The organism is Fundidesulfovibrio putealis DSM 16056, from assembly GCF_000429325.1.
Classification (GTDB): Bacteria; Desulfobacterota; Desulfovibrionia; order Desulfovibrionales; family Desulfovibrionaceae; genus Fundidesulfovibrio; species Fundidesulfovibrio putealis.
The window spans coordinates 114208-226925 of record NZ_AUBQ01000005.1; the positions used below are offsets into that span (position 1 = coordinate 114208).

The following is a 112718-nucleotide window of genomic DNA, read 5'->3' on the forward strand; positions in this document are numbered from 1 at the left end:
AGTCTATCACGAGAAAAGCATTGAATATATGCGTGAAAAACAGTTCATGTTTTTCACGTATGCGCCCTCCTATTCAACAACATATCTCACGCTGTCACTCCTGCCCTGGCTGTCCACCACCATGAGCTTGTGCGTTCCCGGTGCCAGCTCCACGAAGAGCGGCTCTCCGGGCGCGCCGTGGGCCAGCAGCAGCCCGTCCTGGAACCAGTGCAGCCGCCCGGCGTCCGGCCCGGCCTGGGCAGTGAGCCCCACGCGCTGGAACTGCGCGGGGGCGTCGGGGCGCACCTGATAGACCACCTGCGGCTTGGGCGAGGTGATGCGCGGCGGCTGGCCGCCTTGTGCTTCGGGGCAGTCGGGGCTGGGGGCGGGGATCTCGGCCACGGGCATGCCCCCGGCACGCCACCAGGAGGTCAGCTCGGCGGGGTGCTCGGTTATGACTTCCTGTCGCACGTCGCGTCCGTCCAGACAGGCCCCGGCCACGCGAAGGCCGGTGGCGGCGTCCACCAGGACGCGCTTGTGAATGGAGCAGGGGGCAAGCACCGTGACGCCGGGGATGGCGGTGAGCTTTATGCGGTGTACGCAGTCCGGGCCGGGGAGCTGGCGAGACACTGCGCAGACTTCCACCTCGGCGAGGTTCAGGCCGTCGGGCCTTGGCAGGCCGGAACCGTCGGGCTCCAGGGTGCGGAATATGTCGAACAGGAGCGGCGCGGCCTGTCGCGCGCCGGAGATGCCCTTGACGGCGCGGCCTTGCACGTTGCCGGTCCACACGCCCACGGCGTAGCGCGAGGAGTAGCCCAGGGCGAAGGCGTCGCGGTGGCCAAACGAGGTGCCGGTCTTCCAGGCCACGGCGGGAACCCCCTTGGCTCGTTCAATGCCGCCGGGCAGGTCCGGGCGCTCCAGACGGGAGAGGATGTCCGTGACCAAGGCGCAGGCTTCCGGGGAGAAAAGTCGGGAGACGGAGTTCGGCGGACGGTCGGCCAGAATTCGGGGCTGCCCGTGCAGGCCGCCGCTGCCCAGCGTGGCGTAGAGGTTGGTGAGGTCCAGAAGGCTCACCTCGCCGCCGCCCAGGATCAGCGACAATCCGTAATGGGAGGCGGGCCGGTCCAGGCTGCGCAGGCCCCCCTGGCGCAGAAGCGCCAGGAAGCGGTCCTGCCCCACCTCGGAGAAGAGTCGTACCGCCGGGGCGTTCAGCGAGTGGATGAGCGCGTCGCGGGCCTCCACGCGGCCACGGTAGGTGCCGTCGTAGTTGTGCGGGTCGTAGCTGCCCAGGGTGATGGGGATGTCCAGGATGAGGCTTTCGGGCGCGATGAGCCCTTCTTGAAATGCCTGGGCGTAGAGGAAGGGTTTGAGCGCCGAGCCGGGCGAGCGCCTGGCCGTGGCCGCGTTGACGCGCCCGAAGCGGGAGATGTCCTGATAGTCGGCGGAGCCTGCCAGGGCCAGCACCTCTCGGGTCCTGACGTCCAGCACCACCACGGCGGCGTTCTCCACGCCCTGGGCGCGAAGCTCGATGAGGCGCGAGCGCATCACCTGGCGGGCCAGCTCCTGCACGCGGCTGTCCAGGGTGGTGCGGATGCGCGGCTGGCCAGGGTCGCGGTCTTTCAACATCTGGGCCAGATGCGGCGCGATGAGCGGCGGGCGCGTCAGGCGTTCGGGCAGGGGCTGGTCGGCGGCCTCCAGGGCTGCGGCATACGGGGCTGCGCCGGTGGCGGCCATGGCCGAGAGCACCGAGGCGCGGGCCAGCCCGGCGGTGTGGGGGCGGCGCACGGGATGATAGCGGTTGGGCGCGCGCGGGATGGCGGTCAACAGTGCGGACTCGGCCAGGGACAGGGCGGCGGGGGACTTGCCGAAGTAGAACCAACTGGCCGCGCCAATGCCCACCATGTTGCCGCCGAACGGGGCAAGATTGACGTAGAACTCAAGAATTTCGGGTTTGGTGAAGTGGCGCTCCAGTTGGAAGGCCCGGAAACACTCGATGAGCTTGGACCCCATGGTGCGGGGCTTGGGCTCGGCCAGACGCGCCACCTGCATGGTGATGGTGGAGCCGCCGCGCACCACGCGCCCGGCCCGCAGGTTGGACACGGCCGCCTTCAGGATGGACGCGGGGTTCACGCCGGGATGGATGAAGAAGCGGCGGTCTTCGCTGGCGAGAACCGCGTCCAGGAACACCGGGGCCACCTCGGACAGGGCCACGGGGAAGCGCCAGGACTGGTCCGGGGCCAGGAAGAAACGGATGGGCGCGTCGCGGTTGTCCAGCACCACGGTGGCGGCGGGCGGGGTCAGGCGCTCCACCGGGAAGGGAAACAGCGCGTCAAGCGCCAGGAAGGCGGCTGGCGGCGCAAGGAGCAGCACAAGGGCGACGGCCAGAAGCCGCCGCCCCCGTTTTCCAATCGTCATTGACCGCCTTCCACGCTCATGGCTCCAAGGTCGGTCCCGGCCTTGATCTCGGGATAGTACATGGCCTCGGCCTGGGCCGGGGGCAGGGTGTAGGTGCCGGGGATCACGGCCCGGCACACGGTGTAGACCACCTTCCAGTCGTTTGCGGGCAGGTCCAGGAACACGTTGACCCGGTCGGCCCGGTAGTCGGCGTAGGAGGTGACCGCCGGTTCGGCTTTCTCACCCATCCAGGGCAGGCGGTCCGTGGTGTCGAGCCTCGGGTTCTCCACCTCAAGGCCGGAAGGCAGAAGCTGCGAGAGCGCCACGTGGCCCACCGGCCCGGATGTGGAGCGCAGCGAGGTCTTGACCACCACCATGGCCCCCTGGGGGAGCTTGGCCATGTTCAGGGGTTTGCCCTCGCGGTCCAGGAACTCGCGGGTGATCTCCAGGCCGTTGGAGAAGGGCTTGTAGGAGTCGCGCTGCGGAATGCCGCGCGCGTCCAGGGTGTAGAACACGCTGCCGGGGGCGCAGCCGGGGTCCAGGGCCAGACTTAAGGGGCCGTCTCCCTGGATGTTCTTCATGACGGTGACTTTCGCGGTGTCGAAGCGGGCCAGCGCGTTCTGGCCTGCCAGCACCTGCCCGGCGCAGGTTCCCGTGGCCTGCTGGCGCGCGAACAGCTTGCCCATGGCCATGAAGGCCATTCCGGCCTCCTGGGTGGAATAGATCGGGGTGGTCTCCATGAGGCGGGCAAGTTCCCGCGCTGTAGCTGCGGTCTCGGGCGCGGCGGGGTTTGCATCGGCCAGGGCCGCCAGGGTCAGGGCCACGGCGCGAAGCGGCGAATCGAACACGTCGTCCGCACGCGGCGCAGGCGCGGCCTGGGTCAGGTCAGCCAGCAGCGGCTCGCCGCCCTTGGCGTTTCCTGCCGCAACATAGGCCGCAGCCAGGAGCGCCCGGGCGTCCGAGGGCAGCTTCGCGCCGATCTTGGTGCGCAGATGATCCATCATGCCCCGGTCCGGCTTTCCGGCGCGGGCCAGCACGTACAGCCCGTAGGCCTGGGTCTTCTGCCCGCCGAGGGTGGTCTGCTGGCGCTTCACGGACTCGGCCAGATAGGTCATGGCCTGATTAAGCGCCTGCGGGGCCACCTGATACCCGGCCTTGGAGGCTTCCAGCAGGAAGTGGGTGGCGTACACGCTGGCCCAGGGCTGCTCGCGCTCCGCGCCCGGCCACATGCCGAAGCCCCCGGAGTAGTGCTGCATGGACAGCGCCCGGCTGATGCCCTGCTGCACCGCCGCCTCGGGCGAGGACTTGGCCAGCGCTTCCGGCTCCAGTTCACGGGCAAGGTTCGAGAAGTACAGGAGCGGGAAGGCCTTGGACACGGTCTGCTCGATGCAGCCGTAGGGATAGCCCAGGAGCGTCTCCAGCTTCCCGGCGTAGCGCACCAGGGGATAGCGCCCCAGGCGCAGGTCGCGCCGCAGGGTTCCGGGCAGGAAGCCCGCCGCATCGGCGGCCTTCAGGTCAACCACCGGGCCTTCGTTGGAACCGGACAGGATGCGGCTCACGGCGGGCAGCGGCGAGCGCACCAGCAGTTCTGCCCGCGCGTCCGTGGATTCATTGTTGCCCACGGCTTTGAGCGTCAGCGCAGCCACGCCTTCAGCTGAGCCTGTTCGCACGGTGAAGAACACGGTGCGGTCCTTGCCGCTGGGGATATCCAGCGATTTAACCGGCTCGTCCGCGTTCATGGGGCCGGACGCGTCCAGGGACAGCTTGAAACTGCCGTCCGCACCGGTGTCATTTCGAAGCGTCACGGGCAGGCGCATGGTCTCGTCCATCTGGGCGAAGCGCGGGAAGGTGGGCAGGAGCACCAGCGGGCTTTTGACGCGCGTCATGTGCTGGGCCGAGCCGAAGCGCAGCCCGTTCACGGCCACGGCCATGATGCGCAGCGCCCCCTGGAACTGGGGCAGCTCGATGGTCCACTGCACGCGGCCCTGGGCGTCGGCCTTCAGCGGGCCGGACCAGTAGGCCACGGATTTTTCGCCCTGGGGCGATTCGGTGCGCAGGAAGCGGCTCAGGTCTTCGTCGCCGCCAGCAGGCGACTTCTTCACCTGGGGCTTGGCCTCGGGCAGGAGCATGGCCCAGGTGTCGTAGGAGGTCACCTCCAGGCCGCGCTTGGCGTAGAAGGCGGCCCAGGGGTCAGGGGTCTTCTGGGCGATCAGCTGCAGGATGCCCTCGTCCACGGCGGCCAGGGTCACGATGGACCCCGGATCGGCCTTGGCGGTGATGGTCAGCTTGGTCTTGGGTTTGACCAGCTCAGGGGCCATGATGGCCACGTTCTGGCGTCCGGCCTCGCGGGCCACGTTAAGGGACAAGGTGCCGAAGGCCCGCCCGGCCTGGTTGGAGTGCACGTCCGTGCCTTTTCGGGCCAGCATGCCCGTGACGTACACGTTGGGCGCGTAGCCGGGCTTAATCGGCACGCTGACCTCGCCGGTGTTGGCGGGCAGGTCCACCACGTACACGTCCTTCACGCCGGTGGATTCCACGGTGAGCAGCAGCTTGCCGGGGAAGGGCGCGCGCACCTGGAGCTTGGCGGTCTCGCCGGGCAGGTAGTCGGTCTTGCCTGCGACGAATTCCAGGCGAGCCGGGTTTTCCATGGCCCAGGGGTTGTAGCCCTGGCCGTCGGCCCAGAAGCTGAGCTGCACGGCGGACCCGGTGGCCGGGTCGGTCAGCATCAGCCGGTAGCTGCCGTATTTGGGCGGAGTGAAGGCCACCTGCCCCTTGGCTCCGGGGGAGGCCAGCACGCGCTTCTCCACCAGCTTGGCGTCGCGCTTGGTCTCATACTTGAAGCCGCGCCCGTCCTCGGTGCGGCGAAGCACGGTCTGCCAGCGGTCCTCGAAGAGTTCCGCTGTCAGGGCCTGCACCTGGGCCTCCTGGCCCTGGCCGTCCAGCACCACGTACTCGAACGTATGGGCTTGGCCGGGGGCAAGGCCCGAGTCGCCGAGCTTCTTGAGGCCCGGATAGGCCGGGTAGGCGTCCACGGGGATCTTCACCCGCGCGGCCACGCCGCGCCCGCCAGCCTCGCTGACCCTGGCCGTGACCACGGCATACAGGGCCGCTGGGGGCTTAAGGCCTGCCGGGACGGCTGCGGCGAACGCGGCGCGCCCCTCATCATCCAACTGGGCCTGCTCCTGGGAGATGGTCTGGGGCTCGAACACGCGCTCCGGGTCGCCAAAGACGTAGCCATCGAAACCCTTGGGGGCAAACGGCGCGGGGGTGAGCACCACCTGGGCCTCGCTTGCCATGCCCGACGCCGGAGCGCCGAAGAGGTAGCGGCCCTCCACGGTGAATTTGAGGTCCTTGCCGGGGGCGGCGCGCTCCACGTCCGGCTTCACGGCGGTGGAGATGCGGTCGGGCTTGAAGTCCTCCACCTGGAAGTGGTACTGGCCGATGGGCTCGTCGCCCACCATGGCCTCCAGCAGGTACGGCCCGGTGGGGAAGTGCACGGGCATGGTGCGCGAAAATGCCACGAGGCCCTGGGCGTCGGTCTTGACCGTCTCCAGGCCGATCTCGCGCCCCTGCGGGTCGGACCAGCGCAGCTTCACGGGCATGGGGGCCGGGGTCTTGAGGCTCGGGTCGCGCACGGCGATCATGCCCGCGGCGGTCTCGCCGGGGCGGTAGATGTCGCGCTCGCCCCACAGGAAGGCCTGATAGCCCGCCTTGGCGACTTCCACGCCGGATACGTCAAGGCCCGTCATGTCGGTCTGGAAGCGCTCGAACTGCAGGAAGGAGTAGTCCGTGTCCTTTTCCACGGTGATCATGTAGGGCTGGCGATCCTCGCCGAGCTCCGAAAGGCCGATCCCGAGCCACAGGCCGCGCGCGTCGGTGGTGCCCTGCCAGATGACCTGGTTCTTGGAGGAGAGCACCTTCACCCGCGCCCCGGCCACCGGGGACAGGTCTTTGAGCGAACTGACCCAGACCATGATGTCGTCATGCCCGCGCTTGGCCGCGACGCCCAGGTCCGTGATGAGCATCCAGCGCTGGTCCTGCCAGCTCTGGTAGGAGTTGCCGCCTTCCTTAGCGCCCAGGCGCACCCGGTACAGGCCGGGCTCGAAGTCCTTGAGGTGCGGCCACAGGTCCGTGGTGGTGCGCTGCTGCTGGTTCTTCACCTTGGGCGTCTTCACCGTGTAGTCGGCCAGGGAGTCCCCCAGGTAGGGCAGAAGCTCCATGTCCGCGCCGTACTCTGCGTCGCCGAAGGTGGTCTCGTCGTAGTAGTTCAGGCTGAAGAAGATGTTGTTGCGGTACACGCGCTCCACGTTCACGCGAACGGAAGCCGTGTTCACGGACCTGACCGCCACGGACTTGGAGCCGCTCTTGGTCAGGAACATGCCCTTGTCCGCGAAGGAGGCCGAGGGGCCAAGGTCCGGCAGGTTCACGGTGAGGCTCTGGCGTCCGGCGAGGCTCCTGCCGTCCATGGCCTTGAAGCCCTGGTCCAGGGCCAGGGTGTAGGCATTCCCGGCCTGGAAGGGGCCGCGCAGGCGGATGGAGCGGTCGGGTTCGGTCTCTTCGATGGTGAAGGCCACCTGGGGCGTGACGCTTAAAGCACGCTTCACCTCGCCGGGATCGACCTTGGCGCTGAAGCGCAGCGTGATCACGGCGGGTTCGTTGTCCTGGGGCGGGTAGGGCTCGGCGCGCTCCAGGGAGAAGTCGCCGCCGGTCTCGGGGATGGCCGCGATCTGGGCCTGCCAGGCCTCGCCGGGTCCGCCGCCCAGGCACACGCCGTCGATGTCGCGGTCCACGCGCACGGTCAGGGTGCGCTTGGGATCGAGCGGCACGGGTTCGCTGACCAAGAGGATCTGGCCGCCAGGGCCGCCCTGCATGTCCGGATCGTCTTGGCCTTCCTGGCCTTCCTGGCCTTCCTCGCCGGGCTTTTTGTCGGGATACTGGGCGGCGATGGGGCGCGCTTCGCCGCGCAGGGGGTCGATGAACGTCACCTTTCGCAAGAGGGCTTGCCGGTCCACCGTGCCGTTGAAGGACATCCACACATAGGCCCGGCCCTTGGTCTTGTCCTCGGGCGTTATGTCGAAATAGGTGCGGAACTCGCGCAGCCACAGGCAGCTCTGGGCCACGGTGATGGTCTTGTCCCCGCTAAGCGCCGTGCCCTGGGGCAGGAAGGCTTCGGGGTTGGCGGTCAGCTTGTAGTTCTGGCTGGTGCTGAAGCGGTTGCCGGACTTGGCCGTGAAGGTGAGCACCTGCGGCGCGGACCAGGACCACTGGCCGGGGAGCTCCGGGTCCAGGGCGAAGGGCGAGCCTTCCAGGGGCTTCTCCAGCATGGCCTCGCCGATGGGCTTGTCGAACACGATGTGTAGGGTGTTTCTGTGTTTCCAGTCCACGGAGAACTTGGCGATGGACACGGTGTTGCGGGCCTTGTCGGGCGTCGCGGGAGCGGGGCCGGCCGGAGCAGGGGAGACCGCCTGGGTCTGGGCGCCCTGTTGTCCGGCAGCCTGCCCGGCGCTTTGGTCCGACGTTTGGCCGGGCGCCAAGCGATCCTGGCCACGCCACAGGAAATATCCCTGGATGCCCACCACCAGCAGCAACACGATGATCACAAGCGTTTTGACCGATGACGGGGCGCCGTTCTGGCTCATGGGCGAACTCCTGGGATTTGATACTGTTCCTGCCACGATAGCACGACGGCGCGCTTTTGCAACGCCTGACGAAAGCCTTGTCAAGCTTGACGCGCCGGGGGCTTTCGCACATAAGGCGGAAGTTATGAACAACACCCCCAAGACGCTCAGCGTGGTCATTCCCGTGTACAACGAGAAGGCCACCATTCTGGAAATCCTGGACCGCGTGCAGGCTCAACCCGAGGTGAACGAGGTGGTCCTGGTGGACGACTTCTCCACGGACGGCACGCGCGACGTGCTGCGTACGCTGGAAGGCCGGGAGAACGTCCGGGTGCTGTATCATCCGGTGAACCGGGGCAAGGGCGCGGCCCTTCGCACCGGCTTCGCCGCCGCCACCTGCGACATGGTGCTCATCCAGGACGCCGACCTGGAGTACGACCCCGCCGACTACCCGAGCCTCCTGGCCCCCCTGCTGATAGGCCGGGCGGACGCCGTGTTCGGCTCGCGTTTTCTGGGCGGCACGCACCGCGTGCTCTATTTCTGGCACTATCTGGCCAACCGCTTCCTGACGCTTCTCTCCAACGTGTTCACGGGGCTGAACCTCACGGACATGGAGGTCTGCTACAAGGTGTTCAGGCGCGACGTGCTTGAGCGCATGGACCTGGTATGCGACCGCTTCGGCATCGAGCCGGAATTGACCGCCAAGGTGGCCCGCCAGCGCGTGCGCGTCTACGAGGTGCCCGTGTCCTACTACGGACGCACCTACGACGAGGGCAAGAAGATCGGCTGGCGCGACGGCGTGGCCGCCGTCTACTGGATCGTGCGCTTCGGACTGGGGCGCTAGAAGCCCCTCCCGCGCGACCGCGCCCCATCGTTTCCCCATGCCCCACAACGACGACACGTCCCTCGAATCCTACTGCTTCGACCTGCCCGACGAGTTGATCGCCCAGGTCCCTGCCGAGCCGCGCGACTCCTCGCGCCTGCTGGTGGTGGACAAGGGGCGGGGCGTTCGTTGCGAGGCCGCTTTTTCCGATCTGGCCGATTTTCTGCCCGAGGGCGCGCTGCTGGTGGCCAACAACTCCAAGGTGCTGCCCGCGCGGCTTCTGACCAGAAAGCCCACGGGCGGGACGCTTGAGTTCCTGCTGCTGACGCCCCTGCCGCTGCTTCAGGCGCGCGAAAGCGGCGGCTGGCTGGAGGCGCAGGCCCAGGGGCTTTTGCGTGCCTCCAAGAAGCCCAGGTCCGGCGAGACCTTCGCCTTCGCGCCTGATCTTGGCGTCACGGTGGTGGAACGCGGCGAGTTCGGCCTGTCGCGGGTGATTCTCAATTGGCAGGGAAATCTGGCGGAGATCTTCGAACGCATCGGGCACATCCCGTTGCCGCCCTACATCCGCCGCCCGACGGTCAAGGCTGCACCGGCTGGCGCGCAAGGGGGCGATTCTCCAGCTTCAGGGACCGGCCTGATTTCCGACTCTGCCGGGCCTGGCTCTTCAGCACGCTCCGGGCCGCATCCGGTCGATACCTCCGGACTTCCTGGCGACGGGCACTCCCCCGAATGCGCTTCCGAAGATCCGCCCGTGAGTCCTGTCGACGACCGCGTCCGCTACCAGACTCTCCACGCCCGCGACGACCGCCAGGGTTCCGTGGCCGCGCCCACGGCGGGGTTGCATTTCACGCCCCAGGTGCGCGAGGCGCTGGCCGCGCGCGGCTTCGGCTGGGCCGAAGTGAGCCTCTACGTGGGCTACGGCACCTTCAGCCCGGTGCGCGCCGCCGACATCCGCGACCACCGCATGCACGCCGAATTCGTGGAAGTGCCCGAGGCCACCGCCCAGGCCGTGATCACCGCCAAGGCCCAGGGGCGGCCAGTGTTCGCCGTGGGCACCACCTCGGCCCGCGCCCTGGAGGGCAGCGTGCGCGAGGCCGGGAAAATCGCCCCGTTCGCGGGCTGGACGGACATCTTCATCCGCCCCGGCCATCCGTTCGCCGTGGTGGACGGCATGCTCACCAATTTTCATTTGCCCGGCTCGTCCCTAGTGATTATGGTTGCCGCCCTGGCCGGGAAGAGCATCATTCTGGACGCATACACCCATGCGGTACGCGAACGTTTCCGGTTTTTTTCGTACGGCGACGCCATGCTCATCCGCTGACCAGGCCGGATCTGCATCCAAGGAGACCATCCCTATGTCGCGAATTGTCATCGACGAGGGGCGCTGCAAAGGCTGCCTGCTCTGCACCACGGTCTGCCCCGTGACCATCATCCGCCAGTCGCGGAACATGAACGCGCAGGGGTACAAGATCGTCGAAGTCGAGCCCGAGCGCTCGGGCGAGTGCACCGGCTGCACCGCCTGCGCGCAGATGTGCCCGGATCTGGCCATCGTGGTCTACCGCACCCGCAAGGGCAAGGAGGCCGCATAATGGCCGACCAACGCATCTTCGTGAAGGGCAACGAGGCAGTGGCCATGGGCGCGCTGGACGCCGGGCTCAAGGGCTACTTCGGCTACCCCATCACCCCCCAGAACGAAATCCCCGAATTCATGAGCAAGTACCTGCCCGAGGCCGGGGGCGCGTTCGTCCAGGCCGAGAGCGAGCTCGCGGCCATCAACATGGTGCTGGGCGCGGCCTCCACCGGCAAGCGAGCCATGACCTCCTCCTCGGGGCCTGGCATCTCGCTCATGCAGGAGACCATCTCCAACATGGCCGGCGGCGAGACCCCCTGCGTCATCGTGAACATGATGCGCGGCGGGCCGGGCGTGGGCGACATCAACACCGCCCAGGGCGACTACTTCCAGGCCACGCGCGGCGGCGGCCACGGCGACTACCGCACCCCCTGCCTGGCCCCGGCCACCTGCCAGGAAGCCTACGACCTGACCATCGCGGCCTTCGACCTGGCCTTCGCCTACCGCACCCCGGTGCTCCTGGTGGGCGACGCCATCCTGGGCCAGATGAAGGAGCCGCTGCTGCGCCGCCCGCCCATCGCCATCGACCCCGCCGAAGGAGCCGACTGGCGCCTTGGCGGCACCAGCGGGCCGAACCGCCGCTTCGTGCGCTCCCTGCATCTGGCCGAGGGGAAGCTTGCCGAAGTGAACCTGCGCCTTCAGGAAAAATACCGCGCCATCCAGGCCCACGCCCGCTTCGAGAGCTTCCAGACCGAGGATGCGGAGCTTGTGGTGGTGGCCTTCGGGTCCACCGGGCGCATCGTCAAGTCGGGCGTGCGCAAGCTGCGCGCCAGGGGCCTCAAGGTGGGGCTGTTCCGGCCCATCAGCCTGTATCCCTTCCCGGAGCAGGCGCTTCGCGACCTGGCCTATTCGGGCAAACGCTTCCTGACCATCGAGCACAACATGGGCCAGATGGTGGACGACGTGCGCCTGGCCGTGCGCGGCCTGGCCGACTCCGACTTCTACGGGGCGCTGCCCGGCAACATCCCCAATCCCGACGAGTTCGAGGCCGCCATCGAACGCGCCTGCGCGTGAGGACCTCCATGAGCGAAACCATAGCATTCACCCGCACTCCCTCCGTGGCGGACGTGGCCAGCCACTACTGCCCCGGCTGCCAGCACGGCGTGGCCCACAGGCTGGTGGCCGAATACCTGGATGGCATGGGCCTTGCCGAGAAGACCATCATGGTCACCTCCATCGGCTGCTCGGTGCTCCTGTACAACTACCTGCTGTTCGACGCGGTTGAGGCCCCCCACGGGCGCGCCCCGGCTGCGGCCACGGGCATCAAGCGCACCAACCCGGACAAGGTGGTGTTCACCTATCAGGGCGACGGCGACCTGGCCTCCATCGGCATGGGCGAGATCATGCACGCCGCCAATCGGGGCGAGCGCATCACCGTGGTGTTCGTCAACAACACCGTCTACGGCATGACCGGCGGCCAGATGGCCCCCACCACCCTGATCGGCCAGAAGACCACCACCAGCCCCGCCGGGCGCTGCTCCTCGAACGAGGGCATGCCCATGCGCATGGCCGAGATCATGGCCGCGCTTCCCGGCGTGGCCTTTTCGGCCAGGGTGGCGCTCAACTCGGTGAAGCACATCGCCCAGGCCAAGAAGGCCATGCGCCACGCCTTCGAGGCGCAGTTGGAAGACCGGGGCCTGGGGTTCGTGGAGCTTCTGGCCACCTGCCCCACCAATTGGAAGATGGACGCGGTCCAGGCCAACGAGCGCATCGAAAAAGAGCTGATCCCTTATTATCCCCTGGGCGTGTTCAAGGACGCCAAGAAAAGCGGGGTGTGCTGATGTACGCGGACGTCATCATCGCCGGATTCGGCGGCCAGGGCGTGGTCCTGGCCGGAACGCTACTGGCCCAGGCGGCCATGGAGCACGGCCTGCACGTCACCTTCATGCCTGTGTACGGCCCGGAGATGCGCGGCGGCACTGCCAACTGCACCGTGGTCATCTCCGACGAGGAGATCGGCTCGCCCATCATCCAGAGTCCGGTGGGGCTCATCGCCCTGAACCGGCCCTCGCTCGAGAAGTTCCAGCCCAGGCTGGCCGACGGCGGGGTGCTGGTGCTGAACTCCTCGCTCATGGACGCGGAGCTGGCCGACGTTTCGCGCGTGAAAGCCAGCGCCGTGCCCTGCAACGAGATCGCCGAGCAGGTGGGCAACGCCCGCATGGTGAACATGGTGGCCCTGGGGGCGTACGCCAAGGCCTCGGGCGCGCTGCCGCTCTCGCGGCTCCAGCAGGCGCTCAGCCACGTGATCCCCGGCCATTACAGCCACATGATTCCCAAGAACGCCGAAGCCTTGCAGGCAGGCTACGACGCGGCATGATCTGACCAACAGGGGGGCACGGCCCCCCTTTTTCATGCCCGCGTCCGCGCCCGCCCGCCCAAGAGACCCCACATGTCGCAGATACGCATCCCCGAGAAGATTTTCGGCATCATCGGCCATCCGCTGGCCCAGACCATGTCGCCGCTTTTGCACAACTGGGGGTTTGAGCTCATGGGCGTGCGCGCCTGCTACATGGCCTTCCCCACGCCCCCGGAGAGGCTGGCTGCCTTTGTCCAGGCCGTGCGGACCCTGCCGGTTTCGGGCCTCTCGGTCACCATTCCCCATAAGGAGGCCGTGATCCCGCTGCTGGACTGCGTCTCGCCGCTGGCCGAGCGCACGGGTGCGGTGAACACCCTGGTCTGGGAGAATGGTCAGCTGGTAGGCCACAATACCGACGTGGCCGGGTTCGTGTCGCCGCTTCTGGAGCGCGAGGCCTGGCACGGCGCCATGCCCGCCTCGGCCCTGGTGCTGGGAGCCGGAGGCGCGGCCAAGGCCGTTCTGGCCGGGCTTCATGAGATCGGTGTGGAGCAGGTGACGGTCAGCAACCGCGACTTCGCGCGCGCCGCCGCCCTGGCTGCGCAGTTTTCGGCCAACGCCGTGGCCTGGGAGCGCCGCCACAACGTGGAGGCGCATCTGGTGGTGAACACCACCCCCATGGGCATGACCGGCAAGGCCCCGGATGTGTCGCCGCTGCCCAGGGAGTACTGGACGCGCGACCAACTGGCCTACGACCTGGTCTACAATCCGCGCCGCACGCTCTTTCTGCGTGAGGCCCAGGAGGCCGGGGCCGACACCATCGACGGCCTTTCCATGTTCGCGGCCCAGGGCGCGGCCCAGTTCAAGCTCTGGACCGGGCTTGCGCTTCCCATGGCCGAGGCCATGGACCTTCTGGCCGGGGCGCTGGCCGGGGAACAGGCGAAATAGACCGGATTCCATCGCCTCCCGAAAGGCTTTTCCGCCGGAAAAGTCTGTGTTACGCAAAATCAAGGCGTACACATCCGGGATTGCATGGGGTCCGAAGCATGAAGTCCAGATTCGCCAATATTCTGCTCCTGATCGGGTCTACAATGGCGTGCCTCGTCCTCTTGGACGGGGCATTTCGCTTTTATGAGGGCCGGGTCATGACGGCGTCCTACCACCCGGATGGGCCGTCCGTTGACCTGCAAAGCCTCAATTACAACGACTCCAGCGTGCCCAAGGCCAGGCAGGACAGCGAGTTCAGGATACTGAGCTTCGGCGACTCCTTCTGCCACGCCATCGTGCAATTCCCGGCTTCTTACAATGGAGTGGCCCAGGCCCTTCTTTCCCGCCCGGCACGTCCCGTGCGGATCGTCAACTTCGGGGAGCCCAGTTCCTCCTTCCCGCAGTATATCGCAGCCATGGCCAACTGGTGCGGGCAGATCGCGCACGACGCACTCCTGGTGAACATCTTCCTGGGCAACGACCTCTCCGAGGCGGCGCGGGGTGAAGTGCCGGACGACGGGGTCATAAACCGCGTGCTGGGCGACAACTTCGTGGACGTGCAGACCGGGCGCAAGCGCATGAGCCATGTGCCGCGCCTGTTCCCGCTGCGCATGGCAGACTACGCCTATGCCCACTACCTCTGCGCCACCGAAGGGCAGTTCGTGCTGAAGGACGTCCCCCCGCCGTACACCCATGCCCTGGGCCCCCTGGACGACGCCGCGTTCCAGCGCGTGGCGGCGCGCCATCTGGAAGCCTGCGACCCGCAGGCCCTGGGACTTCTCAGGCGCGGGTACGAGGGCGTGGCTGCGCTGGGGCGCTATCTGGCTGGCGAGATGGCCAGGGGAGTGAAAGTGCTGGTGATGCTCTCCCCCGCCGAGGTGCAGGTGAACGACGCCCTGTTCGAGCGGGTGACGGCGCGCATGAACGCCGCCGCGCGCTTCGACCGCGACCTGCCAAACCGGCTGGTGGCTCAGGCGCTGGAAGCCGCCGCGCCGGGCATCCCCGTGCTGGACCTGCTCCCGGTGCTGCGCCGGGCTCTGGATGCGGGCGTCAATCCCTACTACCCCATGGAGACCCACTGGAACGTGGAGGGCAACCGTGTGGCCGCCCAGGCCCTGGCGGAGTGGATCGAGGCCCACTGGCTCGCAGCCTCGCCCGCCCCGCAACTTGCGGGCGGACAGTGAGTTCCGCAGGGCTCGGGACTGCGCGCACGTTATGCCGGGCGGTGAGTCCGGCATAGTTTCTGCTTTACCCGCGCTGACACGCTGTCGTATGCTTCCGCCGATCTTCGGAGTCGCTCCATGCACGTAATTATCCGCGTTTTGGCCCTGTTGCTGCTCGTGGCCGTCCCTTCCTGGGCGCAGCCGACCCCCGTTACCGTAAGCTGGGAGCTGGCCGTGCTGCCCGTGGGCACTGGCGGCGCGCAGCAGATGGCCGTCCTCTGGCTCACGCCAGCGCCTGGGTACAAGGCCTACGCCAACGACCCCGGCCAGTCCGGCATGCCCACCCGCGCCCAGGTGCGCCTGACCCCTACCGGGCAGAACCTGCCGGTGCTCTATCCGCCCGGCAAGTCCGGGCAGGACCTCTACGAGAAGGACAAGACGGTCAACGTCTACGACGTGCCCACGCCGCTCTTCGTGCTGATCCCCGACAACGCGCCGCCGGGCTTCGGCCTGGAGGCCACGGTGAGCCTTTTGGCCTGCACCGACGCCAGCTGCTGGCCCATGCAGCTGGAATCGAGCTTTTCCTCGCGGGAGGTTTCCGCGCCCGCGCCAGCGGACAAAAAGCCCTGGTGGCCCGTTTTCGCCGGGCTTGCCGCCAAGGCGCCGAGCACGCCCGCGCCCGTGCAGGAGACCATAGCCAAGGTGGACAAGGCCGCCAAAGAGTCGGCTTCGTCCTGGAACTTTACGCCGCGTTCCGTGCAGCCCCATCTGGAGGTGGACGGCCTCCTGAAGGCGCTGCCCCTGGCCATCCTGGCCGGGTTCCTCCTGAACCTGATGCCCTGCGTGCTGCCCGTGGCCTGCCTGAAGCTCTCGAGCCTGCTGGCCGCCTGCAACCAGGGCGATATCAGCGACCGCTTCACGCGCATCCGCGAGCACAACGTCTGGTTCGCCCTGGGCATCCTGGGCTATTTCTGCCTGCTGGCCGTGGTGCTTGGGCTGGCCGGACTGGCCTGGGGACAGTTCTTCCAGCAGCCGGGGCTGGTGTTCGGGGCGGCTGCGGTGCTCTTTTCCATGGGCCTGTCGCTGTTCGGGGTGTTTCATCTGCCGGTGATCGACCTCAAAATCGCGGCGCATCCCGGCCACAGCCCCAGGACCCAGGCCCTGGCCACGGGATTTCTGGCCACGCTCCTGGCCACGCCCTGTTCGGGGCCGTTTCTTGGCGGGGTGCTGGCCTGGACGCTCATGCAGCCCGTGCCTGTGGTCATGGCCGTGTTCGTGGGCATCGGCCTGGGCATGGCGCTGCCGTATCTGGTGCTGGCCGCACGGCCCGAGCTGACACGCTTCGTGCCGCGCCCCGGCGCGTGGATGGCCCAGTTGGAAAAACTGGCGGGTTTCCTCATCATGGCCACCTGCCTGTATTTCCTGGCCATACTGCCCCAGCCCCTGCTGGTCCCGGCCCTGGGCGCGCTCCTGGTGGTGGCCCTCGGCTGCCACGCCTGGGGCAGCTGGACCAATCTGTCACAGGGCGCGTTCACCCGATGGTCCATCCGGCTTGCGGCCCTGGCTGTGTCGGTTGCCGCCTGCGCGTGGGCCGTCACGCCGCCCGCGCCCGTGGGCGAGGTGTGGAAGAATTACGACAAGGCCGCGTTCAACCAGTCGCTCGGGCAGGAGAACCTGCTGCTGGATTTCACGGCCGACTGGTGCCCCACCTGCAAGGCCCTGGAGAAAACCGTGTTGGCTCCGGATAAGGTGGCCGCACTCCAAAAGCGCTACGGCTTCACGGCCATCCGCGTGGACCTGACCCGCGAGGACCCTGAGACCATGGCGCTCCTGCGCGCGCTGGGCTCTGCCTCCATCCCGGTGGCGGCCATGTTCCCCAAGGGGGACGGGTCCTCCAGGCCCGTGGTGCTGCGCGACCTGTTCACGGCTTCCCAACTGGAAGACGCCCTGAAAGAGGCTTTCTCCGATGCGAAATAAGTTCCTGGGCACGGGCCAGCCGGGGTTCAACCCCTGGCGCAAGCTGAGGGTCATCGCTTCGGGCCTGCGCTACGCGGTGCTCTACGACCTGTCCGTGGCCTACAAAGTGGTGCTGTCCCTGGCGGTGCTGGTGTTCGCCTTCGCCTACCGGGACTGGGTGGATTTCCTGCTGGTGATGCTGGCCACGGCGGTGATGCTGGCCGCCGAGATCTTCAACAGCGCCGTGGAGGCCATCTGCGACTACCTCCAGACCGCCAAGGACGAGAAGATAAAGGCAATCAAGGACATGGCGGCAGCGGCCACGGGTGTGGCCATCCTGGCCTGGGTGCTGGTGATAGCCTTCGAGATGTTGGAAATATTCGGATGGAGGATCGTGTGACCCAGATGAAGCCTGACCAGAAGGAAGAAGAAACAAAGCCCGAGAAAAAGCGCCCGCTCGATCCCCGGACAGGGGCCATCATCCTGTTCGGATCGCTGGCCGTGGCCGCAGTGGTCACCTGGGCCTTGTCCGTTGCGTTCCCCATCGCCCAGGACACGCTGGGGCGGTTCAACCCTCCGCCGACCAGTGACGGCGCGTGGATGATGATCGGCTCCTGGACCGTGTTCCCGCTGGTGCTGGGCGCGGCCTTCCTGCGCATGGCCAGGGGCGTGGATGTGATGCTCCAGGTGTACGCCTTTGCGGGCGTGACCTATTTCCTGCAAAGCTGGGCCGAGTTCAAGGCCCGCGAGGACATTTCCCTGTGGGCGGAGCTGGCTTTCACCGCCGTGGCGACCCTTGTCTTCCACGCCTTGGCCAAGCGCCACGCTCCGCCCGCAAAGCCGGACGGGGACGAATCAGAGTCCGCGTCCTGAGAGCAGCCAGAAATCGGCCAGGGTCAGGCAGACCATGGCCTCCAGAACAGGGTTGATGCGCGGCACGGCGCAGATGTCGTGCCGTCCGCCCACGGTGATGGTGGTGGCCTCGCCCGAGGTGGTCACCGTGCGCTGCTCCATGGCCACCGAGGGGATGGGCTTCACCGCGCAGCGGACCACCACGTCCTGGCCGGAGCTTATGCCGCCAAGCACTCCGCCCGCCCGGTTTGAGGCAAAGCCCTCCGGGGTGATGGCGTCGTTGTTTTTCGATCCGTAATTCCTCGCGGCCTGCAAGCCTTCCCCGATCTCCACGGCCTTCACCGCCCCAACGCCCATGAGGGCGTAGGCCAGGCGCGCGTCCAGCTTGTCGAACACCGGTTCGCCAAGCCCGGCGGGCAGGCCGCTGGCCGTGACGCAGACCACCGCGCCCAGGGTGTCGCCTTCTTCCTTGGTCTGGCGCACGCGGTCCTCCCAGATCTCCACGACGTGGTCGTCGGGGGCGTAGAAGGGGCGGGTGTGGGCGTTCAGGATGTCGAAGCAGTGGGCGGGAACGTCGCCCAGCTCCTTGGTGTAGGAATAGACCTTGACGCCGTGGCGCTGCAGCAGCAGGCGGGCGATCTCGCCGCCGACAACGCGGGCTGCGGTTTCGCGGCCCGAGGCGCGCCCGCCGCCGCGATAGTCGCGCACGCCGTACTTGGCCTGGTAGGTGAAGTCGGCGTGGCCGGGGCGGAACACGTCCTTGATGTTGGAATAGTCGCGGGAGCGCTGGTCGGTGTTCTCGATGACGAACCCGATGGACGTGCCCGTGGCCACGCCCTCGAACACGCCCGAGAGCAGGCGCACCGCATCGGGTTCCTTGCGGGCGGTGGAGCCGGGGCCGCCCTGTCCTGGCCGTCGCCTGTCCAGGGCTTCCTGGATGAGCTCGGGCGTGATGGGGAGTCCGGCGGGGCAGCCGTCGATGATGCCGCCGAGTGCCGGGCCGTGGGATTCGCCGAATGTGGTGAGCCTGAAAAGGCGTCCGATGGTGTTTCCGCTCATGGGCCGGCACGCTAGCCTGGATGGGGGGGCCGGGGCAAGGGGCTATCTGATGTGATGTGTCTTGAACCGTTCGATTTCATGGCGCATGCGATGTCAGGCACACGGCTGCGGGAGCGTCAAAGCCGGTGGTTCTATCTGACGAGGCGCGCCAGCAGCAGATCGCCAAGGTCGCGGCGCGAATCCAGCACGGCATGGACGTAAACTGCCTCGCCTCGGACTTCGTAGATGATGCGGTAGGGGCCGGAGTGGATTTCCCGGTAGGTCTGCACGCCCGTGAGGAGCATTTCGGGCGTGTAGCGCCCACGATGTGGCATTTCCGCCAGGGAGGCGCATGCTGCGCTGATTTTGTCCAAGACGGCGTCTGCCGCTTCCAGGGAATCATTGTCCGTCAGGAACGCGTCGATTTCATCGAGGTCCTGCTCGGCGTCGATGATGAACCGAAGGTTGAAGGTCGCCACTAGCGGCCCGACCTTTTCCTTCTGATGTCAGCGAACACCTCATCCGCCGCCCGGTGCTTCCCTTCTTCCAGGTTCTTTGAGCTGCGCGCGAGAATCTTCGCCATGGCGAGGCTCTGCTGGATCTTATCGTACTCGCGCACGTCCATGAGCACGGCCTTGGCCTCGCCGTTCTGGGTGATGACGATGGGCTGGCCGTCCTCGGACATCTTACGGATGATCTCGGCGGCGTTGGCCTTGACGTAGCTTATGGGCTTCACGGCCTGGGCGAGTTTCATGGCGGGCCTCCTCGGGGTGAAATCAAATTACGACCGAATTAAGTTCGCGTCAAAAGAAAACGGCCCGGAAGCTATTCGCTTCCGGGCCGTCCGTATTTCTTCTGTCATGCGGGCAATTCCCGCCTCGCGTCAGCCTTACTTCTTGTCGGCCTTCTCTTCGGCCTTCTCTTCGGCCTTCTCGTCCTCGGCCCTCTTCTCGGCAGCCTTTTTGGCCTTCTCGTCCTCGGCCTTCTGGGCCTCGGTTTTCACGCCGCAGGCCAAGGGCCACACTTCGTCGATCTGGTCGATCAGCTGCACCTTGATCTTGCCGCGCAGGTCCGACGGGATGTCCGCCAGGTCCTTTTCGTTGCGCGAGGGGATCAGCACCCGCTTCATGCCGGCGCTCACGGCCGCCAGGATCTTCTCCTTGATGCCGCCCACCGGCAGCACGCGCCCGCGCAGGCTAATCTCGCCGGTCATGGCGATGTCGTTGCAGATGGGCGTGTTGGTCAGCGCCGAAATGAGCGCCGTGACCAGGGTCACGCCCGCCGAAGGCCCGTCCTTGGGGGTCGCGCCTGCGGGGATGTGGATGTGCACGTCGTGCTTTTCCAGGAAGGTCGGGTCGATGCCCAGCTTCTCGGACTTGGAGCGCGCGTAGGACATGGCCGCCTGGGCCGACTCCTTCATCACGTCGCCGAGCTTGCCGGTCATGATGAGGGCGCCCTTGCCAGGCATGGTGGTCACCTCGATGTGCAGGATCACGCCGCCCACGGGGGTCCAGGCCAGGCCCACGGCAACGCCCGGCGGCAGTTCGCGCTCGGTCTCCTCCTCCTGGTAGGTGGGGATTCCCAGGAGCTTGGGCAGCATCTTGGCGGTCACCTTGAAGGGGCCTTTCTCACCCTCGGCCTTCTTGCGGGCAAGCTTGCGGCAGATGGAGCCCACTTCGCGCTCCAGGTTGCGAAGGCCCGCCTCGCGCGTGTATTCGCGGATGGTCTTGCCCAGCACCTGATCGGTCATCTCCAGGTCGGTCTTCTTCAGGCCGTTTTCCTTGATCTGGCGGGGCAGCAGGTACTTGCGCGCGATCTTCACCTTCTCCTGCTCGGTGTAGCCGGGGATGCGGATGACCTCCATGCGGTCCAGCAGCGGGCCGGGGATGGTGTCCAGCATGTTGGCGGTGCACACGAACATCACCTTGGACAGGTCGAAAGGCACGCCAAGGTAATGGTCCTGGAAGGAGAAGTTCTGCTCGGGGTCCAGCACCTCAAGCAGCGCCGAGGTGGGATCGCCCCGGTAGTCCGCGCCGACCTTGTCTATCTCGTCCATCATGATGACCGGGTTCTTGGTCCCGGCGCTCTTGATGGACTGGATGATGCGGCCCGGCATGGCCCCGATGTAGGTGCGCCGGTGGCCGCGAATCTCGGCCTCGTCGCGCATGCCGCCAAGCGACATCCGCACGAACTTGCGGCCGAGCGATCTGGCGATTGACCGGCCCAGGCTGGTCTTGCCGACGCCTGGAGGCCCGACGAAGCACAGAATGGGGCCTTTCATCTTGGGGTTCAGCTTGCGCACCGAGAGGTATTCAAGGATGCGTTCCTTGACCTTCTCGAGGCCGTAGTGGTCTTCCTGCAGGATGGAGTGGGCCTGCTTGATGTCCAGGCGGTCCTTGGACATCTTCTTCCAGGGCAGCTCCGTGAGCCAGTCCAGATAGGTGCGGATCACCGAGGCCTCGGAGGAATCCGGGTGCATGGACGACAGCCGCTTGAGCTGCTTGTCGGCCTCGGGCCTGACGTCCTTGGGGAGCCCGGCCTTTTCGATGGCCTGGCGCAGCTCCTCGAGCTCTTCGGTCTCCTCCTGGCCCTCGCCCAGCTCCTTGCGGATGGCCTTCATCTGCTCGCGCAGGAAGAAGTCCTTCTGGGCCTTGTCCATTCCTTCCTTGGCCATGGACTGGATCTTGGCCTGCATGGAGGCGACCTCCACCTCCTTGTTGAGCTGGGTGTTCACCAGCTCCAGGCGCTCAACCGGACCCAGGGTCTCAAGTATTTTCTGGGCCTCCTCGACCTTCATGCGCAGGTTGGAGGCGATGAGGTCGGCCAGTCGGCCCGGCTCGTTCACGGAGTTCAGCACGCTCATGATGTCGGTGGCGGAGATGCCGCGCAGCGACAGGATCTTCTCGCTCTGTTCGCGGGCGGCGCGCATCATGGCTTCCTCGCCCACGCCCACTTCCTTGAGTTCGGTTTCTTCCAGCACCTCGGCCACGGCCTCCAGGTGCGGTTCGGTCTTGATGAAGCGGCGCACGCGGGCGCGCGTCAGGCCCTGCACCAGCACCTTCAGGCGTCCGTCGGGCATCTTCAGCATGCGCATGATCATGCCCACGGTGCCGGTGACGTACAGGTCGTCCGGTCCGGGCTCGTCCACCTTCTCGTCCTTCTGGGTGAGGATGAGGATGTAGCGGTTGGAGTTGAGCGCGGCGTCCACGGCGGCGACCGATTTCTCCCTGCCCACGAACAGCGGCAGGATCATGTAGTTGAAGACCACGATGTCTCGCACCGGCAGGACGGGCAGGATGGCCGGAATGTCCAGCTTGGCCTGATCCGGTCCCGGAGCGGACGGGTCTTCGGACACGGGGTGCTCCACGGGTTCTTCCGGCAGAACGGTGAGGATGGGGTCGTTTTCTATGGTCATGGATCGCTCCTTGGTGGCGACTAATGCTTTATCTGGAAATCGGGATGGTCCGGCTCGCCCTCGACGAGGGTGGTCACGACTTCGTCCACCCGGCTCAAAAGCGGCCCCTTGCGCAGGCGGCGGGCGAAGTCCTCCATGGCCTGGTCCAGGCCCTGGACCAGGGCCTCCACGCGTCCGTCGGGCAGGTTGCGCGTCCAGCCGCACAGACCAAGCTCCAGGGCCTGTCGGAACACGAAGGCCCGGAAGCCGACTCCCTGCACACGCCCGCTGGCCAGACTAGTGAAGACTCTTCCCCATACGCCTCCCTTGAACGAAGCCGCGCGCTCCCGGACTCACACAGGCGCTCCGGAAGGTGCCGCAGGATGAGGGCCTGCAACTTCCTTACATCAACCGGGCCTTCTTGAAACTGAAAAAATTCTTTCCCGCCACGATTACGTGGTCCAGCACCTTCACGCCAAGCCCGTGGGCGGCCAGGGTCACCTGCCGGGTGATGTCCTGGTCGGCCTTGGAGGGCTTGGGGTCCCCGCCAGGATGGTTGTGCACCATGACCACTCCGGCTGCTTTCCGCGTGAGCGCAAGCGCCAGGATTTCGCGGGGATAGACCGGCGTCTGGTCCACCGTGCCCTGGCTTACGCGCTCCCAGCCGAGCACCTTGTTGGCTCCGTCCAGCAGCAGCACCCAGAACTCCTCGGAGGGCAGATGCCCCAGGCGTTCGCGCGCCAGATCGGCCACAACCTTTGGGTCGTCCACCAGCACCCGGTCGTGCACGTCCTGTTCGCCGAGGCGGGCCAGAAACTCCCGCCAGAGCGTCCAGAACCCCAAAAGCCCCTCGCCCATGCCCTCCAGGCCGATAAGTTCGGTGTCGCGGGCCTGATACACGCCGCGCAAGGTGCCGAAACGGTCCAGCAGGGCCTTAGCCAGGGGTTTGTTGTCCTTGCGGGGGTTGGCGTAGCCCAGGAGCAGTTCAAGGATCTCATAGTCCGCAAGCGAGCGAGAATCCTGGCGCAAACGGTCTTTCAGGCGGCTTCTGTGCCCCAGGTAATGCGGGCGATCCTTTTTTGTAAGCATGCTCATGCCTTTGCGCAAGTCCTGGAGGCGGATTTGAGGCAAAAAGATGGAAAAACCAACCCTGAGGGAAAGGAGTACTGGAATCCGGCCCGCTTTTCAAAGCATAATAGGTCAGGAGCGCGATCTTACCCGGGCGAAAAGCAGGTGCAAATCGGCCACCAGCATCTCCATGGCCTGGTCGGGCGACTTGACGCCGGACTTCACAGAGGATTCGGCGTCCATGGCCAGGTCGAACAGCCGGGCCAGGCCAGCCGGGCCGAGGCGCGAGGCCATGGGCGTCTTCAGCTTCTTCACGTAGGGGTGCACCCTGCACTCCGGGTCCTCGTGCAGGAGTTGCCACATGGTCCGGGCCTCGCGCGTGAGGATGGCCAGGAACTGGAACAGGAAGCCATCGTCGCTGGAGAGCTGGTGGCCGAACACCGTGCGCCACACGCCCGCCGCGTCGCGCCCTTCCTCCAGGGCCTTCAGAAATCCGAAAATGTCGAGTTCCGCCTCTTCGCTCAATAGCTCCAGGGTGTCCTGGGTGATCACCCCGTCCGTGGCGGCCAGCTCCAGCTTTTCCAGCTCGCGGGCGCAGGCGGTCATGTCGCGCGGCAGCAGGCGCACCAGCTCCTGGAGCACGCCCTTGCCGAAGTTCAGGCGGTGGGCGTTGGCCCAGTCGCGCAGGGTGGGCATCATGTTCTCCTCGGTCAGCCCCGGAGAAATCCACACCCAGCCCTTTTTCTGGCCCACTTTCCAGTACGGCCGCTCGGACAGCCCGCGAGGCAGGGACGGCCCCTTCTTGGGGTCGTGCTGGCCCTCCAGGCAGATGACCGGCCAGACGTGCTGGTTGAAACCCGCCAGCGGGCGCGCGAGCTTCTCCCAGAAGTCCGAAAGGAGGCCCTCGGCGCGCCTGAGCACCACGGCCTTGGGCTGGGCGAACAGGCTGACGGTGGCCAGGGCCTGCCAGTAGGCCACGTCGAAGTCGTCGGCGTCGCCCCAGAACACCTGCCGGGCGAAGCCGCCGCCGGAGGAGGCCATGAGCCGCTCCAGGTGGCGCTTGAGCATTTCGGGGTCCGGGCAGACCAGAAAGGAGAATCCGGGGCGGTCGGTCATGGGATTTTGGGAGTCCTGTGTTTTGTGTCGTTGGTCCTGGGTACGCTGGCAAAAGGCCGGGCGTCCAGCCTGAACAGGGTGCGGCGCTTCAGGGCCTGGGTAAGCCAGCCGGTCTGCGCCATCAGCAGATACAGCCAGCGCGGGAGCAGGGGCCTCGCGGCAAGATCGATAGCCTCCTGCGGGATGGGCAGGCCGCTTGCCAGAGCCTCGGCGGCCAGCGTCAGGGCGCGGCGCAGGGGACAGGTGACTCGCCCGCGCGTTTCCAGGGCCTTGCCGTTCACTGCGCCGCCAGCGCTAACGCCCAGGCCCCCGGCCCACTGGAGCCCGGCCCGTTTGGCAAAGAGGCGGCAGACGTCCAGACTCAGGGCCGTGTGTTCGACCTCCGGAAAGCCGCAGTTGAACACGGCGCACAACCGCCGGGCTCCTGGCAGCGGTGTTTGCTCACCGGCCAGGAATTCCAGGGCGCGCATCACGGCGGCGGGGGGCGCGTCCACATACACGGGCGAGGCCAGCACCACCAGATCCGCCCCCAGGTACGCGCCCAGGAGCCGGGCGCGGCCCTCCTGGGTCTCCAGGAGTCCGGTCAGGCGAAGGGTCTCGCACTCGAAGCCCTTGGCTGCAAGCGCGTCCAGCATGGCCTGCCCCAGCACCTGGGAGGTGCTCCTGTCGCGGGGGCTGCCCACCAGGAGCAGGGCCTTGCTCACGACGCAGCCTCCCCAGGCTGGCTTGTGAGGGAATCCAGCACGGCCAGACAGGCCTCGCGCTGGGCGGACCAGGGCCGGTCGTGGCTGAGGGTCAGCTGCGCCCAGGCCGGTGCGCGCAGATTGAAGGCGTTGCGCGCAACCAGTCGGGAGAAGACGTCCTGAGCCTCGCGGTCCGGTGCGGGCAGCCAGCCCACGCCCAGGAACGCCGGATAGCGGGCGTAGCGGGGCTTGTGGCGCGTGAGGCCATTGGGCTCCGGCGTCTCGAAAAAGGGCGACACCAGACAGATCATCCGGTCCAGGAGCTTCTTGGCCGTGGAGTTCCAGGCTCCGAAGGACAACGGCGAGAAGAACACGGCCAGCTCCGAGGCAAGGTAGGCCCTGGCCGCGATCTCCGAGGCGTCGGAAACCGGGCAGCGGCCCGGCGTAGCCGTCCAGCAGGCGAAGCAGCCCCGGCAGGGGGCCATGGGAAGATCCGCCAGCCCAAACACGTCCACGGCGTGGCCCGCGTCGGACAGTGCGCGGCGCAGGGCGTCCGACCCCTGGCGGCAGGCGTCGCTGACAGGCGGGGTCGCATCGAAGAGGACGGCTCGCATGACGGGGTTTTCCCCGGCTTCGCCGCCTGCGTCAATCGTTTCCGTGCGGGTGGGATTGCGGGTACGGCAATGCCGTTCCCGGCGCTTTACCCGCGTGGGCGGGCAATAGCTTGGAACCCTTCCAGACTTCGCCTTGGCGTTTTCTTTTTTCGCGCTTGGCCGTATCGTCACCGGGCATTCGAATCCGCATGGAGTCCGCATGGCCGCGCCCGTATCCCTCTGGTCCATCTTCAAGGCATTTTTCGTTGTCGGTTCAACTGCCTACGGAGGCCCGGCCATGATGCCCGCCCTTCGCCGCGAGGTGGTGGACAAGCGCGCCTTCCTAAGCCGCGAGGAGTTCCGTCTGGGCCTGGGGCTGTGCCAGACCATCCCCGGCGGCACGCTCATGCAGCTGTCGGCCTACATCGGGCTCGGGATGCGCGGCCTGTGGGGCGCGCTGGTGGCCTATGCGGGCTTTTCGCTCCCGGCCTTTCTTCTCATGACGCTCATCTCCGGCTTCTACGTGGAGCTTCGCGCCGCGCCCCTGGCCCACGCGGTGGCCTCGGGCCTCAAGGTTGTCGTACTTGCCATCTGTCTGATGTCCTGCCTGGATTTCGTGAAGCGCTTCGCGCCCACACGCCGCCATCAGGCCTTCACGGCAGGCGCGGCGGCCCTGTTCCTGGCAGGGGTGGGCGTGATCCCCATCGTGTTGGGCGCTGCCGTGGCCGGGATGCTCTTCCTGGACCCCGGCCCGGCACCGGATACGGGGCCGGATGCCGTGATGGACACGCGCGGGGCCTTGCGCCTGGCGATCATCATGGGCGCGGTGCAGCTTGCCTGCCTGGGGGCGCTGTTCGTCTTCGACCGGCTGCTTTTCGATCTGGCCGTGTCCATGATAAAGGTGGATATGCTGGCGTTCGGCGGCTTCGGCATCTTCCCGGTGATGTTCGCCGAAGTGGTTGAGCACCGGGGCTGGCTGGACGAGTCCACCTTCATCGAGGGCATGGCCCTGGCCCAGGTGACTCCCGGCCCGAGCCTTTTGGCCTCGGCCTTCATCGGCTACATGGTGCGCGGCGTGGCCGGGGCTGCGGTGGCCTCGGTGGGCATCTTCGCCGTGTCCTTCGTGGTGGTGCTGGCCGCGGCCCATTACCGCGACCGCATCGTGGGCTCGCGCCGGGCAAGGCAAGTCTTGTCCGGGGTGCTGGCCACGCTCGGCGGCATGATCGTGGCCGTGAGCTTCGCCTTGTCCAAGGCCGTGGACTGGGGTTGGCCCGCCGCCGTGCTCCTCGTTCTGACACTGGCCGCGCTGGCCAAAAAGATACCCGTGTACTGGATCGTGCTGGGGGCGTCCTGCCTGTCCATGCTCATCCTCCGGTAAAAGGACCCGCAATGACCCCATCCCCCAGCGTCTGGCGCATCTTTTTGACGTATCTGCGAATCGGCGCGTCCGCTTTCGGCGGCCCCGGTATGTTGCCTTTTATCCGGAATCGGCTGGTGGACCGCCTGGGCTGGTTCACCAACGACGAATTCAAGACCGGGCTGGCCCTGGTGCAGTCCATCCCCGGCGGACCGCTGGTGCAACTGGCCGCCTACCTGGGCCACGCCAAGGCCGGGCTCCCCGGCGCGCTGGCGGCCTTCGCCGGGTTCGCCCTGCCAGCCTGGGCCATGATTACCGCTTTTGCAATTATCTACCAGAAAACCGCCGACCTGCCCGCCATGCTGGGGGCGCTGGTGGGCCTGAAAGTCGTCGTTGTCGCGGTGTGCTTCATGGCCAGCCTGGACTTCCTGGGCCGTTACGCCAGGACAGCCATGCAGCGCGGCCTGGCTGGCGGCGCGTGCGTGCTGTTCCTCATAGGCCTCAAGCCGTTCATGCTGATTCTGGGCGGCGCGATAATCGGTGTTCTGACCTTCAAGGGTGAGCCCCGCAAGCCCCACATCGCAAACGGCGAGCCCCAGAGCTGGAAGACCCCGCTGGCCCTTCTGGGGCTTTACGTCCTGTTCCTGGTAGGCTGCGCGCTGCTGGAGTCCCCCATGCTGCGCTTCGCCCTGTCCATGGGCAAGGTGGATCTTCTGTCCTTCGGCGGGTTCGGGGCCTTCCCCATGATGTACGCCGAGGTGGTGCGGGCCAGGGGCTGGCTGGACGAGCGCACCTTCATGGACGCCATGGCCATGTCCCAGGTGACGCCCGGTCCGTTTCTGCTGGTGTCGGCCTTTGTGGGCTACCAGCTCAAGGGGATGCTTGGCGCGGTGATCGGCGGCATCGCCGTGTTCGCGCCGTCGTTTCTCATGGTGATGGCGGCCATCCGCATGAAGGACAGCGTTTTGTCCTCGGACTGGGCGCACAAGGCTCTGGCAGGCGTGTTGGCCATACTGTCCGGGCTTATCCTGGCCGTGGCCGTGAGCTTCGCCAAAGCCGTGGACTGGCAATGGCCCCAGGGCGTCCTGCTGGTGCTGGCGCTTGCCGCCCTGGCCAGGAAGGTGGACATCCTCTGGGTGGTGCTGGGAGGAGCCCTGGCCAGCGCGCTGCTGTTCTGATTCTTCCGGGGGGGGCGGCGAAGTTTCCACGACAAAAATGTGGGGAAATCTTCAATTTTGAAAACTTCGCCGCCCTTCCTGTCTTGCCTACGCAATACAATATTGTTAAGAACGCCCTGCCTTGGCGCGGAGCCGACACTTTTGTGTGGGTTCTCGTGCGGAAAAAAGTCAGGCGTGTCCGCTCTTTGGCGAGTTCCTGCGCGGTTGTGATGCACCAAGGGAAATCGTCCTGCGCAAAAACGAGCACCGGGTGCCCGTTTTTTTACGCCTGCGCATCCCCATTCCGACGATCAGCCCTTTCCCAGGAGGCCCACCCATGATCCAGGCCGGTGACACCGCGTTCATCCTTATCTGCGCCGCCCTCGTCCTGCTTATGACGCCCGGTCTGGCCCTGTTCTACGGGGGCATGGTCCGGCGCAAGAACGTGCTCGGCACCCTGATGCAGAGCTTCATCATGATCTCGCTCGTCACCATCGAGTGGGTCTATCTGGGCTACTCCATGAGCTTCGGCCCCGACGTGTCCGGCATCATCGGCGACCTCTCCTGGGCCGGGCTCGCAGGCGTCGGAGCCGCCCCCAACCCCGACTACGCGCCCACCATTCCCCACGCCGTGTTCATGATCTACCAGTGCATGTTCGCGGTGATCACCCCGGCGCTCATCACCGGAGCCTTCGCCGAGCGCGTTCGCTTCAGCTCCTTCGTGGTGTTCAGCGTGGCCTGGGCGGTGCTTGTGTACAACCCGGTGTGCCACTGGGTGTGGGGCAACGGCGGGTTCCTGAAGGCCATGGGCGTGCTGGATTTCGCGGGCGGCATCGTGGTGCACCTGACCTGCGGCGCGGCGGCGCTGGCCTCGGTCATGGTCATCGGGCCCCGCAAGGACCACGGCAGGCGTCAGTTCTTCCCCCACAGCCTGCCCATGACGCTTCTGGGCACCGGGCTCCTGTGGTTCGGCTGGTTCGGCTTCAACGCGGGCAGCGCCCTGGCCGCCGACGGCGTTGCCGGGTCGGCCTTCGTGGCCACGCACCTGGGCGGCATGGCGGGCATGGCCATGTGGACCGTGGTGGAGTGGTTCTACCAGGGCAAGCCCACGACGCTTGGCGCGGCCTCAGGCGCGGTGGCGGGCCTTGCCACCATCACACCGGCTGCCGGGTTCGTCACGGCCAACTCCGCCGTGCTCATCGGCCTGACCGCCGGGTTCTGCTGCTACTGGGCCGTGGTGCTCAAATCCAAGCTGCACTTCGACGACAGCCTGGACGTGGTGGGCATCCACGGCCTTGGCGGCGTGATCGGCACGCTCATGGCCGGTCTTCTGGCCACCAAGGGGGTCAACCCCAACGGCGCGGACGGCCTGTTCTACGGCAACGCGGCCCAGCTTGGCGTCCAGGCCCTTGGCATCGCCATCGTGGGAGTGTATGCTTTTGCGGTGAGTTACGTGGTGCTCAAGCTGGTCAACGCCTTCATGGGCCTGCGCGTCTCGCCGGACAACGAAGGCATCGGCCTGGATGTGGCCGAACACAACGAAGCCGCCTACAGCGAATAAGCGAGGATTCGGGCCATGAAGAAGATCGAGATCATAACGCGCCCCCACATCGTGGAGGACGTGAAGCAGGCTTTGACCGCCATGGGCGTCCTGGGCATGACCGTCACCCAGGTGAAGGGATTCGGACGCCAGCGAGGCCACACCGAGATCTACCGTGGAGCCGAGTATCAGGTTGATTTCGTGCCCAAGGTCAAGATCGAGGTGGTCATCGACGACGAGCGCGTCGCCGCCGTGCTTGACGCCGTGACCAAGGCCGCCCGCACCGGGCAGGTAGGCGACGGCAAGATCTTCGTGATGCCCGTGGACGACATCGTGCGCATCCGCACCGGAGAGACCGGGCACGACGCCATCTAGTGTCGCGTTTTTGAAAAACATGAAATGTTTTTCAAAAATAAATTAAATGGTTCTCTTGGTTTAGGTTTGAAAATCGTGTGAAGTTGCTTTGGTAGCCACGCACTAAGCCTTCCCTTCATTATAAGAAGAAAGCAAACGCCGGGGGCGTCGCACATGCGACGCCCTCTTTCTTTGCGCGCCGTGTGTTTGCTTGCGATGCCGATTGCGCTAGACTGCCCCCATGACGCTTGCATCCGCCATCATCCTGCTGATTCTGGTCATGGACCCCCTGGGGAACATCCCGTTCTTCGTCTCGGTGCTGAAAAAAGTGCCGCGGGAGCGAAAGCGCCGGGTGATCGCGCGCGAGCTGGTCATCGCGCTGTGCGTGCTGGTATTCTTCCTGTTTCTCGGGCCGCAGCTCCTGAAACTGTTGGGCATCTCCGGGCCGTCGCTCAGCATCGCCGGGGGCATCGTGCTGTTGCTCATCGCCATCAAGATGGTCTTCCCCAGCCACGACGACCTAGTGGAGGAGGAGCACGCCGAGCCTCTGGTGGTGCCGCTCGCGATCCCCTACGTGGCCGGGCCGTCGTCCCTGGCCACGGTGATGCTCATGGCCAGCGGCGAGCCCTCGCGCTGGGCGGACTGGCTTCTGGCGCTGGTCTGCGCCTGGCTGGCCACCGGGCTGGTGCTGCTCTTGTCAGTGGAGCTTGAGAAGCTCTTGGGCAAGCGCGGCATGGTCGCCCTGGAGCGGCTCATGGGCATGATATTGACCGCCATCGCCGTGGAGATGGCCCTGACCGGCGTGGCCGACTTTCTGGCCGCCCACGCGGCGGGGAAGTAGGGGGAGGCGGGAATGGCTGAGACCGAAAGCTGCATTGCGGGCAGGGAAAGGGCAGAGAGGCGATAGGGCGAGGGGAAGCGGCAGGAAGAAGGAAGGGTGTCGATAGGGCAAGGGGAGACGGCAGGGAGAGGGAAAGGTGTCGGAAGAAGGCCTCCGGCGGCCAAAGGGGCGAGCCCCTTTGGAAACCCGTATAGGTCTGCGTTTCCAGGCTGTGTTGGTGCTGGAGCGGTCTCTTTTGGGCCTGGAACGCTGGAACGCTGGAATGCTGGGACGATGTTCAGGATGCGGGTGATTGCGGGGGCGGGCTCGTGAACGTGCGCGTCCCGAAGTCGCAGCGCTACAGCCCGGCTTCCGGCTCTTCCAGGATGCGCCGGGCCAGGGCCGCATCCTCGGTGATGCGCGCCTTGAGCTCCTCGATGCCCGAAAACTTCTTCTCGCTGCGCAGTCGCTGCACGAAGTGCAGGTCCACGGATTTGCCGTAAAGGTCCCCGCAGTAGTCGAAGATGTGGGCCTCCAGGCTCAGGTGGTCGCCGCCGAAGGTGGGGTTGGTGCCGATGTTGGCCACCCCCGCCCAGGTCTGCTCGCCCTTGGAGAGCCATACTGCGTATACGCCGGATTTGGGCAGCAGCTGATCGCGCGCGTCCACGTTGGCCGTGGGGAAGCCCAGAAGTTTGCCGCCCCGGTCCGCGCCGTGAATAACCTCGCCGCGCACCTTGTGGAAGCGGCCCAAAAGCGGCTTAACGTCCCATACGTCGCCAGAAAGCAGCATGTCCCGGATGCGCGTGGAGCTCACCACCGCGTCTTCCACCATCACCGGGCCCAGGCGTTCCAGCAGAAATCCCATGCTGCGGCCAAGCTTGCCCAGGGTGGCGTAGTCGCCGCTGCGCCCTTTCCCGAAGGCCCAGTCGTGGCCGATGATAAGCTCCTTCATGCCCAGGTCGCGCACCAGGCAGTCGCGCACGAACTCCTCCGGCTCCAGCGCCGCGAAGGCGCGGGTGAAGGGCAACACCAGACAGGCCTCGATGCCGCACTCGGCGATCAGCTCAAGCTTCACGTCAGGGGTGGTCAGGCGCGGGGGGGCCTCCTTGCCGAGCAGCACCCGGCGCGGATGCGGCTCGAAGGTGACGGCCAGGCTGACCGCGTTCAGGACCTTGGCGCGTTCGCGCACGCGGTGCAGGAGCTTCTGGTGGGCCAGGTGCACGCCGTCGAAGTTGCCGATGGTCAGGCAGGAGCTGGTCAGGACGCCTTCGAGGTCGTCGAATGTACGGGCTACGATCATGGTTTTTCCGGTGGGCCGAAGGGGCGGGGGACACGCTACAGCAAAGAGCCGGAGGGTTCAACTCCGGAAAATTTTCAGGAAACTGAAAAAAGTGCTTGCCAAGCGACGAGGTTGAGTCTAGATACGACTCTCCCGACGACGTGCCGAAGTGGTGGAATTGGTAGACACGCTAGGTTCAGGGTCTAGTGGGGGCAACTCCGTGGAGGTTCGAGTCCTCTCTTCGGCACCATCGACAGCAACAGGCTGGGCAGAAATGCCCGGCCTTTCTGCTTTTATAAAGACTGGATTTCTCACAACTCCTGCCAGTACAGTCCGTTTAGGTCCGGGGAGACGGATCACTGTCCCGCAATTCCACACAGGGCCTCCTTTTCAGGGTAACTGCACCGGCTTTGTTCCTCCGGCGTTCACCCGAGAGCCCTCATGGGCGGGAGGTTCCGTGCCGACAGGAATCTCCCTTCCGTGCCGCAGCCGGCCGCGGCGCGAATCTTCCGGACAAGTCAACTGACCTGCCCGGTCGGCCCGATGCAGTAATGGGCCTCGAAAACAATCTGGACCAAAACGTCTTGCTGTCGTATTCCTTATAGAACGATTCGGCGGATGAATGCGGTCTTTTAGCACCCCCGACAGGCTGTTATGATCAAGAAAGTTGTCAGTCTTTTCGTTGTTTGCTCCGCACTGGCAGTTGCCTGGTTTCTTGTGCGGGATGACAGCCCGCGCGTGCGCGTGGTCGGAATCGTGCTGTTCACCACCAACAACGTGGAAACCGTGGACGGTTTCAAGGAAGGCATGGCCGCTCTGGGTTGGGTGGAAGGGGTTTCCGTGCGCTACGTATACCCCGAAGCCGCCTCTGACGCCCGGACGCTCGCCGAGAACGTGCGCGAGGTGCTGGCAGCCAAGCCGGACCTGCTGTTCGCGTCGCCTACCCCCGCTGCCATGGCCTCCCGGAAGGCAGCCGCCCCGCTTGGGATTCCCGTCATCTTCGCTCCAGTGAACAATCCCGTCGCGGCGGGACTTGTGGAGAATCTTGCACGGCCCGAGGCCAACGTCACCGGAGTCGGCCTGGCCCCGAGCGAGGGGCGCAGGCTCCAGTCGCTCGTCTCGCTGCGCCCCGGCATGCGCGTCGTCTCCGTGCCCTACAATCCCGCCGACGTGAGCGCCCAGGCCTCCCTGGAACAGCTCGGGCGGTGTTCGAAGGAACTGGGGGTGAGCATCAAGCCGGTCCCCATGCGGGAGCACGACACGCCCGAGGACCTGGATACGATCATCCCCGCGGATGCGGACGCCGTGTTCCTTCCCCGCGACGCCATGGTCATGTCGCACTACAAGACCTTCAACGACCTGGCCGTGCGCCGCCGCATCCCCATGTCCACGCCCCGGCTGGACCAGGTGGAGGACGGCGTGCTGACCGGCTACGGCTTCATCGGCAGGGAGATAGGCAGGCAGTCCGCGTCCATGGCGCATCAGGTGCTCATGGGCACGAATGTGTCCAACGTGCCCGTGGAGACCGCGCGGGATTTCCTGTTTTTGAACCTGGGCACGGCGCAGGCAATAGGCCTTGACGTTCCGGACTCGATACTGCGGCAGACGCACTACGTGTTCAGGCCGGAGGAGCCGCAGCAATGAACCGGCTGGGATCGCTCCTGTTCATCATGCTCCTTGGGGTCGCGGTGGCCCCCATGCTGGCCCTGGGCCTGCTTCTGGGCTGGAAGGGGTATGCGAACCAGCTGGAGAACGAGCATCGGTACGCATCCAGTCTGGCGGCGGACGCCGGATCGCGCCTCACCCGCGAGATGGGCCGGGTAGCCCAGGACGCCCTCTCCCTGGGGCGCTTCCGTGACCTCTTCGCCTTGACGCCCGCCGAGATGGCCGACAACCTCATGGAATTCCTGGCCTTCGAGTCGGCAATTCGGGAGGTTGCCCTGCTCGACGCGCAGGGAATGCAGCTCGCCAGGGCCGGGGCTTTCAAGGCCCACTCGCTCCAGGAGCGCCGCGATTATTCCGCAAACAAGAGCTTCCAGGACGCCGTATCCAGCGCCGTCCCCATGTTCTCGCTGGCGCGGGTGGACCCGGACGTCAACGAGCCGCTCATGGACTTGTTCGTGCCGTTCGTTGATCCCCGCTCGGGAAAGGTCCAGGGCGTGGCGGCATGCACGCTCAAGCTCTCCCTGCTGCACGATCTGACCCGGGAGCTCTCCGTGCTCCCGCACCAGCAGGTGCTGATCACGTCGGGCGGCCGCGTGGTGGCGGCGCCCAACATGGGCACCGTGCTGGCCGGGATCACCTACGCCCCGGTCAACGCTCCAGGCATTCAGTTCGGTCCTCAGGGGGGCAAGGTTGTGACGGGCTCCTATTCCACCGAGATCGGCGGGCAAGACTTCACCGCCGTGGCGGTGCTGGATGCAGAGCACGCCATGAAGCCGTATTTTCATTCCGTGGGGATTTATCTCCTGGTGTTTTCAGGCGGCCTGCTGCTGGCGGCGGCGACGGCTTATGCGGCCAGGCAGCGTCTGATGGCACCCCTGGCCATGCTCACCGACACGGCCCGCGCCATCCGCAACGGCGACCTGTCTGCCAGGGCGCGGGGCGAAGGGCTCTACGAGACGCAGCAGCTGGCGGATAGCTTCAACGACATGACCTCGCGGCTGGTGGGGTCGCTCCAGAAGCTGAGCGATGAAGCGGCCAGCCGCGAGGCCGCCCAGGCCGCCCTGAGGGAAAGCCAGGAGCGCCTCGACCTTGCCCTGGCGGCGGTGAGCGACGGTCTCTGGGACTGGCAGGTGGAGTCCGGGCTCACCTACTTCAGCGCCCGCTGGTTCAGCATGCTTGGCTACGAGCCAGGAGAACTCCCCTCCCACTACGAGACCTGGCGCTCCCTGCTGCACCCTCAGGATGTGGTCCGCGCGCAGGACACTGTGCGCAGCCACATGCAAAGCGGCGTCGGGTTCGAAATGGAAGTGCGCATGCACTGCAAGGACGGCAGCTGGAAATGGGTTCTGAGCCGGGGGCGGGTGGTGGCGTGGGGGCCTGACGGCGAACCCTTGCGCGTGGTGGGCACGCACACGGACATCACCGAGCGCAGGCACATGCTGGACATGATGGTCCAGTCCGAGAAGATGCTCTCGGTCGGGGGCCTCGCGGCGGGGATGGCCCACGAGATCAACAACCCGCTGAGCGGCATCATCCAGAGCGCCCAGGTGGTCCTGTCGCGCCTCGCGTCCGACTCCCGGGCCAACCGGGAGGCCGCCCTGGCGTCCGGCTGCACGCTCGAGGCCCTGCGCGAGTTCGCCAAGAGGCGCGACATCAAGGGGATGGTCGAGTCCATGCGCGATTCCGCGGTCCGGGCCGCTCGCATCGTGGGGGACATGCTGGAATTCAGCCGCAAAAGCACCTCGGAAGAGGTCCTGGTGGACGTAAACACCCTGCTGGACAAAAGCGTGGAGCTCTCCTCCGCCGACTATGACCTGAAGAAGAAATACGATTTCCGCCACATCGCCATTGTGCGCGACTACGCCAGGGACCTGCCCCAGGTGCGCTGCTCCGCGCCGCAGATAGAGCAGGTGCTGGTCAATCTTCTTCGCAATGCGGCCCAGGCCCTCTCCGTGGGAACGTGCGACGGCGCGCCTCCCAGGATCATGCTGCGCACGAGCTTTTGCGACGGCCACGTCTGCATCGGCGTCCAGGACAACGGCCCCGGCATTCCGGAGGAACAGCGTGGACGAATCTTCGAGCCGTTCTTCACCACAAAGCCCGTGGGCGAGGGGACGGGGCTCGGGCTGTCGGTGTCCTACTTCATCGTGGCCAACAACCATCAGGGAGCCTTCGAGCTGGAGACGCCCCCGGAAGGCGGCACGCGCTTCGTGGTGAAGCTCCCGGCCTGACGCGCAGAGCATCCGGACCAGCGTTTCTTCCGGTGTCCCGCCCGATGATGTCGGCGGGCTCTTTCATCGTGAATCAGCCGCAGCGCAAACGGCGCTTCTTCCCATCGCGCTCCCGCAGCCAAGTCCATCCCAGGCTGATCAGCCCACATCCGTGGCTCGTCCATGCAAAAGCATGCGCTTGCGCGCGTACTCCAAAGCGCCAGGTGTTTGTGTTGTGTCTAGAATGGCATAAATGACTGAATCATTTCTTTACATTGGGAAGTTCTTACTGTCGATTTACTTGACATAAATCTGTTTGCTGCCCCAAGGCCGGATCTTAAGTATCAGATATTCAGGTTATTTCCCGTTTCTACATTTGGTATGCCTATTGCTTGGGAGGGTGATCGGCTATGGCGGGGCTTGGCGTGTACGCCCCTCTCAAGGGAAGCGACGGGCGAGATGCCCAACTCCGGAGGCAGAGAATGAAAAGAGCGAAATTGATACTGGTGGCGTGCGCGTTGGTCTGTTCCTTGAACATCGCGACTTATGCCCGGGCGGTCGTCCTTCCTAATCCGGAAGTCTACGCGATAAGCAACGACATGCTCTATACGTATTCGGCCCAGATCCTGACCGCCCTCGGCTACCAGGGCTTCGACTACTCAACAGGCAGCGGTACACAGGATATCGCCATCTTCACTTTCAACAACGCCCTCAACAATCACAACCTGAACGCCGGATTCCCCGTTCCGTTCCAGATCCCCAACGGCAACCCCTCCGCGTGGTCCGGAACCTGGGGTGACGGAAGCGGCACAAACGCTCCGATCCTTGTGGACACCCTGCGGGATTATCTGCACAGCACGTTCGGGTCCAATATTAACATTCCGGTCTTCGTGTTCGACTTCAACAACAATACCGACCTGTTCATCACCGGCCAGGCCAGGATCTGGGACGGAGCCCCCGGCGGACAGAGCAGCACGATGATCGCGCAGTTCTCCATGGACAACACCAATCTGGTGGTGCCCGGCGCTTCGCCGCTTCCCGGAAACAACGCCTACGACCCGACTTCCTTCGTGACGGTTTCAACGGAAGTGCAGTTCCCCTATAGCGGCACTCCCATCATTGGGCCTATTCCTTCCAGCAACGGCAGCGGAAAGGCCGACTTCTTCGCCTACTCCCCGGCCATGGACCTGACCCTGTACGATAACCAGGGCTACTACATCGACTTCTTCTTCAACGTGGCTGGCAACACCGGCGGCGGCGAGGAGCTCTTCATCTCCGGCCGGGTCTCGACCGTTTCGGCTGTCCCCGAACCCGCGACCATGCTGCTCATGGGCCTGGGCCTGGCCGGAGTGGCCGTGGCCAGGCGGCGGATGCGCAAGCCGCAATAGCTTTCTGAAAGGACCTCTCCAACAGCCGGGGACACCCACAGGTGCTCCCCGGCTTTGCGTTTGCATGGCCGACGGCTTGTGTCGCGCCTGAACCCGCCCCGCATACAGTCCCTCTGGACGGACGCGCCTCTCTTCAGTACGTTGGACGGCACACCAGCATGCCTTCCCCGGACGGTCGCAGCCCGGCGACGGCAGCCCCTTTCCCCAGGAGCAGCATACCCCATGGCCTGGACAGCGCCGCTTCGCCGTATCCGCAACCGGTACGTACTGGCCGTACTTATCGTGCTGCTCGCGGCGTGCGTGCGGGTGTTGTTTCTCGGCGCGCTCGGCACGCGCGTCCCCTATGTGACGTTCTTTCCCGCCGTGATGATCGCCTCCCTGTACGGAGGCGTCGGCCCCGGCCTGCTGGCCACCCTGCTTTCCGCCCTGTGCGCCCTGCTCATCCAGATGGGGGGGCATTCCTATTCCCTGGACCTGCAGGACTGGCTGGCCATGGCGGTCTTTACTTCCAGCGGCGTGCTGGTCTGCTGGGTATCCAGGACGCTGCACTCCGCGCAGACCAAGGCCGGGCAGGCCGTCGCGCTGGAAGACCTCGTGAAAGAGCGCGAGGACGCCATTGCCGCCTTGCGCCAGAGCCGGGCCATGCTTTCAAGCGTCATCGAGAGCCTCCCCTTCGACTTCTGGGCGCTCAACCGCCAGGGGCGCTACATTCTCCTGAACACCAACGCCAAGAACTTCTGGGGCGACGCCACCGGCAAGCGACCGGCTGATCTTCCCGCGCCGCCGCAAACCATCGCGGAGTGGGAGCAGAACAACACCCGCGCCCTGTCCGGGGAGATCGTGCGCAGGGAGATGACCTTCGTGCGCCAGGGCGAGATGCGCGCCTTCGACACCATTGCCGCGCCCATACGGGACGGCGGGCGCATCCTTGGGTCTCTGGCCATGAACGTGGACATCACCGAGCGCAAGCAGATAGAGGAGACGCTGCGCAAGAGTGAAGAGCGCTGGCGCATGTACGTGGCCACGGCCAACGAAGGCATCTTCGTCATGGACGCCCAGACCCGCATCACCTACGCAAACCAGCGCCTCGCCGACATGCTCGGCGGCAGCGTGGAGCAGATCGTCGGCGCTTTTGTTGAGCAGTTCGGCTTCCCCGAGGACATCGAGGCCATCCGCCAGAAGGTCGAGAACCGCCGCAAGGGAATCCACGAACGCTATGAACGCCGCCTGCGCCGCTTCGACGGCACGGGAATCTGGACACTCCTGTCGGCGCTTCCCCTGCATTCGGAATCGGGAGAGTTCCAGGGCTCGTTCGCCATGTTCATCGACATCACCGAGCAAAAGCGCGCGGAGGAGACGCTCAGGCGGAGCGAAGCCGACCTGGCCAAGGCCCAGGCCATCACGCATCTGGGCAGCTGGAGCTGGGGTCTGGAGCAGGACGAGGTGCGCTGGTCCGACGAGACCTACCGCATCTTCGGGGTCGACAGGGAGAGTTTTCCCCTCAGCCTGGATGCGATCGCTGCCCGCGTGCATCTGGACGACCGCACGGTGCACCAGGAGTGGCTGGCCGGGGTTGTGGCCGGGGAAAGGCCCGGCCCGTTCGAGTGCAGGATCGTGCGCCCCGGCGGCGAGGTGCGCACCCTGCGGGTTTACGGCGCAGATGTGGACCGTGATTCCCAATCCGGGTCGTTGAGGGTGTTCGGGGCGGTGCTGGACATCACCGAACGCAAGCAGATCGAGGAGACGCTGCGCCGAAGCGAGGCCTTCCTTCATGAGATAGGCAGGTTCACCAAGGTCGGCGGCTGGGAGCACGACCTCGTCACCGGAGTGGGCCGCTGGACCAGGGAACTCTTCGCCATCCTGGAGTGCGAGGGTGACACTCCCCCCGGCCCCGGAGAACATCTGGACTATTATCCCCCCGCTGACCGCGCCGTGCTCGAGCGCGCGCTGGAGCGCGCAGTGGTCCACGGCGACCCCTTCGACCTGGAGCTTCAGGGCTTCACCCTCAAACGCCGCCCCATCTGGGTGCGGGTCATCGGGCGCGCCGTCCATGAGAACGGCGTCTGCGTGCGGCTCTACGGCTCTCTCCAGGACATCTCCGACCGCAAGCAGGCCGAAGAGGCGTTGCGCGCCGCCCACGAGGCGGCCCAGGCCGCCAGCCGGGCCAAGAGCGAATTCCTGGCCAACATGAGCCACGAGATCCGCACCCCCCTGAGCGCCATCCTGGGGCTGACCGAGCTCAGCAGGCGCGTGGCCGACCCGAAGGTGACCTCGGCCAACCTGGGAATGATCGCCGAATCGGCCCGGTCGCTGCTGGGCATCGTGGGCGACGTGCTGGACCTTTCCAGGGTGGAGGCGGGCATGCTCGAACTGGAGCGCAGGCCCTTCGACCTGCGTCAGGTGATGCAGGAGGTCCTGACGCCCTACCGGGTGATGTATCGCGAGAAGAACCTCTCGCTGGAACTGGAGTTGCCGCAGGGTGTGCCCGTGCGCCTCCTGGGCGATCCGCTGCGGTTGGGCCAGGTGCTGGGAAACCTGGTGGGCAACGCCGCCAAGTTCACCGAGCAGGGGGGCATAGTCCTGGGGGTGGACGTTGTCTCCGCACAGCCCGGCGAGGCGGTGGAGCTGGATTTCAGGGTGGCGGACACCGGCATCGGCATCGCCCCGGAGATGCGCGAAGTAATCTTCGACAGCTTCCGCCAGGCAGATTCGACATTCTCAAAACAGTACCAGGGAGTTGGGCTGGGTCTGGCCATCTGCCGCGAGCTTGCGTCCCTCATGGGGGGGCGGGTCTGGGTGGACAGCTCGCCGGGGCAGGGCAGCACGTTCCACTTCACCGCCCGGTTCGATCCGGCCGGGGAGGCCGTCGCGCTGGAGGAAGCCCCGACCGCGCCCCTCTGCGAGGCGCACCGCCCGCTTTCCGTGCTGGTGGCCGAGGACAACCCCGTGAACCGGCACGTGTTCGAGTCCTTCCTCGCGTCGCTGGGGCACGCCCCCCAGGTGGCGGCCGACGGCCTGGAGGCGCTGGAGCTCCTGCGCGCCAACGCCTTCGACCTCGTGCTCATGGACGTGCAGATGCCCCGGCTGGACGGCGTGGAGGTTGTGTCCAGGATGCGCTCCGGCGAGTGCGGCGAATCAGCCGCGCGCCTGCCGGTCCTGGCGTTGACCGCCTACGCCATGGCCGGTGACCGGGAGCGGTTTCTCAGGGCGGGCATGGACGGATACCTCTCCAAGCCCGTGACCCTGGACGCCTTGCAGTCGGCGATTGAGCGCTATTCCTGCGTCAGGCCGGGAACAGGGCCGGGAGCCGGAGTCCGGACCCAGGCCGCGACAGCGCCTGTCGGCCCGGCGCCGGTCAACCCGAAGCTTAAGCCCCTGATCCGTGACGCCCTGGCCTTCTTCCGGGAGAGGCTGGCCCAGGCCCAGGACTACATGGCCCGCAGTGAAATGGAGCAGGCGGCCAGGGCCGCGCACGACATCAAGGGGACCTTCATGGCCATGGGCCTGGAGGCGTTGCAGGAGCCGTCCGCCGCTTTCGAGGCCGCGTGCAAATCGGGCGACGCGCAGGCGGCGGCCTGTCTGGCCAGTGACCTGGCGGCGCTGGCATCGCGGATCGAAGCGGAGCTGGACGCAGAGTCGCAGGCGCTTTCCCCGCCCCCTGCCCCGGCGCTTTGACGCGGCGCGGGCGATGCACTAAGAACCCTCTCGCCATGAGCACCATCGTATCCCTGCGCGACGTCGCCAAATCCTACGGAGCCCGGAACCTCTTCAACAATATCTCGCTCACCATCCACCAGGGCGAGCGCATCGGCCTCATCGGGGCCAACGGGTCCGGCAAGTCCACCCTGATGCGCATCCTGGCGGGCGTCGAGACGCCGGACTCCGGCGAGCGCACCCTGCGCCGACAGGCCCGCCTGGCCTATCTGGCCCAGGAGGACACCTTCGCGCCGGGGCTCACCGTGGAGGACGTGGTGGCCGAGCCGCTGCTTGGCGCGGGCATCCCGGACGCCGAGTTGCACGCGCGCGCCGGAACTGCCCTCAGCAAGACCGGCTTCACCGATCCCTCCGTGCTGGCCGGGAGCCTGTCCGGCGGCTGGTGCAAGCGCCTGGCCCTGGCCAGAGCCCTGGTGCAGGAGCCGGACGTTTTGCTGCTGGACGAGCCCACCAACCACCTGGACCTGGATTCGGTGCTGTGGCTTGAGAAGCTCCTGCGCGGCGCGCGCTTCGCCTACGTGGTGATCAGCCACGACAGATATTTCCTGGAGAACGCCACCAACCGCACCGTGGACCTGGACCACGCCTACCCCGAGGGCTTCCTGAGCGTGGACGGCCCCTACAGCGTCTTTCTTGAGAAGCGCGCGGACTTCCTGTCCGCCCAGGCGGGGCTCGAGCAGGCGCTGGCCTCCAAGGTGCGCCGCGAGGTGGAGTGGCTGCGGCGCGGCCCCAAGGCCCGCACCACCAAGGCCAAGGCCCGCATCGACGAGGCCGGGCGGCTCATCAAGGAGCTGGCCGGAACCCGCGAGCGCAACGCCCTGACCGAGCGCGCCGGGATCGACTTCGCCGGGACCGCCCGCCAGACCAAGCGCCTCATGGTGGCCGAGGGCGTGGGCAAGGCCCTGGGCGGACGCACCCTGTTCGACAACCTGGACATCGTCCTGTCTCCGGGCACGCGCCTGGGGCTGGTGGGGGCCAACGGCAGCGGCAAGTCCACGCTGTTGCGCCTGCTGGCGGGCGAGGAAAAGCCGGACTCGGGCAAGGTGAGCCGAGCGCCCGCCCTGCAGGTGGCCTTCTTCGACCAGAACCGCGAACAGCTGGACAAGGAGCAGAGCCTGAGGCGGGCCTTCGCGCCCCACGGCGACGCCGTTGTCTACCGGGACCGCTCCATCCACGTGGCCTCCTGGGCCAAGCGCTTTCTCTTCCGGCCCGACCAGCTGGACCTGCCGGTGGGCCTCCTCTCCGGCGGCGAGCAGGCCAGGGTGCTCATCGCGCGGCTCATGCTGCGCCCGGCGGACGTGTTGCTGCTGGACGAGCCCACCAACGACCTGGACATCCCCACCCTGGAGGTCCTGGAGGACAGCCTGTCGGATTTCCCCGGCGCGGTGGTGCTCATCACTCACGACCGCTACCTGCTGGACACCGTGTCCACGGTGATCCTGGGCCTGGACGGGCAGGGCGGCACCGTGGCCCTGGCCGATTACGCCCAGTGGGAGGAGGTGCGGCGCGAGATGGACAAGGCGGCAGCCCAGGCCCAGGCCAAGTCTCAGGCGGACGGGGAGGCCGCCCCGGCGGCCAAGGCCCGTCCGGCCAAGCCCGCGCAGAAGAAGCTTACCTACAAGGAGCAGCGCGAGTGGGACTCCATGGAGGAGACCATCGCCCAGGCCGAGGCCGCGCTTGCCGCCTGCGACGAAGCCCTGAACGACCCCGCCGTGGCCGCCCGGCACGACGAGTTGCAGGCGCGGCTGATCCGCCAGCAGGAGGCCCAGGCCGAGGTGGACCGCCTCTACGCCCGCTGGGCCGAGTTGGAGGAGAAGCTGGCTCCGTCAGACTCGTGACGTCCATCCGCTGAAGCCCATCGCGTCCTGAACCTTCGGCTGGCCCGACCCTCCTGAGGCGTTCCGCTTTCCGGTACAGCGTGCACCGCGTGCAGACTCGTTCGCGTGGTCCTGTAAAGTGCTGCTTCCAGGGGATCTTTCCTGTATGGTGGCGGCCATGCGCTTTCATCATGCCGCAAGCGGCTCATCCCGGAACTCATCGGGTAGCCCCCTGGACGAGTCTGCCTCAGGGCCTCCTTCCCGGAGTCCGGGTGAGCAGCCGTCCGGCGGACCAACCATCACCCGCCGCCTCACCAGCCTGGACGTCGTCCGGGGGCTGGCCATCGTCCTCATGGCCCTGGACCATGGGCGGGATTTCTTGGCCTCCGGCCCGGACCTGCTGGCCACGCTGCATCCTGAATCCACCAACCTGCTACGCTTTTTCACCCGCTGGGTGACGCACATCTGCGCGCCGCTGTTCGTGCTGCTGACAGGGGTATCCATCAGGCTCTCCCTGGAGCATGGCCGTGGACGCGGCGAAAAGGCCCTCATGCTGCTTGCCCGGGGGGCGGTCCTGGTGCTCCTTGAGCTGACCCTGGTCCGGGAGGGCTGGTATTTCGGCGGTGCCGGAGACGTCTTCCTGCTCCAGGTGATCTGGGCGCTCGGGGTGTGCATGGCCGCGTGCGCCCTGTTCGTATACGTCCCTGACTGGGCACGGATAGTCTTCGGGCTGGCCGTCTGCCTCGGGCACAACCTGCTGAACCCCATCGTCCCGGCCGATCTCGGCGATTGGTACCGGATGTGGATACTCTTGCATGAGGGAGGCGGCTTCTCCCTTGGCAGGGGCATCACCGTCGAAGTTGCCTATCCGGTGCTGCCCTGGTTCGGGCTCATGGTCCTGGGAATGGCGGCTGGGAGTCTGTGGGCCGCCCCTGCGGCGGGCAGGGCGCGGGTGTTGGCCTGGGGCGGCGCGGCGTGCCTGGCCCTGTTCGCAGCGCTGCGGCTTCTGGGCGGCTTCGGCGAGACGAACCCCTGGTTCGTGCACGGGGAGGCGCAACGCACCCTGTTCGATTTCCTTCATGTGACGAAATATCCACCCTCGACGGTGTTTCTCCTGATGACCCTCGGGTTGTCGGGCTTGCTGCTGGCCCTTGCCGAGCTCCCCTGGGGATGGCTGGGGAGGCGGCTTGCGGTGTTCGGGCGCGTCCCGCTGTTTTTCTACGTGACGCATCTGTTCGCGCTCCATGCGCTTGGCATCGGCGTCGCGTATGTGCGGCACGGGCATGCCGACTGGCTGTGGACCTCGCCCTATGTCTCGCGCCCGGCAGAGGGCTTGGGCGTGGGGCTAGGGTGGGTGTATCTGGGCTGGCTGGCCTGTGTGGCGGCGTTGTATCCGGCGTGTCGGGCTTATGGAGCCTGGCGGGCGTCCGGCAGGTCCGGCAGGTGGGCTTCTCTTCTGTAGGACAGGATTTGCTCCGCCATCCAATCGTAACCGCGCCACCGTAATTGAGACCCGACCCCCGTGGGGAAACCGGGCCTGGAGGTGTGGCGTGCGTGAATTCACCGAGACGGAACATGCCGTGCTGCGAATCGTCGAACAGTTCGGCAACATATCGAAATATCAAGGCATAACGCCGGAAGAGTATCTGGTGGGCTTCCGGGAAGACGTCCTGAAGGGCCTCATCCGGGACGATATCCTGGAGAAGGTCAAGCTGAAGTCCTTCAGCCAGCGGATCAAGGGGCTTCGCCTCACTCCCCAGGGCGGGCAGCTTTGGCGTCTGGCCAGCCACGAGGAACTCCTGTGTCCTCCGGTGGCGGAAATGGACCTGCTCCTGCGCGATATTTATCTGCGCACGCGCCTGTCCTACACCGAGGAGGCCGTGCCCAAGGCCCACCTGCTGAAATACCACTCCAAGCAGAGCCTCATGGAGGCCTACGAACTGGGGCTGGCGGCCAAGGTCAAGATCAAGCAGAAGCAGCACGACATGGTGAAGGGCTACGTCGTCACCAGCGCCGGATACGCCTGGCTCAGGGGAAACAAGCTGATCTAGCGCGGCGTTCTTGCAATGCGTTCATAAAGAACCATTGAACAGAACGCAGGAGAAGCAGACAGTTTGTTCATGAAAACATGGTCATGTTTATCATGAACGCCACTCCGGGCGCGGCTAGCGTTTCCGGTATCCCTTGGCCCTCATGCACTTGTCCACCAGCTCCTCGATGCGCTCAATGCGGTCGCCGTCCTTGACGGTCGATCCCACGGAGCGCGAGGCTTCCCAGTCGCACTCGTCATAGTCCCGCTCTTCCTGGGTCAGTTCCGCGTCGGCCTTGGTGTATTTCTCCCTGCCTCCGCAGCCGCACAGCAGAAACGCGGCTGCGGCAAGGACGATGAGAGGCTTTGTTCGCATGGGTCGCTCCGGTTCACAGCCAGGTGAGGGCCAGCACGTAAAAGGCCATGCCCGAAAGGGCAAAGACGGCATCGGCGCGCGAGAGGAGGGTGTCGGTGTTCATGGCCGCCTTCTACGCCTGACGCCCGGCTCGATCAAGTTCGTCCGGCGCATCCGACGCGACACAAGGAATAACTCCCACCCGTTGCCCCTTGCGCGCATCTGGGATAGTCTTCCAGCGAAGACCCGCCGGGAGTCCGCGCGAGGGCGGACTGTCCGCCCCTCCGGCAAGCCTCTCCAGGGAGCCGCATGACCCGCAAGTTCGTCATCATCGCCACCACCGCACTGCTGCTCATGGGCGTGGTGATGTGGCAGCTGGGGCTGCGCGCCCAGAGCGAGCTCCAGGCGGTGGCCACGGACCAGTTCAACCGCCAGCAGCTCATCCTCGCCCAAAAGGTGTCCCAGGACATCGGGCAGCACTTCGCCTTCCTGCGGGCAAGCCTGCTGGAACTCACCAGCATCTGGCGCAAGCATCCCGATTTCATGGGCTCGCCTGAGCGGGCGCTGCCGCCGTTCCAGGAGATTCTGCGCTTCAGCGACGTGCTGGCCATCGGGTATGTGTCCCCTGGCAGCCAGGCGGTGGCGCTTTATAATGAAGAGGGCCTCCTCAGGGGGTCGCCCGTGCTGGACTACGGTCCGTTCCTGAGCTGGGCGCGCGGGGCCGACCTGGCCCGCGAGGTGCTGGTGGGGCCAGTGGAGGCCCCGGAGAGCGGCCCCTTCGCGGGCAGGACCATCCTGCGCATGGCGGCACGGCACTGGCCCGCCGAGGCGGGAACCGACCAGCCCGGCGTGGTCTTCCTGGTGGTGGACGTGCAGGCCGTGGCCTGGCGTTACGCCCACGACGTCCGCTCCGGGCGCACCGGCTACGCCTGGGTGCTGGACCAGCGCGGCTATTTCCTGGACCACCACGTGGAGCAGTTCATCGCGCGCGACGCTTTCAGCGTCCGCAAACAGCGCGACCCCAGCGTGGATTTCGACCGCATCGACTGGATCATGCGCGACCTCATGATGACCGGGACAGAGGGCGTGGACTGGTACATCTCCGGCTGGCACCGGGGAGAGGTGGGCGTGGTCAAGAAACTCATCGCCTTCACCCCGGTGGACATCGCCCCGGACCAGAGCCCGCCTGTGCGCTGGGGCGTGGCGGTGGTGGCTCCCGTGGACGAGGTGGAGGACATTATCGGGAAGGCGGCTCTTCGCGAGATGCTCATGGTTGCCGCCTTCCAGGTTGTGGTGTTCCTGGGGCTCGGCGTGACCATGTTCTTCGCCTTCCGCTGGTCCGCCAGCCTCAAGGCCGAGGTGGAGGCGCGCACCACGGAACTCCGCGAAGCCCGCGACAAGCTCCGCCAGAATCTCCAGGAGCTGCTGCGGACCCAGGAGCGCCTCATCCGCTCCGAGCGCTTCGCCGCCGTGGGCGAGGCAGCCGCGCACATCTCCCACGAGATCAAGAACCCGCTCATGCTCATCGGCGGGTTTGCCCGGCAGGTGCGCCGCACGCTGCCCGAGAAGGGGAAGGAGGCGGAGAAGCTCGGGCTCATCGAAGAGGAGGCCAAGCGCCTGGAGACCATGCTGGAGGAAGTGCGCGACTTCACCCGTCCCGCCCCCCCCAAACTGACGTCCGGGGACGTGAACGCCACGGTGTGGGAGACGGCCATGCTCATGGAGGCGGACCTGGCCTCGCGCGGGGTGACGCTGACCTCCAACCTGGACAAGACCATCCCGCCCACGCCGCATGATCCGTCCCAGATGCGCCAGGTGCTCCTGAACCTCATCAAGAACGCCGCCGAGGCCATGCCCCAGGGCGGGCAGGTCACGCTGTCCACCCGTCTGCGCGAGGGCATGGTGGAGGTGGAAGTGCGCGACGACGGGCCGGGGCTTACGCCCGAGCAGGCCCGGCAGGTTTTCAATCCGTTCTACACCACCAAGGACCGCGGCACCGGCCTGGGGCTGGCCGTGTGCTACCGCATCATGCACGACCACGGCGGAGACATCCGCCTGGACTCGCAGATCGGCGCGGGGTGCGTGTTCACCGTCAGCCTGCCTGTGAAACACGACGAGGCGGCCTGAGACTCCCGCGCGGTCGCTGCTGAGTGCTGCCGTCTGCATCCCCGAGACACTCCTGCGGTTCATGAACCGCTCCGGGCGGTACGGATTGCCTGCCGCCGGACATCAGATCGCCGTCGTCCGGCGCGCTGCATCAGGGGCGTTTGCCGCCATGCCAGCGCTTCATGTGGTTGGCGTGGGTGTCGAGGTACGCGCCCGGCTTGAAGAACCTGTCATAAAACTCCGTGTCTAGGTGGAAGGCCTGCAGGTAGGGCAGGCAGAAGATACTGGGGGCGGTGCCCGGGAACTTGCCGAAGGTGTCGAAGACGTACTGGGCCTGCATGGCCACGCAGGCCCTGAAGCGCTCGTCGTGCGCCGCCGCCGCGCGGCGAACGGCCGGGGAATCCTTCCAAGGGCCGGGGGTGTCTGGGTGGAAGGGGCCACCGGGGCCGAACTTGCGCTCGCACACCGCCTCCACAGCCGCGCGCATGTCGGGGTGGTGGGGCGGGCAGAAACCCTCCATGACCCCGGCAAGCCCCGTGGGATTGGGCAGCGGCCAGCGCTCGTCGGTGTCGAAACGGAACCCCAGTCCGGGCGCGCGGGGATCGCCGCTGGCCCCCAGCACCGCGAAGGGGTCCATGCCGTTGAAGACCCAGCCTCCAAGACCCATGGCCTGCAGGAGCAGCGCCCCGGCGTAGCAGGAGCATGCCAGCTCCGAGGTCAGCTCGCCCAGGCACCACTGCTCCAGGAAGCTCAGGGGCATGGGATGGTCCACGTCAGCCAGGTCCCGGTAAGCTTCCAACCCCGGGATGGGCCGGCGGTTGACGTCGTCCTGGAAGACCACCCCGTTCTGCAGGTAGTAGCACAGCGCCAGGAGCACGTGCTGGGACAGATCGCCCACCGGGATCACCAGCAGGGTGCCGGGCCGGTTCACCACCCATGTGTTGTGGGGCTCTATGAAAGGGGGCTCGCAGGGAACGCCCAGTCGGGCGTCCTGGAGCTTGCGCACGCGGCCCCGGTGTGCTTCGAGCATGGCCTCAAGGTCCAGGCTTCCGTCGCCTCCGCGCTCGGCCCAGGCCGGGGCGTCGCGGGTGTCCAGGACGTAGACCCCGGTGTCGTCGGTGAAGAAGGTCTGGCTGGTCTCGAACCCGGCTGCCGAGGGGAAGGTCCGCCCCCCCGCCGCTGCGCTGTAATTGGACAGCCGGGGAGCGTAGGGTGCGGCGCGGAAGAGCATGTGGTGCCAGCTGGTGTTTCCGCCGCAGGCCGTGGTCACCAGCATGGTCTCCAATTCCGAGAGGGGGCTTGGAGGCTGGCTGCTCTTGTGGGCAAAGATCCCGTCGGGGATTTCCATGCCCAGGCCGAAACGGCGGGAGCGGCGTCCGAGCAGGGCCGAGATCAGGGGATAGTCGAGGAGATCGCGTAATCCCGGGGGATGAGCCTGGTCCATGGGGTGCCTCCGTAAAATGGTTCGGATCAGCCGTGGCTTGGCGCCGATGGAGAGACGGGGCCTACTTTACCGTAAGTTGAGGGAAAGGTCATCCGGGGGGCTAGCTTTTGTCGCGTCTTCCGGGCATAAGCGCATCCGCGTCATGGGGTGGCCGACAAGCCTTGTCGTCTGGCGGGGCAGGCCGCGAAGAAAAGTTGAAATAAGCGCTGGGAAAAGAATGTTGGCGCTTGACAAGTTTTGAGCCCAAGCATAAACAGACCCTTCGTTTTGCCCGTGTAGGACCGTAGCTCAGGGGGAGAGCACTTGCTTGACACGCAAGGGGTCGGGAGTTCAAATCTCCCCGGTCCTACCACACGACCCCACAGGGAGGCGCAGCCTCCCTTTTTTTGACGCGCAGGGAGCGACAGCGTGAATATTCGCGTCGGTGATCAAATCGTCGAGGCCCAGGCCGGTCAGTCGGTCGGGGAGGTGCTTGCCAAAGCCCTTTCCGGAAAGGCCTACAAGAACACGGTAGTGGCTCGCTGCGGCGAGGCGCTTCTGGATTTGTCCGCCCCTCTTCCCGATACCTGCACCGAACTTACTCCCATCGCAGCCAACAGCCCCGAAGGCGTGGACGTCATCCGGCACTCCACCGCCCACGTGCTGGCCGAGGCCGTGAAAAAGCTGTTCCCCACCGCCCAGGTCACCATCGGCCCGGCCATCGAGAACGGCTTCTACTATGATTTCGCTTACGAGCGCCCCTTCACCATCGACGACCTGGAGTCCATCCAGGCCGAGATGGAGAAGATCGTTGCCGCAAACCATCCCTTCACCTGCCGCGCCGCCACCAAGCCCGAGGCTGCGGAAGTGTTCAAGGGCATGGGCGAGGAGTACAAGCTTGAGGTGCTGGAGGCCATCCCCTCCGACGGCGTCTCGCTGTACACTCAGGGAAATTTCGTGGATCTGTGCCGCGGACCCCACGTGCCCTCCACCGGGTTCCTCAAGGCCTTCAAGCTCACCCACGTTGCCGGGGCCTACTGGCGCGGCGACGAGAAGCGCCCGATGCTGTCGCGCATCTACGGCGCGGCTTTCGCCGACCCCAAGGAGCTCAAGGCCTACCTGCACCGCCTGGAAGAGGCCAAGAAGCGCGACCATCGCCGCCTGGGCACCCAGCTGGACCTGTTCAGCTTCTCCGACGAGGCCGGAGCGGGCATGGTGATCTGGCATCCCAAGGGCGCGTTGGTGCGCACCATCCTGGAAGACTTCGAGCGCAAGGAGCACCTGCGCCGGGGCTACGGCATCGTCCAGGGCCCGCAGCTTCTCAAGCGCGACCTCTGGGAGCGCTCCGGGCACTACGAGAACTACCGCGAGAACATGTATTTCACCGAGATCGACGAGCAGGCCTACGGCGTCAAGCCCATGAACTGCCTGTCGCACATGCTGATCTACAAGTCGCGCCTGCGCTCCTACCGCGACCTGCCCCTGCGCTACTTCGAGCTTGGCGTGGTGCACCGCCACGAGAAGTCCGGCGTGCTGCACGGCCTCTTGCGCGTGCGCCAGTTCACCCAGGACGACGCGCACATCATCTGCCGCCCGGACCAGCTGCAGGACGAGATCATCGCCATCATCAATTTCGTCAAGGACGTGCTGGACCTGTTCGGCTTCGAGTTCGAAGCCCAGCTATCCACCCGTCCCGAGAAGTCCATCGGGTCCGACGAGGCGTGGGAACTGGCCACCAGCGCGCTGTCCCAGGCCATGCAGGCCATCGACATGCCCTTCACCATCAATGAGGGCGACGGCGCGTTCTACGGACCCAAGATTGACATCAAACTCAAGGATGCTTTAGATCGCCGGTGGCAGTGCGCGACCATACAGTGCGATTTCACCTTGCCGGAACGCTTCGACCTGACATACACCGGTCAGGATGGCGAAAAGCACCGGCCCGTGATGCTGCACCGCGTCGTGCTGGGTGCCGTGGAACGGTTCATGGGTGTGCTGATCGAGCACACGGCCGGAGCTTTCCCCACGTGGCTCGCACCGGTGCAGGCGCGTATTTTGACTGTCACCGAAGCCCATGACGCCCACGCGGCCCTCGTATACGAGCGGCTGCGCGACGCGGGCATCCGCGTCGAGGCCGACACGCGCAACGAGAAGCTGGGCTACAAGGTGCGCGAGGCTCAACTGGAGAAGGTCCCCTACATGCTCGTCATCGGGGATCAGGAGCTTGAGCAGGGCGGCGTCAACGTGCGCCTGCGTTCGGGCGAGAATTTGGGACTGAAGGGAGTGGACGAGGTCATTCAGGCCATCCTGGACGACTGCCAGGCCCCATTCAAACGAGGAGGAATGCGCTATATCTTCTGCCAGTGACACCGCCCGCTGCAATCATCAGATCCGCGCCCGCGAGGTGCGGGTGATCGCTGACGACGGCTCGCAATTGGGTATCATCCCCACCAGCGAAGCCCTTCGACTGGCCCAGGAAAAGGGTCTGGACCTTGTCGAAGTCGCCGCCGCAGCCGATCCCCCTGTCTGCCGAATCATGGACTACGGCAAGTTCAAGTATCAGCAGCAGAAAAAGCAGCAGGAAGCCAAGAAGAAGTCCACCGTCATCCTTGTGAAGGAAATCAAAGTCCGGCCCAAGACCGACGAACACGACTACCTGACCAAGCTCAAGCACATTCGCCGCTTCCTGGAAGAGGGCGACCGCTGCAAGGTCTCCGTGTTCTTCCGTGGCCGCGAAGTTGTCCACAAGGACCGTGGCGCCGCCATCCTGGCGCGCATTGTGGTGGATCTCGGCGACCTGGCCAAGGTGGAACAGGAGCCCCGGTTCGAGGGACGCATCATGAACATGATGCTGGCCCCCACCGTGAAAAAGAAGCCATAGGCGCATATATACTATTTCCGCGGGCTAAGGCTCGCAGCCCGTCCCGGAAATCCGGGGCGGGCCGTATTTTCAGGAGGATCACATGCCCAAGATCAAGACCAATAAATGCGCGGCGAAACGCTTCACCACCACCGGCACCGGCAAGTTCCGCCGTCGCAAGCAGAACAAGCGCCACATCCTGACCAAGAAGACCGCCAAGCGTAAGCGCTCGCTGTCTACCTCGGCCATCGTGGACTCGGCCAACGAGGGCGCGGTCAGGCGTCTGCTGCCTTACGCGTAAGGCGCGGGCGTGTTGGGGCTTCGCCCCAACCCCCACCAGGGCTCTGCCCTGGACCCGCCAGGGGGATGATCCCCCTGGACCCTGCAATAGGGGGTTGTGAAGCGAAAGCTCCACGACGCGAAGCCTATTAAAAGTTTTTGAAGGAGAGCTCGAGAGGATAACTTTTTTCAAAAAGTTTCCTCTCGATTCCTCTCTTCTCACTCAGGAGGACCATCCCATGCGTGTCAAACGCGGACAGGCCGCCCATAAGCGGCACAAGAAGTATCTGAAGTTGGCCAAGGGCTTCGTCGGCGCCCGTTCGGTGCTGTACGAAACCGCCCGCGAGAACGTCGAGCGCGCCATGGCCTACGCCTACCGCGACCGCAAGGTTAAGAAGCGCGAGTTCCGCAAGCTGTGGATCATGCGCATCAACGCCGCCGCCCGCGAGAACGGCATAAGCTACGGCAAGTTCATCCACGGCCTGTCGCTGGCCGGCATCGAGCTGGACCGCAAGGTCCTGGCTGACATGGCCGTTCGCGAGAAGGCCGACTTCGCCAAGCTGGCCGAAGTCGCCAAAGCCAAGGTGAGCGTGTGAGTTCAGGCCAGGCCCTGATTGAGGAATTGACCGCCCTGGCCGGGGAAGCCAAGAACACCCTCGGCCAGGCGTCCTCTTTCGAGGCCCTTGAGGAACTGCGCGTGGCCTATCTGGGCCGCAAGGGCCGCTTGGCCCAGATCATGGCCAAGCTCCCCGGCCTCACCGCCGAGGAGAAGCGCCAGGCGGGCCAGACGGCCAACACCGTGAAAGAGGAACTCACGGCGCACTACACCGTGCGTCTGGAGGGACTCAAGCGCGCCCAGGACGAGGCCATGCTCGCCGGGTTCGACCCCGCCCTGCCGGGCAGGTCGCACCCCACGGGGGGCCTGCATCCTTTGAGCATCGTTTCCGACGAAATCTGCCGGGCCTTTTCCGGCATGGGTTTCGAGGTGGTCACCGGCCCGGAGATAGAGACCGATTTCTACAACTTCGAGGCCCTGAACTTCCCGCCGGAACATCCCGCCCGCGACATGCAGGACACCCTGTACATCGGGGACAACATCCTCCTGCGCACGCACACCTCGCCCCTGCAGGTGCGCACGCTGCTTTCCCGCAAGCCTCCCGTGGCGGCCATCGCTCCGGGCAAGGTCTACCGCCGCGACTCGGACATCACCCATTCGCCCATGTTCCACCAGATCGAGGGCTTCCTCGTGGACAAGGGCGTCACCATGGCCGATCTGCGCGGCACGCTCACCTTTTTCGTGCACCGCATCTTCGGACCCGACACCCTGGTGCGGTTCCGTCCCAGCTTCTTCCCCTTCACCGAGCCGAGCGCAGAGGTCGATATCTCCTGCGTCATGTGCGAGGGCAAGGGACACGTGGGCGGGCAGACCTGCCGCGTGTGCAAGTCCACCGGCTGGGTGGAGATCCTGGGTTGCGGCATGATCGACCCCAACGTGCTGAAAGCCGTGGACATCGATCCGGAAGTGTATTCCGGGTTCGCCTTCGGCATGGGCGTGGAGCGGGTGACCATGCTCAAGTACGGCGTGGGCGACCTGCGGCTCTTCTTCGAGAACGACGTCCGCTTCCTGGGCCAGTTCGCGTAGGCTGCGGGGCCAGGCCATGCGCCTCACTCCCGAAGAAAAGCACATCATAAAGGCTGCCGTGGCCGCGCAGGACCCGCAGGCCGAAGTGTGGCTTTTCGGGTCGCGCGCGGACGATTCCAAGCGCGGCGGCGACATCGACCTGCTCATTTTCTCGCAGTCCATGGGCTGGAAGGAGAAGAGTGCAGTCTGGTGGGAACTCCAGGAAAAGCTCGGTGAACAGAAGATCGACATAGTCGTGGCCAAGGACAAGGACGCGAGCGAGCCGTTCGTGCAGATGGCCATGGAGAAGGCGGTACAGCTATGAAAACGTCTTCAGCGCAGCAAAACCTGCGTGATTCGTTGGCACAGCTGAGGCCATCTCTGGTTCATCTGCAGGATTCCTACGAGTTCTGCCGGGATTTGTGCGGCAGGGTTTCGTTGACCCGGTCAGAACTCGTCGAGGCCGACGCTCTCACGAGTCGTTTCGCCAGAACTTCGGACATCTTGGTCAAACAGGTCTTCCGAGCCTTGGACGAGGTTGAGCTTGAAGACAGCGGGTCCATCATCGACCGGCTCAATCGCGCGCACAAACGCGGTCTTTTCGATGATGAGGCCATGGGGCGCACCATTCGTCAACTGCGCAACGAGATCGCCCACGAATACCGAATTGTGGACTACCCCAAATTTCTCGACGAGATAATCGCTTTTACTCCGCCGCTCCTGGATATGTGCCGCAGGACAGTGGAATACTCGGAACGAATCAAATTTTCATGATGTCGCCTGCCTTGAACGAAGGCCGGACCTTGACCGCCGGAGGCTTTTGAATGCTGCTTTCTCTCAATTGGCTGCGCGAGTTCGTCCCCTACGAGGGATCCGTGGACACCCTGGCCGACCGCCTGACCATGCTGGGCCTGGAAGTGGAGGGCGTAAGCCGTCCCTTCGCGGCCACCGCCGACGTGGTGGTGGGCCACGTGCTCACCCGCGAGAAGCACCCTGACGCCGACAAGCTCTCGGTGTGCACCGTGGACGTGGGGCAGGGCGAACCCCTGCAGATCGTGTGCGGCGCCGCCAACGTGGCTGCCGGTCTGAGCGTGCCCGTGGCCAGGATCGGCACGGTGCTGCCCGGCGGGCTGACCATCAAGAAGAGCAAGATTCGCGGCGTGGAGTCCTTCGGCATGATCTGCTCCGAGTCGGAGCTGGGCCTGGCCGAGAAGAGCGAGGGCATCCTGGAGCTTCCCGCAGGACTTAAGCCCGGCAAGACTTTGGCAGAGGCCATGAACCTGGACGACGTGGTGCTGGAGATCGGCATCACCCCCAACCGGGCGGACTGCCTCTCCGTGCTGGGGCTGGCCCGCGAGGCCGCCATGGCCTTTGGCCTGCCACTGACCATGCCTTCGGTGCACCTGAAGGAGGACGGCCCGGACGCGTCCACCCTGGTGTCCATCCGCATCCCCGAGCCCGAACTGTGCCCGGTGTACCGCGCCCGCATCATCCGTGGCGTGGAGATCAAGGCCTCTCCCGCCTGGATGCGTTACCGCCTGACCGCCATGGGCCAGCGTCCGGTGAACAACATCGTGGACGTGACCAACTACGTCATGCTGGAACTTGGCCAGCCCCTGCACGCCTTCGACAGGAACCTGCTGGCCGGGGACTACATCGAGATAAGCCGCGCCGCCGAGGGCACGCGCTTCAATACCCTGGACGGCCAGGAGCGCGTGCTGACCACCCGCGACCTCCTGATCCGCGACGGGGCCAAGGCCGTTGCGCTGGCAGGCGTCATGGGCGGCGAGAACTCCGAAATTTCCGACCGCTCCACCGAGGTGCTGCTGGAGTGCGCCGTGTTCAACCCGGCCACCATCCGCAAGACCGCCCGCCGCCTGGGCCTCTCCAGCGAGTCCTCCTACCGCTACGAGCGCGGCGTGGACCAGCCCGGCTCGCTCTTCGCCATGAACCGCGCCGCCGCCCTCATGGCCGAGGTGGCCGACGGTCGCGTGCTGCCCGGAATCGCCGAGGCCGAGCCCAAGCCCTGGAAGCCCTCGCCCATCGGGTTCAGGCCCGCCAAGGCGGTGAGCCTGCTGGGCATCGAGCTCTCCAACGATTTTTGCCGCAAGACCTTCCAGGGCCTGGGCTGCGAGGTGGAGCTCAAGTCCGCCGACGCCTGGACCATCACGCCCCCGCCCGCCCGCCAGGACCTGGAGCGCGAGGTGGACCTGATCGAAGAGGTTGCGCGCGTGTACGGCATGGACCGCATCCCGGCCGCCATGCCCAAGATGCTGAAATCCCTCGAAGTGCCTGACCGCCTGGGCGCGGAAGTGCCCTTCATGGGCCGCCTGAAGACCTGGGCCTGCGGCGCTGGCCTTCGCGAGACCGTGAACTACTCCTTCGTGGGCCAGCAGGAACTCGACCTGCTGGGCCTGCCGGGAGAGGGCCGCGTCCCTGTGGCCAACCCCCTCTCGGAAGACCAGAACGTCATGCGCACCGAGCTGGCCCCCGGGCTCATGAAGGCCGTTCGCCACAACCTGTCGCAGGGCAACGCCACGCTTCGCCTGTTCGAGCTGGCCAAGGCCTTCACCGCGGACAGCGCCAGCGAGACCACCGTGCGCGAGGCCCATCGCCTGGGCATCGCCCTGTGCGGTGCGCGCTTCGGCTCCTTCCCCTGGCCCGAGGAGAAGGTCGACTACTCCGACCTCAAGGGGCTGGTGGAGCAGCTGCTGTCCTCGCTTGGCCTGTCGGGCGCACAGTACGCCGTGCAGAAGGACCACCCCTGGCTTTCGCCCTGCGTGCAGGTGAGCCTGGACGGGCGCGTGCTCGGCGTCATGGGCCGCGTGCTCCAGGACGTGGCCGACAGCTACGAGGCCAAGGCCGGACTGTGGATGGCGGAGCTCGACGCCGAGGCCCTCATGGCCCTGCACCAGCACCGCTCCATCCGTTTCCGGGGCCTGCCCAAGTTCCCGCCGTCGCGCCGCGACGTGACCCTGGTGATGCCTTCCACGCTCTCCGTGGCCGAGGTGCTGGGAGCAGCGCGCGCCCACAAGGCCGCCATCCTGGAGGACGTGGCCGTGCACGACCTCTTCGAGCCCGAAGGCGCGACCGAGAAGAACGTGACCTTCCGCATCACCTATCGCCACGCCGAGCGCACCCTCACCGACAAGGACGTGGACAAGGCCCATGCCGGCCTGTGCGACGCGCTGTCCAAGGCTTTGCCGGTGCGCTTCCAGTAGGCCGCGCCGCCGCATGGACGACAACCATCCAGGGCCGGGAACGCGCATGCGTCCCCGGTCCTTTTATTTGGCCGGGAAGCCACGGCGCGGGGGGCCAAGCGGGCGGCAAACCGGGGCTTTTCGTTGACAAAAAAGATGGCTCAAGCCTATATCCCCGGCGTATCGGGGCGCTTTCCGCGCCCTGTCATCACCAGCCCATAATCCGCCCACACCCCTCAAGGAGGAGAGCGTCATGCCTTTGGTTTCGCCCAAGGAAATGTTCGATAAAGCCTACGCAGGCGGCTACGCCGTCGGCGCCTTCAACGTCAACAACATGGAGATCATCCAGGGCATCATCGCCGCTGGCAACCAGGAGCGTTCGCCGCTCATCCTCCAGGTCTCGGCGGGGGCGCGCAAGTACGCGGGCGAGAACTACATCATGAAGCTCATGGAAGCCGCCATGGACGACACCGACCTTCCGGTGGTGCTGCACCTGGACCATGGCCAGAACTTCGAGATCTGCGAGATGGTCATCAAGGCCGGGTTTACCTCGGTGATGGTGGACGGCTCGCACCTTCCCTTTGAGGAGAACATCGCCCTGACCAAGAAGGTCGTGGAATGCGCCCACGCGCAGGGCGTGTTCGTGGAGGCGGAGCTTGGCCGCCTGGCTGGCGTGGAGGACGAGGTCAGCTCCGAGCACAGCATCTACACCGATCCCGACCAGGCTGTGGAATTCGTGGAGCGCTCCGGCTGCGACTCCCTGGCCATCGCCATCGGCACCAGCCACGGGGCCTACAAGTTCAAGGGCGAGGCCAAGCTGGACTTCGACCGCCTGGAGAAGATCGGCAAGCTCATGCCCGGCTATCCCCTGGTGCTGCACGGTTCCTCGTCCGTGCCCCAGGAGTTCGTGAAGATGGCCAACACCTACGGCGGCGCCGTGGGCGACGCCAAGGGCGTGCCCGAGGAGATGCTGCGCCGCGCCGCCACCATGGCCGTGTGCAAGATCAACATCGACACGGACATCCGTCTGGCCATGACCGCTGTCATCCGTAAACATTTCGCAGAGCACCCCAGCGATTTCGATCCCCGCCAGTACCTCGTGCCCGCCCGCGACGCCGTGCGGGACATGGTGGCTCACAAGATCAGGAACGTGCTGGGCTGTTCCGGCAAGGCATAAAGCGATCAACGGGCAGGGGGCCGGGTCGGCCCCTTGTGTTTTTTCATACTCATCACCACGCGGGCTTCGCAGAAAGACCCAGGAGGCATCCATGGCGATCAAGATTGGCGTGAACGGATTCGGCCGCATCGGCCGCTACCTGACCCGGATACTGGCTGGCGACAAGAACATCGAGATCGGGGTCATCAACGCCCGCGCCGACAATGCCGAGCTGGCCCGGCTGTTGAAGTACGACTCCGTGCACCGCATCTTCCAGGGCGAAGTGGGCACCTGGGAGAACGGCATCACCGTGGCCGGCAACAAGATCGTGGTGACCCGCTGCCCCGGCGGCGAGTGGAAGTGGGCCGAACACGGCATCGACATCGTGGTGGACACCACCGGGAAGTTCACCGACCGCGAGAAGGCGTCCCAGCATCTGGCCTGCGGGGCGAAAAAGGTCATCATCTCCGCCCCCGCCAAGAACCCGGACTGCACCGTGGTCATGGGCGTGAACGAGGCCGACTACGACCCCGCCGCGCACCACATCGTCTCTTCGGCCTCCTGCACCACCAACTGCCTGGCTCCCGTAGCCAAAGCCCTGAACGACGCCTTCGGCATCAAGCACGGCCTCATGACCACCATCCACTCCTACACCATGAGCCAGCGCATCCTGGACGGCTCCCACAAGGACCCCCGCCGCGCCCGCGCCGCCTGCATCTCGCTCATCCCCACCACCACCGGGGCCGCCCGCGCGGTCACCGTGGTCATGCCGGAGATGAAGGGCAAGCTGGACGGCTACTCCATCCGCGTCCCCACCGCCGACGGCTCCCTGGTGGACCTGACCTGCGAGATGGAGAAGTCCGTCACCAAGGAAGAGGTCAACGCCCTGCTGAAGTCCAAGTCCAACGAGAACATGGGCTACACCGACGAGCCCCTGGTCTCCGTGGACTACCTGGGCGACACCCACGGCGGCGTGGTGGACGGCCCCCTCACCACCGTGCTGGACAACAACATGCTCAAGGTGGTCATCTGGTACGACAACGAGGCCGGATTCACCCACCAGCTGGTGCGCCTGATCAACATGGTGGTCACCAAGAAGTAGCCGCGACCGCCTGATTCGATTCCCGACTATCCGAGCGACCGGGGGCTTCTGGCCCCCGGTCTTTTTCCTGGGCTGCAAGACCCCAGGCCGGCACGGTGGCGCGGCCAATGCCCGCCCGCATCCGCACGGGAACCACGCGCGGGAGATTGCGCGCAGGCTGGCGCATGAGAAAACCTCCGGTAAAATGCGCGTTTCACGTAGTCCGTGGACCCGCCTCTGCGCTGGTCAATTAATGACTGAACTGGTAGGAATGGCGCTCGCATCCGCCCGGTGGAGGCGTAACGCCCAGAAACGCAGGAAAACGGAGCGGCAGCATGGATCAGCAGTCCATTCAACGCCTGAGACGGATACTTGGGGAAACGAACCTTCTGGTTGTGGACGACACACCCATCATTCGCGGCATTGTGGAAGCAATCCTGGAGCCGCTCGGCATGCACGCCATCTACCAGGCCAGCAACGGCGCGGAGGCCTGGAACATCATGGAGTCCACCCCCATCGGGCTGGTGGTGGCTGACTGGCTTATGCCTGGCGTGGACGGACTGGAACTCCTGCGCAAGATGCGCGGGGACGAGCGCTTCGCGGCCACGCCCTTCATCATGATAACCGGCATGCCCAACAAAAAGGTGGTCGTTGAGGCCATGAAGCTCGGGATTGCCGATTTCATGACCAAGCCCATCGACGGGTCCGTGCTCAAGCAGAAGATCCTGAAGGCCCTGAGCCAGAGCAGGGAGGTGTAATGGGCGGAGCTTTCCCGTCCGCCATGGCCAGCGCGACGGTTTCCCTGCTGCGCGACTCGCTTAGGGTGAGCCTGGCGCTGTTCAAGGTGATGATCCCCATCATCGTGGTGGTGAAGGTGCTCAAGGAGCTCGGCATCATCGAGTATCTGGCCGCGCCGCTCGGACCGGTGATGGAGCTGGTGGGCCTGCCTGCGGGGATGGGGCTGGCCTGGGCCACGGCCATGCTCTCCAACATCTACGGCGGGCTTCTGGTCTTCCAGGCCTTGTCCGCCGAGACCGGCCCGGTGACCATCGCCCAGGCCACGGTGCTCGGCGTGCTCATGCTCATCGCGCACAACCTGCTGGTGGAAGGCCAGGTCACCAAACGCTGCGGGGTGAGCTTCCTGGGGCAGAACGCGCTGCGCGTCGGCGGAGCGCTCATGTGCGCCTGGCTTTTGCACCTGATACTCAAAAGCGGGGATTTCCTGTCCGGGCCTGCGGTGATGCTCTGGCTGCCACCCAGGCAGGACGCCGGGCTCCTGAACTGGGCCTGGGGTGAAACCAAGAACCTCGGCTACATCTTCCTGATCATCCTGGCGCTCATGGGCCTTATGCGTTTCCTGAACGCCGTTGGGCTGACCCGCCTCCTGGAGGCGTTGCTGGCGCCGTTTTTGAAGCTCATGGGCATCGGTCCCACGGCAGCCACGGTCACCGTGATCGGCATGACCATGGGGCTGACCTACGGCGGCGGGCTCATCATCCACGAGACCCAGGCCGGGCACATCCCCAAGAAGGACGTGTTCGCTGCGGTATCGCTCATGAGCCTGTCGCACGCGCTCATCGAGGACACGCTGCTCCTGGCGCTGATCGGTGCCAGCCCCTGGGGGACGCTCGTGGCGCGGCTGCTGTTCTCGCTGGTGGTCACGGCGATATTGTCGCGCTGGGCCGCCTCGCGCGAGGCTGTCCCGGCTTAGGTCACAGTGGCGCGCCCGCTCACTTCCCGACTCCCGCATTCTCCAGGGCCTTTTTCACGAAGGCGTCCATCCCCTTTCCCGTTTTCAGCACGATGAACCGGTTGGCCACAGCGGCCACGTAGCGCTGGGTTTCCGGGAAGGGCGGGATGCCTGCGTACTTGCGCACGGCTTCCGGCCCGGCGTTGTAGGCGGCCAGGGCCAGGCGCAGGTCCCCGAAGGCCTTGAGCTGCTGGCTCAGGTAGCGGCTGCCCGCCTCGATGTTGGCCGAGGGGTCGAACGGGTCGCCCAGGTTCAGGCCCTTGCCGGTCTGGGGCATGATCTGCATGAGCCCCTGCGCCCCCTTGGGCGATACGGCGCTGGCGTCGCCGCCGGATTCCACCTCCATGAGGGCCTGCACCAGGAACGGGTCCAGCCCGTGGCGCGCCGAAGACTCCTTGATCCAGGCCTTCATCTGGGCGGTGGTGGAACCTTTGGGCACGCGGAAGTCGAACTCGCCGGGAGTATGGTCGGCGGCGACGGCGGGACATGCGGCTGCCAGGCAGAGCAGGGCGTACGCCGCGAGCAGCAGGATTGTTCTCATTGGGTCTGCGGGCATTGATGGCAACTCCTCGTGTCGTCCGGCAGGCAGCCCGGCTCGACGGTCCAGGCTCGCGGGGATGGGGTTGCGTCGGGGAACTCCGCGCGCGTGGCTTGGAGCGGCTGGCTTACAGCCTTCTGGCGCGTTCCGGCCTGATGGGGCGCTCCCCGGCCAGGGCGGCGTCCAGAAGTTCAAGGCCGCGCGCCTTGTCGCGGGGCATGCGCAGCCTGAGCGGCACATGGTTGGAGGCGTGATCCGCCAGGAAAAGCCCGCGCTCCATGTTGGTGTGCTCGAGCGTCATCCGCAGTTCGCGCACCATGTCCAGCCCCTGGGGCAGGCTGAAGCTGCCGTCAGCGATCCAATCCCAGAGCGGGGTGCCCGGAACGGGGATCAGGCTCAAAGACGCGGCCTGATCCGGTTGCATGGCGGTGAGCGCTTCCCCGGTCAGCCGGGCGTGGCGCTGCCATCCCCCGCTGCCGCCCAGGCCCGCGATCACCGTGACCGACAGCTTCATCCCGGCCTCGCGCACCAGTCGGGACTTGTCCAGGATGTCCGCCACGCAGGATTTTTTCCCCATGCGCGCGAGCAACGCATCATCGCCCGATTCCAGCCCCATGTACACCATGGACAAGCCCAGGGAGCGAAGTTCCGTCAGTTCCGCCAGACTTTTCCCGCGAAGGCTGCGGGCGCTGGCGTAGGTCCCCACCCGCGCCACCTGGGGCAGCCGCTCCCGGATACGCGCAAGCATGGCCCGCAGGCGCGCCATGGGCAGGACCATGGCGTCGCCGTCGCACAGGAAGAGGCGGCGCAGCATGGGCATGTGCCGGGTCGCGTAGTCGATGTCCGCGAAGACGCGGGCCTCGTCCTTTATGCGGAACCGCTCGCCCGTGTATGCTCCGCAGAAGGCGCACCGGTTGTGGGAGCAGCCCACCGTGACCTGGAGCAGGATGCTGTCCGCTTCGCTTGGCGGGCGGATGATGTTGCCTTCGTAGTGCATGGGGGCGGCTCAGATGATGAAGTCGTTGCAGGTGGACTGCCTGGGATCGCAGTTGGCCAGCACCACCTTGTCGCGTCCGGAGGTCTTGGCCTGGTACATGGCCATGTCCGCCGTGAGGATCAGGCGGTCGAAGAGGGCGGGGGCGTCTTCCACCGGCGCAGTCAAAGTGGCCACGCCGATACTGACGGTGATGTTCAGGTCGGCCAACGGCCCGGAAGTGATGCCGCGCAGGTTCTGGCGCAGCCTGTCCGCCAGGTGGAGAGCGTCCGCCGCGTCGGTGTTGGTGCAGATCACCAGGAATTCCTCGCCGCCGAGTCGTCCCAGCAGGTCGGCCCCGCGAAGCGATTCGCGGAATACCGTGGCCAGCGCGGCCAGCACCTGATCGCCCATGGCGTGGCCCAGGCGGTCGTTCACGTCCTTGAAGTGGTCCACGTCGATGATCATGCAGGAACAGGGGTTGCCTGCACGTGCGCTGATCTCAAGGAGGCGCAACCCTTCCTCCATGAGGCAGCGCCGGTTGGGCAACCGGGTCAGGTCGTCGGTGAGGGCCAGGGTCTCCAGGAGGTTCATGTCGCTCAGAATCTTTGCGCGCATTGTCTCGTAGGCTTCGGCCAGCACGCGCAGTTCCAGCGGGCTTTTGTCGAGGCGGACCTCCGGCGGCGGCTGGGAATAGTTTCCCCCGGCCACGCCGCGTGCGTGCCGAGCCAAAGGCATGACCACGGACTCCACCTGCCGGGCCATCCTGAACAGGAGCGGCAGGGCCAGCAGGAAGGACACCCCGCCCGCCGCCAGCACCCAGCCCAGCACGGGCCGCACGGCCTTGCGCATGGCCTCGGCCTTCACCTCTCCCACCAGCACCCATCCCAGGGTGTCCAGGGGCAGCGCCACAGCCACGATCTCTTCTCCGTCCAGCCCTTTGTAGGTGAAGCTCTCGCCGTCGGTGCGTATGGAGTGGGATGCGGGGTGGGGCATGCCGTTCGCCGCGCCCGGCCCCATCCTCTGCGCGCCGGAGATCAGTTTGCGGGACTTGTCCAGCAGCAGCGTGCGCCCCTCGAACTGAATCCGTGGCCTGATGATTTCTTCGATCATGTCCAGGGATACAGGCGCGAAGATGACTCCACGGAACGCTCCGTCGCCGGACATCACCGGAGAGGCGAAAATGATGAGGCTGGTCCCGGTGGCGCGCCCCACCAGCACGTCGGAAATGTAACTTTTCCCCTGCTCGGCAGCCCTGAAATAGGCCCGGTCACCCAGGTAGAGGCCCGGCGTGGTCACGGTGTCCACCACCGTGCGCCCGTTGGCGTCGATGAGCCCAAGGCCGCGAAACTCCGGCATGACAGCCAGGAACTGCCGGAAGGAGCGGTCCGTCGCGTCCAGGTCCATGCCTACGACCTCCTTGACCTCGGCCAGGCGCTGGATGTCGCGCTGCCGGTAGGAGATCCAGGTGTCCAGGAACTGCCCCTGTATAGTCAGCGTCTGGCGGATCTCGTTCAGGTACAGCGAGTGCAACCTGTCCGACAGGAAATACCAGAGGAACACTGCCGTGAGCGCGCAGGGCAACAGCGAGAAGGTCAGGCCGTAAATCCTGAAAAAGGCGTGCAGATTCCAGACCGGGGCAAAGCGCATGGAGTTTCATAACGACGCCCTGGAGAGTGTCAAGCCGGAAGCTGGAACTGTCGTAAAAAATGCAGTAATGCTGGTTTTCCAGTTCTTTTGCGGGAAATATCCGCTCGACATGCGGATGGAGTGGCCCCGAGTACGGTGTTGCGCCCTATTTTGAGCGTCAATCTGGAGGCTGAACCGCAGCAAGGCGATATGTCGGCTGATTCGCAAGACAACGAGGGCGTTTGCCTGTTCAATTCGCGCGGCAATCAGGCTACGGTGCCCAGAACAGGACTGCACTCAACGCGCAGGCCGGGGCAGCCGTTTCATCCGGGGCTCCCGGCCACAGCCTGGGCGTTGCGGAAACTCTCCAGCCAGGGAGACAAGTGAGGAAAACGATGCTCCAGTTCCATGTTGATGAGACGTTGTGCGTCCGGTGCGGCGAGTGCGAGGCTGATTGCCCGGCAGGCATCATCGCCATGAACGATCTCCCTGAAATCATCGACGAGGAGCGGTGCTACCGCTGCCTGCACTGCTACGCGGTCTGCCCCACGGGGGCGTTGTCGATCCTGGGGAACGATCCGGCCATGGCTCAGGCTGGACCGGACGCGCCGGAGCTTCCCTCTTCAGCGCAGATGGGCAACCTGATCCGGTGGCGCAGGTCCGTGCGTCGCTACCAGGACGAAAACCTGCCCCCCGAGCTGATCGATGAACTCCTGGACACGGCCTGCCACGCGCCCACCGGGGTGAACGCCAGGGACGTGCTGTTCACGGTGGTCAGGAACAAGGAGTTCATGGCCTTCCTGAGCCGCGAGATCATGGCCCGCCTCTCGGAGCTGGAGGAGTCCGGAAGGCTGCCGGGCGGTCTGGCCGGGCAGTATCTCGCGTTTGTGGTGAGCGCCTGGAAGACCCAGGGGCGCGACGTCATCCTCCGGGGAGCGCCGCACCTGCTCGTGACCAGCGCCCCCAAAAGTGCGCCATGCCCCGTCCAGGACACCCACATCGCCCTGGTCACTTTCGAGCTCCTGGCGAGCTCGCACGGGCTGGGCACGCTGTGGGACGGCCTGTTCATGATGGCGCTGTCGGTCTGCCCGGATCTGGTGGAGCGCCTGGGCATCCCGGCGGACCACACCCTCGGGTACGCCATGCTCTTCGGGAAACCGGCGGTGGAATACCACCGTCCGGCCAGACGCGGCCCCGTCAGGGTGAACATGCTGGGCTGAGGGCGTCCCCGCCGGGGTGGCGCAATGCGATACGCATCAGGGGATCAGGCCGGAAGTCCGGCCTGGTCCCTTTTTCGTGCGCGAACATTGCCCGCGCCCCTAAAGTTGTCCTTTTGCCTTCCGATAAGTTGTCTGAACAGGTGAAATTTTCGGATGTCCCTGGTCCGACATCTTGCCCCGGCGGTTCCTGCCGGCGGAGGAACTACGATGGCACTCTCAATCAATAGCAACGGCCTGGCCTCGATAAGCGCGTACTACCTCGGCCAGGCTTACGACAGCCTCGAGGTCTCCACGCGCAGGCTGTCCTCCGGACTTCGGATCAACAGCGCGAGCGACGATCCGGCCGGATTGGCGGTCCGGGAGATGATGCGGGCGGAGATCGCCTCGCTCAATCAGGGAGTGCGCAACGCCAACGACGCCATCTCGTTGCTTCAGACCGCAGACGGAGCCTTGAGCGTCATAGATGAAAAACTCATCCGCATGAAGGAGCTCTCCACCCAGGCCTCGACGGGAACCTACACGCAGGCTCAGCGACAGATGCTTGATTCGGAATACCAGGCGATGGCAAAGGAAATCACCAGAATCGCCAACGCTACGGACTTCAACGGGATATATCTGTTGAATGGAAATCTTTCGAGCTCGACACACAACGGAACAACCCTGACTCCCACCGGCAAGATGAAGGTCCATTTCGGATCGAAGAACAATTCGGACGCTGATTATTACTACATCCAGATAAGCCGTTCCACTGCCTCGGCGTTCGGAGTGGGCAGCACGGCGACCACCACCAACGGCAAGTCGATCTCCACGCAGTCCCTGGCGCAGAACGCCCTGGCCCAGATCGACAAGGCCATCGTGTCGAAGGACAAAATCCGGGCCAACCTCGGCGCGCTCCAGAACCGCCTGCAGAACACGGTGCAGGCCCTGCAACTCCAGTCCGAAAACCTCCAGCTGGCCGAGGCTCAAATCTCAGATGTGGACCTCGCCACGGAAATGGCCAACTACGTCCGGGGTCAGATACTGAGCCAGTCCGCGACGGCCATGCTCTCCCAGGCGAACACCCTGCCCCAGCTGGCCCTGGCGCTTCTGCGCTGAACAAGACTCTCCCGAACTGCCCGGTTTGTTGAAGCACCGCACCATGGGGGCGTGCTTCATGGCGTCCGGCGTCTGCCAGGTTCTCCTACTGCACGCAGAACACGCGCTCGGCCGGGATATCGGATATGTACCAGCTGACCAGGGCGAAGGTGCTGGGTTGATAGCGCACGATGGCGTCGCAGCGCGCCAGGAGATACATCTCCACGGCTGCGTCCAGGGCCTTCTCGTAGTTGGTCATGCCCGCCACCCGATGGCTGTGCAGGTGCTTTCCGTTGTCGGGGTAGCGTTTGGGCATGGTGACAAGATCTTCCCCGAACTGCCTGGCCAGCGTCCGTTCAACAGTCTGATTGTCGGTGGCCAGGAAGATGCGCGCGCCCATATTCTGTTTGAGCGCGTGAACGCTCCGCAACGTCTCCTCCAGGGGCATGCGCATATCCGTGTGCCGGATGTGGACGCCGATCATGGGGCCGGTAAAGTGCTTGGCGGCGAATTCGTCCACCTGGTCGGACACCGCAGGCCTGGGGAGGATGTGCTGCTTCATCACGTGCCCGCAGACGCCGTCCGCCGTGAGGTTCGAAAACTGCGGCAGATGCTCGCGGATGTGGTCAAGAGCGGCCTGCATGGGGTCCAGGTTGAAGGACCAGAAGGCCGCAACGGTCTGCGGATACCGTCCGCAGAGCTCGATGCGCGTGGCGTCCATCACCTTGGGGTCCATGTGATCGATGCCCAGCTGCTCCACGAGTGAGTTCGTCGTAAGCTCCCTGCTCCAAAAGTCGGGGTACACGTCCGGCGCGTGCGGCAGTTGGTAGGAGAAGGGCACGCCACGAATCTTGAAAAGTCTGGGGAAGACGTTCTCGCCCCGGTCGGAATACATGAAGTCCGACCAATCCACGTAGAGCTGCCTGCCGGTCATCAGGCAGTAAGGCACTGCGCACATGAGGCCCAGAAGCCGGTTGCCCATGCCGCCGGTGGGTTTCACCACCAGGAAGCGCTGGCCGTGCGGATCAGGGGCTGGAGCAGGTGGCTTGGGAGCACGGGGCTGGCACTTGGGCGAGGACAGCCTTGCAGCGCCCCGGACAGGCCTGAGCCTGCGCTTGCGGTTGGCCAGTGCGGCAGGCGGCTCGGGCTCTCCGGGCTTTCGCAGCACGATGAGCGCCTGATCGGCGTCCACCGCCACGGCAAGCCCCTTGTCCCTGGCAAACGCCACGGCCAGGGCGCAGCAGGCCCGCTTGTCCGGGGGGATGATCGCCAGAACCCCGCCGGGGGCGATCTTTCCAAGCCAGTTCGGCAGGGCCTGCATGAGCATGTCCGAGGGTTTCCCGGCCAGCACGGCCAGATGGACGCACCCGTCGCAAAAGGCCTCCGCCCCGCCCTCCACGGTCCTGACAAGATCCTGAACGCGGGCCTGGCGGATGTTGGACTTGTAGCCCGCAAGAGACGCGCCAGCCGTGGCTGCGTCTTCCTCCCATTCCTCCGCGCCGTACACGATGGAGGAGAAGTTCCAGGAAGTGACGAGCCCGTTGGCCAGGGCGATGGACAGCACCCCCGAGGGAGCGCCGGAGCAGGCGACAGTCCCGTTTTCCGGCACGTCCCTGGCCAGTTCGCACAGGCGCGTAAGCTCTTGCAGGGTGACTGGCGAAGGCACGCCGCCCACGAGACGGTCTGCCGGGCTGCGAAGGCCGTCGGAGCCGGGCGGGGGGATGGTCTCTTGCGGCACGGCGTTCAGCCAGAGTCTGCGCTCGTCGGCGATCATGTTTGCGTAGTGTCCGGGCGCTGTGATGATGCGCAAGGAGGCGTCTGCGGCCAGCGGACCCGGCCCGGCCTGATAGCGCGGCTGGCCCTGCGTCTTCGTCTCAGGCAGATGCCTGCGCATGTATTCAAGGCAGACGTCCGAATGATTCTCGGGGCGGAAATGCCGCTCCCACACCTGACGCGCCCTGCGGCACATGGCCATGAGCTCATCCTTGCCGCGTCTGGCCAGCCACGCGCGCAGCATCCTTCCGGCCTGTTTCACATCGGACTCGGGGATGAACAGGCAGAACTGCGAATAGTCGATGTCCTCCCCGAAGGGGGGGACGTAGGCGTCCGAGATGTGCACCGGTATGCGCCCCATGCACAGGGTTTCATAGAAGCGGATACTGGAGGACCCGTTGCCCCTGGGGCACAGGATGGTCCAGGAGCGGCGCAGCGCGCTTACGAACCTGTCCTCCAGCGCCTTCTTTTTGACGCTGTCCTGCATGTGCAGGTAGGAGGCAGACCTGGAGGCCCAGTCGCCGGTGCCAGGATGCTGGATCAATGCGCGCAGTCCCGGCTCGGCACAGATGCTTTGGGCCAGATCGTAGCGTAGCGGTCCGGACAGGGCGCCCACGAAGCTGGTATCCAGGTCGATGGCGTCGAAATCGAAATCCGGGGCGTTTCGCAAAACGTGCCCGCCCGGAGCGTAGGGCAGGGTGGACTGGAACGGGTCGTCCACATTGAACCGGTCCGGAGTACTGGTGAGTATCAGGCCGTCCGTGAACAGGGGATCGCCCAGGTCCTGGCAGTGGAAGAAGACGTGCTTTCGTTCATGGCGCAGGAAATACGGCAGCTGCCGGATGAAATAATGGACCGACATGGCCCGCATCACATTGATGAACACGTCCAGTACATATGGGAAGACGATGTAGTCCGCGTCCTCGGGCGAGGCTGCGCGCACGAAACGCCCCCGAACGCAGTCGCCGTGCCCGTTCAGGTCCTGGAGCAGCGGGATGGGGACGGGATTGGCGCCTGCTTCGCCAAGCCTCACCGGAACCTGGAAGTGTTCGCCTTCGCGGTAGAGAAAGAGTTTCAGCGGCACGGTATCTGGCATGCTTGGAGGTCTCCGGCATTATGCGCCCCGAGTGGGCTCGCCGCGTCATCAGGCGCATGGCCTGATGGTCTAGTCGTTCTTCAGCACAAACACCGGCTGCACGCCGCTTCTGCCGGGCGTGAGCAGCTGCCTGGGGTCGAAGCCGAAGCTGGCCAGGGTTGTGTACCCGTTCAGCAGCATGGACAGCCGGGCCAGGCCGTAAACCCGGTGGGCGTTCCAGGTGATGGCGTCCTTGCCCAGGGGCACGGCCAGAAAGAGCAGGCCGCCCGGACGGAGGATGGACTTGGCCGTGCGCATGGCCTTCAGGTCGCCGTCGGGATCGAGGGGGTCGCCGTAGCGGCCGAGCCCGTCATGCTCGAAGGAGGATATGGAGAGCCCGATGTCGAAGGGTTCAGGGTTGCTGGCGTATTCGTCGTAGGTGACCATGCGCACGCGCGGATGTTCCGAGACGATGGGGCCGTATTCGAAGATCACCACTTCCCTGGCCCCGTGCATCAGGCAGACGGATTCGTACCAGGGCTGCGCCGATCCGAAGACCGCCACGCGCTTGCCCGTCAGGGGAAACAGGGCCAGGGCCTGATAGAGCCAAAAATCCGTCACGCCGTAGTAGTGGGTTTCCCCCCGGCGGGCCTTTTCCATGAGCTCGGAGAAGGTTCGCAGGGCGTAGACCCTGGGTTCCCCGGAGGCGTAGCTGTCGTTGAAATACCAGTCGTACACGTCGGCCAGGCCGTTCATGGTGTAGCGCGCCGCCAGTTCCGGGGGCATGGTTGTCGGTGGGGCCGGATCATTCATGCCGGGCTCCTTGCGCAAGAGATGCAATTTCCAAGCAAAGTTGATGCCGAAAGCGCAGGCAAGCGCTCTGTTTTGATGGAACTTCCTGGCGATGGCGCTGGGTGGCGTGCTGAGGCGGGGGGATAAGGCCCGGCGTTGAGACAGGAGGAATGCCGTGACGGTTATCCAACAGAAAAAGGGGTTAGCTCGAATTGAGCCAACCCCTTGATCTTTGGACAAATTTTGGTCGGGGTGCGAGATTTGAACTCACGGCCCCCTGCGCCCAAGGCAATTTGATAACATTTTCAGGGCTTTTCAACCCTCGTCAAGAATCATCACAACCCATTGACAGAACAGGCAGAAAGACCGAAATTGCTGGTCATGGCTGTTCACCTGAAGTCACCTCTATTCATGTCAAAATGGCCCACAGAATGGCCCACAGAAAATGACCTGTAAGGGGCTGAAACAATGGCATTAACGCACCTCAAAGTGGAGCGGTCTGGCCCACGGAGAAAGCTCTATGAAGAAGGGGATGGGGGCGGACTCTATCTGCGCGTCCATCCAACGGGGAACAAAAGTTGGCTTTTCCGGTACGTTTTCGGGGGAGAAAGAAGGCGGATGACGCTGGGTTCTTACCCTTCCATGTCTCTGGCGGAGGCCCGCGAGGCACACGGCAAGGCGCTTGCGGACGTGAAGCGCGGCATTGATCCAGGGGCGCAAGCACTGGACGCCAAGCGGGCGCGGAAGGCTGCCCCAACGTTTCATGATCTGCTGGAAGAGTTCTGGGAGCGAGAGTTGAAGGCCACCAAGTCAGGCCCGGAGCGCAAGAGGTTGGTGGAAAAGGACGCCTTGCCCGCATGGCGGACCCGAAAGGCGAAGGACATCACCCGCCGGGATATTGTGATCCTCATGGATGAAGTACGGGACCGCGCCCCCGTCACCGCCAACCGGCTTCTTGGCGTCCTGGCCCGAATGTTCAACTTTGCGGCGGAGCGGGGCATAATCGAGGATTCCCCGGCAACGCGAATTCGCCGCCCCTCCGAAGCGCCCCGTGTGCGTGTGCTCAATGACGATGAACTCCGCCTATTTTGGCACGGCCTCGAAGAGGTGGACGTGTACCCGGCAACCCGCCTCGTGCTTCGCATGATCCTCTTGACCGGCCAGCGACCCGGCGAGGTCACGGGTATGACCTGGGAGGAGATCGACGGGGATTGGTGGACGATCCCGGCCAACAGGATGAAGGGCGGGCAGGAGCACCGCGTCCCGCTGACTCCCTTGGCGCTGGAGGCAATCGAGGAGGCCAAGCGGTACGCGGGGAATCGGCCTTTCGTCTTCGCCAGTTCCCAGCAGGCGGCGCGGAGCGCGTCCATCACCGTGCATAGCCTCTCGCGGGGCGTCCTGCGACACCGGGCGGAAATGGGCATCCATGAGCACTACACGCCTCATGACCTCCGCAGAACTTGCCGCACGCGCCTTGCCGAGATCGGCATTGACGACGTGGTAGCCGAGAAGGTGCTGGGCCATCAACTCCAGGGCATCTTGAAGGTCTACAACCGGCATTCCTACGACACGGAGAAGCGGGCCGCGCTCATGGCCTGGGAGAACAGGTTACGGCGGGTTCTCGGGCTTGAGGTTGAAGGCGCGGGCAAGGTCATTAACTTGAGGTGACGCCATTTCCCCCCTAGGGTAGCTCCCGAAAAGCCGCTTCCCTGACGGCCTGGGCGGGGATTCATTCAGGCATGAAGCTGAGGGAACTTTCGATGAAAGATGGAGATGCGACAGCATATTCTTACTGGCTTTTTCAATACATGAGGAGGATGGATGGTTTTCCTCCTGCTTCATTCTTATTGATGCCTCTTGATAGGGTTTTCGACCCCGAAGACGCCAGGGCTTGGCAAGACTCAAATACAACTTTGCGTGAAATTGAAGGGGAGTGCTTCCAATATCCTAAGGTGTGGATATGTCAGCGGGCAGCAAAGTCTGTATTCCCTGTAGGTGTTCATAGCAAATACGAGCACACTTCTTTATGGGTGTCGATAGTGGATGAAGAGAAGCCAGACGGACAAGAGGCATGTATTATTGATTTTACTAAGGATCTACGCTTGATTGTTAAAGAGGTTTCGGCTTTATGGAAAAGACAACAATCGTTCTTAAGTAGCCTAAAGAACGAAGGGGGAAACTGGGGCGAGACTGATTACAACGCAATTGAGCGTTTTATGGCTAGCGGTTTGCGGTCTCTGTCTGATGCCCCGACTTCAAGGGCGATTGGTCTTTGGCTTTGGGATCGGGTTCAAGAACTTGGTAATGTGCGCGGTTCGATTATGCTGGCCATCAAAGAAATGGCGTCTAAATTCGATTTAAGGAGTTTAAATGTAGACAGCCTGGAAGACTCGGATTTTCGATTTTTGCTTAGGCGGACAAATAAATGCATTGATGCTGGAGAAGTATTGTCATTCACTAAGAAGTGACGTGTGGGGCTTTTTGCCGACTCCCGCTTTTGCTTCGTCGCATTGCTGAATGTATCAAGAGGCCGAACGTGCTGTCTTTCTCCGAAAAGGGAACCGGTTGTCTTCCTCGGGTTCCCGGAACACACAAGCGCAAATAGGTTCCCGGAACCCAAGACGCCCAACGGGTTCTTTTACTTCTTCATCCCTGTGCAACAAATGGCAGGGCATCACACTGCGCCCCTCGAGGGCCGAAGGAGATGCCTATGTCACCCGCGATTCTTCGCAAACCGGAAGTCACCCGCCGCACCGGCCTGAGCGCCGCCACCATCCGTCGCCTTGAACTGGCTGGGAAGTTCCCCAAACGCCTTTTGCTGTCCGCCCAGGCTGTGGGCTGGGATGAAAGGGAAGTTGCAGCCTGGATCGATTCCCGCGCCGCCGCACGAGAAAGCGGGTGGGGGGCGTAGCGTGAAAAAGCGAAGCGCCCCCAACCGAAGCCAGGGGCGCGAAGAAAAGATGCAGGCCGCTTCTTTCTTCGCCCGCTGCGCCGCCGCCGTCAAGCGTCTATTCGTCTCCCTGGCCGTCCATGAATTGGCTCCCGCTGCCCTGGTGGCCTTCCTGCTGCGCGTCCTGCGTCTGGGAGGTGCATAATGCGCGACCCCAACACCGCGACAGCGCAACGCGCTCGGATTCTGGACGCCTTGAGCCGGGACAGCCTGACCACGTTGGAAGCCCGCCGCCTCCTGGACGTGCTCCATCCCGCCGCCCGCGTCATGGAACTCCGCCGCCAGGGAATCAACATCGTCACCGTTTGGACCACGGACACCACGCCCGGGGGCAACTCGCATCGGGTGGCGCGGTACATTCTGCGGGGAGGTGGCGAATGACCGCCCCCCGTATCGACTTCGCCAGGGTCAACGCCGCCGCCCTGTCCAGCCTGGAAAGCCTTTTGCCACGCTGGTTGCCCGGTGGCCGCGTCAACGGTTCAGAATACGTGTGCGGGAGCCTGGACGGCGAAGCGGGCCGCTCCCTGTCCGTCAACCTGACCACTTGCGTCTGGAAGGACTTCGCCGGGGAGGCGGGAGGGGCTGACCCCGTGAGCTTGTACGCCGCAATCCACAACCTCAAGCAGGGCGAAGCGGCCCGGAAGCTGGCCGGGGAGCTTGGCGTTGATCCTGGAGGCAACGGGAGCGCCCCCAGGCCGCAAGGGCAGGCCAAGGCCAAGCCCGCCGATGAATGGCGGCCCGTCCTGCCTGTTCCTGACGGAGCGCCCGCCCCGGACTTCAAGCACATGCGCCACGGCCAAGCGGTGGCGCATTGGGAATATCGGGACGCGACGGGCATGTTGCTGGGCTACGTGTGCCGCTTCGAGCCTGAAGGGGGCCGGAAGGAAATCCTTCCGCTCACCGTTTGCCAGAACGTCAACGGGCAACGGGCGTGGCGGTTCAAGGGCTTCCCCGAACCGCGCCCGCTCTATGGCCTTGATCGGCTGGCCGCTGCCAAGCCTGACGCGCCTGTGTTGCTGGTGGAGGGGGAAAAGAGCACCGATGCCGCTCAACGTCTTGTGCCGGGGGCCGTGTGCCTGAGCTGGCCGAACGGATCAAGGAGCGTGGGCAAGGCGGACTTCTCTCCCCTGGCCGGGCGGCGCGTTGCAATCTGGCCGGACGCGGACAAGCCGGGTTTTGAGGCCGCTCTTGTCCTGGCCGCCAGGGTGAAGGATGCCGGGGCCAGGGAAGTGTCGATCATCCTGCCCCCTGACGGTTCCGCCGATGGATGGGACTTGGCGGACGCGGAGGCCGAAGGCTGGACCCCGGAACAGGTCAAGTCGCACATCAAGGCCCACAAGAGGGACGTTGTAGGCTTCGAGGCGGTGGCGCGGGAGCGGTACGGCATTGAGGCCAAGCCCGCCGCCAAGCCCACGCCGCAAGGCTGGTTCCCCTTCAAGGTCCGGGCCGATGGCGTCTACTTCCTGGAAGACGACGGAGAACCGTCCTTGTTGTGCTCCCCGTTGGCCGTGTTGGCGATGACCCGCGACGGCGAGGGCCGGGAGTGGGGCCGTCTGCTCGAAGTGGTGGACAGCGACGGTAAGGCGCACCGTTGGGCAATGCCCATGTCTGCCCTGGCTGGAGACGGGCAGGAATACCGCCGCGAACTCTTGTCCATGGGATTGAGGCCAGCAGGCGGCATGAAGGCCAAGAATCGTCTCCATGACTTCCTGACCCTTTCCCGCCCCGAGGCCCGCGCCCGGTGCGTCTCCCGCGTGGGGTGGCATGACCGCCGCTTCGTCCTGCCGGATGCTGTCTACGGCTCCCAGGACGGGGAAGAGGTCATTCTTCAGGGTGGGCCGTCTGACCATGCCTTCCGCATCGCCGGGAGCCTTCAGGACTGGCAAGAGGCCATCGGACGATACTGCCCCGGAAATACACGCCTTGTGCTGGCCGTGTCCGCTGCCCTGGCCGCGCCGCTTCTGAAACTGACCGGGGAGGAGTCGGGCGGGTTCCATCTGGTGGCTAGCTCCTCCTGCGGCAAGACTACGGCATTGCGCGTTGCCGGGTCCGTCTGCGGCGGTGGAGGCATCAACGGTTATCTGCGTCAATGGCGAGCCACGGATAACGCACTGGAATCGGTTTCTTCCGGGGCCTGCGATTGCTTCGTGACTCTGGATGAAATCGGGCAGGCGGACGCCAAGACAGCCGGGGCCGTGGCCTACATGCTCACCAACGGGCAGGGCAAGGCACGATCCAGGCGCGATGGCACGGCCAGGAAGCCCCAGGAATGGCGCGTGTTGTTCATGTCCACGGGGGAAATCACCCTGGCGGACAAGGTGCGCGAGGACGGACGGGGCCGCGTTATGGCCGGGCAGCAAGTCCGCGTCGTGGACATTCAGGCGGACGCCGGAGCCGGGTTCGGGCTGTTCGAGAACGTCCACGGTTTCGACGGTTCCGCCGCATTTGTCCGCCATCTGAACGAGAAAGCAAAGAGCATCTACGGCTCACCCTTGCGGGCCTTCCTGGATAAGCTGGCCGGGCGGATTGATGAATTCTCCCAAGCTGCCCCGGCGTTCATCCGGGAGTTCATGGCCGAAGTCTGCCCCTGCGATGCTGACGGCCAAGTTTCCCGCGTGGCCGGGCGATTCGGGCTGGTGGCGGCTGCCGGGGAGTTGGGAATTTCCCTGGAGGTGCTGCCCTGGCCCAAGGGCGAAGCCCGGCAGGCTGCGGCTCGTTGCTTCCGGGATTGGCTGGACGCCAGGGGCGGGAGTGGCGCGGCGGAGGTGACGGCAGGGCTTGCCCAGGTGAGGCAGTTTTTCCAGGTCAACGGCGCTTCCCGTTTCGAGACGTGGGGCGAAGCCTCCCAGGATGCCAAGACCATCAACCGGGCCGGGTTCCGCCGCAAGGATGAGAACACGGGGGAATGGTCCTTCTACGTCTTTCAGGACGTGTTCAAGGGGGAGGTCTGCCAGGGACACAACTCGGGGATGATCCTGCGGGAGTTGAAATCCCTTGGCCTCCTTCTGGTGCAAGATGCCGAACACCTGACCGTCAAGCCGCGCATCCCCGGCGTTGGGAGTGGGACGCGATTCTATCATGTCGCGCCCGGCATCACCGGGGACACGTTAAAACAGCGGACATTGCAAAATTCACCGGGGACAAACGGGGACACCGGGGACACGTTGCCCCGCTTTGGTTCCCATGTCCCCGGTTCTGAAAACGCTACCGGGGACACCGGGGACACGTCGAGCGGAAGTGTGGGGTTTGTCCCCGGTTGTCCCCGGTCCCCGGAAGAGTACCGGGGACGCCAGGAAGCAAGCAATGACGCCATGTCCCCGGTTGTCCCCGGTGTCCCCGGTCAAAATGACGTGGGGGAGAGAAAACAGCCGCTCCAACGTCAAGGGAGGGTGGTCCTGTGAACGCCCTGGCCTGGATGAAGTCAACAGGCGTGGCGGTGGACTTGACCTCGGAAGGTGGCCTTGAACTGGATGGACTCGAAAGCCTGGACGATGGGATTTACGCCCGCGTCCTGGACGTGGCCCGCGCTCACAAGGCGGAGATCGTGGCGGAGCTTAAAAACGTCAATATGACGGGTTTGGACATTCCGGCACGCGGGGAGGCCGCGCCCGCTCCTCCCGATGCTTCCCCCCTGGATGCCCTGGCCCGGTTCGAGCGTGACCCTCGCGGCGTCGTGGCGTGGCTGGCCCAACAGAAGCAAGGACAGCCCCCGCACCTTGTCGAGCGGTGGGCCGCTACAATCCGTGCCGAGGCCCGTTTGCGGATTGCCGAAGCTGAAGGAGTGGCTGACCATGGCCGCGCCTGACGCTGCGCTCCCCCTCATCGTGGACAGCCGGGAGCTGGCCCCCTACGCCTTCGAGCGGTTCCCGGTTGAGATCGTCCGGGCTGGACTGCCGACAGGGGATTACAGCCTATCCGGGCATGAGGACCGCGCCGCCGTCGAGCGCAAAGCCCTGGATGACCTCATAGGCTGCCTGACCGTGGGCCGTGACCGCTTCGAGCGGGAGCTTGACCGTGCCCGCTCCCTGGAGTGCTTCGCCGTTGTGGTCGAGGCCAGCATGGAGGACGTGGCCCGACATCGCTACACGTCGCGCATGTCCCCGCACGCGGCCTTGCAATCAATCCTGGCCTTTCAGGTGCGCTACGGCTGCCCCTTCGTATTCGCAGGGTCCAGGCAGGGCGGGGAGTACGTCACATACTGGACGCTTCAGAAGTACGCCCGCGAGGTTGAAGCTCAAGCCGTGGCCGAGTTGGAGGACTTGGGCCGAAGGAAGGCAGCCAGGGGAAAGGTAGGCATGACTGACAATGCAGAGAGAGAACAGGGAACGCCATGACGCCCAACTACGTGGCACAGAATAACGCTATTCAAACGCAAACACGGCCCGTCTCCTTCACCTGGGGGCGGGCCGTTGTCGTTTGTCTGGGTGGGGCACCGATGTTGTTGACCACCGACAGGGCCAATGAGTAAGTTGTAGCGTCTCGGCGAGAAGACGGCCTGTTGGAGAAAGGTTCCGCCGCTCGCCCTTGTCGGCCAGACCTTGCGCGTCAGCAGGCGGGGTGCTCGTCTCTTCGGAGGCGGGCACCTGGAAATTCCGGTGTCCACGCGAGAAGACACGCCCGGCGTTGAAAGGCCACGCCTCTCGCTTTTGTCGGCCATGCCTTGCATTCCCCCGGGCAGGGTGCCCGCCTTTTCGGAGGCGGGCACTTCCGATACTGGCGTCGTGGGACGGGGTTAAGTCTTCGGCTTCTCGGAGTTCGTATCACCCGGCGTCTCGCCCTTCGGAGTGGACAATTTCTGTTCTTCGGCCTTGGCGGCGTTGTCCAGTATCTTTGAGGTCAGGAGCAGGGCCGCCAGGGATTCCGGGGTGTCCCAATTCACATCCTCGTCCTTCAGCGTTCCGTTGAGCATTGGCGTTCTCCTTTGTATGTGGGGCGGGAGCACGGCGCGTGTCTCCTCTGCAATCGCCCTGGAAAAAGAAGTCCCTGCCGGGGCCTTTGAGCATCGGGCAGAGGTCATGATCCAGCCTGTCACCGCTTCCCTTCGCGCTCCTTCAGCCGGTCAAAGTCCAGCGACGACACTCCAGCGGTTTTTTGTCGGGGCGACAACGCCCGCCAGATGAGGGCGACAACACCGACGACAACGACAATAACCGAGGCGACAAAACGGGCCAAGGCGCGGATCATCAGACTTCCTCGAACAGGTCTTTCACCCTCACATCCAGCGCGCTGGCGATGGCCTCAAGGGTTTCCATACGACATTGACGGAATTCGTTCCCTCGCAGGCGCTTGATTGTACGTTCAGCCAGGTTCGCGTCTGTCGCCAAACCCTGGATGGTGACGCCTTGCTCCTCCATTATTTCCCTGAGCCTTCCTACAATCACGCCTGTCCTTCTGGCCCAACCTCTTCGTACAAGTCCTTCGTTTTCACCTTCAGCGCCCCGGCGATGACCGCCAGGGTTTCGAGCGCACAGCGAGAGATCATCGCCCCACGGGCACGGTTGACGGTCTGCATGGAAAGCCCCGTCCTTGAGATCAATTCGCGCATGGTGACGCCCTGGCTCTCCATGGTTTCCTTGACTCTGCTCGTTATCATGTCCGTCTCCTTTGCTCTCATATATCAAATCAAACCTTGCCCCGTCTGCTGCGATAAAGTAGAGCAGACCCGTCAGGAAGAGTCCAATTGAAACGGCCCTGGAAGGTGCAACGAACACCCGCCAGGGCCTAACCACAACCCATGAAGGAGCATGAATCATGGCTGACAGTGAAGTAACGACGAAGGCTGAGACTGACAAGGCGGTTGGCGCTCAAATGGATCTTCTGAAGGCTTGGGACATCTTGCGTTTTCTGTCTAAGTCGGTGTCTGATGGAAATATATTTGAGAGCGGCGAAATTGAGGGGCTTGGATTCCTCCTGGAGCACTGCGGCAATTTGCTGTGGCCTGCAATAGACGCCTTGGCCTCTCTCCCTAAGGAGGTACGCCATGCATAACCCCTCAATTAATCCTCAGGACGTGAGCGGCCCCGTCCTGGAGGTTCATGGACGCGGGTGCCGCTTTGGAGCGTCTGGCGGAGCTTCTGACGCGAAACGATAATGCCGAGGATCGTGGGTTGGCCTTCACACTACGCTGTATCTCTGGGCGCATCATGTCCGCCGCAGGCGTCCTGGACGGCTGAACGGACTTCGGGGGATCGAATGAACGCGGCCCGTCTCCTTCACTTGGGGGCGGGCCGTTGCCGTTATGACTGCTAGATAAAACTAGAGGTTCAACGGCTGGCATCGAAGTGGGAAAACTGCTGGTAGTGGTCCGGGAAGCATGGGGACGGTGCCGTTGTCGTCGGGGCGGCACCGATGTTGTTGACCACCGGCAGGACCAGTGAGTAAGTTTGTTGCGTCTCGGCTGGCAGACACGCTTGGGGTCGAGCGGGGACTGACGCCAGCCGCCCCGTCCTGCCCGCGAATTCCCCCAGGTAGGGTGCCCGTCTCTTTGGGGGCGGGCACTCGGGTTTTTCGTCTCGGCGAGAAGACGCGTCCGAGGTCGAAAGGGTCCGCGTCTCGCTACTGGCTCGCCCTTGCTTTCCTTCAGACGGGGTGCCCGGTTCCACCTTGGAGCCGGGCACTTGTCTTGTGGATCATGCCGAATATGGAGGGCGGCCATGAGTGTTGCCGCCTTTGCCTACCGAGCAAGACGTGCATTCATGGAAAGATAATCTTTAGATAGGTCTACGTGTCTGTCCAAAATGCAGCGGAGAAAAACGCAATCAAAACTAGCGCGATGATGGCACAGACACATTTTTCGACGGGATAATCGTGAAAGATCTTGCCGCAAGTAGGACAATCATTCCTGTTAAGACCATAAAATCTGCAATCAGGACAGTCTTTCATGGGGGACAACCTTAATTCAGTAAGAACAATCCCAGAATGATAGTTCCAGCCAGGGATATAAAAAAAGCAACATCCCAGATGCGATCTTTTTTGAGTTGCTCCTCAAACTGACCGACAATCTGTTCACAGTCGGCAAGAACTTGGCGGGAGTTCCATTGGCGCGTCATACGGCCTTGCCTTGCCAATGCTGACAAACGGGTAGCGGCACGCGAAATCCCCTGACGATGTGCAGCACTTGCCCGATATCTAGGAATAACGGCCCATCGAAACAGGGCCGGGTTGTGCCCGTTAGAGCAAATTTACAGACTCCGACTACGGCCCATTCAACGTGCATCCACTTGGGTTCGTGTCGACAGGTGAGACAAACAGCGTGATGAGAAAACATCTCGACATATTATCAGTACTGAAGGACTGATCAAGGTAGGAGTCCACGTATCGTTTGTGCGGGGATTGAAGGAAAGACGCCTGACTAACCCACGCCTTCTACATATTTATCGTATTTGTATTGAGTAGTCGGGAATTGAGTGGCCGACCAATCCCCCCATGTATTTCCCCGAGAGCCCTGCGAACTCCTTGGGTGGCACCCGCAAGAACAGGATCACGCAGATCATACGCATGGGCTCCCCCACAGGCTCTTGTTGGGAAGCCGGTTCATTCTCGGCGGTTGACGGTTCCACGGAGATTGCGGGAGGGTCAGGGCCGGTGAAAAGGCGTCATTGTCGCACCTCTGAATCAGGGGCTTCGACAGGGCTTTCCCGACGTTTCTCCCGCTCTCTGTAGATGTCTAGTGCTTTGGCGACCAGCATCAACGCGGCCACGGACTCTGAGCTGCCCCAATCCACGTCATGGCGGGTGATGCCGGGAATGATGTCCCTATCTTTGGTCGGGGCAGACGCCCTGCCTTCCCATAGACTCAACTGGCGGGTGGTGGTCGTGTTTGTGTGTGGTTTGAGCATGGTGGCCCTCCTCCTGCGCATGATCAATCAGACACGGGAAGAGGGCAAGGTGGTGAAGCAAGAATGAACGTGTTGGGATAATCCAAGTGGCTCCAACCATCAGTCGCCTCAAATAATGCTTACATGCCCGCTCTCTTCGATCCTCTCCGCGCCCTTCGCTCCATGCACGTTGAAGTCTTCCTTCGGGATGGCCAGGGGTTCCTACGCTTCGACAGGAAGCACACGAACGTCCACAAGGACGAAGCCTGGGGGATAGCTGCCAAACACGGCTGGCTCATTCGGATGCAGTTGGAGAATGGTGGCGCGTCGGTGCAGAAGCTCGTGGCCTACTGAAGTGTATATAGCTTTTGACGACTCAAATTGTTTTGCACTAGAACGAGCTAAAAAAATGTGAGGTTAGCCGATGACTTGCAACTCAGAACAGCAAAGCAAAGAAAAAAACATAAGAAATCAGAACTGTTCACTCCAAAGTTTCTGGACTCCCTCAGGGGCGCGTTAAAAGCTGCTCCCCAAAAAGCGCCCTCAAGATTGACGAAAAAAGACATCGTTATGGCTTTGAAAGATGAGATATTTGATCTCGTTGAACGAGGGTATTCTTATGGAAATATCTGTGATATTTTAGGCGATAAAAATTTTAAAATTAGCCCGATTGTAACCCTCCCCTAGAATAGGACCAGCGAAAAGTTGAGATTTCTGGCAAAGCAGCCCCACGGAGGGAGCGATGCGGAAATCTCGTTTTTCTGAAAGCCAGATTGTCAGGATTCTCAAGGATGCCGAGGCGGGCCGATCCATCTCGGACCTGTGCCGCGAGAACGGCATCAGCTCGACGACGTTCTACAAGTGGAAGACCAAGTTCGGCGGCATGGAGGCGTCTGACGTTCGCCGTTTGAAGGAACTTGAGGCTGAGCATAGTCGCCTGAAGCAGATGTACGCCGACCTGAGCCTGGAAAACCGGGCCTTGAAGGATGTGATCGCAAAAAAGTTGTAAGGCCAGACGACAAGCGCGACCTGGTCACCTACGTCCGCATCGAGCACGGGCTGAGCCTTCGCAGAGCCTGCCATGCCTTCGGCTTGAGCAGGACCGTGTACTGCTACCAGCCCAAGGCATCGGAAGACGGCCTGGTGATCGAAACGCTGGTCAGTCTGGCCGAACGATTCCCGCGATTCGGCTTCGGCAAGCTGTTCCCCTTGGTTCGCAGGCAACAGCCGACTTGGAACCACAAGCGGGTGTACCGCGTGTATTGCGAGCTGAAACTGAATCTGCGCCGGAAAGGCAAGAAACGCCTGCCGTCGCGGCATCCTGAGAAGCTGGCCGTGCCTGCGGCAGCCAACGTGTGCTGGTCTGTGGACTTCATGAGCGACGTGCTGATGAGCGGGCAACGATTTCGCACGTTCAACGTGCTCGACGACTTCAACCGGGAGGCACTGGCTATCGAGGTGGACACCACTCTGCCGGCCGCCAGGGTCGTCCGGGTGTTGGACCGGGTGACGGCCTGGAGAGGCTGCCCGGCGAAGCTCAGGATGGACAACGGCCCCGAGCTTATTTCAGTAGCCCTGGCGGACTGGGCGGAACAACGTGGTGTGGTGTTGGAATTCATCCAGCCCGGCAAGCCAACGCAGAACTCGTACATCGAGAGATTCAACCGCACCTTCAGACACGAGGTGCTGGATTTCTACGTGTTCAGCAGGCTGAGCGAAGTCAGGGAGATCGTGGAGGACTGGGTGAAGCAGTACAATGAACAGAGGCCCCATGAGTCGCTCGGAGATCTCACGCCCTCCGAGTACCTCGTCTTCAACTCACCGGAGGTCTCAACTTTCGACTGGCACTAACCAGGGGAGGTTTACACGATAAGCTTAAGGAAGTACTTGCGTGAGATTGATCCATCAATTCAAGTGTGTAAGGCCGTTAAGAAGACGGAATTGGCACCTGTAGCTGTAGAGGTTGATGTGATAGATGCGGAGTTCGTTACGGTCGAGAAGGAAATCAAAAGTGAAGGGTCATTTTTGAGGAACCTTGTCGGATTTCCGAGTTTAAAACTAAACGACTATGAGTAAATTGGACATGAAATAGACCTGCGCCGGGGCGTCCTTGAGGATGAGATCGGCGGCGTGGGCGGGGAGGGCCAGGGCAGAGGAGTAGGAGGAAGGCAGTTGCGATGTGGTTCATGTTCGTGGGGTACATGGGGAGAGGGTTGGGAGCAAGATGTGAGGACGAAGGGCGCAGCTTCTGGAGTTCAATGCGCTGGGCCGGAGTGGTCGCGGCTTCGCATGGTGAAAAACTACACCAGGATAACCTGAACGCTAGCATGAACCTTATTTTCAACCCAATCGAAAAAACAGCACTTCGGACCTCATGTCTCATTCGGTGATGGACGATGTATGGAGATTTTGCAGGAGGATATCTGAAGTGCCGGGGTAATTAGGGGTTGACACTCTTCCGTGTCATACACATTCATACACAGTGATTACAGGGGCTTAAACAGTGCTCTCCAACATCGCGGTCAACCCAAGGTTCACCAGGAGGTTGACCAGGGTTGTTGCGCCACTTGGAGCTGAAAGAAGCGTCATCTCGCTGGAAATATAGGTAACGAATGAGTTGTGTCCGGCACGGCTGGTCAGGCAGTCGTTGGTGACCTGGACATCGTGGATGAAATTTGCTTTGGTGAATTTGTGCTTGGACCTCCAGCCCTCCACCAGAGGGGTGAAATGAATCTAGTCGCCGACTTACTGGAATTATAAACAAAAACAAAATGATACACTAACACCAACGTAGTGCCAGGCTGGTAAATCGCACAGATGAGGACTCACTCAGGCCGCCGTGACTCTGCTGGCTCAGGCCATTTCCCTACCGCGCATGGCCGCAGTTGCCTGACTAGTCGCCTCCCAAGGCGCAGCTTCCTGTGAGCATCGTCAGACTGGACACCGAGTAAATCAATGTGCACCGAGAATCCATCCGCACTCCATGCGATTGCCGAACAGTATTTCAGCCAGCACCTAACTCGCAAGCTGCATCTTGGTTGCGGAAATAACATACTCCCGGATTGGCTCAACAGCGATGTGGTTCCGTGCAGCGACAATGTATTGCAGCTGAATGTCACCCAATGCTTTCCGTTTGCCGACGAATCGTTCGACTACATTTTCAGCGAGCATCTTATTGAACATATCACCTACGAGCAAGGATTGCACAAGCTCACACAATGTCACAGGCTTTTGAAGCCTGGAGGTAAGCTCCGCGTCTCGACGCCGAATCTGGAGTTCCTGATAAATTTGTTCAGACGCGACAGGACCAAGCGGGAGAATGATTACATCCGGTGGTCGATGCAAACCTTCTTCCCGAGGGTAGACATATCCGATCCAACCTTCGTATTGAACAACTTCGTAAGAAATTGGGGACACATCTTTGTCTACACGCCGCGAATTTTGGTTCATTCCCTGCAAACAGCTGGCTTTGCGAAAGTTTGCTCATGGCCATTGAACCAAAGCGGCGACACACACCTGCAAAACCTGGAAAATGAACAAAGACTGCCTCGCGGGTTTCTTGAACTTGAAACATTCACCTTGGAAGCAAGCAAGTAAGTTGCGCCCCAGACTGGATGCCGCCCAGAATCGACTCTCGAACATAGATTGGCTCCGGTTCATAGGGCCAGCGGGCGGCGAAAATAAGGTGGACGTGGTTATGCCGCTATCTGTCCGAAGGATCGGGGCCACTTCTGTCCCTCCTTCAATTTTAAAAAAAGTGCCTAAATAGTCTCCATGGACTGCCGAGGATGTAATTGTTTTTTGCAGTGTAGCAGTACTGCTTGCCACAGGATTTGATCCAGGGAAGCTTTGTGAAGCCTTGGTAGCCGTAGTCGAATCGGTTGCCTCGAGGCAGAAAGGCGATCGGATGGTCGAACAGGTCGGCACAGGGGAGGGTCAAGCCAGTCGGGTCGATCACACAGTGGCGCGAGCTGGCCTGACAAGGGATGCGGCGCGGATAGTCTGGAAAGTTGCCGAGCGCGCGAAAAAACGCAGGATCATCCTTAAGGACGAGGGCTTTGGGGCCGGTTTTCTCCCGTTCAAGCCAGCCGAGGAATTCCTGGAATTGCTCGGCGGTTGGCGTGTACTGCCTTCCGTTGTTCAGAAGCCGGTCATCGGCGTGGTGGGCAAAGGCCAGCGTGAAACTAACTTGAACGCCACAGTCGAAGGCCAGACGCAACACCTCGTCAAGTTGATTCGGTTCGATGGACCTGCTGTTGAGGATGGTATGGATCGTCACCCGTGGGCGCGTGGGTTCCATGCGTGCGAGGGTTTCCAACCCTTCCACCGCCTTGTCGAAGGTTCCGATGCCCCGCAACGCTTCATGTGACTGCCTGCCTCCGTCGATGCCTATCGCTATTGCACCTGCCAGTTTTCCGATCTTGACCCGTTGCGGCAGAAGAACGCCGTTGGTGTTCAAGACGGTCTTCATGCCTATGTTATTTGCCGAAGTGAGTAGCTGTTCCAGGTCTTCCCGAACGAGCGGTTCGCCTCCTGAATAGCCCCAAACCGTGGTTCCGTGTTTCCTGAAGTCCCGCTGCATATTGATGCAATCCGCAGTGGACATCTCATTTGCGGCGGGTAGTCTTTTCATGCAGCACATGTCACAGTCTAGATTGCACCGATATGTCACATGATGCGTGACCATGAATGGTGTCTTTAGCCCAAGAGCCATTGCAATCGGCGACATGATGCGCTTCACGGCTTGCACACCTTGCACGGGCGGTAGCCCGACTTCTCGGCCTCCTCGCGACTCTTGAACATAACAGTGCAGGCCTTGCAGTCGAAGAACCGGCAGGATTGGTGATGGAAGATGTGCGACTGGACGTTGCCGTGGTATACGCCCTGCTGCTGGGCGGGGGCGTTGTCGGGCACGATGAGCGCCCCGGCCAGGATGACCAGGGACAAGAGGGCGTGAAGGGCAGCTGGGCGGATCATGGGCATCGTCGGCTCCGGTGTCGGTCAACGTCTTGCGCTTATATGTCCGAGGTGGCGTGGGTAGCAAGGTGGAGAATCCCGAAGAATTCGGACCCTCACGGAGTCATCTCTCTTCGAGGCAGTTTTTCCCGAAGGCGGCCTCCAGAAGCATCTCAACATCGGCCTGTTCCTTCAGACTCTTGATCGCTTCGGGAGAAACCATGCAAACAAGCTTGGCGAATTCCTCTTTGCTCATATTGGCCTTCTTCCATGGCTTGGCCGAGTCGTATTGACGACGGCTGATACCGAGGATGGCCCAGGGCTTCTCAAGGAGAGTCTTTTCGGTGTCAGCTTTCATGTTGAATCGCCCTATGTGCCAAGCCCCGATGTGTCTTTTGGGCATGGCGGCCACCCTGATTGATCGCACGCATTTGTTCCTCAATCACGCTGACCTCGCGCTCAATCCTCACACGCTCTAGGTTCTACAGAGGAGCCATGAGCGCGTACCGCGAAGGTGAAAGGTTGTTCCGTCCCTGCTCCACCAATATCGTTTTCTGGCGAATGCTGTGCGGGGGAGCATTATAACATTTTCTCTTGTCGCTGAAATCTGGGTGGATGGAAAGGTAGGGGAACTGGAAGAGGTATGAAGGCAGCACTGTTGAAGGTGAAATTCGTGCTGGTAGAACCTGGACATCTGGGCAGGCTGCCCCCCGTAGAACCTTCCCTTCCCCTACCCGCCCTGCTACCCTGAAGGCATGTCAGAATACCTGTGGCTGCTGTCCGTAGCCGTTGCCCTCGCCATCGGCGCGGTTATTGCGTGGCTCGTCCTGGCCCGCCCCAGAGGGCGAGACTCTGTTCGCGTGGACTTCGATCACCACAAGGGCAGAGAGATGGGCGAACGCTTCATCAACAAGGAAAGATAGGCCCGCAAGTCATTGAGGCCTCAAGGCCACTCAATGCTCCTCGGAATGCCCCCGATGCGCTTCCCGGTTCTCCCGGTAGAGCCTCGCCAGCACCTTGTCCCTGACGATAAGCACGTTCTCCGCGTTGCGCTCCTCGGCCGCCTTGGTGAAGTTGAAACTACCTGTGATTGCCGTTTCCCCATCAAGGACCATCACCTTGTTGTGCGCGATGGCGTGGGCGGCGTCGATGGACACTGGGATGCCCGCATTCTTCAGGTAGGTGGCCCCGGTGTACTTCTCGCCGCGCTGGCTCTTGTCGAGGATCGCCTGAACCTTCACGCCTCGGTCGTGGGCCTTCTTCAGCGCCTCTGCGGGGCGGACGTGAAGCTGTAGGCTTGAACCAGAATCGTGGACTTGGCACTGCCGATGGTCAGCACGATGGCGTCCTGCCCCCCGCCACGAGGGGAGAAGTAGACCTGCGCCGGGGCGTCCTTCAGAACAAGGTCGGCGGCATGGACGGGGACGGTCAGAAAAAGGAACAGGAATAGGGCGGATGCAATGCGGTTCATGTCCATCGGTTACATTGAGAGAGAGCTGGGGGCAAGATGGAGGAGCCAGACAGCATTGCTAAAGTTGACCGATACGCCAAAGAGCAAGCTAGGCAAAAATAGACATTGAGTCGCTGACGGCAGGAATGGACAAGGGGAGGGCGAATGCCGCTCCCGCAATTCCAAGCCGTGTATTTATGGCCCACAGGATGGCCCATAGGAAAAATTTGCAAGAAAAAATGGGCCACGATTTTCACCGTAACCCATTGTTTTCTTTGGTCGGGGCGGCGAGATTTGAACTCACGGCCCCCTGCGCCCAAGGCAGGTGCGCTACCAGGCTGCGCTACGCCCCGACATGAACTCCCAACCCTAGTGGATTATGCGGGGCATGGCAAGCACGGCTCCGGCTGGCGGGTCAGCCCCCGGATTCGGCGTAGTTGGCCACGGACACCATGAAGTACCGCAGCGGCATGTCCTCCGAAGGTGAGAGCGGGGTGATGGTCACATTGAGCGTCGCCGCGTATCCGTCCATGCCCACTTCGGCGCAGATGGTCTGTCCGGGCCGGGGCGGCCAGCCATCCTGGCTGTTCCTGATCCTGCACCGTGTTCCTTCCAGCGGTTCCTGGCCTGCGCCCAGCATCCTGGCGATGAGGCGGTTGGCCGACAGGACGCGCAAGTCTTCGTCCAGCATGGCCAGCCCGTGCGGCCCGTGCGTGAACGCCTCTTTCCATTCGCGGTTGAGCTGCAATATCCGGCGCTTGAACTCCTCGTTTTCGGTCACGTCGATGATGAGCGAGTGCAGCACGTTGCGTCCGCCGTGCTTCATGAGCGACGTGCGCGTCTCCACGTCGCGGAGGTCTCCGTTGGCCAGCCTGTGCCGGAAACGGAACAGGGTTTTGTCGAGCGCGCGGGCTTCCCGCAGTTTCTCGGCCAGCTCATCGGGAGGCAGGACGTTGATGTCGCCGATGGTTTTGCTGCGGATTTCGTGGCTGGAGTACCCGTAAAAGGCGCAGGCAGCCGGGTTGGCGTCCAGGATGGCCCCGGACTCCGCGTCGATGAGCAGCTGGACCGTGCAATTGGTCATGAAGAGGTTCTTGTAGCGCGATTCCGAGTCACGCATGGCCAGCTCGGAGGCCTTGGCGTCGGTGATGTCCAGCCACGATCCGACGATCTCCCGGGGCTTGCCGTCCTCGTCGCGCACCAGGCGCAGGTCGTCGCGGATGAAGCGCCACCCGCCGTTGCCGTGGCGGAAACGGAACTCCTGCGTCAGGTGGCCCTGCTCGAAAAGAAGCGGCAAGCGCTCAAACAGGCGTTCCCTTTCGCCGGGATACAGGTTTGCGAACCAGTAGTCCGAAGAGCCGATGAAGGATTGCGGCGCGTGCCCGAACAGGCTCTGCATGTTGTCTGAAATGTACGTGGCTGCGTAGCCCCCGCCCGCTTCGCAGGAATAGAGCATGGCCGGGCCAGTGGCCAGCAGGTGTTCGAGCCGTTGGCGCACCAGGCGGAGCTCTTCCTCCACCTGCTTGCGCCCTGAGATGTCCAGGGCAACGTGGATCGCGCCCTTGATGCGTCCGTCGGAGGCGAGCACGGGGTTGCAGCGGGTGAGGAAAGCCCGTCCGTTGGGAGCGGTCACCTCACCCTCCAGGGATTCGCCAGTCTGCAAGACTGCGGGCATGAGGCAACCGTTGCAGGGCGCGTCCAGGCCGTGCGCGGCCTCGTAGCATGGCCTGCCAACGCAGGATGGCGCGTCGTTCAAGACGGAATCGGCGGATGCCGTGGAAAACCAGACCAAGCGCATGTCCTGGTCCACGCATTTCACGGTGAGGCCGGGCAGGCTTTTGAGGATGGCGTCCTTTTCCAGGAGCGCCTCGAACACGGCCTGCGCGTTCTGCGCTGCGGGGGCTTGGGCGGGACTGGCGGTTGCCAGGCCGGGGCTGCGGAACTGGAACAGCTCCACGGGGGCGGTCCCCAGGGCGTTGCACAGCTTTTCGATGCACTCGAAGGAGGGCGACACCAGCCCCCGCTCCATGCGGCTCAGGTGCCTGTCCGAAATCCCCACCCGCTGCGCGAGTTGCAGCTGCGTCAGGCCGCGGCCAAGCCGCAGGGTCCTGAGGCGTGCCCCAAAGTGCTTTTTCACGTCAGGCTCTCCCTCTGGCATTGAGTCAACGCTCCAAACGGCCCGGAAAGACGCCATCCTGATAGATCAATGTTGAAAACAATCCCACCAACACCCTCTTGGCTGACATTGCCGAGGTTTGCAACCTTCGCTTTTCATGCAGGGCAGCCTGGGATACATACGATTCATGCACGGACACCCACTGCTTTCGGCGCTTTTGGGCCAATTGGAATCCCTGGAGCGCTCCGCCAGGGAAATGCGCGTGCCGCTTCTGGCCGGGCAGGCCGAGGCCTTGCGTCAGTCCGTGCTGGGTGTGGTTGGGGAGCGCGCGGCCCTGGAGGACGCAGCCGCCGTGGCCATGGCCAAGACCAGGCGCCTGAAGCAGGCCTACGAGGAAAACCGCAGGCGCTACGAGAACACCCTGCGCGCCTTCGACCGTTTCCGTCAGGCCTTCGAGATTCTGGAATCCCTGCGCGCCCTCGATGATCTGGCCGACGTCCTGGAGGCGCTGCGCAAGTTGTTCCGGGTGGACTCCATGTTGCTGTTCATGGATGCCGACGATTACGGACAATATCTCCCCGAGGTGATCTCCTGCGTTCCCCAGGACGTTTTGCGCGCCATGGCCGAGCCGGTGCTGGCCGCCGGGGGCAGGAGCTACGTGGGGCCGGTGGCCGCCGCGCCGCGCGGCCTGCTGACTCCCGCCCAGGCCAAGCGTTTCGGCTCCTGTTTCGCCTATCCCCTGGAAGACCGCTTCCATGAGGGGCGCTGGGCCGGCCTGCTCCTGGTGCTGGACGCAAGCCCGGAGCGCTACAGCCCGGAGATGGCCACCGACTACATGGAGCACTTCAGCGACGCCCTGCGCAGCGCCGTGGTGGGCGCGGTGGACCGCCTCAAGGCCGAGGAACTGCGCGAGGACGTGGAGCGCATCACCCGGCACGACCTGAAGTCTCCGTTGACGGCCATCCTGACCCTGCCGCAGTTCCTGCTGGAGTCCGACAACCTCACGGAGCGCCAGCGGGAGATGCTGCGCATGATGCTGGAGTCCGGGCGGCGCATGCAGTCCATGATCACGCTGTCCTTGTCGCTCTACCGCATGGAGCAGGGCGTGTACGCCCTGGCCCCGGAGCCCCTGGACCTCGCGGCGCTGGTGCGGGCCATCTGGAACGAATCTGGCGGACCGTACCGCTCGGCGCACATGGAGCTTGAGCTTGTGGCCGACGAGGACCCTTTCCCGGCGCTTGGGGAGGAGCTCCTGTGCTACACCATGCTGGCCAACCTGATCAAAAACGCCCTGGAGGCGTCCAAGCCGGGCGAGGGAGTTACGGTGCGCCTGCGGCGCGAGCCGGGCCGGGTTGTGGTGGAGGTGCGAAACGGCAGGGACGTGCCCGAGGACATCCGGGCGAGTTTTTTCGAGAAGTACGCCACCTGCGGCAAGGCGGGCGGCACGGGGCTTGGTACGTACACCGCCCGGCTGATCGCCGAGGTGCACGGCGGGGACATCGCCCTGGAAACCGGCCAGGGCGAGGGCACCCTGGTCCGGGTGCGCCTGCCTATGCCCGCCTGAACAGGCGCGAAGTACGCACTACCTGCCGCCGGTCAGCACCGAATAGACTGGCGGCGCGAACCGCCTGAGAGCCCAGCCCATGGCGTAGGTGATAGCCACCGTGGCTACGCCCAGCAGCAGGGCGTAGCCCAGTTGCGAAGCCGACCCGGACCCCACCAGCCCCCTCGTCCAGGTGGCCAGATAGGACAGCACCGGCTCGTGCAGCAGGTAAACGAAGAAGATGGACGGCGCGAGCTTCAGCAGCATGCGGCTCTCGCCCAGCCGGAGAAGTCCCGACAGCTGCCAGACCGCCACGCTCCCGATCAGTATGCTCATGCGCCAGAGCGGAAAGCGCCACGCGGTCTCGATTCCCCCCACCTGGATGGTGGAGCTCAGCCCGATGAGCGCGGCCCAGGCCAGCAGCACCGGCAGGCGAAGACCCTGCCAACCGTCCAGGTCAGCCCGTTTCACGGCAAGCAGCCCGCCCAGGTAGAAGAAGAATGCTCCGCCGAAGTCTATGGGAATGCTCTCCTGCAGGATGAAGTTCCAGCACAGCCAGAAGCCGCACAGGCCAAGGTACGGCGCGCGCCGCAGCATGAACCCGAAGGCCGGGGCCAGCAGGAAGAACACGAACAGGTCCCGCAGGAACCACAGCGGATAGATGAGCGGCAGGCCGTTCAAGCCCAGAAGCAGGCTGAACACGCCGCGTTCGCGCAGGTATGTGGTGCCCCCGATGCCGGGAATGCCCCCGGCGATCGTCAGGTAGGCGATCCAGAAACCGTTCACCAGCAGGAAGGGCAGGAAGATGCTCCTGAAGCGCTTGAACGCCAGGCGCGGGTATTCTGCCAGGTTGCCGTCGTAGCGCAGGAAGAGCAGGTAGCCGGACATGGCGAAGTAGAGCGGCACGGCGGTCTGGAAGATGTGGCGGCAGAACACGTTGAAAAGGGCGTGTGCCAGGGGCGCTTCGGCGGCCATGTTGAACAGCACGCCCTTCTCCGAGTGGATGCCCACCACGCAGAGCATGAGCAGCGCGCGAAGCGCGGTCAGGCGGCGCGAGGTGGGGGCGTCGATCAGCGGGGTACTCATGAACGTCTGCGTCTTCTTGATGGAGGGCGCGGGGAGGCCGGACGGCGTCCCGGGCTGTCCCCTGAGGCGTTTATTTGGGAGCTTCGCCGCCCTCGGCCTGGGCTCCGGTCAGGCCGAAGCGGCGCTGGCGCGAGGCGTAGGCTTCAAGGGCGAGGTCCAGCTGGGCGTCGTCGAAGTCCGGCCAGGGCACGTCGGTGAAGTAGTACTCGGCGTAGGCGCTCTGCCAGAGCAGGTAGTTGCTGATGCGCACCTCGCCGCTGGTGCGGACCACTAGGTCGGGGTCGGGCTGGCCCGCCGTGAACAGCTCCGCGCTGAAGCGCTCCTCGGTGACGTCCTTGGCGGCCACCCCCTGCTCGATGAGCCGCTTGCAGGCCCGCAGGATCTCGCCGCGCCCCGAGTAGTTCAGCGCGAGGTTCAGCGTCATGGACGAGCACTTCTCGGTCTTTCGCATCACGTGCCCCAGCACCTGGCGCACCGCGAAGGGAAAATCCTCCAGCTCGCCAAGCACCCTCAGGCGGATGTCCTGGTCCATGAGGGACTTGAGCTCGTTGTTGAGAAAGCGCACCAGCAGGTCGAACAGGGTGCGGATTTCGTCCTGGGGGCGTCCCCAGTTCTCCTTGGAGAAGGTGTAGAGCGTCAGGTGGGCGATGCCCAGCTCCCGGCAGCGGGTGACCAAACGCTTGGCGGTCTCTGTTCCGGCCTTGTGGCCTTCGCTGCGGCCGAGTCCTCGCGCCTGGGCCCAACGGCCGTTGCCGTCCATGATGACGGCCAGATGGCGGGGGAGCGGGCGGGTTGTTTCTGGCATCTGGGTTTCCTGTCGGTCGTAAGAGCGTCGGCCCCCAGGGCGGAAGCGTCCAGGGGGCCAGAGATACATTGCAGGCGCGGTCACCACGCCCGCTGAGGGAGCAGCCTTCAATCCCCCCAGTTCCGGCAAGGGCTTCGCGGGGGAGTGCGCGCGTGCGGACTCATGCGCGAAGCCGACAGCCGGGTCCAGGGGGAGGCTTCTCCCCCTGGCCGCCGGAGGCGTCTTCGACTAGATTTCCATGATCTCTTTTTCTTTCTTGGCGAAGGTCTGGTCCATCTTGGCCACGAAGGCGTCGGTGGTCTTCTGGATGTCGGCTTCGCCCTTGCGCAGGTCATCCTCGGAGATGGCCTTGTCCTTCTGAAGCTTCTTGAGGGCGTCGTTGGCGTCGCGGCGGATGTTGCGCACGGCCACCTTGGCTTCCTCGGTGTACTTCTTGCCCACCTTCACCAGCTCCTTGCGGCGGTCCTCGGTGAGGGGCGGCAGGGCGATGCGGATGATCTTGCCGTCGTTGACCGGGGTGAGGCCCAGGTCAGACTTCAGGATGGCCTTCTCCACCAGTCCGAAGGCCGCGCGGTCCCAGGGCTGGATGGTGATGGTGCGGCTGTCCGGGGTGGACACGGAGGCGATCTGATCCACGGGAGTGGGCGTGCCGTAATAGTCCACCTTCAGGCCGTCCAGCAGGGAGATGGAGGCCCTGCCGGTGCGCAGGTGGGAGAATTCCTTTTCAAGGGCGGCCACGGCCTTTTCCATGCGGGTCTTGGCGTCAGCAAGCACGCTGTCCATGCTTCTCTCTCCTTATTCCACGATGGTCCGGGCGCGGTCGCCGGTGACCACCAGCTTCAAGTTGCCGGGAACGAACATGTTGAAGACCACGATGGGCATGTTGTTGTCCATGGCCAGGGACACGGCGGTGGTGTCCATGACCCGGAGCTGTTTCTCCAGCACTTCCATGTAGGTCAGCTTGTTGAACATCACGGCGTCATCATACTTCTTGGGGTCCTTGTCGTAAATGCCGTTGACCTTGGTTCCCTTGATGATGACCTGGCTTTTGAGCTCCATGGCGCGCAGCGCGGCGGCGGTGTCCGTGGTGAAGTAGGGGTTGCCGGTGCCTGCGGCGCAGATGACCACGCGTCCCTTTTCCAGATGGCGGATTGCGCGGCGGCGGATGTAGGGCTCGCAGACCTCCTGCATGGTGATGGCCGAGAGCACGCGGGTGGACAGGCCCATCTTCTCCAGGGCGTCCTGCACGGCCACGGCGTTCATGACGGTGGCCAGCATGCCCATGTAGTCGGCGCTGGCGCGGTCCATGCCCGAGGCCGAGGCGGACATGCCCCGGAAGATGTTGCCCCCGCCGATGACCATGGCCAGCTCCACGCCGAGCGAGGCGGCTTCCACGATCTCCTTGCAGAAGGCGATGACGGTGTCGGGGTCGATGCCGAATCCCTTGGGACCGGCCAGGGCCTCGCCCGAGAGTTTCAGAAGAACGCGCTTGAAACGAAGGTTTTCCATATGAATCAGGTCCTGGAAAGGTGGAGGCCGTAAACCTCCACACCCCCGCCAGGGCGCTGCCCTGGACCTGCCGGGGGAGATGTGTCGTGCGGATCGAAACGTGCGGCCCGGCCCGTGCGGATTGGTTCCGGGAGCCTGCCGCAGCAGGTCGGTAATACGGCACCGTGCCTGCGAAAGTTGTTCATGCTAAGCCGTGACGGGAACCGCCGTCAATTTCTTTGGAAATAAAGGCGCGAGGGGAACCCTGGCGGGGAGGTGCTCCCCTCGCGGCGGCGTCGTGGTCAGAAAAAAACGGGCCTTTCGGCCCGTTTTTTATTTTTAGGCTTCTTCGCCCAGCTGCATGCGGACGAAGCGGCCCACCTGGATGTTTTCACCCAGGGTGGCCACCAGGTCGTTCAGGAGGGTCTGGATGGTGAGCTTGTCGTCCTTGATGAACGCCTGCTCCATCAGACAGACTTCCTTGTAGAACTTCTTGATGCGGCCTTCGACGATCTTCTCGGCGATGTTGTCGGGCTTGCCTTCGGCCTTGGTCTGGGCCATGAAGATGGCCTTTTCCTTCTCCAGCACGTCGGCGGGAATGCCCTCAGGGGAGACGCACAGGGGGTTGGTCGCGGCGACCTGCATGGCCACGTTGCGCGCAAACTCCTGGAACTTGTCGCTGCGGGCGACGAAGTCGGTCTCGCACTTGATCTCCACCAGGACGGCGATCTTGCCGTTGGAGTGGATGTAGGAACCGATGACGCCTTCGGAGGTGGCGCGTCCGGCCTTCTTGGCGGCCTTGGAAAGACCCTTCTCGCGCAGCCAGGCAACGGCCTTCTCGCAGTCGCCGCCGCAGGCTTCCAGGGCTTTCTTGCAATCCATCATTCCGGCGCTGGTCTTGTCGCGCAGGTCCTTGACCGCGCTGGCGCTGATCTGAGCCATGATACTAAACCTCCTCGGTCCCGGCCGCTTCGGTCTCGACGGCGGCTTCGGGCTTCTCTTCGATCTTTTCCATTTCGGCCAGGTCGGCTTCGTCGCGAGCGCCAGCGCCCTGGTCCTTGCGGGCGGCTTCGCCCTCGAGGCAGGCGTCGGCCACGCAGGTCACGAAGAGCTTGATGGCGCGGATGGCGTCGTCGTTGCCGGGGATGATGTAGTCGATCACGTCGGGGTCGCAGTTGGTGTCCACAACGGCCACCACGGGGATGCCGAGCTTGCGGCATTCCTGCACGGCGATCTCTTCGCGCTTGGGGTCGATGATGAACGCGGCCGAGGGCACTCCGTCCATGTTCTTGATGCCGCCCAGGGTGGCGTTCAGCTTGGTGACTTCGCGGCCGTACATGGCCAGCTCTTTCTTGTGGTAGCGCTTGGTGATGGTGCCGTCGGCGAAACCGGACTCAAGCTTCTTCAGGCGGTCGATGGAGCCGCGGATGGTCTGGAAGTTGGTGAGCATGCCGCCCATCCAGCGGTGGGTGACGAAGTACTGGCCGCAGCGTTCGGCTTCCTTCTTCACGGCTTCCTGCGCCTGGCGCTTGGTGCCGACGAAGATGATGTTGCCGCCCTTGGCGACGGTGTCGACCAGGAAGTCGTGAGCCTTCTGGAACAGCTTAACGGTCTGCTGCAGGTCGATGATATGGATGCCGTTGCGCGCGCCGAAGATGAAGGGGCGCATTTTGGGGTTCCAACGGCGGGTCTGGTGTCCGAAGTGGACGCCAGTTTCCAGAAGCTGTTTCATTGTGACGTAGGCCATGGGGCTCTCCTTGGGTTTTTTCCTCCACGCCGGGGTCCGTCCTCCGGCCCTTGCGGGCACCCGTGGGGGGTGTATTCCGGCGTGTGTGAAGTTGGGAAGCGGAGTTAGCTACAACGTCCGCTCCCTTTTGGCAAGTGGGATGTCCGGTGCGGGCGGGGGTTTTTTTCGTGGTGCAAATGGGGTAGGTCTCGCGCATCATGGACTCCTGCGTTCACCAGAGGCCCCCTGTCGCGCCCCGGCTTGCCGGAGCGCTCCTGCTTGCCGCCGGATTCGGGTTGGCATGGCTGGCCTGCGCGGCGCTGCCGCAGCTGCACTACGCCGAGAGCTACCCGCTGTTTCGCCGCCAGCAGCTCCCGGCCTCCGCCTATTTCGACCCGGCCCGCGCGGCCGAGCCAAGGCACGCCTTCGTGGGGGCCAGCTACATCATAAACGCCTGGGTGGACAACGACCTGGACGCCAAGGGCTGGCCCGCCCTGGAGGACCCTTCAAGTTCCTACGCTGCCACGGCCCGGCTGGCCGCGCAGCGCGAGTTCGACGCGCCCGGCCAGGGCTTCTACGACATGGGCCGCCTGGGAGCCGGGTTCCTGGAGCACCTCTGGTACGTGAACCAGGCGCTCAAGGCCCCGAACCTGAAGACGGTCGTATACGCCACGGGCCACACCAACCTGACCCATTTCACCGAGACCCCCTGGACCGACGTGGAGCGCTCCTGCCTGGAGACGGCCTACATCCTGGAGCAGTGGAAGCTGCGCTATCCGGCGGCTGGCCCGGCCATCGACGAGTACGCGGCGCTGCTTAAAGCCTCCCCGGCCTACGCCAGGGCGCTTGAGCGCTTCGGAGCGGACTGGCGCTCCCGCCTGGACGTGAGGGAGGTGTTCCTGACGGACACGCCCCGTCAGGCCCTGGCCAACGCGGTGCAGAGCGGCAGCCACTATCGCTCTGCGGCGGGCGTCCGGGGCAATCCGCACCTGGCCGTGAACAAACCGGCCGAGCTTCGCGACGCGCTTATCTGGAACACATCGCTTCTGGCGCGCTACGGCGAAGAGTCGCGCCAGCGCCGCACCCTGTCGCTCCTGGACCAGAACGCGGCAGTCCTGGGCGACCTCCGCCTGGACGCGCCCGTGCTACTGAACCCCTCCCGCAACCCCTTCGACGGCCCGGAGGCCGCAGCCAACCGCGCCTGGACCCGCATGGTGGGCGAAGTGCTGCGCGAGGCCGGGGTCAGGCTGGTGTGGTTCTTCCCTCCCGAGGTGAGCATCACCCCGCAGGACTACCAGCGCCACTACCGGCCCGGCTTCGTGGACGCCGTGCGGGACATCCTCTTGCCCATGGGGCACGTGGTCAGCGACCACGTACTGGACCATGGGCTCAACCAGCGCGAATTCATCATGGAGTCGGACTCGCCCCCGCATCAGACCGGATACAAGCCGGGCTCCGTGGGCAAGCTCAAGGCCGTGCGGCTGCTGCTGGCGGACATGACCCGCGCCGGGGCCTTTCCCGGCAGGCTGGCCCCCGGTCCGGAGACGCTCTCGGGGAGCCCTGGGGCGCTTGGGTCCTGCTGGCCGGGCGAGGCGCGCCTGCCTGTGATCCCTTTCTGCGTGCGGGACTTCTCCCTGCGCGGCTCAGGCGGCTGCCTGCCCTGGCCGAAACCCGTAACGGGAGACGTGCGATGAAACTGTCCGACGCTGCGCTGTCGCTGCTGGCGGGGGCGCTGGTGTTCTGCGCGCTCTCGCTGCTCATAAATCCTGAGGTCACCGGGGTGCGCATCGCCTGGGGGACCTTCTACGGAGCATTCTAGCCATGTCGCAAAAAAACATGGACGATTTGACGGCCTTCATCGGCCAGACGTTGCGGTCCGGGACGCTCGGTCCCGACGCGGGCATGGGCCGCACCAGGGGGTGGGACTCCCTGGCGCACGTGAACCTGATACTGGCCCTGGAGACCTGGGCCGGTGTTCCCGTGCCGCCCGAGCTCATGGGCGAGCTGACCACGGTCGAGGCGCTGGCTTCCTGGCTGCGCGCCCAGGGAGTGCTTGCCCAGTGAGCCTGCCTTCCGATCTTTCGCTTCTGCATGAGACGGTATGGCACTGGGCCGAGCGCACCCCCGAAGCGCCCGCCGTGGTGGGGTCGCGCGGGGCGCTCAGCTATTCGGCCCTGGCCCTTCAGGCCGGGCGCGTGGCACGCGTGCTTCAGGACCTGGGATTTTCGCGCGGGGCGAGGGCTGCGCTCCTCATGGACGGCTCCGTGGAGTGCTGTGTGGGCATGCTGGCCTGCCTGCGCGCGGGGGGCTGCTACCTGCCGCTTGGCGTAGGCAACCCGCCAGCCCGTCTGGCTGCGGTCATCCGCGACGCCGAACCCGAGGCGGTGATGACCGTCAGCGCCCTGGTTCCGCTGCTGGTCCAGGCCTTGGAGCTGGCCGGGGTCTGCCCCAAGGCGGTGATCGTGCTGGACGGTCCGCCCGAACCGGGCGAAGGGGGCGCGCCCGCCCTGGCGTGCCGGATGCTCGTCCCGACGGATTTCGCCCATGCGCCAGCGCCCAGGCCGTGTCCGTCCATCGGGGCGGATCTGGCCTACATCCTGTACACCTCCGGCTCCACGGGGGTGCCCAAGGGCGTGATGGTGCGCCACGACAACGTGCGGGCCTATCTGGGCTGGATGGCGCGCCACTTCGGGATCAGTCCGGCCGACCGGTTCTCGGGCCACGCCAGCCCCACCTTCGACATCTCCGTACACGACATCTTCGGGGCCTTTTTCAACGGCGCGTCGGTGCATCCGCTGGAAACTCCGGCCCAGAAGGCCTTTCCCGGCCCGTTCATAGCCTCGCGCGGCATCACCTGCTGGAACTCGGTGCCTTCCGTGATCGCCATGATGGTGCGCTCCCGGCAGCTGACGCCGGGGGCCTTCCCCAGCCTGCGTCTGGCGGTGTTCGCGGGCGAGCCTCTCGCGCCCGGCCTGGCCAAGGCCTGGCTGGACGCCCTGCCGCACTGCGAGCTGTACAACAACTACGGCCCCACCGAGACCACCATCGTGGTCACGGCCCACAAGGTGACGCAGGTGGACCTGGGCAAACCCGTGCCCATCGGCAGGCCGACCTCTCCCACCGAGTGCCTGATTCTGTCGCCGGGGAGCATGCTGCCCGCCGGGCCGGGGCTGCCGGGCAGGCTGTTCGTGCGGGGCGCGCAGGTGAGCGCCGGGTACTGGCGCAGGCCGGAGCTGACGCACAAGGCCTTCGTGCCGAACCCGCTTCAGCCCGACATCAACGACATTCTCTACGATACCGGCGATCTGGCCTTTCGCGACGAATCCGGCGTGATCCATTACGTGGGCCGCGCGGACAATCAGGTGAAGATACGGGGACACCGGATCGAGCTTGGCGACGTGGAAGCCGCACTGGCAAGCTTGCCGGGCGTGGTGGAGGCGGCGGTGCTGGCGGTGGCGGGGCGGGACGAGGCGGAGCTGGCGGCCTGCGTCTCCGGGCCTGCCGCAGACGTGTCCGACGCGGAGAACGCCCTGCTGTTGGCGCTCTCCGAGGCGCTCCCGGCCTACATGCTGCCGCATCAGGTTTATTTCTTCGACGAACTCCCCAAGAACGGCAACGGCAAGACGGACAAAAAAGCCCTGGTTTTGCATGTCGAGGCGCTCATGCGGGAGCAGACATAACGTCTGATACACTCCGGCAACCGGCGCGAAGCGGAAAGGGTGTCCAGAGGGCGAAGCCCTCTGGCCGCCGGAGGCCTTCTTCAACGGTGCCTCCCCGCTCCCCGAATATAACAACGCAACCAGAGACGCACTCTCCGCAGCATGCTCAACTACTATTCCGAACTCACCTTCTACGCGCTGATCATCCCGGCGCTCATCGCTTATCGCCTGATCTCCCCGCGCCTGTCGCCGGGGTGGCGCGCCGCCGCGCTCTCTCTCGTCTCTCTGCCGTTCCTGGCGCTCCTGTCCGGCGGGCGCACCTTCCTGCCGCTGCTCCTTGCCAGCGTGGCGCTCCTGTATGTCGGCGTCCGGCGCGTGCGGGCCGGGGGGCGCGTGTGGCCGTGGGGGGTGCTGTGGGTGGCGCTCCTGGTGCTGGCCAAGCACCCGGTGTACGTGTCCTGGCTGCCGCTTGTCGAAGAAGGCGGCGCGCGCATCTCCGGCTGGGGCTGGATGGGCTTCTCCTACTTCGTGTTCCGGGCCATCGACGCCCTGTTCCAGGCCCGCCGCAAGGACCTGGCCTTCGGCCTGCCCGAGACCGCCGCGCTGGGCCTGTACTTCGCGCCCTACGTGTCCGGCCCGGTCAACCGCGTGGCCACCCTGGCCAAGGACCTCTCCGCGCCGGACGCGCCGCTCGATTTCCAGCGGACGCGCGCCGCCATTATCCGCATGAGCCTTGGCGTCATCAAGATCCTGCTGCTCTCCAAGTGGGCCTATTTCTCAAGCGTGGCCGCGCCGGAATTCCTGGACGCGCGCCTGCCGGGGCTCTTCGGGCTGGCGCTTGGGGCCTGGGCCTACTACCTGTTCATCTATTTCGACTTCTCCGGCTACACGGACGTGGCCGTGGGCCTGTCCGGGCTGTTCGGGGTGCGCCTGCCCGAGAACTTCAACAGGCCCTTTCTGGCCGCCAACATCCAGGAGTTCTGGAACCGCTGGCACATGAGCCTCTCCACCTGGTTTCGCGACTACCTGTTCTTCCCGTCGCTCAAGTCGCTGCGCATGCGGCTTCCGTGGCTCAACCCCCAGGCCGCGCAGGCCGGGGCGCTGTTCGTCACGTTCCTCTCCATGGGAGCCTGGCACGGCGACGGCCTCAACTGGGTGGTGTACGGGCTGTTCCACGGCTCATCCATGGCCCTGTGGTCGCTGAAACGCTGGCTGGAGGATTCCCACGCGCCGGAATTCTTCAGCGCTTTGCGTGAGAACGCGGCGTATGTCTGGCTCTGCCGCGCCTTCACCTTCAACTATATCAGCTTCGGGCTGCTGCTCATGCTGGACTTCAAGACCCTCGCGCTGCTTCTGGCGGGTTGATGCAGGAAGAGCTGGGCTCCGCCCAGACCGGCAGGGCGCTGCCCCTGCACCCCGGCGGGCTCCGCCCTGCACCCGCCAGGGGGAGAAGCCTCCCCCTGGACCCGGCTTTCCGCTTCGCGTCGTGTGCGGTTAGCTTGTGCTAGTTATTGCACAAGTTGGTGCAGTTGCACTGCACACAAAAGTCCCTGTTGCTCTTTCTCGCTGGATGGTGCTTAGTATTACGAGGTTTTACCCGATGGCACGGCAAATGCTACCAATACGGTAGCATTTAAACCCAAGGGAGCATCTCCATGAGCAAGACATCTCGTATTTTCCAGACCTTCGGCGGCATCACCCTGGCCTTCCTCGTAGGCGTCGCGGCCATCGCCGCCCAGGACAAGGCCACGAGCCATTCCGGCGGAGGCGACCACCCGCAGGCCGCCAAGACCGATCCCGCTACGCCCGCCGCTCCGGGAGCCGCTCCCGCAGCAGCACCCGTGACCTACGCGCCGGGCCTGCCGGGCTGGATCAAGCACCTGCCCGCCGACAAGCAGGAAATCGCCCGCAAGATCTGGCTGACCGACGGGCGCGTCATCCACGCCAGCAAGGAAATGGTCACGGCCAAGCGCCACGAACTGGACGCCCTCCTGACCCTGCCGACATCCGACGACAAGGCCATCGCTGCCCAGGTGAAGGAAATCGCCACCTGGGAAGAGAAGCTGCTCCAGGCCGAGATTTCGCTTCGCCGCAAGCTGGAGAAGGAAGGCATCCCCACCTGGGGCAACTTCGACCACGGCAAGCACAACATGATGATGGGCAAGGGTGGCATGGGCGGCATGATGGGCATGATGGGCGGCAAGGACAAGGACGGCGATGCCTCCAAGGCAGGCGGCCACTCTGGACATTAAGTCACAGGTATTGAATACCATGGAATGGCTCTCCTGGATGAGGTTCATGAGATATTTGAACGCATCCGGAGGGAGCCAACCGGGGCAGTGTCCCATGTCCCGCCGGGCTCCGACCGGACCCGGCGGGACTTCGTCCCGAACCCTGCCAGGGCTCTGCCCTGGACCCTCAACGGGCTTCGCGTAACGTGCAGGTACTGAGTGCTCAGCAGGAGGTCGCGTGACAGGCATCACCGGGATCATCAGGAAGTGGCTGGCGGGATTAAACGCGGACGGTGACCGGGCTTTGCCCGGACGCCGTCTGTTTCTGGCTTTGTCCGCGCTCGCTCCGCTTGGCGTGGCGGCCCCGGCCCTGGCCAAGCTGGATGGGCATGACGGGCATGCGGCGCAACCAGGGAAGGCTGGAGCGCCGGGAGGACATGGCGGACACGGGGGACATGCCGGGACGCTGTATCCCTGGCGCGACCCCAAAATTGCAATCACGCCGCCCCCGCCGCTGACCGGCAAGGGCACCGGCGTGGTGCAGTCGCCGCACATCCCCTCGCTCGGCTACGAGATGGACGGGCAGGTCAAGGTCTTCCGCCTCACCGCCCAGCCCGTGGAGCGCCTGCTCCTGGACGGCCCGCCCGCACCCGGCTCCCTCTGGGACCGCTGGCACAAGGCCAAGGGGGCCATGCACGGCATGGACGTCCCCAAGAAGGTCAAGATCTGGGGCTTCAACGGCTCCGTGCCCGGCCCCACCATCGAGCTCATCCAGGGCGACCGGGTGCGCATCATCGTCAAAAACGAGTTGCCTGAACCCACCAGCGTCCACTGGCACGGCCTGGAAGTCCCCAACGACCAGGACGGCGTGGGCGGCCTCACCCAGCCGCCCATCAGGCCCGGCCAGACCTACACCTACGAATTCACGGTGCACCAGGTGGGCACCTTCATGTACCACTCCTCCTTCAACGAGAAGAAGCAGGTGGGCATGGGGCTTGGCGGCTTCTTCATCGTCCACCCCTCGGACGGCTCGCGCCGCGTGGATCGAGACATCGCCATCCTGCTGCAGGAGTGGCACTTCCTGCCCGGCAACGAATACGTGGACGTGACCTCCACAGACCCCAACTGGTTCACCATGAACGGCAAGGCCGCGCCCTCCACGGACGTGCTCACCGCCGCCGTGGGCGAGACCGTGCGCCTGCGCTTCGCCAACCTCTCCAACATGCACGCCCACCCCATCCACCTGCACGGCGTCACCTGGCGCGTCACCGGCACCGAGGGCGGCCCCATCCCGGAGTCCGCCCAGTGGCCCGGCAACACCGTGAACGTTTCCCCCGGCGCGGTGCGCGACGTGGAATTCACCTTCACCCATCCGGGCTACTGGCACATGCACTGCCACAAGCTGCACCACGTGGTGAACGCCCACGCGCCCGTCCCCATGGGGGTCATGCCCATGGGCGGCATGACCATGCTCTTCGACGTGCGCCCAGCCGGGGCGTCCGCGCCTCCTGCGCACGGCGGCGCGCACGCGCCTGCGGCCACCAAGCCTGACACATCACACGGCGGGCACGCCCCAGCCCCGCCGCAGCCGGATCACGGACAATCGGGCCACGGCCAGACAGGAGGACAATAGCATGCGCCGCGCACCCATACTCCTCTGCCTCCTCCTGGTGACCGCCGGTTGCGCCAAAGTGCAGCCCGAGACCGACTTCGGCAAGGTGTCCGACATCGCCCAGGCCCGCCACGACACCCGCCCCCTCTGGGTGCAGACGCCCGAGGACGAGGCTTTCGTGAATTCCGAGGTCCAGGCCATCCTGGCGCGCGGCGTCACCATGCAGGACGCCGTCCGCCTGACCCTCATCAACAACCCCGGCGTGCAGGCCCGCTTCGAAGAGATCGGCGTCGGCAAGGCCGAACTCGTCCAGGCCCGGCTGCCGCGAAACCCCTCCGTGGCCGCGCTGTTCGGCTTCCCGCTCTTCTCGGGCGGGCCGCTGGCCAGCCTCGCCGCCCAGGCCATGATCTCCGTCTCCGACCTCGCCGAGATCAAGGACCGCACCGCCAAGGCCCAGGCCGAACTGGAACGTGAAGTGCTCACCGTGGGGCGCGACGCCATGATCGCCGCCCGCGACGCGAAACTCGCCTGGCTGGAGCTGGCCTACGCCAAGCGCAGCGTCTCCCTGGCCTCGGACGTGGCCGCCCAGGCGAAGAAACTCACCGACTCCTCCAAGCAATACCGCAGCTTCGGTCTGACCGACGAAGGCCGCATGGCCGCCCTGGAAGCCGCATCGGCCAAGGCTCTGCTGGAGGTGGCCGAGCTCAAGTCCCGCGCCGCCATCGCCAAGGCGCGGCTTGCTCGCCTGATGGGCGTCACTGCCCCCTTCGACATCACCGGCCCGGTGCCCGAAAAATCCCTGCCACTGCCGGACCCCGCCAAGGCCGCCGAATACGCCGTGGCCAACAACCTGAACGTCCAGGCCGCCGCCTATCTCATCCAGGCCGCCCGGAGCGGCAAGGAGCTGGAAAAAGTCCGCTGGCTCAAGGATTTCGAAGTCGGCGCGGGCTACGATTACGACATCGAGGGCAACCGCACCCTCGGGCCGGGCGCGTCCCTCGAGCTGCCCATCTTCGACCAGAACCAGGCCCAGCGCGCCAAGGCAGTCTATCGCCTGCGCCAGGCCGAACGGCTCCATCAGGATGCCAGGGCCGAAGCTGTCGAAGAGGTCCAGCGCGCCCTGGAAGACGCGGGACTCGCCAAGCAGACCGCAGACGCCCTATCGACTGGCGTCATCCCGCCTGCCGAACGCGCCGCCGCCTGGGCTGGCAAGTACGCCCAGGCCATGCAGCTCTCGGAGCTGGACGCGCTGACGGCAAAACTGGAGCTGCTGCATGCGCGCCTCAAGTTTGATCAGGCGCTCATGCAGGAGCAGGCCGCGCTGGTGCGGCTGGAATATGCGCTGGGTGGGCCGCTGAAGGCGGAGTGATGAAGAGATAGAGCTTGGGCTCCGCCCAGACCCGGCAGGGCGCTGCCCTGCACCCGCCAGGGGGAGAAGCCTCCCCCTGGACCCGGCTATTGGCTTCGCGTCGTGTGCAGGCGGGAATAGTCGGAAAAGCGCCTTTGGAGGAGGGGTTCATTCAACCTGGAAGCGGTCGTCAACGCTGTCCTCGTCATTTCCGCGTTCGATTTCTTCCAGGATGTCATCAAGTTCCACGGCTAGGTCTTCAAGGCGTGAACCATAGTTATCAAGATCTTCCGCGCCTTCCGCTTCGATGTCGTCGTGGACTTCACGGATAAAGTTGACCGCTTTTTCAAGCTTCTTCTTGAGGATTGCCTTCATCTGGAGTCTCCTGTGGTGAGAGTCAGGTGGTACGGGAGCTTGTGATTGACAGAGACCTTGTCATCAGCATCGGTTTCAATTTTACAACATATTCGGAAAAAGTCGAACACGGCAATGCGTTTTGGTCGATCCCCGTCTCAAAAAAGCTTTTCGCTTCACATCGTGGGGGGGGATGGCAGGGGGCTGGGTGCTGTCCCGTCCGTGTCCTGGCGGGCGGGCTAGAACCGATGTGAAGACGATTCGTCGCCCGCCCGCCAGAACCCGACCGTGACAGCACCCAGCCCCCTGCACGCAAGTTCGATCTGCCTCAGCGAGACGTGGGGCAGGACGAAGACGCAGATGGTCCGTCGGGAGTATTCGAGGCAGTACATCCCGGCTATCTGACATCGTTGGGAACAATGATTTCAAGAATAAAAAAGCCCCGAAACGCGGCTTTGCGCGTTTCGGGGCATTCTTGCGAGTTCTCTGAACAGTAACGATGCTGCCCGCGAAGCGGATGCAGGGTCCAGGGGGATCATCCCCCTGGCGGGTCCAGGGCAGAGCCCTGGGGGGGGGCAGGGGCTGCGCCCCAGCATTGCTCTACAACGAGATAAACAGCGGCACGACCACCGGGTCGCGATCCAGCACTTTCCGGAAGAATCGCCGCAGGGCGGAGCGGATGCGTTCCTTGAGCTTGTCGGGGTTGCCGGGCGGTACGGAGTCGATGGTGTCCAGAATGATGCACTTGGCGTCTTCCAGCACGTGGGAGTAGTGCTGCTCGAACACGAAGCCTTTGGAGATCAGGTTGGGTCCGATCATGATCTGCCCGGTCTTCTCGTCCACCACGAGCATTACCACCACCATGCCTTCGCCCGCCAGGAGCTGGCGTTCCTTGAGCACGGTCTGTCCCACGTCGCCCACGCCCTTGCCGTCCACGTAGACCTGCTCCACCAGGATGGGGTCTTCCAGTCGGATGCCGCCCTCGCCCCGGAAGGTGATGGGCTGGCCGTCCTCGATGATGAGGGCGCGCTCGGGGGTGACGCCGTGCTCCAGGGCCAGCCTGCGGTGCTTGACCAGATGGCGGTATTCGCCGTGCACGGGGATGAAGAATTTGGGCCGCACGGTGCCGAGCATGATGGACAGCTCTTCCTTGTGGGCGTGGCCGGAGGCGTGGATGGCCTGCACGCGGTCGTAGAGCACCTCGGCGCCCAGGCGGTAGAGCTTGTCGATGAGCTTGTAGATGGCGCGGATGTTTCCGGGGATGAAGCGCGAGCTCATGAGCACCAGATCGCCTGCCTGCACGCGCATCTGGCGGTGGTCGCCTGCGGCGAGGCGCGAGAGGGCGGAGAGCGGTTCGCCCTGGGAGCCGGTGACCAGAAGAACGCACTTTTCCAGCGGCAGGCCGGGCATTTCGTCGAGCGAGGCCCAGACACCGGGGGGCATGCGCAGATAGCCGAGGTCCCGCGCCAGTTCGATGTTGCTGGCGAGGCTTCTGCCGGACACGGCCACGCGCTTGCCTGTCTCGTGGGCGAGATCGAAGATCTCCTGCATGCGCTGGATGTGGCTGGAGAAGAGCGTGACGATGATGCGTCCGGTGGCCTTGCGGAAAATTTCGCCCAGGGACTGCTTGATCTCCATCTCGGTGAGCGCGAAGCCTTCGCGCTCCACGTTGGTGGAGTCGGAGAGCATGCACAGGATGCCGGGGTCGGAGAAGGCGCTGAAGGCGTCCAGGTCGGTGAGGTGTCCGTCCAGGGGGTAGCGGTCGATCTTGAAGTCGCCGGTGTGGACGATGCGGCCCACCGGGGTCTCGATGCCCAGGCCGTAGCTGTGCACGATGGAGTGGCACACCTGGAAGAAATTGAAGGCGAAGGGGCCGATCTCCACGCGGTCGTTCTTCTGGACGGGGCGCAGGTCGGCTGTTTTCAGCAGATCGTGCTCTTCGAGCTTCTTGGCCACCAGGGCCAGGGTGAAGGGCGAGCCGTAGATGGGCGCGTCCACGTAGGGGAGCAGCCAGGGCAGCGCGCCGATGTGGTCCTCGTGTCCGTGGGTGAGGATGATGGCCTTGAGCTGGTGCTTGCGGGCCAGCACGAAATCGAAGCGGGGGATGACCACGTCCACGCCGAAGAGGTAGTCTTCGGGGAACATGAGGCCGCAATCCACCATGACCATGGAGTCGCCGCTTGAGATGCACAGGCAGTTCATGCCGATCTCGCCCAGGCCTCCCAGTGGGAAGAGGGTTACGTCGTCCGGCATGACCGTCGCTCCTGATAGGCTGTTTCCATGTGTTCCTTGAGCCAGAGTCTGAAGTCCTCGCGCTGTTTCAGGGTGTACCGCTCGGAGGGATCGAAGGGCGCGAGGGCTTCGATGTGCACCACTCCGGGGTTGGGAATCCAGGACCCGCGCGGCAGCACCTCGTAGGAGCCGGTCATGATGACCGGCGCCACGGGGCGGTTGCACTTGAGCGCCATGATCATGCCGCCGATCTTGAAGTCGCCCAGGTGTTCGGGGGTGTCGCTGCGGGTCCCCTCGGGAAAGATGAGCACGGAGATGCCGCGTTCCGCTGCGGCCACGGCGTCGTCGATGGACTTCATGGCCTTGCGCGAGTTTTCCCGCAGGATGGAAATGTGCCCGGTGCGCACCATGGCCGGGCCGAACAGGGGAATCCTGAACAAGGCCTCCTTGGCCACGAAGCGCACGTTCCAGTGCTTGCCGAGCGCCGCCAGGATCAGCGGGATGTCGAACTGGCTCTGGTGGTTGGCCAGGAACACGTAGGGCGTGGACGGGTCCAGCCTGGAGGTGTCCACCTTGATGCGCACCCCGGATATCCACAGGCCCAGCCTGGCCCATTGGCACTGACACCAATGGGCCACGCTGGCGTTCTTCCCGATCCCGGCCGTGAGCCAGCATGCGGCGCTGACGCCAACGGTCAGGAGCGGGAAGAACAGAACGAACAGGATCTTGTGCAGAATGGCCATCTGGCGCGTGCTATTCGGCTTCCTCGGTCTCGTGGTCATGGTCGCATCCGCAGGCGGATTCGATGGTCACGACGATCTGGGTGGCGTCGAGCAGAGCGCCGGAGATGTCCTTCAGCTGGGTGCTGGTAAGGGTTTCGGCGTCCAGCATTTCAGCGGCCTTGAACACGACGCGCATGGCGTTTTCCAGGAGCAGGTCCTGGGGGTCGATCTCGAATTCTTCTTCCACGTGACTCTCCTGAGTATTGTATAGGGAATGAACGTCAACAAGGGGTGTGTAGCGTCCCGGGCGGGAAAAATCTAGGCCTCGGGGGCAAGATGGCGCACGATGATCTCCAGATCCTGCGGGCGCGACTTTGCCCCGAGCGACACGGAGTGCCCGTGCACCCGGAAGGCGCCGTCCGTTGCCTCGACGTATCCGGCGGACAGGACGCTCGAGTAGGGGACCAGCTCGCGCATCTCGCCGTGGCTTATGCGGCTGGGGAACAGGATGGGCGCCGGGTGCCCGGCGAAATCCTCGAAGATGATGTATTTCATGGCAGCCTCTCTTCTGAGGGTAGGCTTTTTCCAGAAGATTGTCGACGGGTGTAACTTGCGGCAGTGGTTCATGGCTCATGATTTGAACAGTTGTTCATTTTTCTGGTGTGGGATCAGGTAGGGAAAGGGAGTTTCCGGAGGGGAGATGATATAAATCTGCCATGCGGTGCTTGTTTGTTGACTGGTGTGTGACGAATGGCTACGGAGAGTGCTGGCGTGACGCATGGTGCGATGCGTTGGAAGCGATCCGTTTTTCCAGGTGCTGTTTGGTTAGCGCTGCAAAATGCTAGGGGGGCACGTGGACGCATCGATCTTTCAGGGCCTTGGGCCAAGGATGCAGGTCCATGAACTCGGCATGATGCGCAGCGAGATAGCTGCTGCTCATGGCGTGCTGCTGGATGCTGTTCCGGTGGCGCTCGCGGTGTTGAACGAGTTCTGGCAGGTGCTCTTCACCAATGCACGGTTCAATGCGCTGCTGGATCTGCGGGAGCCATTGTCCATCCTGGGTCTGCGCCTGGGAGAGATGAGCGGCTGCGCCAACGCCGGGACGTCGCTCAGCGGGTGCGGCACGTCTCTTTCCTGTCCCCAATGCTCTGTCTTCAAGATCGCCTACCGCGCGGACCGCGACGCGGGGGCGAGCGTCTCCATGGTCCTTCCGGTGGTCGGCGCGGTCACGGTCGACGTGGGCATGGGGCTGGGCACGCCCGTGGGCGTCCCTCTTCGGGTCTGCTCCTTCTCTCCTGCCTGAACGCTTTCAGGTCCGCAGGCCGTCCTTGGCCCTGTTTTCTGCTTCGGGCCCTGCTTTAGTGCGGAATATGCCTGTATCCATCTTTACAAACTGCGGAACGTGATGTAATTACATCAGGCTTTTGCAGTGAGTATTTCAATTTCCCTTTTGATATAGAGAACTTACAATGAGCTACGTTCCGATGAACCTGCGCCGCCTGGTGGCCGATGTGCTGCCCAAGGGCTTCGAGGTCGCCAAGACCGGCGAAGAAGAGCCCTCCGGCGGCTACGAATATTTCTACGTGCTGGACCCGGCCCGCCGCCGCCGCACCTTCTCCCACGCCAGCCCCACCCTGGACGAGCTGTACGGCGAGATCCGCAAGCTGGCCGTGGAAGTGCGCCGCCTGGACTACTGGAAGCGCAAGTCCGAGATCACCGACGCCGACATCGACGCCCTGGTGGAGAGCGTGTGCACCAACATGCCCAAGTTCAAGGGCCAGCGCTGGGGCTACGCCCAGTCCGACATGGCCACGCCCTGCTGCGGCACGGAGATCCCCGCCGGAAAGTGGTGGATTCACGAGGACGCCGGGATGCTGGGCCAGTTCGCTCCCATCGCCCAGAACGCGGGCTCGCCCGACGTGGTGTTCATGGACGCCGCCGACTTCGCCCGCTACCTGATCGAGCGCAAGGAGTCGCGCTTCGAGCGCTCCGTGCGCCAGTAGCGCGGGCGTCAGACCAAAGAGCCTTCAAGCGCCGGGCGGCCATGCCGACCGGCGCTTTTTTATGGCCGCCCGCTGCCCTTGCGGCCTCGCCCCCTTCCTTGTATGGTCCGCGCGTTTTGGAGGCTGTCATGCGCACACTCGTCTCGACGCTTTGCATATTCCTGCTGGCCTGCTCGGGCCTGGCTTTCGCCCAGGCGCAGCCCAAGCCCTACAAGATCGCCATCCTGGAGTTCGACCCTGTCACATCGGAGGCGGTCAAGGACAACCTGGGACGCGTCACGGCGGAGTTTCTCATCACTGCCGCTGTGAATTCCGGTTCGTTTGGCGTGGTGGAACGTGCCGCCATAAAGAAGGTGCTGGATGAAATGCAGTTCGGCCAGGGCTCCAACGCGCCGGGCAGCGTGGCCCAGGCCATCGGAACCATGGTGGGCGCGCAGGGCGTGCTGACCGGGTCCGTGGCCAAGAACGGCAACTCGGTGCGCCTGGACGCCCGGCTGGTGGACGTGGCCAGCGGCAGCATCGTGGCCGCGCGCAACGCCTACGCCAAGGGCGACCTGCGCTCCATCGCCACTGCGTCAGAACTTCTGGTGAGTCAGTTGGAGGGCGATCTGTCGCGCCTGACGCCTGCCGCGCCCAAGCCCGAATCAAAGCCCGAAGAGAAGCCTGCGGCCCCCCAGACCGTTCAGCCTGAGATTAAAGCACAGGAAAATCAACCTGTTATCTCAGAAGATAAACAGCCCGCCCAGTAGACTTCCGTGCTCTGATATGTTTCTGCAACGTACTGTTGCGCCCTGTGTCGCCACTGCAACAGGGACGCTTCAATATGTTGTAATGCAAATGAAAGGAAAAAATGGGTTGCATGGGTTTGCCGTGTTGCGCTAGGGATTTTCCGACCCGCACGAGGTGAACGCATCCTGCCCTCCAGGATGACCGGTTTCCACGCAACAGGCCGCACCCAGGTCTGTCCCCCGTGGACCGGGACAAGCTGACAACCGGCGACCAGCCGATATGGAGATCGACGGAATGCGCAGATGGACGGTGTTCGTAGCCGCCTTGGTAGTGCTCAGCATGCTCTTGCCGGGCGATTTCTCGCTGGCCAAGTCCACCCAGACCGAGCAGTCCGGAAAGAAGACCGCCGCGAAGGTGGAGTCTTCGGCCAAATCTTCCGCCAAGAAAGACGGCGGGCAGTCGTCAAAGTCCACACGCAACGCCAAGGCCGAATCCAAGAAGGATGTGGCGAACCAGTCTTCCAAGACTGGAGCCAAGGCCGAGGGCAAGGCCGGGACAAAGTCTGCGGGCAAGTCCGAGGCCAAGTCCGGCGAAAAGGCTGCCGACACCGCCAAGTCGAAGTCGGCGTCCAAGGGGAAGAAGCGCGCTGCGGGTGAGGCCAGGGAGTCCAGGCAGGCAAAGGCCGCTCCCCCGGCGCTTCCGGATTCCTACAAGGGCGAATTCGGCGTGGACACCAAGGCCGCACTGGTCATGGACATGCAGACCGGGCGCGTGCTCTTCGCGCAGGAGCCCGACATGCCCATCCCCCCTGCCTCGCTCACCAAGGTGCTCACCCTGTTCCTCATCAATGAACGCCTGCGCGAGGGCACCCTGAAGCTCGACGAGTCCATCCCCGTCAGCCAGGAAGCCAGCCACGCGGGCGGCTCCACCATGCGCCTGAAGACCGGAGAGTCCGTCACCCTGGACGACCTCATCAAGGGCATCGCCATCGCCTCCGCCAACGACGGCTGCGTGGCCGTGGCCGAATACCTGGGCAAGGGCGACACCCACCCCTTCGTGGAAGCCATGAACCGCAAGGCCAAAGAGATCGGCATGGCCAACTCCCAGTTCTTCAATCCCAACGGCCTGCCCGCCGAAGGGCAGGTCACCACCGCCCGCGACATGGCCGTGCTGGCCCAGACCTACCTGAAGACCTTCCCCGAGACCCTGTCCATCCACTCCATGACCGAGTTCACCCGCAACAACCGCGTCCGGCACAACTCCAACTCCCTTTTGGGCAAGGTGGAGGGCGTGGACGGGCTGAAGACCGGCTTCGTGTGCGCTTCCGGGTTCAACATCGTGGTCACGGCCAAGCGCGGCGATACCCGTCTGGTTGCTGTGGTGCTCGGGGCCAAGAACCGCCGCATCCGCGAGCGCGAGGCCACCCGTCTGGTGGAGGAAGGCTTCAAGATCGTCGCCGCCGAAAAGAGCGGTTCGCATCAGCAGGTGGCCATGCATGGCAAGGACCCGATGCCCCACTAGACTTGCGGCCTGCTTGCACGTACTCCGGGCGTCCGGCCACAGGGCCGGACGCCCGTTTTTTTGAGGTTCAGCAATGTTAAGCACAAATCCCGCCACCGGCCAGGAGATCGCCCGGTACGAGTGGCACACCCCCGCCCAGGTCGAGGACATCCTCGCCGTCAACCAGACAGCGCTTCGCTGCTGGCGCAATTTCCGCATTCCGGAGCGCGGCGCGTGCCTGCACAAGGCCGCCGACATCCTGGCTGCGCGCACCACCGAGCTGGCCGCGCTCATAACCGCCGAGATGGGAAAGCCCGCAGGCGAGGCCCTGGCCGAGATGAAGCGCTGCGTGAACGTCTGCCGCTTCTACGCCGACCACACCGAAGAGATGCTGCGCCCGGAGAAGCCCGCCGGAGCCCCCGAGGACGCAAGCATCGTGTTCGATCCCCTGGGCGCGGTGCTGGCCATCATGCCCTGGAACTTCCCCTTCTGGCAGGTGCTGCGCTGCGCCGCCCCGGTGCTCATGGCCGGGAACTCCTTCCTGCTCAAGCACGCCCCGTCGGTCACCG

At 64.4% G+C, this 112718-nt stretch carries 107 protein-coding genes and 4 tRNA genes (1 of these 111 running past the window's edge); 68 read left to right on the forward strand and 43 right to left on the reverse strand.

The genetic code is table 11. The features are described from left to right. Positions 1 to 69: 69 nt before the first annotated feature. Both pbpC and G453_RS0105895 read right to left on the reverse strand, forming a co-directional pair. Positions 70 to 2394 carry a penicillin-binding protein 1C gene (pbpC, locus tag G453_RS0105890; RefSeq protein WP_043644681.1) on the reverse strand — a complete coding sequence of 775 codons (2325 nt, stop codon included), beginning with the start codon at positions 2392 to 2394 and terminating at the stop codon, positions 70 to 72. After that, complete coding sequence (locus G453_RS0105895) at positions 2391 to 8012, reverse strand: alpha-2-macroglobulin family protein (RefSeq protein ID WP_027190303.1); 5622 nt, start codon at positions 8010 to 8012, stop codon at positions 2391 to 2393. Before G453_RS0105895 ends, pbpC begins: the two co-directional genes overlap by 4 nt. 124 nt (positions 8013 to 8136) lie before the next feature. Here G453_RS0105895 and G453_RS0105900 point away from each other — a divergent pair, with 124 nt between their 5' ends. The 11 genes from G453_RS0105900 (at position 8137) to G453_RS0105950 (ending at position 17716) form a co-directional block, all read left to right on the forward strand. Next, entirely contained in the window at positions 8137 to 8835 is a 699-nt protein-coding gene (locus G453_RS0105900; protein ID WP_027190304.1) for a glycosyltransferase family 2 protein, read from the forward strand. A 37-nt stretch (positions 8836 to 8872) separates the two neighbouring features. Beyond that, complete coding sequence (locus G453_RS0105905) at positions 8873 to 10135, forward strand: S-adenosylmethionine:tRNA ribosyltransferase-isomerase (protein ID WP_027190305.1); 1263 nt, start codon at positions 8873 to 8875, stop codon at positions 10133 to 10135. 34 nt (positions 10136 to 10169) lie between these two features. Further along, positions 10170 to 10403 carry a 4Fe-4S dicluster domain-containing protein gene (locus tag G453_RS0105910; protein WP_027190306.1) on the forward strand — a complete coding sequence of 78 codons (234 nt, stop codon included), beginning with the start codon at positions 10170 to 10172 and terminating at the stop codon, positions 10401 to 10403. Further along, positions 10403 to 11458, forward strand: coding sequence for a 3-methyl-2-oxobutanoate dehydrogenase subunit VorB (locus G453_RS0105915; protein WP_027190307.1), 1056 nt, complete (start codon positions 10403 to 10405; stop codon positions 11456 to 11458). Before G453_RS0105910 ends, G453_RS0105915 begins: the two co-directional genes overlap by 1 nt. A gap of 8 nt (positions 11459 to 11466) precedes the next feature. Further along, the gene (locus tag G453_RS0105920) at positions 11467 to 12225 is read left to right on the forward strand and encodes a thiamine pyrophosphate-dependent enzyme (protein ID WP_027190308.1); all 759 of its coding nucleotides are present in this window, start codon (positions 11467 to 11469) and stop codon (positions 12223 to 12225) included. Continuing rightward, positions 12219 to 12761, forward strand: coding sequence for a 2-oxoacid:acceptor oxidoreductase family protein (locus G453_RS0105925; protein ID WP_027190309.1), 543 nt, complete (start codon positions 12219 to 12221; stop codon positions 12759 to 12761). The genes G453_RS0105920 and G453_RS0105925 overlap by 7 nt, the downstream gene beginning before the upstream one ends. A gap of 72 nt (positions 12762 to 12833) precedes the next feature. Further along, positions 12834 to 13685, forward strand: a complete 852-nt coding sequence (aroE, locus tag G453_RS0105930; protein ID WP_027190310.1) for a shikimate dehydrogenase — start codon at positions 12834 to 12836, stop codon at positions 13683 to 13685. 197 nt (positions 13686 to 13882) lie between these two features. Further along, complete coding sequence (locus G453_RS0105935; RefSeq protein ID WP_027190311.1) at positions 13883 to 14908, forward strand: alginate O-acetyltransferase AlgX-related protein; 1026 nt, start codon at positions 13883 to 13885, stop codon at positions 14906 to 14908. 117 nt (positions 14909 to 15025) lie between these two features. After that, a complete protein-coding gene (locus G453_RS0105940) occupies positions 15026 to 16864 on the forward strand; it encodes a protein-disulfide reductase DsbD family protein (RefSeq protein ID WP_051271822.1) in 1839 nt (612 codons plus the stop codon). Further along, positions 16854 to 17243, forward strand: a complete 390-nt coding sequence (locus G453_RS0105945) for a diacylglycerol kinase (protein ID WP_027190313.1) — start codon at positions 16854 to 16856, stop codon at positions 17241 to 17243. The genes G453_RS0105940 and G453_RS0105945 overlap by 11 nt, the downstream gene beginning before the upstream one ends. Next, positions 17240 to 17716 carry a hypothetical protein gene (locus G453_RS0105950; protein ID WP_027190314.1) on the forward strand — a complete coding sequence of 159 codons (477 nt, stop codon included), beginning with the start codon at positions 17240 to 17242 and terminating at the stop codon, positions 17714 to 17716. Before G453_RS0105945 ends, G453_RS0105950 begins: the two co-directional genes overlap by 4 nt. On the opposite strand, the gene aroC is transcribed toward G453_RS0105950, so the two are convergent. The 9 genes from aroC to G453_RS27775 all read right to left on the reverse strand — a co-directional run bounded on the left by aroC (position 17699) and on the right by G453_RS27775 (position 25608). Beyond that, positions 17699 to 18754, reverse strand: a complete 1056-nt coding sequence (gene aroC, locus G453_RS0105955; RefSeq protein ID WP_027190315.1) for a chorismate synthase — start codon at positions 18752 to 18754, stop codon at positions 17699 to 17701. The genes G453_RS0105950 and aroC overlap by 18 nt on opposite strands. Positions 18755 to 18885: 131 nt before the next feature. Beyond that, positions 18886 to 19212, reverse strand: coding sequence for a type II toxin-antitoxin system RelE/ParE family toxin (locus G453_RS0105960; protein ID WP_027190316.1), 327 nt, complete (start codon positions 19210 to 19212; stop codon positions 18886 to 18888). After that, on the reverse strand, positions 19212 to 19487 hold the full coding sequence (locus tag G453_RS0105965; RefSeq protein ID WP_027190317.1) for a type II toxin-antitoxin system Phd/YefM family antitoxin: 276 nt from the start codon (positions 19485 to 19487) through the stop codon (positions 19212 to 19214). The genes G453_RS0105960 and G453_RS0105965 overlap by 1 nt, the downstream gene beginning before the upstream one ends. Before the next feature lie 135 nt (positions 19488 to 19622). Then, a complete protein-coding gene (gene lon / locus G453_RS22630) occupies positions 19623 to 22148 on the reverse strand; it encodes an endopeptidase La (RefSeq protein ID WP_084502134.1) in 2526 nt (841 codons plus the stop codon). Between the two features lie 20 nt (positions 22149 to 22168). Then, positions 22169 to 22408: an acylphosphatase gene (locus G453_RS0105975; protein WP_235731704.1), complete on the reverse strand. Its 240-nt coding sequence runs from the start codon at positions 22406 to 22408 to the stop codon at positions 22169 to 22171. Between the two features lie 121 nt (positions 22409 to 22529). Beyond that, entirely contained in the window at positions 22530 to 23216 is a 687-nt protein-coding gene (gene radC, locus G453_RS0105980; protein ID WP_027190319.1) for a RadC family protein, read from the reverse strand. A gap of 111 nt (positions 23217 to 23327) precedes the next feature. After that, a complete protein-coding gene (locus tag G453_RS0105985) occupies positions 23328 to 24311 on the reverse strand; it encodes a DNA polymerase III subunit delta (RefSeq protein ID WP_027190320.1) in 984 nt (327 codons plus the stop codon). Beyond that, positions 24308 to 25015, reverse strand: a complete 708-nt coding sequence (locus tag G453_RS27070; protein ID WP_027190321.1) for a flavodoxin family protein — start codon at positions 25013 to 25015, stop codon at positions 24308 to 24310. The genes G453_RS0105985 and G453_RS27070 overlap by 4 nt, the downstream gene beginning before the upstream one ends. Further along, a complete protein-coding gene (locus tag G453_RS27775) occupies positions 25012 to 25608 on the reverse strand; it encodes an NAD(P)H-dependent oxidoreductase (RefSeq protein ID WP_027190322.1) in 597 nt (198 codons plus the stop codon). The genes G453_RS27070 and G453_RS27775 overlap by 4 nt, the downstream gene beginning before the upstream one ends. A gap of 199 nt (positions 25609 to 25807) precedes the next feature. Here G453_RS27775 and chrA (G453_RS22640) point away from each other — a divergent pair, with 199 nt between their 5' ends. The 5 genes from chrA (G453_RS22640) to G453_RS0106020 all read left to right on the forward strand — a co-directional run bounded on the left by chrA (G453_RS22640) (position 25808) and on the right by G453_RS0106020 (position 30836). Beyond that, entirely contained in the window at positions 25808 to 26965 is a 1158-nt protein-coding gene (chrA, locus tag G453_RS22640) for a chromate efflux transporter (RefSeq protein WP_043644685.1), read from the forward strand. Between the two features lie 11 nt (positions 26966 to 26976). Next, positions 26977 to 28122 carry a chromate efflux transporter gene (gene chrA / locus G453_RS0106005; protein ID WP_027190323.1) on the forward strand — a complete coding sequence of 382 codons (1146 nt, stop codon included), beginning with the start codon at positions 26977 to 26979 and terminating at the stop codon, positions 28120 to 28122. Positions 28123 to 28438: 316 nt separating this feature from the next. Beyond that, complete coding sequence (locus tag G453_RS0106010; RefSeq protein ID WP_027190324.1) at positions 28439 to 29662, forward strand: ammonium transporter; 1224 nt, start codon at positions 28439 to 28441, stop codon at positions 29660 to 29662. A gap of 15 nt (positions 29663 to 29677) precedes the next feature. Next, complete coding sequence (locus tag G453_RS0106015) at positions 29678 to 30016, forward strand: P-II family nitrogen regulator (RefSeq protein WP_027190325.1); 339 nt, start codon at positions 29678 to 29680, stop codon at positions 30014 to 30016. A 220-nt stretch (positions 30017 to 30236) separates the two neighbouring features. Then, a complete protein-coding gene (locus G453_RS0106020; RefSeq protein WP_027190326.1) occupies positions 30237 to 30836 on the forward strand; it encodes a MarC family protein in 600 nt (199 codons plus the stop codon). Positions 30837 to 31173: 337 nt separating this feature from the next. Here G453_RS0106020 and G453_RS0106025 read toward each other — a convergent pair whose 3' ends face one another. After that, a complete protein-coding gene (locus G453_RS0106025) occupies positions 31174 to 32115 on the reverse strand; it encodes a bifunctional riboflavin kinase/FAD synthetase (protein WP_027190327.1) in 942 nt (313 codons plus the stop codon). A gap of 142 nt (positions 32116 to 32257) precedes the next feature. Between G453_RS0106025 and G453_RS0106030 the strand changes: the two genes are divergently transcribed. The 8 genes from G453_RS0106030 (at position 32258) to G453_RS0106065 (ending at position 44939) form a co-directional block, all read left to right on the forward strand. Further along, positions 32258 to 32344, forward strand: a tRNA-Leu gene (locus G453_RS0106030). Positions 32345 to 32832: 488 nt separating this feature from the next. Further along, positions 32833 to 33738, forward strand: coding sequence for an ABC transporter substrate-binding protein (locus G453_RS0106035; protein ID WP_169725297.1), 906 nt, complete (start codon positions 32833 to 32835; stop codon positions 33736 to 33738). Beyond that, positions 33735 to 35990 carry a PAS domain-containing protein gene (locus G453_RS26060; protein WP_027190329.1) on the forward strand — a complete coding sequence of 752 codons (2256 nt, stop codon included), beginning with the start codon at positions 33735 to 33737 and terminating at the stop codon, positions 35988 to 35990. The genes G453_RS0106035 and G453_RS26060 overlap by 4 nt, the downstream gene beginning before the upstream one ends. Positions 35991 to 36451: 461 nt before the next feature. Beyond that, positions 36452 to 37357, forward strand: a complete 906-nt coding sequence (locus tag G453_RS0106045; protein ID WP_205620051.1) for a PEP-CTERM sorting domain-containing protein — start codon at positions 36452 to 36454, stop codon at positions 37355 to 37357. A 222-nt stretch (positions 37358 to 37579) separates the two neighbouring features. Then, positions 37580 to 41032: a PAS domain S-box protein gene (locus G453_RS26065; protein WP_051271824.1), complete on the forward strand. Its 3453-nt coding sequence runs from the start codon at positions 37580 to 37582 to the stop codon at positions 41030 to 41032. 35 nt (positions 41033 to 41067) lie between these two features. After that, positions 41068 to 42909, forward strand: a complete 1842-nt coding sequence (locus G453_RS29100; protein ID WP_027190331.1) for an ABC-F family ATP-binding cassette domain-containing protein — start codon at positions 41068 to 41070, stop codon at positions 42907 to 42909. Between the two features lie 157 nt (positions 42910 to 43066). Then, positions 43067 to 44350, forward strand: a complete 1284-nt coding sequence (locus G453_RS22655) for a DUF1624 domain-containing protein (RefSeq protein WP_169725298.1) — start codon at positions 43067 to 43069, stop codon at positions 44348 to 44350. An 88-nt stretch (positions 44351 to 44438) separates the two neighbouring features. Continuing rightward, on the forward strand, positions 44439 to 44939 hold the full coding sequence (locus G453_RS0106065) for a hypothetical protein (RefSeq protein ID WP_027190332.1): 501 nt from the start codon (positions 44439 to 44441) through the stop codon (positions 44937 to 44939). 114 nt (positions 44940 to 45053) lie between these two features. On the opposite strand, the gene G453_RS22660 is transcribed toward G453_RS0106065, so the two are convergent. Then, positions 45054 to 45293: a hypothetical protein gene (locus G453_RS22660; protein WP_043644689.1), complete on the reverse strand. Its 240-nt coding sequence runs from the start codon at positions 45291 to 45293 to the stop codon at positions 45054 to 45056. 288 nt (positions 45294 to 45581) lie between these two features. On the opposite strand from G453_RS22660, the gene G453_RS0106080 reads away from it, so the two are divergent. Further along, positions 45582 to 47399, forward strand: coding sequence for a PAS domain-containing sensor histidine kinase (locus G453_RS0106080; RefSeq protein WP_027190333.1), 1818 nt, complete (start codon positions 45582 to 45584; stop codon positions 47397 to 47399). Positions 47400 to 47529: 130 nt separating this feature from the next. Here G453_RS0106080 and G453_RS0106085 read toward each other — a convergent pair whose 3' ends face one another. Continuing rightward, complete coding sequence (locus tag G453_RS0106085) at positions 47530 to 48822, reverse strand: hypothetical protein (RefSeq protein ID WP_027190334.1); 1293 nt, start codon at positions 48820 to 48822, stop codon at positions 47530 to 47532. A 277-nt stretch (positions 48823 to 49099) separates the two neighbouring features. Here G453_RS0106085 and G453_RS0106090 point away from each other — a divergent pair. The 13 genes from G453_RS0106090 (at position 49100) to G453_RS0106150 (ending at position 60709) form a co-directional block, all read left to right on the forward strand. Next, positions 49100 to 49174, forward strand: a tRNA-Val gene (locus G453_RS0106090). 56 nt (positions 49175 to 49230) lie between these two features. Next, entirely contained in the window at positions 49231 to 51168 is a 1938-nt protein-coding gene (gene thrS, locus G453_RS0106095) for a threonine--tRNA ligase (RefSeq protein ID WP_027190335.1), read from the forward strand. Further along, positions 51152 to 51682 (forward strand): translation initiation factor IF-3, encoded by a 531-nt coding sequence (gene infC / locus G453_RS0106100; RefSeq protein WP_027190336.1) that lies wholly within the window; start codon positions 51152 to 51154, stop codon positions 51680 to 51682. Before thrS ends, infC begins: the two co-directional genes overlap by 17 nt. A gap of 82 nt (positions 51683 to 51764) precedes the next feature. After that, positions 51765 to 51962 carry a 50S ribosomal protein L35 gene (gene rpmI / locus G453_RS0106105; RefSeq protein ID WP_027190337.1) on the forward strand — a complete coding sequence of 66 codons (198 nt, stop codon included), beginning with the start codon at positions 51765 to 51767 and terminating at the stop codon, positions 51960 to 51962. 217 nt (positions 51963 to 52179) lie between these two features. Next, positions 52180 to 52536 (forward strand): 50S ribosomal protein L20, encoded by a 357-nt coding sequence (gene rplT, locus G453_RS0106110; RefSeq protein WP_027190338.1) that lies wholly within the window; start codon positions 52180 to 52182, stop codon positions 52534 to 52536. Continuing rightward, positions 52533 to 53582: a phenylalanine--tRNA ligase subunit alpha gene (gene pheS, locus G453_RS0106115; RefSeq protein ID WP_027190339.1), complete on the forward strand. Its 1050-nt coding sequence runs from the start codon at positions 52533 to 52535 to the stop codon at positions 53580 to 53582. The genes rplT and pheS overlap by 4 nt, the downstream gene beginning before the upstream one ends. A 16-nt stretch (positions 53583 to 53598) precedes the next feature. Further along, positions 53599 to 53886 carry a nucleotidyltransferase family protein gene (locus G453_RS0106120; protein WP_027190340.1) on the forward strand — a complete coding sequence of 96 codons (288 nt, stop codon included), beginning with the start codon at positions 53599 to 53601 and terminating at the stop codon, positions 53884 to 53886. After that, a complete protein-coding gene (locus tag G453_RS0106125; RefSeq protein ID WP_027190341.1) occupies positions 53883 to 54335 on the forward strand; it encodes a hypothetical protein in 453 nt (150 codons plus the stop codon). Before G453_RS0106120 ends, G453_RS0106125 begins: the two co-directional genes overlap by 4 nt. A gap of 50 nt (positions 54336 to 54385) precedes the next feature. Further along, positions 54386 to 56782 carry a phenylalanine--tRNA ligase subunit beta gene (gene pheT / locus G453_RS0106130; RefSeq protein WP_027190342.1) on the forward strand — a complete coding sequence of 799 codons (2397 nt, stop codon included), beginning with the start codon at positions 54386 to 54388 and terminating at the stop codon, positions 56780 to 56782. A gap of 232 nt (positions 56783 to 57014) precedes the next feature. Continuing rightward, positions 57015 to 57938: a class II fructose-1,6-bisphosphate aldolase gene (gene fba, locus G453_RS0106135; RefSeq protein WP_027190343.1), complete on the forward strand. Its 924-nt coding sequence runs from the start codon at positions 57015 to 57017 to the stop codon at positions 57936 to 57938. A gap of 91 nt (positions 57939 to 58029) precedes the next feature. Beyond that, positions 58030 to 59019: a type I glyceraldehyde-3-phosphate dehydrogenase gene (gap, locus tag G453_RS0106140; RefSeq protein WP_027190344.1), complete on the forward strand. Its 990-nt coding sequence runs from the start codon at positions 58030 to 58032 to the stop codon at positions 59017 to 59019. A 314-nt stretch (positions 59020 to 59333) separates the two neighbouring features. Next, entirely contained in the window at positions 59334 to 59756 is a 423-nt protein-coding gene (locus G453_RS0106145) for a response regulator (RefSeq protein ID WP_051271831.1), read from the forward strand. After that, complete coding sequence (locus G453_RS0106150) at positions 59756 to 60709, forward strand: hypothetical protein (RefSeq protein ID WP_027190346.1); 954 nt, start codon at positions 59756 to 59758, stop codon at positions 60707 to 60709. Before G453_RS0106145 ends, G453_RS0106150 begins: the two co-directional genes overlap by 1 nt. 19 nt (positions 60710 to 60728) lie before the next feature. Here the strand turns inward: G453_RS0106150 and G453_RS26070 are convergent, their stop codons facing one another. From G453_RS26070 to G453_RS0106165, 3 genes are all read right to left on the reverse strand, one after another. Then, positions 60729 to 61289, reverse strand: a complete 561-nt coding sequence (locus tag G453_RS26070) for a lytic transglycosylase domain-containing protein (protein WP_051271834.1) — start codon at positions 61287 to 61289, stop codon at positions 60729 to 60731. A 124-nt stretch (positions 61290 to 61413) separates the two neighbouring features. Continuing rightward, entirely contained in the window at positions 61414 to 62283 is an 870-nt protein-coding gene (locus tag G453_RS0106160) for a radical SAM protein (protein ID WP_027190347.1), read from the reverse strand. A 9-nt stretch (positions 62284 to 62292) separates the two neighbouring features. Further along, on the reverse strand, positions 62293 to 63909 hold the full coding sequence (locus tag G453_RS0106165) for a diguanylate cyclase (protein ID WP_027190348.1): 1617 nt from the start codon (positions 63907 to 63909) through the stop codon (positions 62293 to 62295). 374 nt (positions 63910 to 64283) lie between these two features. On the opposite strand from G453_RS0106165, the gene G453_RS0106170 reads away from it, so the two are divergent. Both G453_RS0106170 and G453_RS0106175 read left to right on the forward strand, forming a co-directional pair. Then, complete coding sequence (locus tag G453_RS0106170) at positions 64284 to 65108, forward strand: nitroreductase family protein (protein WP_027190349.1); 825 nt, start codon at positions 64284 to 64286, stop codon at positions 65106 to 65108. 207 nt (positions 65109 to 65315) lie between these two features. Then, positions 65316 to 66203, forward strand: coding sequence for a flagellin N-terminal helical domain-containing protein (locus G453_RS0106175; protein ID WP_027190350.1), 888 nt, complete (start codon positions 65316 to 65318; stop codon positions 66201 to 66203). Positions 66204 to 66288: 85 nt separating this feature from the next. Here G453_RS0106175 and G453_RS0106180 read toward each other — a convergent pair whose 3' ends face one another. From G453_RS0106180 to G453_RS27780, 3 genes are all read right to left on the reverse strand, one after another. Continuing rightward, a complete protein-coding gene (locus tag G453_RS0106180) occupies positions 66289 to 69051 on the reverse strand; it encodes a nodulation protein NodZ (RefSeq protein ID WP_027190351.1) in 2763 nt (920 codons plus the stop codon). 69 nt (positions 69052 to 69120) lie between these two features. Further along, positions 69121 to 69843, reverse strand: a complete 723-nt coding sequence (locus G453_RS26075; RefSeq protein WP_156920816.1) for a DUF268 domain-containing protein — start codon at positions 69841 to 69843, stop codon at positions 69121 to 69123. Positions 69844 to 70066: 223 nt separating this feature from the next. After that, a tRNA-OTHER gene (locus tag G453_RS27780) sits at positions 70067 to 70147 on the reverse strand. Positions 70148 to 70290: 143 nt separating this feature from the next. On the opposite strand from G453_RS27780, the gene G453_RS0106190 reads away from it, so the two are divergent. The 8 genes from G453_RS0106190 (at position 70291) to G453_RS22685 (ending at position 77106) form a co-directional block, all read left to right on the forward strand. Continuing rightward, positions 70291 to 71490: a tyrosine-type recombinase/integrase gene (locus tag G453_RS0106190; RefSeq protein WP_027190353.1), complete on the forward strand. Its 1200-nt coding sequence runs from the start codon at positions 70291 to 70293 to the stop codon at positions 71488 to 71490. 71 nt (positions 71491 to 71561) lie between these two features. Next, a complete protein-coding gene (locus G453_RS27785) occupies positions 71562 to 72290 on the forward strand; it encodes a hypothetical protein (RefSeq protein ID WP_156920817.1) in 729 nt (242 codons plus the stop codon). 242 nt (positions 72291 to 72532) lie between these two features. Then, a complete protein-coding gene (locus G453_RS22675) occupies positions 72533 to 72733 on the forward strand; it encodes a helix-turn-helix transcriptional regulator (RefSeq protein ID WP_043644696.1) in 201 nt (66 codons plus the stop codon). Between the two features lies 1 nt (position 72734). Next, positions 72735 to 72917 (forward strand): hypothetical protein, encoded by a 183-nt coding sequence (locus tag G453_RS0106200; protein ID WP_027190354.1) that lies wholly within the window; start codon positions 72735 to 72737, stop codon positions 72915 to 72917. After that, positions 72917 to 73153, forward strand: coding sequence for a helix-turn-helix domain-containing protein (locus G453_RS0106205; RefSeq protein ID WP_027190355.1), 237 nt, complete (start codon positions 72917 to 72919; stop codon positions 73151 to 73153). Before G453_RS0106200 ends, G453_RS0106205 begins: the two co-directional genes overlap by 1 nt. Next, positions 73150 to 76173, forward strand: coding sequence for a DUF927 domain-containing protein (locus G453_RS22680; protein WP_051271837.1), 3024 nt, complete (start codon positions 73150 to 73152; stop codon positions 76171 to 76173). The genes G453_RS0106205 and G453_RS22680 overlap by 4 nt, the downstream gene beginning before the upstream one ends. Next, positions 76170 to 76577: a hypothetical protein gene (locus G453_RS0106215; protein WP_027190356.1), complete on the forward strand. Its 408-nt coding sequence runs from the start codon at positions 76170 to 76172 to the stop codon at positions 76575 to 76577. The genes G453_RS22680 and G453_RS0106215 overlap by 4 nt, the downstream gene beginning before the upstream one ends. Continuing rightward, positions 76564 to 77106 carry an ERCC4 domain-containing protein gene (locus G453_RS22685; RefSeq protein ID WP_051271840.1) on the forward strand — a complete coding sequence of 181 codons (543 nt, stop codon included), beginning with the start codon at positions 76564 to 76566 and terminating at the stop codon, positions 77104 to 77106. The genes G453_RS0106215 and G453_RS22685 overlap by 14 nt, the downstream gene beginning before the upstream one ends. Positions 77107 to 77504: 398 nt before the next feature. Here the strand turns inward: G453_RS22685 and G453_RS27790 are convergent, their stop codons facing one another. The 4 genes from G453_RS27790 to G453_RS0106240 form a co-directional block, all read right to left on the reverse strand. Further along, a complete protein-coding gene (locus G453_RS27790; protein ID WP_156920819.1) occupies positions 77505 to 77681 on the reverse strand; it encodes a hypothetical protein in 177 nt (58 codons plus the stop codon). Positions 77682 to 77800: 119 nt separating this feature from the next. Beyond that, positions 77801 to 77956, reverse strand: coding sequence for a hypothetical protein (locus G453_RS27795; RefSeq protein WP_156920820.1), 156 nt, complete (start codon positions 77954 to 77956; stop codon positions 77801 to 77803). Then, a complete protein-coding gene (locus tag G453_RS0106235; RefSeq protein ID WP_027190357.1) occupies positions 77956 to 78153 on the reverse strand; it encodes a helix-turn-helix domain-containing protein in 198 nt (65 codons plus the stop codon). The genes G453_RS27795 and G453_RS0106235 overlap by 1 nt, the downstream gene beginning before the upstream one ends. Next, the gene (locus G453_RS0106240) at positions 78150 to 78365 is read right to left on the reverse strand and encodes a helix-turn-helix domain-containing protein (protein WP_027190358.1); all 216 of its coding nucleotides are present in this window, start codon (positions 78363 to 78365) and stop codon (positions 78150 to 78152) included. The genes G453_RS0106235 and G453_RS0106240 overlap by 4 nt, the downstream gene beginning before the upstream one ends. A 158-nt stretch (positions 78366 to 78523) precedes the next feature. Here G453_RS0106240 and G453_RS0106245 point away from each other — a divergent pair, with 158 nt between their 5' ends. Further along, a complete protein-coding gene (locus G453_RS0106245) occupies positions 78524 to 78760 on the forward strand; it encodes a hypothetical protein (RefSeq protein ID WP_027190359.1) in 237 nt (78 codons plus the stop codon). Positions 78761 to 80367: 1607 nt separating this feature from the next. Here the strand turns inward: G453_RS0106245 and G453_RS0106260 are convergent. Continuing rightward, on the reverse strand, positions 80368 to 80610 hold the full coding sequence (locus G453_RS0106260; protein ID WP_027190360.1) for a hypothetical protein: 243 nt from the start codon (positions 80608 to 80610) through the stop codon (positions 80368 to 80370). A gap of 162 nt (positions 80611 to 80772) precedes the next feature. Here G453_RS0106260 and G453_RS0106265 point away from each other — a divergent pair, with 162 nt between their 5' ends. The 4 genes from G453_RS0106265 to G453_RS0106285 all read left to right on the forward strand — a co-directional run bounded on the left by G453_RS0106265 (position 80773) and on the right by G453_RS0106285 (position 84186). After that, positions 80773 to 80943 carry a hypothetical protein gene (locus G453_RS0106265; protein WP_156920821.1) on the forward strand — a complete coding sequence of 57 codons (171 nt, stop codon included), beginning with the start codon at positions 80773 to 80775 and terminating at the stop codon, positions 80941 to 80943. A gap of 57 nt (positions 80944 to 81000) precedes the next feature. Continuing rightward, complete coding sequence (locus tag G453_RS27800; RefSeq protein WP_156920822.1) at positions 81001 to 81276, forward strand: hypothetical protein; 276 nt, start codon at positions 81001 to 81003, stop codon at positions 81274 to 81276. A gap of 55 nt (positions 81277 to 81331) precedes the next feature. Further along, positions 81332 to 82440, forward strand: a protein-coding gene (locus tag G453_RS0106275; protein WP_156920823.1) for an IS3 family transposase whose coding sequence is annotated in 2 segments (ribosomal slippage) — positions 81332 to 81593 and positions 81593 to 82440 — 1110 coding nt in all. Because the reading frame shifts where the segments join, the coding sequence is not laid out codon by codon here. Between the two features lie 1104 nt (positions 82441 to 83544). Beyond that, complete coding sequence (locus tag G453_RS0106285; RefSeq protein ID WP_027190364.1) at positions 83545 to 84186, forward strand: class I SAM-dependent methyltransferase; 642 nt, start codon at positions 83545 to 83547, stop codon at positions 84184 to 84186. A 151-nt stretch (positions 84187 to 84337) separates the two neighbouring features. On the opposite strand, the gene G453_RS0106290 is transcribed toward G453_RS0106285, so the two are convergent. The 3 genes from G453_RS0106290 to G453_RS0106300 form a co-directional block, all read right to left on the reverse strand. Then, positions 84338 to 85330 (reverse strand): radical SAM protein, encoded by a 993-nt coding sequence (locus tag G453_RS0106290; protein WP_156920824.1) that lies wholly within the window; start codon positions 85328 to 85330, stop codon positions 84338 to 84340. Then, on the reverse strand, positions 85327 to 85572 hold the full coding sequence (locus tag G453_RS0106295) for an Ada metal-binding domain-containing protein (protein ID WP_027190366.1): 246 nt from the start codon (positions 85570 to 85572) through the stop codon (positions 85327 to 85329). The genes G453_RS0106290 and G453_RS0106295 overlap by 4 nt, the downstream gene beginning before the upstream one ends. A 97-nt stretch (positions 85573 to 85669) precedes the next feature. Next, positions 85670 to 85903, reverse strand: a complete 234-nt coding sequence (locus tag G453_RS0106300) for a hypothetical protein (protein WP_027190367.1) — start codon at positions 85901 to 85903, stop codon at positions 85670 to 85672. 397 nt (positions 85904 to 86300) lie between these two features. Here G453_RS0106300 and G453_RS27805 point away from each other — a divergent pair, with 397 nt between their 5' ends. Further along, complete coding sequence (locus G453_RS27805; RefSeq protein ID WP_156920825.1) at positions 86301 to 86468, forward strand: hypothetical protein; 168 nt, start codon at positions 86301 to 86303, stop codon at positions 86466 to 86468. 30 nt (positions 86469 to 86498) lie between these two features. Here the strand turns inward: G453_RS27805 and G453_RS28740 are convergent, their stop codons facing one another. From G453_RS28740 to G453_RS26080, 4 genes are all read right to left on the reverse strand, one after another. Continuing rightward, on the reverse strand, positions 86499 to 86786 hold the full coding sequence (locus tag G453_RS28740) for a phospholipase D-like domain-containing protein (RefSeq protein WP_235731706.1): 288 nt from the start codon (positions 86784 to 86786) through the stop codon (positions 86499 to 86501). Positions 86787 to 86806: 20 nt separating this feature from the next. Beyond that, positions 86807 to 87016, reverse strand: coding sequence for a phospholipase D-like domain-containing protein (locus tag G453_RS28745; RefSeq protein WP_235731707.1), 210 nt, complete (start codon positions 87014 to 87016; stop codon positions 86807 to 86809). A 255-nt stretch (positions 87017 to 87271) separates the two neighbouring features. Beyond that, a tRNA-Pro gene (locus tag G453_RS0106320) sits at positions 87272 to 87348 on the reverse strand. Positions 87349 to 87410: 62 nt separating this feature from the next. Then, a complete protein-coding gene (locus tag G453_RS26080) occupies positions 87411 to 89132 on the reverse strand; it encodes a PAS domain-containing protein (RefSeq protein ID WP_205620052.1) in 1722 nt (573 codons plus the stop codon). A gap of 166 nt (positions 89133 to 89298) precedes the next feature. On the opposite strand from G453_RS26080, the gene G453_RS26085 reads away from it, so the two are divergent. Continuing rightward, on the forward strand, positions 89299 to 90675 hold the full coding sequence (locus tag G453_RS26085; RefSeq protein ID WP_169725299.1) for a sensor histidine kinase: 1377 nt from the start codon (positions 89299 to 89301) through the stop codon (positions 90673 to 90675). 18 nt (positions 90676 to 90693) lie between these two features. On the opposite strand, the gene G453_RS0106335 is transcribed toward G453_RS26085, so the two are convergent. From G453_RS0106335 to rpsB, 6 genes are all read right to left on the reverse strand, one after another. After that, entirely contained in the window at positions 90694 to 91740 is a 1047-nt protein-coding gene (locus G453_RS0106335) for an acyltransferase family protein (protein WP_027190368.1), read from the reverse strand. Between the two features lie 70 nt (positions 91741 to 91810). Then, positions 91811 to 92545, reverse strand: a complete 735-nt coding sequence (gene uppS / locus G453_RS0106340) for a polyprenyl diphosphate synthase (RefSeq protein ID WP_027190369.1) — start codon at positions 92543 to 92545, stop codon at positions 91811 to 91813. 228 nt (positions 92546 to 92773) lie between these two features. Then, positions 92774 to 93328 carry a ribosome recycling factor gene (frr, locus tag G453_RS0106345; RefSeq protein WP_027190370.1) on the reverse strand — a complete coding sequence of 185 codons (555 nt, stop codon included), beginning with the start codon at positions 93326 to 93328 and terminating at the stop codon, positions 92774 to 92776. Positions 93329 to 93340: 12 nt separating this feature from the next. Continuing rightward, complete coding sequence (pyrH, locus tag G453_RS0106350; protein ID WP_027190371.1) at positions 93341 to 94054, reverse strand: UMP kinase; 714 nt, start codon at positions 94052 to 94054, stop codon at positions 93341 to 93343. Between the two features lie 318 nt (positions 94055 to 94372). Further along, on the reverse strand, positions 94373 to 94975 hold the full coding sequence (gene tsf, locus G453_RS0106355) for a translation elongation factor Ts (protein WP_027190372.1): 603 nt from the start codon (positions 94973 to 94975) through the stop codon (positions 94373 to 94375). Positions 94976 to 94979: 4 nt separating this feature from the next. Beyond that, on the reverse strand, positions 94980 to 95780 hold the full coding sequence (gene rpsB / locus G453_RS0106360) for a 30S ribosomal protein S2 (protein WP_027190373.1): 801 nt from the start codon (positions 95778 to 95780) through the stop codon (positions 94980 to 94982). Between the two features lie 197 nt (positions 95781 to 95977). On the opposite strand from rpsB, the gene G453_RS0106365 reads away from it, so the two are divergent. The 8 genes from G453_RS0106365 to G453_RS0106400 all read left to right on the forward strand — a co-directional run bounded on the left by G453_RS0106365 (position 95978) and on the right by G453_RS0106400 (position 104630). Continuing rightward, entirely contained in the window at positions 95978 to 97453 is a 1476-nt protein-coding gene (locus G453_RS0106365; protein WP_156920826.1) for a hypothetical protein, read from the forward strand. Continuing rightward, positions 97450 to 97578, forward strand: coding sequence for a hypothetical protein (locus tag G453_RS28995; protein ID WP_268870760.1), 129 nt, complete (start codon positions 97450 to 97452; stop codon positions 97576 to 97578). The genes G453_RS0106365 and G453_RS28995 overlap by 4 nt, the downstream gene beginning before the upstream one ends. A gap of 2 nt (positions 97579 to 97580) precedes the next feature. Next, entirely contained in the window at positions 97581 to 97823 is a 243-nt protein-coding gene (locus G453_RS28370; protein ID WP_027190375.1) for an acyl carrier protein, read from the forward strand. Further along, positions 97820 to 99439 (forward strand): amino acid adenylation domain-containing protein, encoded by a 1620-nt coding sequence (locus G453_RS0106380; protein ID WP_027190376.1) that lies wholly within the window; start codon positions 97820 to 97822, stop codon positions 99437 to 99439. Before G453_RS28370 ends, G453_RS0106380 begins: the two co-directional genes overlap by 4 nt. A 141-nt stretch (positions 99440 to 99580) precedes the next feature. Then, positions 99581 to 100783, forward strand: coding sequence for an MBOAT family O-acyltransferase (locus G453_RS26090; protein ID WP_027190377.1), 1203 nt, complete (start codon positions 99581 to 99583; stop codon positions 100781 to 100783). Positions 100784 to 101073: 290 nt separating this feature from the next. Next, positions 101074 to 101670, forward strand: a complete 597-nt coding sequence (locus G453_RS0106390; protein WP_027190378.1) for a hypothetical protein — start codon at positions 101074 to 101076, stop codon at positions 101668 to 101670. A gap of 217 nt (positions 101671 to 101887) precedes the next feature. Further along, positions 101888 to 103282, forward strand: coding sequence for a multicopper oxidase family protein (locus G453_RS0106395; RefSeq protein ID WP_084502141.1), 1395 nt, complete (start codon positions 101888 to 101890; stop codon positions 103280 to 103282). A gap of 1 nt (position 103283) precedes the next feature. Then, the gene (locus G453_RS0106400) at positions 103284 to 104630 is read left to right on the forward strand and encodes a TolC family protein (protein ID WP_027190380.1); all 1347 of its coding nucleotides are present in this window, start codon (positions 103284 to 103286) and stop codon (positions 104628 to 104630) included. A gap of 147 nt (positions 104631 to 104777) precedes the next feature. On the opposite strand, the gene G453_RS0106405 is transcribed toward G453_RS0106400, so the two are convergent. From G453_RS0106405 to G453_RS0106425, 5 genes are all read right to left on the reverse strand, one after another. Further along, positions 104778 to 104984 (reverse strand): hypothetical protein, encoded by a 207-nt coding sequence (locus G453_RS0106405; protein WP_027190381.1) that lies wholly within the window; start codon positions 104982 to 104984, stop codon positions 104778 to 104780. A 579-nt stretch (positions 104985 to 105563) separates the two neighbouring features. Next, positions 105564 to 107216, reverse strand: coding sequence for a ribonuclease J (locus G453_RS0106410; protein ID WP_027190382.1), 1653 nt, complete (start codon positions 107214 to 107216; stop codon positions 105564 to 105566). Continuing rightward, positions 107201 to 107977: a lysophospholipid acyltransferase family protein gene (locus G453_RS0106415; RefSeq protein ID WP_084502142.1), complete on the reverse strand. Its 777-nt coding sequence runs from the start codon at positions 107975 to 107977 to the stop codon at positions 107201 to 107203. The genes G453_RS0106410 and G453_RS0106415 overlap by 16 nt, the downstream gene beginning before the upstream one ends. Continuing rightward, on the reverse strand, positions 107949 to 108164 hold the full coding sequence (locus tag G453_RS0106420; RefSeq protein ID WP_027190384.1) for a hypothetical protein: 216 nt from the start codon (positions 108162 to 108164) through the stop codon (positions 107949 to 107951). The genes G453_RS0106415 and G453_RS0106420 overlap by 29 nt, the downstream gene beginning before the upstream one ends. A gap of 71 nt (positions 108165 to 108235) precedes the next feature. Beyond that, positions 108236 to 108472 carry a hypothetical protein gene (locus G453_RS0106425; protein ID WP_027190385.1) on the reverse strand — a complete coding sequence of 79 codons (237 nt, stop codon included), beginning with the start codon at positions 108470 to 108472 and terminating at the stop codon, positions 108236 to 108238. Between the two features lie 298 nt (positions 108473 to 108770). Between G453_RS0106425 and G453_RS0106430 the strand changes: the two genes are divergently transcribed. The 5 genes from G453_RS0106430 to G453_RS0106450 form a co-directional block, all read left to right on the forward strand. After that, entirely contained in the window at positions 108771 to 109220 is a 450-nt protein-coding gene (locus tag G453_RS0106430; protein ID WP_043644707.1) for a hypothetical protein, read from the forward strand. A 166-nt stretch (positions 109221 to 109386) separates the two neighbouring features. Beyond that, complete coding sequence (locus tag G453_RS0106435) at positions 109387 to 109920, forward strand: hypothetical protein (protein ID WP_156920827.1); 534 nt, start codon at positions 109387 to 109389, stop codon at positions 109918 to 109920. A 128-nt stretch (positions 109921 to 110048) separates the two neighbouring features. Continuing rightward, the gene (locus G453_RS0106440) at positions 110049 to 110669 is read left to right on the forward strand and encodes a FlgO family outer membrane protein (protein WP_027190388.1); all 621 of its coding nucleotides are present in this window, start codon (positions 110049 to 110051) and stop codon (positions 110667 to 110669) included. Between the two features lie 274 nt (positions 110670 to 110943). Next, positions 110944 to 112170: a serine hydrolase gene (locus G453_RS22715; RefSeq protein WP_156920828.1), complete on the forward strand. Its 1227-nt coding sequence runs from the start codon at positions 110944 to 110946 to the stop codon at positions 112168 to 112170. A gap of 73 nt (positions 112171 to 112243) precedes the next feature. Then, positions 112244 to 112718 carry the 5' portion of an NAD-dependent succinate-semialdehyde dehydrogenase gene (locus tag G453_RS0106450; RefSeq protein WP_027190389.1) on the forward strand. 884 nt of this gene lie beyond the right edge of the window, so only the first 475 of its 1359 coding nucleotides appear in the window; it begins with the start codon at positions 112244 to 112246; its stop codon lies off the right edge, out of view.

Bases quoted from the DNA above. Each gene is read 5' to 3' on its own strand.
- pbpC (WP_043644681.1), bottom strand. From the start codon at position 2,394: ATGACGATTGGAAAACGGGGGCGGCGGCTTCTGGCCGTCGCCCTTGTG.
- G453_RS0105895 (WP_027190303.1), bottom strand. From the start codon at position 8,012: ATGAGCCAGAACGGCGCCCCGTCATCGGTCAAAACGCTTGTGATCATC.
- G453_RS0105900 (WP_027190304.1), top strand. From the start codon at position 8,137: ATGAACAACACCCCCAAGACGCTCAGCGTGGTCATTCCCGTGTACAAC.
- G453_RS0105905 (WP_027190305.1), top strand. From the start codon at position 8,873: ATGCCCCACAACGACGACACGTCCCTCGAATCCTACTGCTTCGACCTG.
- G453_RS0105910 (WP_027190306.1), top strand. From the start codon at position 10,170: ATGTCGCGAATTGTCATCGACGAGGGGCGCTGCAAAGGCTGCCTGCTC.
- G453_RS0105915 (WP_027190307.1), top strand. From the start codon at position 10,403: ATGGCCGACCAACGCATCTTCGTGAAGGGCAACGAGGCAGTGGCCATG.
- G453_RS0105920 (WP_027190308.1), top strand. From the start codon at position 11,467: ATGAGCGAAACCATAGCATTCACCCGCACTCCCTCCGTGGCGGACGTG.
- aroE (WP_027190310.1), top strand. From the start codon at position 12,834: ATGTCGCAGATACGCATCCCCGAGAAGATTTTCGGCATCATCGGCCAT.
- G453_RS0105935 (WP_027190311.1), top strand. From the start codon at position 13,883: ATGACGGCGTCCTACCACCCGGATGGGCCGTCCGTTGACCTGCAAAGC.
- G453_RS0105940 (WP_051271822.1), top strand. From the start codon at position 15,026: ATGCACGTAATTATCCGCGTTTTGGCCCTGTTGCTGCTCGTGGCCGTC.
- G453_RS0105945 (WP_027190313.1), top strand. From the start codon at position 16,854: ATGCGAAATAAGTTCCTGGGCACGGGCCAGCCGGGGTTCAACCCCTGG.
- aroC (WP_027190315.1), bottom strand. From the start codon at position 18,754: ATGAGCGGAAACACCATCGGACGCCTTTTCAGGCTCACCACATTCGGC.
- G453_RS0105965 (WP_027190317.1), bottom strand. From the start codon at position 19,487: ATGAAACTCGCCCAGGCCGTGAAGCCCATAAGCTACGTCAAGGCCAAC.
- lon (WP_084502134.1), bottom strand. From the start codon at position 22,148: ATGACCATAGAAAACGACCCCATCCTCACCGTTCTGCCGGAAGAACCC.
- radC (WP_027190319.1), bottom strand. From the start codon at position 23,216: ATGCTTACAAAAAAGGATCGCCCGCATTACCTGGGGCACAGAAGCCGC.
- G453_RS0105985 (WP_027190320.1), bottom strand. From the start codon at position 24,311: ATGACCGACCGCCCCGGATTCTCCTTTCTGGTCTGCCCGGACCCCGAA.
- G453_RS27775 (WP_027190322.1), bottom strand. From the start codon at position 25,608: ATGCGAGCCGTCCTCTTCGATGCGACCCCGCCTGTCAGCGACGCCTGC.
- chrA (WP_043644685.1), top strand. From the start codon at position 25,808: ATGGCCGCGCCCGTATCCCTCTGGTCCATCTTCAAGGCATTTTTCGTT.
- chrA (WP_027190323.1), top strand. From the start codon at position 26,977: ATGACCCCATCCCCCAGCGTCTGGCGCATCTTTTTGACGTATCTGCGA.
- G453_RS0106010 (WP_027190324.1), top strand. From the start codon at position 28,439: ATGATCCAGGCCGGTGACACCGCGTTCATCCTTATCTGCGCCGCCCTC.
- G453_RS0106015 (WP_027190325.1), top strand. From the start codon at position 29,678: ATGAAGAAGATCGAGATCATAACGCGCCCCCACATCGTGGAGGACGTG.
- G453_RS0106020 (WP_027190326.1), top strand. From the start codon at position 30,237: ATGACGCTTGCATCCGCCATCATCCTGCTGATTCTGGTCATGGACCCC.
- G453_RS0106025 (WP_027190327.1), bottom strand. From the start codon at position 32,115: ATGATCGTAGCCCGTACATTCGACGACCTCGAAGGCGTCCTGACCAGC.
- G453_RS26060 (WP_027190329.1), top strand. From the start codon at position 33,735: ATGAACCGGCTGGGATCGCTCCTGTTCATCATGCTCCTTGGGGTCGCG.
- G453_RS0106045 (WP_205620051.1), top strand. From the start codon at position 36,452: ATGAAAAGAGCGAAATTGATACTGGTGGCGTGCGCGTTGGTCTGTTCC.
- G453_RS26065 (WP_051271824.1), top strand. From the start codon at position 37,580: ATGGCCTGGACAGCGCCGCTTCGCCGTATCCGCAACCGGTACGTACTG.
- G453_RS29100 (WP_027190331.1), top strand. From the start codon at position 41,068: ATGAGCACCATCGTATCCCTGCGCGACGTCGCCAAATCCTACGGAGCC.
- G453_RS22655 (WP_169725298.1), top strand. From the start codon at position 43,067: ATGCGCTTTCATCATGCCGCAAGCGGCTCATCCCGGAACTCATCGGGT.
- G453_RS22660 (WP_043644689.1), bottom strand. From the start codon at position 45,293: ATGCGAACAAAGCCTCTCATCGTCCTTGCCGCAGCCGCGTTTCTGCTG.
- G453_RS0106080 (WP_027190333.1), top strand. From the start codon at position 45,582: ATGACCCGCAAGTTCGTCATCATCGCCACCACCGCACTGCTGCTCATG.
- G453_RS0106085 (WP_027190334.1), bottom strand. From the start codon at position 48,822: ATGGACCAGGCTCATCCCCCGGGATTACGCGATCTCCTCGACTATCCC.
- rpmI (WP_027190337.1), top strand. From the start codon at position 51,765: ATGCCCAAGATCAAGACCAATAAATGCGCGGCGAAACGCTTCACCACC.
- rplT (WP_027190338.1), top strand. From the start codon at position 52,180: ATGCGTGTCAAACGCGGACAGGCCGCCCATAAGCGGCACAAGAAGTAT.
- G453_RS0106120 (WP_027190340.1), top strand. From the start codon at position 53,599: ATGCGCCTCACTCCCGAAGAAAAGCACATCATAAAGGCTGCCGTGGCC.
- G453_RS0106125 (WP_027190341.1), top strand. From the start codon at position 53,883: ATGAAAACGTCTTCAGCGCAGCAAAACCTGCGTGATTCGTTGGCACAG.
- pheT (WP_027190342.1), top strand. From the start codon at position 54,386: ATGCTGCTTTCTCTCAATTGGCTGCGCGAGTTCGTCCCCTACGAGGGA.
- fba (WP_027190343.1), top strand. From the start codon at position 57,015: ATGCCTTTGGTTTCGCCCAAGGAAATGTTCGATAAAGCCTACGCAGGC.
- gap (WP_027190344.1), top strand. From the start codon at position 58,030: ATGGCGATCAAGATTGGCGTGAACGGATTCGGCCGCATCGGCCGCTAC.
- G453_RS0106145 (WP_051271831.1), top strand. From the start codon at position 59,334: ATGGATCAGCAGTCCATTCAACGCCTGAGACGGATACTTGGGGAAACG.
- G453_RS0106150 (WP_027190346.1), top strand. From the start codon at position 59,756: ATGGGCGGAGCTTTCCCGTCCGCCATGGCCAGCGCGACGGTTTCCCTG.
- G453_RS26070 (WP_051271834.1), bottom strand. From the start codon at position 61,289: ATGAGAACAATCCTGCTGCTCGCGGCGTACGCCCTGCTCTGCCTGGCA.
- G453_RS0106160 (WP_027190347.1), bottom strand. From the start codon at position 62,283: ATGCACTACGAAGGCAACATCATCCGCCCGCCAAGCGAAGCGGACAGC.
- G453_RS0106165 (WP_027190348.1), bottom strand. From the start codon at position 63,909: ATGCGCTTTGCCCCGGTCTGGAATCTGCACGCCTTTTTCAGGATTTAC.
- G453_RS0106170 (WP_027190349.1), top strand. From the start codon at position 64,284: ATGCTCCAGTTCCATGTTGATGAGACGTTGTGCGTCCGGTGCGGCGAG.
- G453_RS0106175 (WP_027190350.1), top strand. From the start codon at position 65,316: ATGGCACTCTCAATCAATAGCAACGGCCTGGCCTCGATAAGCGCGTAC.
- G453_RS0106180 (WP_027190351.1), bottom strand. From the start codon at position 69,051: ATGCCAGATACCGTGCCGCTGAAACTCTTTCTCTACCGCGAAGGCGAA.
- G453_RS26075 (WP_156920816.1), bottom strand. From the start codon at position 69,843: ATGAATGATCCGGCCCCACCGACAACCATGCCCCCGGAACTGGCGGCG.
- G453_RS0106190 (WP_027190353.1), top strand. From the start codon at position 70,291: ATGGCATTAACGCACCTCAAAGTGGAGCGGTCTGGCCCACGGAGAAAG.
- G453_RS27785 (WP_156920817.1), top strand. From the start codon at position 71,562: ATGAAGCTGAGGGAACTTTCGATGAAAGATGGAGATGCGACAGCATAT.
- G453_RS22675 (WP_043644696.1), top strand. From the start codon at position 72,533: ATGTCACCCGCGATTCTTCGCAAACCGGAAGTCACCCGCCGCACCGGC.
- G453_RS0106205 (WP_027190355.1), top strand. From the start codon at position 72,917: ATGCGCGACCCCAACACCGCGACAGCGCAACGCGCTCGGATTCTGGAC.
- G453_RS22680 (WP_051271837.1), top strand. From the start codon at position 73,150: ATGACCGCCCCCCGTATCGACTTCGCCAGGGTCAACGCCGCCGCCCTG.
- G453_RS22685 (WP_051271840.1), top strand. From the start codon at position 76,564: ATGGCCGCGCCTGACGCTGCGCTCCCCCTCATCGTGGACAGCCGGGAG.
- G453_RS27790 (WP_156920819.1), bottom strand. From the start codon at position 77,681: ATGCTCAACGGAACGCTGAAGGACGAGGATGTGAATTGGGACACCCCG.
- G453_RS27795 (WP_156920820.1), bottom strand. From the start codon at position 77,956: ATGATCCGCGCCTTGGCCCGTTTTGTCGCCTCGGTTATTGTCGTTGTC.
- G453_RS0106240 (WP_027190358.1), bottom strand. From the start codon at position 78,365: ATGATAACGAGCAGAGTCAAGGAAACCATGGAGAGCCAGGGCGTCACC.
- G453_RS0106245 (WP_027190359.1), top strand. From the start codon at position 78,524: ATGGCTGACAGTGAAGTAACGACGAAGGCTGAGACTGACAAGGCGGTT.
- G453_RS0106260 (WP_027190360.1), bottom strand. From the start codon at position 80,610: ATGCTCAAACCACACACAAACACGACCACCACCCGCCAGTTGAGTCTA.
- G453_RS0106265 (WP_156920821.1), top strand. From the start codon at position 80,773: ATGCACGTTGAAGTCTTCCTTCGGGATGGCCAGGGGTTCCTACGCTTC.
- G453_RS0106285 (WP_027190364.1), top strand. From the start codon at position 83,545: ATGTGCACCGAGAATCCATCCGCACTCCATGCGATTGCCGAACAGTAT.
- G453_RS0106295 (WP_027190366.1), bottom strand. From the start codon at position 85,572: ATGCCCATGATCCGCCCAGCTGCCCTTCACGCCCTCTTGTCCCTGGTC.
- G453_RS0106300 (WP_027190367.1), bottom strand. From the start codon at position 85,903: ATGAAAGCTGACACCGAAAAGACTCTCCTTGAGAAGCCCTGGGCCATC.
- G453_RS27805 (WP_156920825.1), top strand. From the start codon at position 86,301: ATGTCAGAATACCTGTGGCTGCTGTCCGTAGCCGTTGCCCTCGCCATC.
- G453_RS28745 (WP_235731707.1), bottom strand. From the start codon at position 87,016: ATGAACCGCATTGCATCCGCCCTATTCCTGTTCCTTTTTCTGACCGTC.
- G453_RS26085 (WP_169725299.1), top strand. From the start codon at position 89,299: ATGCACGGACACCCACTGCTTTCGGCGCTTTTGGGCCAATTGGAATCC.
- G453_RS0106335 (WP_027190368.1), bottom strand. From the start codon at position 91,740: ATGAGTACCCCGCTGATCGACGCCCCCACCTCGCGCCGCCTGACCGCG.
- uppS (WP_027190369.1), bottom strand. From the start codon at position 92,545: ATGCCAGAAACAACCCGCCCGCTCCCCCGCCATCTGGCCGTCATCATG.
- frr (WP_027190370.1), bottom strand. From the start codon at position 93,328: ATGGACAGCGTGCTTGCTGACGCCAAGACCCGCATGGAAAAGGCCGTG.
- pyrH (WP_027190371.1), bottom strand. From the start codon at position 94,054: ATGGAAAACCTTCGTTTCAAGCGCGTTCTTCTGAAACTCTCGGGCGAG.
- tsf (WP_027190372.1), bottom strand. From the start codon at position 94,975: ATGGCTCAGATCAGCGCCAGCGCGGTCAAGGACCTGCGCGACAAGACC.
- rpsB (WP_027190373.1), bottom strand. From the start codon at position 95,780: ATGGCCTACGTCACAATGAAACAGCTTCTGGAAACTGGCGTCCACTTC.
- G453_RS0106365 (WP_156920826.1), top strand. From the start codon at position 95,978: ATGGACTCCTGCGTTCACCAGAGGCCCCCTGTCGCGCCCCGGCTTGCC.
- G453_RS28995 (WP_268870760.1), top strand. From the start codon at position 97,450: ATGAAACTGTCCGACGCTGCGCTGTCGCTGCTGGCGGGGGCGCTGGTG.
- G453_RS28370 (WP_027190375.1), top strand. From the start codon at position 97,581: ATGTCGCAAAAAAACATGGACGATTTGACGGCCTTCATCGGCCAGACG.
- G453_RS26090 (WP_027190377.1), top strand. From the start codon at position 99,581: ATGCTCAACTACTATTCCGAACTCACCTTCTACGCGCTGATCATCCCG.
- G453_RS0106390 (WP_027190378.1), top strand. From the start codon at position 101,074: ATGAGCAAGACATCTCGTATTTTCCAGACCTTCGGCGGCATCACCCTG.
- G453_RS0106400 (WP_027190380.1), top strand. From the start codon at position 103,284: ATGCGCCGCGCACCCATACTCCTCTGCCTCCTCCTGGTGACCGCCGGT.
- G453_RS0106405 (WP_027190381.1), bottom strand. From the start codon at position 104,984: ATGAAGGCAATCCTCAAGAAGAAGCTTGAAAAAGCGGTCAACTTTATC.
- G453_RS0106410 (WP_027190382.1), bottom strand. From the start codon at position 107,216: ATGCCGGACGACGTAACCCTCTTCCCACTGGGAGGCCTGGGCGAGATC.
- G453_RS0106415 (WP_084502142.1), bottom strand. From the start codon at position 107,977: ATGACCACGAGACCGAGGAAGCCGAATAGCACGCGCCAGATGGCCATT.
- G453_RS0106425 (WP_027190385.1), bottom strand. From the start codon at position 108,472: ATGAAATACATCATCTTCGAGGATTTCGCCGGGCACCCGGCGCCCATC.
- G453_RS0106435 (WP_156920827.1), top strand. From the start codon at position 109,387: ATGAGCTACGTTCCGATGAACCTGCGCCGCCTGGTGGCCGATGTGCTG.
- G453_RS0106440 (WP_027190388.1), top strand. From the start codon at position 110,049: ATGCGCACACTCGTCTCGACGCTTTGCATATTCCTGCTGGCCTGCTCG.
- G453_RS22715 (WP_156920828.1), top strand. From the start codon at position 110,944: ATGCGCAGATGGACGGTGTTCGTAGCCGCCTTGGTAGTGCTCAGCATG.